Genomic DNA, 113,172 nt, shown 5'->3' with positions numbered 1-113,172 from the left:
GCTTCCTGTTCTCGATCAGCTCCATGTGGCGGGCCATCGATGACACTCTCGGCACGCGGAACCTCGCTGTGCCGCTGGCCCAGAGCTGCGTGGTGGCACTACTGGCCTGCCAGCAGGTCGTCCTCAGCCACTGGGGTTCGTCCGCCGACCGGGCACGTCGAATGTCGCGGTACTGGCTCGGCGCCGGCCTCGCCGTCATCAGCGGGTTGTTCGTCCTCTTCTTCCTGCTGACGCCCGCCGTTCAGCGGCCGACGGACTTCACCCTCTACTACGCGCACGACAACATCTACGCGACCTACTTGACCCTCTACATCAGCGCCTACACCTTCGCCGAGCTCTACCTCGCCGTGGCGTGCTGGCGCCTGGCTGGCCGCAGCCCCCGAACGGCCGTCTGTATCGGCCTGCGCATCGTCTCCATCGGCGCGGCTGTCACTCTCGGCTACAGCGCCGTCCGCATCGGGAACGTGATCGCCGCCGCCCTCGGAACCTCACTGGCCGGCTGGGAGGACTTCGCCTGGATCTGCGGCGACATCGGCACCATCCTCACCCTCGTCGGCTGGCTCGTCCCCACCATCACCGCCCAAGTGCAGCGCACTGCCTACGGGATCGGCCTGCGACGGGCACACCGCCAGTTGTATCCGCTGTGGGTCGCTTTCCACCGAGCCGTACCCGAAATCGCCCTCACCCCCAACGACAGGGCTGCTGGCGACCGTCTGCCCTCGCAGGGGATCTCCTTCCAGGTCTACCGCCGCGTGGTGGAGATCCGTGACGGGCAGACAGCCGTCCGTCCCTACCTTGACCACGACGTGCGCACAGCCAGCGAACGACGACACCGGGCTGCCGGGCTTACGGGTAACGAACTCCATGCGGCGACGAGCGCTGACCAGATCCGCGCCGCTCTGACCGCCCACACCCAAGGCACGCAACCGGCTCAATTGACCGACTTCGCTGACAAGAACATGAAGTCTTCCCACCCCATCGAGGACCTCACCGTCCTGACCGCCGTCGCCCGGCACTACGCCCGGCGCGAGCGGTCCGCCCCCGAGGACATCATCCGGTGACCACCGACTACACAGCCCTCCCGGCCCACGCCCAGCTCGCTGCTCTGAACCGGCGCCGCATCTCCAGCCGCGAACTGCTGGAGCTCCACCACCAGCGGATCCAGGCCAGCGCCATCAACGCCGTCGTCACCCTGGACATCGACGCGGCCCGCCAGGCAGCCGACGCCTCGGACGACCGCCGTGCACGGGGTCAGTCCACCGGCAACATCGACGGACTTCCGCTCACCATCAAGGACTCCTTCGAAACGGCCGGACTGCGCACCACGTGCGGGGCCGAAGAACTGCGCCACCACACCCCCACGCACGACGCCGACGCGGTCGCACGGCTCCGGCATGCCGGAGCCGTGATCATGGGCAAGACCAACGTCCCCGCCCACTGCCAGGACCTCCACACCGACAACACGCTCTTCGGAGCCACCCGCAACCCGCACGATCCCACCCGCACCCCCGGCGGCTCCTCCGGTGGAGCTGCGGCAGCCGTCGCGGCCGCACTGACCCCCCTCGAGCTGGGAAGCGACCTCGCCGGCTCGCTGCGCCTTCCCGCCCACTACTGCGGCACCTACGCCCTGCGCCCGACGCAGGGACTCGTCCCCGCCCGAGGGCACATTCCCCGCCCACCTGGCTGGCTGACCACGAGCGACATGCTCACCCCAGGCCCGCTGGCCCGCCACCCCCGCGACCTGGCCCTCATGCTCACCGCCCTCACCAGACCGGTCCCGGACGAGCGCACACCGTGGCGCCTGAACCTGCCTGCACCACCCCAAGACCTGGACGACTTCCGCATCGCCATCTGGCCGAACGACCCCGCCTGCCCCGTCGACGACGCCACTGCCGAAACCCTTGAACAACTCACCCGTCGACTGACCGCCACCGGGACACGCGTCACCCGCACTGCTGGCCCCGTCGATTTCACGGCGTCGTCGACGCTCTTCGAGCAACTTCTCTACGCCAACGCCTCGCTCGCTGGCACCGACGTCGATTTCACGGCGGACCAGACCAGCGCACATCACCTAGCCGACGATGACACCTCCCCCCGAGCCACCTTTCTGCGCCACCGCACCCAGGCCCACCGCTCCTGGCTGAATGCGAACGAAGAACGCGCCCGCCAACGCGCCGCGTGGACGGCGTTCTTCGAGCACCACGACGTGCTCCTCACCCCCGCCGCGCCTACCCCCGCGATCCCCAATGGCAGCCGCACCCTTTACGTCGACGGGAACGAGCGCAGTTTCTTCGACCAGACCGGCTGGACCAACCTCATCAGCCACGTCGGCCTGCCCGCCGCCATCGCTCCCGTCGGCACGGACGGCCACGGGAAGCCCATCGCCGTCCAGATCATCGGCGCACCGTACGCCGACCGCACGGTGCTCGCCATGGCGGAACACCTGGCAACCATCACCGTGTACACGGAATGAGGAGCGGGCGGCTGGGGCCAGGAGCGAGGGTGTCTGGATGGCTGACGCGAGGAGTCTCTTGATACCGCCGGTACAACGCCCCGGCCCTCGGGCAGGCGTTGCTCGATGAGGCAGCCCCGGTTGGCTCAGTTTCCGCCCGAAGAGGATGCATGGCCTTCTGCATCGAAGGAAAGCGAGCCGACTCAGCCCGACGCTGGAAGCGCCGACATGGCTACGGCCCGCCCCGGCAGGGGAGCGGGCCGCTGTGGTGCTCTGGGGTATCTCAGGCGGGGCGCAGTTCGCGGAGCATGACGGCGAAGTTCGGGGAGTCCGGGAAGGGCTGGCGGTTGCCGATCTTTCGATAGGCCCATGCCTCGTAGAGAGCTTGCACCTTGGGGTGGTCGGGGTCGACGAGGAGGACAGCCAGGGCTTCCGGTCGGCCCTCGAGCAGGGCCGCGTGGAGCTGCTCGGCCGTGCCGGTCTTCCGCCACTTGGGGCGCACCATCAGCTCGGACACGGAGAAGGTGGAGGCGTCTGCTGGCGGCGTGTCCAGGTGTTCGCGCCACCACTCGCGGTCGGGGGTGGCCGGGGCGCCGTAAGCGAAGCCGACGGGTTCGCCGGCGTCGTAGCCGATGACGCACGCGAAGCCGGGGTGCCCGCCCCAGTGGTCGACGAACCAGGGGAACCGCTGGTTGAACTCGTCTTCCATCTCGTCCGCGTACGCGTCCGCGTGCACATCGAGCAGGGTCTGCCTGATGTGCGGTAGGTCGTCGTGCCCGTAGCGGCGGAGTTCGACGGTGGACGTGGTCAAGGGGTGCTCCATTCGGTCCGGTAGCGGTCGATCCACTCGTGCGCGAGGTGCGCGGAGGGGGCGAGGGTGATCAGGTCGCGCTGGAAGTCCCCGAGGGCCTGACGCATCCGGCCAGGAATGGGGGCACCCGCCATGATGTCGAATACCTGGCCGCCGGTGGTGACGGCCTGCTCGACGTCGCCTTGACGGAGTTGGGCTACGGCGAGGTGGACGGTGGCGTTGGCGCGGTTGCGGCGGTAGGTCTTGGGCAGGGCGGACAGTGCCCGATGGGAGGCGGCCTCCGCTTCGGCGGGGCGGCCGACGACGTTGTGCACGATGGCAGTGATCGAGTGCAGCTCTGCGGGTCCGTAGAAGGACATCCAGGTCGGCAGCGGGGCCGACAGGTCTGCCTTGGCCATGGCGTCCTCGGCCCGGCCGAGGGAGCGCAGGGCCGCGCGGTGCTCCTTGGCGTGCGCGAGACCGATAGAGGCCCGGGCATGGGCGAGGGAGGCGTGCATGGGGCTGCGGCGGACGGCGGTCGTCGCCTGAGCGGCCTGCGCGGCACCGACCGCTTCGGCGTAGTCACCGCGCTGCCGGGCGAGCATGGCCCGAAGGTTCCACACCTGCATGGTCATGTCCGGGTCCTGGGCCATGCCGGCGAGGGTGAGCGCGCGGTCGAGGTGACGGCCGGCGTTGTCGAGCTGCCCAGCGTCGATCATGGACCATGCGGCGGTTGCGGTGAAGTCTGAGGCGAGGGCGAAGAGGCGTCGCTGCACGCGCTGCGTTGTGGACTGTTTCTGGAGCCCGAGGGCTTCGGAGGCTCCGGCCAGAGCGGCCCGTTCGAGGGCGGTGTGTCCGCCGCGTACCGCGTCCAGTTCGACGAGGTTCTCCACGTTGTCCCGGAGCCGGATCACGTCGGAGGTGCCGACGCGGGACGGGCGGGAGCCTGCACTGGCGAAGGGTATGGCGACGCCGGCGGCGGTGCCGGTGGCCGCCCCGACGAAACGGCGGCGGTGCACTGAAGGGTCCTCCGGGTGAGCTGCTGGGGGCGGTGAGACGGTCTTGTCTTTCCCCCGAGGCACGAACCCCAGGGCCGTGATGGTGACGCCGGTGACGATCTCCAGTGCGGTGCGCTGGAGCGTCTGCGGCCATCGGTTCTCGCCGGACAGCCACCGCCACACGGTGCGTTCCGACGTGGCCCCGGGCTTGCTGGTGAGCTTGAGAATGGCCTCATTGACGGCGTCTGCCAGCTCTGCGGCCGACATCTCGTGAGCCTTGAGCCAGGCGGCCAAGGGGTCGTTTCGGGTCTCCGCCATGCCTTCACGGTAGAAGGTCGGGACCAGCCCCCTGGGTAAAGGGCGAGTCAATTCGTCAGTCAGGGCAGGCGTAGCTCGGCCAACTTCGTCATACACGACGCATGGTGACGATGGGTTAGCTGTTGTGTACGGCCCCGCTCAACTTCCCATTCCCACAAGGGGAACGAGCGGGCACCGAGACGACGAAGAGGCCCACCATGATCCAAGCAGGCACCCCGAAAGAGAGAACCGCACCCGTCGGTCCGGACACGAAAGCGGCAGTTCTGTACGTGTGCGTTGAGCGGGGAACGTACGTCCCCGGCCTGGCCGCCAAGAGAGCGGAAGAGGAGGGCCGCGCCCTGGCGGAGGAGCGCGGCCTGCGGGTAGCGGAGGTCATCAGCGACCCGTTCGGGGAGCCCGACCCGCAGTGCCGCGAGGGCTGGATGCGCGTGCGGGAGCTGGCGGAGACCGCCGCGGTCGCAGTGGTGATCGTCCGGTGGCCCTCGGCCATCGCCCCCGACGCCGCACACGACCTGCGGCAGCGCGAGGTCCAGTGGCTCCAGGACCACGGCGTACAGGTGCGGTACTCCTGGGAGCCGTTGCGGACGAGCGGCGGTGAGGGCAGGTGAAGACCACCGACCTCCAGCATCGTGATCACCCCTGGCTCGGCCGGATGGTCGAGGACACCGCGACCGGCCGCCGGGGACGTCTGCGAGCCGTCGCCCCGGACGGCGAGGAGCCAACGCCCGTGGCCTGGCTGCTGCCGGAGGGCGGGGGCAGAGAGTGGACGACCCCCCTGAGCAGGCTCGCCAATCCGGAGCCGATCACGCCGGACAGCTCTCCGTGAGGGAGCGGTGAACGGCGTGCTCGCCGCCACCCCATAGACCGCGTCGGCCGCGTGTGGTCCTCCCCAGGGCGCGCGGCCGACGCCCCCTGCCAACTGCGAGAGACACATGCCCGAACTCCCCATCCCCCCAGAGGTTCCCGATGGTCGCAGCAACCGCCGACGCTGACATCGTCGCCTCGCTACCCAACCTTCGATGGCGCAATGATCACGAGACCCTCGCAGCAGCCCACGCCGCCCTCCTCCGCTCCCTGGCCGGTGAGTTCATCGATCAGCAGATGTTCGAGGACTTGGAGGCCGTGCTCGGCGAGCACGCCAACCCCACCCCGCGCCAAGCAGCCGCCATCGCACGGCGGTTCGAGGAAGCGACCGCGAAACTGGTCCAGTACGTGCCGCACCTCGTGACGCCGTACCCCGTCGATGAGGTCACCTGCCTGGTCATCCTGAGCGCCGAGCATCCCCGCCCGGAGTACGTCGACGGCCACCTCCGCCGCTTCGCCCTGGCCGTGCTCACGCTCATCGACCTGATGGGAGATGCCCTCTCGTGACACGCCCTCCCCCTCGGCTCACTCAGTCAGCCCTTCCACTCCCACTACCCGGTCACCGCGAGAGAGACATGCCCGAACAGCTTACGTACAAAGGCCTGCCCGTCCCTGAGATCGCCGCGTGGACCGGCGAGCGCCTGCCGCAGCCGCGCATCGTGCAGGCATCCGACGGCATCGCCTTCGAGGACGCGATCGGCGTCAACGGAAACGCCCAGGGCCGTGACAAGGCCGGAGCATTGTGGAAGCGGTGGGCGTTGCGGCGGGGCGTGGGGGAGGCCCTGTTCGATGTCGTGCACGCTCCCCGGCAGAAGCGCGCGATGCGGCTGTTCCTGTGCCAGGTGTGCAACCGTCCTTCGGACGTGAACGCGCAGGGCCGGCTCTGGTTGCTGGAGGACTACCGGGGCGTGGAGGGCTGGCCCGAGCGCGAGGTCACGACGCATCCGCCGCTGTGCCGCGCGCACGCCTCTGTAGCCGCGCGCCTGTGCCCGCACCTTCGCGACAACGTCGTGGCCGTCCGTGCCAGAACGGCCGTCGTAGATGGCGTGTACGGCAGTCTCTACAGGCGCGGGCCGGGGCCTCTGCCCGTCCTGGCCGCGAAGAAGACGGTGGTGTTCAAGGGCGACTGGCGTATGAGGTGGATGGTCGGCACTCAACTGGCGGCCACCCTCACGGACGTCACGGTCGTCGACCTGGACGAGCTGCAAGCGGGCTCGACCACGCGAGAGGCGGCGAGCGCGTGATGGCGCCGAACTATTTGCCCGTCGTGGTCCGGCGGTACGGGGGCGTAGCTCCCCTCATGATCGGACACCTGTCGTTCGACCTCACCGTTCTGGCCAACTGGATGGCCCCGGCCGCCCTGTCGCGCCTGTGGGCCGGGTCCCTCGCCGTCGCGGAGGTCGCCGGCACTGCTCAGCTGCGGACTCCACGAAGGAGAGGTGCAGCAGACCGGCCGTCGGCAGGAGGCTGACCCGGCCCGGCCGAAGACTCTGCCCGGTGCCCGGGTGCCGTCCGGCCCCGGCCATCGGGCAGGCAAGAACCCCGGGGCGAGGGGGAGACCCCCGCTGTGATCTCTCACGGCACATATCCCGCTCCTCGCACCGGGCCCACTGGAAGTCTCTACCTACGAAGGAGACGCACATGACGCTCGCACCCGAGGCTCCCGCACGAGCGACGGTTCCGGAATTCCTCGAGTTGGAGCTCACCCAGCGCTGCCAGCTCACCTGCCCCTCGCTGTGCTACGCCAAGGCCGGCCCCACCGAGGGGCACGGCGAGATGACCGGCGACGACTGGAAGCGGCTCATCAGCGATGCGGCAGCCATCGGCGTAAAGAAAGTACAGTTCATCGGCGGTGAGCCGACGATGCACCCCGACTTCGAGGCCCTCGTGCACCGCGCCCTGGCCGAAGGCCTCGGCGTCCAGGTCTACAGCAACCTGTACCGGGTGAAGCACGAGCACTGGGAGCTGTTCCAGCACCCGAAGGTGTCCCTGGCCACCTCGTACTACAGCGACGTGGCGGAGGAGCACGAGCGGGTGACCGCCCGGAGGGGCTCACACGCGGCGACCCGCGCGAACATCGTCCAGGCCGTGGAGCGCGGGATCCCCTTGCAGGTCGGCATCGTCGAGGTGTTCGAGGGGCAGCGCACCGCGGAGGCCCGCGAGGAGCTGCTTGGGCTCGGCGTGCGTAGGGTGAACACGGACCGCGTTCGCAGCGTCGGCCGGGGCGAGGTCCACATCCCGAGCGTCGACGACTTGTGCGGTGGCTGCGCGGATGGGCGGGCTGCGGTCATGACCGACGGCACAGTGACCCCCTGCGTGCTGGGCCGGTTCCTCCAGACGGGAAACGCGAAGACCGATGGACTCGCTGAGGTGTTCGGCGGGCAGCTATGGGCGGACACCGCGGCGAGCATCCCGCGACGGACCGCCTCGTCGGACTGTACGCCGGCCGACTCCAACGACTGCGACCCGGCGAACACCGAGGCCTGCGACCCGGCCTACGACTGAGGAAAGGAAGGCCGCAAGCCATGGAATGGCTACCGCATGCACAGCGCCTAGCCCGCGAGGTCGTACGGCCGGAATCGCGCTGGCACTCCGCCGTGGCCACAGTGCCGCGACACACATACGTCCCTCGGTGGTGGGAAGCGGACGGCGACGCCTGGATCCTGCGGGATGGCCAGAGCAACCCCGACGCCTGGCTGAAGAACGTCTACACGGACACGACACTGGTCACCCGCGTCGATACCTGTCACGCCGACGTCGCCGGCATCGAAGGCATCGGCATCATCAGCGACGGCACGCCCACGTCCTCCTCGACGCTGCCCAGCCTCGTCGTCCGGATGTACCGGCACGCGATGATCGCCGACGACAATCAGATCCTGGTCACCACGGGCACCGGCTACGGGACCGCTCTCGCCTGTGCTCGGCTCGGCAGCGACCACGTCACGAGCGTCGACGTCGATGAGTGGCTGGTGAACATCGCCCAGGACCGGCTGAGCCTGATGGGCGAGCGCCCGCGCGTCGAGGTCTGCGACATCACCGGCCCACTGCCCGGCGAGTACGACCGGATAGTGGCCACGGTGTCCGTACGGCGCGTGCCGGTGTCCTGGCTCCAGGCGCTCCGGCGAGGCGGACGGTTCGTGACGACGCTCGCCGGCACGGGCCTGATCCTCACCGCGGACAAGACCGAGGACGGCGGCGCCGTCGGGCGAATCGAGTGGGACCGGGCGGGATTCATGCCCACCCGGCACGGCGCCGACTACGAGCACCCAGCGGACGACGTCTGGAAGGGAGCGATGGAAGGGGAGGGCGAGGCGACCTCCACCAGCCGGTACCCACTGCTGTACCCCCCGGACGCCTGGGACGTCATGTCGATGCTCGCACTGAACCTCCCCGGCATCGACTACCGGCACACCCAGGACGGCGAAACCCGCACGGTGTGGCTGCTCCACCCCGACGGGTCATGGGCTCGCGCCACAGCATCCGGGTTCCTCGACTCGCCCACAGTCCATCAGAGCGGCCCGAGGCGCCTGTGGGACGAGCTGGAGCGGATCCGGCACCGGCTCAACCGCGAGGGCGCGTTGCCGGTCTACGGGGCGCAGGCCCGGGTCGACCCGGACGGCACCCTCACCCTCTCGCGCGGCGCGTGGTCGATGACCGTGAACTGACGGCCGCGTCCCGAAGGCGTCGCCCGGTCGTCCTGCCTGAGTTGTGACAGCCGACTGGGCCTTCAGCGTATGGCAGCGGCCCGGCCCCGGAGGGGAAGGAGGAGGCCGGGCCGCTGCTGGGGGATGGAAAGTGGTCTACGGGGGCGGGGCTATGCCGCCGGAGCCTACTCAGCGGTTTGCCGTACGCCGAGGATGCGCTGGAGGTCGGCGGTTACGACCCCATCCGACTCGACGTCAACCGTCCCACCGCTACCGCCGACAAGGCCAATGGCCCGGTGTCCTTACTTGAGATGGGCGTTTGAGAGAATCACCTCGGCTACCACGTAGCAGCCCATGCTGCTGGTGAGAACGGCTGCTTGCCGCAGCCTGGATCCCGACCGCGTCTCCGCGTTGGCCCGAACACGGTGCTCGCACGCCACCATGAGATCGCCACCGGATTTCGGCAGGATCCGACCGCCACAACGTTCTGAGAGCCGCAGCACCGGCGACGGCGCACGCTGGCCACAGCCGGTGCGGTCGACATCGGCGATTGCGCTGCCCCGGACGGTCCGGCGCGGTGACCGGGCGGAACCGAGGGGCGCTAGAAACCTCGGTGGTTTTGTGCTCGCCATTCGATGAGGCGGGTGTAAGCCGCCTTCGCCCGGTCAAGGTCGCCGCTGAACGCGCCTGCTTGCAGCAGGGGCCAGGCGGGGGTCAGCTCTTGCTCGATGGTCCTGGCTACGCCGCTGTCGTGACCCCAGTACTCACCTGTGAGGAATTCGCCGGGCCAGGGGTCGCGACGGTACTCATCGTCATCGTCCATGGCGATCATGGACGCGAGGAATTCAAAGCGGCTGCAGGCGGCCTTGTAGGCCGTGTCGTCCGGTTCGATGGGCCGGATTGGATCACGTACCTCCTGCCGCAGCAGGCGGCTCTGGGGGTACAGCCACTTCCTCCCGGGCTCGGGCGGGCACACTTCGCGCAGCTCGCCGGGCAGGACCCGCCAGGGGTGGAGATACACGGAGGGAGCCTGCGATTCCGTCTTGCCCGTGCGCGTGGTCCATTTCGGCCTGGCCATAAGGCCGGCCACGACCTCTTCCCGGCGGGCGACGACTGCGGCCACGCCCATGGTCCACGTCGCGAGGAGGGCCGGGTAGTGCCGTAGAGCCTCCAGGTTCGGGTTGAAGCCCCCGGAGAAGCTGCTGCGAATGCGGGTGAGGCGTTCAAGGGCGCGGAGCCACAAGGCGTCGTGAGTGCCGTCGTCGTGGTAGACCCCGTTGGCCAGGAGGTGGAGCAGGACGTCGCTGTCGGCGCGGTACATGCGGACGCTGTCGACATATGAGGTGTTGGCGAGCGGATAGTTGCTCGGGGTCGCTCGGTCGAGGATCTGCGTGGTGGTCTGGTCGATCATATCGGACAGCTCGATGCGACGGATGGGGTCGGGCAGGGCGCGCTTGAGGCGGGCCACGGCGATATCGCGAGTGACGGGTGCGGCAGCGAGGCGGTCGAGGGCTTCGAGACGCTGGAGGAGATCAGGGAAGAACTCGTCGGCGCTCATACGAGGGATGAGAGTGGCCTGGTGCTGGGCCGTGAGCTGGGCCGCAGTGTTGCCGAGGGCGCCGTAGTGGGACCAGAACAAGGGGTAGCGGCGGGAACGCGTGCCTTCGATCGCCTTGACCAGGGCGTGGTCCCAATCGGCGGACCAGCCGCACACGATCAGGCCGTAATCGTCCAGGACACGGTCGAGGAACTGCTGCTGCTCATCGGGGATATACGGACAGTTCGTCGACGGTGTTGCGTGAGTCCAGGTCCAGGTAGTCGCCGTGCAGTTTGATGACGGTGACGCGGCTGTGGACCAGCGGCGTGGCGGCCGTGAACTGGGCGGGCTGGTGGATGACCTGGGGAGAGATCCCGACGTCCTGCAGGGCGTGTTCTGTGAGCTTGTCGAAGTTTGTCGTAAGAATCACCCGAACGCTGCCGCGCAGCACCAGCTGCGCGATCGCCTTGTGTGCCGCGCCTGGCAGTCTGAGGCCTGCTTGCCGATCGTCGTCATCGGCTTCGAAGTACCGCGCAAGGAGATGGGAGCGGGAGCGAGCATACCCAGAAGGTCGGAGTAGCCCAGCTCACCGTCACAGTGCTCCCTCCACCATGCTTCGGGATCACGCGCAGCCCCATCGCTCGCAGACAGGTTGTCCGCGTCCTGCGCGGCGGCGGCGCGGCGGACGAGGTCTTGCACGATGCCCCAGCCGGTTTTGACGCCAGCGCCGGTCGAGACGCCGGAGCCGAGCAGTAGTGCGTAGACGCCAGGGCTGGCGTGCATGCTCGTGGCGAGCGCCACCTGCGGGGCAAGCGCGGTACCGGCCGGGGTGAGCAGGGGGCCTGCGTGAGAAACAGGGCTTGCAGTCGGTGAGGGGGCGGCAGCGGCCATGGCAGTTCTCCGTTCAGCACCATGAGACCCGACGAATGACCAACGCGGTGTCAGCAGTTGATCTCGTAGGACCACCTTAGCACGATTAATGTCATTGTGACGATAAAGGGTGAGGTGGGCGCCTGCCGCCCGAGAGAGGCCGTACCGCAGCGGCTGGCGATCAGGCGGGGAGGATTGCGAGAGGCCACGAACGCCACCTGCCGGAGATCACCCTCGCCGCCCTGCGCTGCCCCCGCTCCCACGACCCGAGTTCTCCCCACTTCGCGGCCAAGCGCGGCGCCGAACCTTCTATCACATCGGTGACCTCAAGCGCTGGGCACGCAACCCGCCCCACGCACCGAACTTGGCTGCCCCCGGCCCGCCCGGCGGCTGCCAACCGGTTCGCCAGGCGCGGCGCAGAAGTGGTAGCGAATGGTGCCGAAGTCAGTGACGATCCCATGAAGAATGCGTCGAGGCCGAGATTGCCCAGCTGGAAGCCAAGGCCCAGGCCCTGCTGGCCGACGCGGAGGCCACCGATGAAGCCGAGGACCACATCCTCGGCGTGGACGGCAAGGAGATGGACCTGCCCGCCGAGCTGGACCGGCGGGAGAAGCGCTTGGCGAAACTACAGGCCGCCCGCGCGCAGTTCGAGGCCGAGGCCGCCGACAGGGCTCGCAAGCATGCCGAGGACAAGGAACGTCGCCGTCAGCAGCGTACCGGCACCAGCGATGATCGCGGTGTCCGTCCTGGCCGTTGTCGAACTGCACGCCTCCACCTTCAACGTCGCGCTGATCGCCTTCGCTTCCAAACTCTCACCCTTGCTGCTGTCCCTCCACGCTGGCGTCTTGGCAGACCGCCGCCGCGAGCGTCCGGTGATCATCACCTGTGACCTGCCCTGCGCCCCCGTCTTCCTCACCCCCACCGCGCACCTCCTCGCCCGCATCCACGGGTTGCGCGAGTACGCCTGGGCCCAGGTCTCGCTGCCGGGCCGAGAGGCCGCCGACGGCTTCTCTACCACGCTGCACAGGCCGAGCAGGCTGCCCAGAGCGCCGGCGGCGAGCGCGGCTAACGGGCGCAGGCTGAAGGCGAGCCAGGCTCCGGTTGGGTACGCAGTGCTGCGCACGTGACGCTGGGGGCGGCAACATAGCCGACGATGCCCGGTTAGGGAAACCGGCACTTGTTCGGATGCTTTGTACATCTGGCGGGGCGCCTGCGGCCCTCAGATTCAGAGCACGCGTCGAACAGGAAGTACCAGAGATGGACGAAGAGCGCACCAGCTCCCGGGTCAGAGGAGACCAAACCTGGAGGGAACGTGCAGCATGCGCCGTGGCCGTCGAAGTAGCGAGGGACCCCGATCTCTTCTTCCCAGTCGGACTTGCTGATGAGCAACGCGTTGCCCTGGCGAAAGCGATCTGCTCGTCCTGCCAGGTCGTGACGACCTGCCTTGAAGCTGCGCTGGAGTGTGGCGATACGAACGGTATTCGAGGCGGTTTGACGGAGGACGAGCGTAGGGCCGCCAGGCACCGCTTTGAGCTCCGGTGCGAGCCAGCACGTGTCTCGGCGGCGCTCTCGGGAAGGGATGTGCATCTCAGCAGGGCAGAGCAGAAGGAGCTGATCCGGCGAGCTGCCAGCTCCGGAACGTCAGCTGCACGGGTGGCCAAAGTCCTCAAGGTGTCGGAGGCGCATGTGAAGAAGTTGCTCCGACTCGAGTTTCGAAGGGCCGCGCGCCTCCTCCCGGGCACGCTGAGCGCTGCAGAGGCCGCTGGTGAGAGGAACCCGGCGTGAGCGGACAGCCGGTCCGTGGTACGCGCGGCGGGGGTGCCGGCTGCCCATACCTGGGAGTCGATGAAGCCGCAACGTACCTCGGTATGAGTCGGCGTTGGATGTACCGGGAGTCCCGGCGCCATGGGTTGCCTCGGTACTACTTCGGCGGAAGCCTCAAGTTCAAGGTCACGGATCTGGACAACTGGGCACAGCAGCAGAAAGTCTCGTAAAGGGGGCCGGGAATTCTCCCGGCCCCCTTCGTTCTACAACCCCTCGTCCAGGAGCTTTGCAGCGCGTCCGATCGACGCTGGCATGAGGTGGCGATAGATCCGGAACGTCATGTTGATGCTCTTGTGACCCATCCATTCGGCGACGTCTGTGATGGGTATTCCTCTGGCCAAGCAGTTGGACGCGAAGAAGTGTCGCATGGAGTAAGGAGTGAGCTTCTTTGTGATGCCTGCCCGCTTCCTGGCAGCGCCCCACTGGTATTGGAGGGTCGTGTGCGCCCAGTGCGCTGATCGTTGGGTTCGGAGGAGGTATCCGTGCGGACTGACGCCGTGTTCTTCCTCGTAGCGGAGGAGGCAATCGCGGACAGTCGATGGCATAGGGGTCTCCCGGAACTCTCCGAGCTTGCGATGCTTGAGGCGTGCCCGCTGGCGTGTGTTTCCTTCGATCTGTTCTGTGATCCGGTAGACGTCGTCCGCGACCATCCGTTCCATATTGGCGGCGTAGGCTTCCCCGTTCCGGAGCCCACATCCGGACATGAGGTCGATGACGACGCGCAGCTCGTCAGTCGCGGCTGCCTTGAGAGCGTGGATCTCGTCCAGCGTCGGGATGGTGATTTTCCGAGGGATGTATTCGGGCGGAACGACCCCTTCGAATGGGTCCTCAGGCAGACCGCCACGGCGACGTGCGTCGAGGAGGACCTTCTTGAGGGTGTCGAATGCGTTCTGCTGTGCAGCCAGCCCGACGGAACGTTGCTCCATCGACATGATGAAGTCTTCGACCACCGTCGACGTGAACGTATTCATGCGTCGTGACTCCAGGACCGGCAGAATTTGGCTGTTGAGGACCTGGTTGACCGAGCGGACGCTGCCGGGTGCGTAATGGCGCTGCCTGGTAAGCCAGCTCAGGACGTACTGCCCGAAGCGCTGCTTCCCAATCTCCCGCTTGAGGTCGGCCTGGGCGCGTGGAGTACTTCGCTTCTCCCCGTACACCTCGGTCAGGCGGTCGAGTGCGGACTCTTGTGTCGCGTATCCTGTCTCCTCGCGCTGGCGGCCAGTGGCGTCGCGGTAGCGAATGGCGTAGGGGTGGGAGCAACGATTCTGCCGAACGCAGGCGCAGTTCTTGAAGCAACTGCCCATCCCGCGTATGAGCTGGGTCGCCAATGTGCACGTCTCCTGACTCATGCTGGGAGTTTGCTGACCAACGGCCCCACAGCATGGTCCTGACCTGCGGCCGCGCCAAACTACAAGACGTTGATCAGCATCTTCATGTGAGTCTCCCGGTGAGGTAGGCGGGCCTTCGACCCGCGTGCGGCCAGGTCGGAGCTTTCTCGATGATCCCTCAGATGTCCGCGGTCAGGGTGCGTGTCGTCGCCGGTGTGGTGGACCGAGCGTAGTGCTGGGCCAGTTGAGCGCGATACCTCGGGCACCGTCGGCCCGTCGGCCGGTCCCGCTGTCCGACGGGCCCGTACCCGCCGGGTGGCGGGGGTGGGCCGGACGCCCCGGTGGCGCCGTCTCCACCATTCGGCCAGGGCAGGGCGGTCCCGCCCCCCGGCTTCTGGCCGTTCGGCCGAGGCGGTGCTGTGCCCCGGGGCAGCAGATTGGACCGCCGGGCCCCGCGACGGCGCGCGGCCGACGAGGACGGCGAGGAGTCGGAGATGGCGAAGGCACCACGGCGCGAGGCGCGGACCAACCGGCACCTGGCGCGGGTCACGACGCTGGCCGTGGCCGCGCTGATCGGCACGCAGTGGCTCGCCTCGGCGGCGGGCCTCGGCGTCCACTGATCACCACGTACCGGCGCGTACCGGAGAAAGCGGGATGGCATGGCAGACAGCACGGTGACGCGGGTGGTCGTCGTCGACGACCAGGACATGGTGCGCTCGGGGTTCTCCGCGCTGCTGTCCGCGCAGAGCGACATAGACGTCGTGGGTGACGCGCCCGACGGCCGGACCGGCGTCGAGGTCTGCCGACGCACCCACCCCGACGTCGTGCTGATGGACATACGGATGCCCGAGATGGACGGGCTGGAGGCCACCCGGCAGCTGCTGAACCCGCCGCGCGGCGTGGTGCACCGGCCCAGGGTGCTCATGCTGACCACCTTCGACATCGACGACTACGTCTACGAGGCGCTGCACGCCGGCGCCAGCGGCTTCCTGCTCAAGGACGCGCCGGTGGCCGAACTCGTGCAGGCGGTACGGGTGATCGCCGCGGGTGACGCCCTCCTCGCGCCGTCCGTCACCCGTCGCCTCATCGAGGACGTGGCCCGCCGCCGCCCCGCCGAACCCCGGGCCGCCCGGCTCCGCCTGAACGGCCTCACGCCCCGCGAGACGGAGGTGCTGTCCCTGGTGGCGCAGGGTCTGTCGAACACCGAGATCGCGGCGCGGCTGGTGGTGGCCGAGCAGACCGTCAAGACGCACATGACCCGCCTGCTCGCCAAGCTCGGCGCCCGCGACCGGGCCCAACTCGTCGTCTTCGCCTACGAGTCGGGGCTCGTCGTACCCGGGGCCTCGCCCGCCTGACCGACCGCCCGACCGGCCGCGTGTCGTACCCGGGGGTGATCCGAGGATTGGCACCCGGGTGTGATGTGCGGCCCGCCGCCCACGCTCCAGCATCACCGCGTCCCGATCACGGAAACGGTTTCGCAGGAGCGTGAGGCATGCACCAGCCCGGCCACGACAGGAACGTCGGCCACCACCCGCACGAAGGCCGGCCCGTCGGCGGGCCCGCGCGAGGGCCCCTCGACGGTCGGCCCCTCGACCTCGACCACATCAGCCGCCTCTACCGCACCTTCGCCGAGGACCTCGACCGCGCCCGCGAACGCCAGCGCGCCCTGCTCGCGCCGCCCACCTCGATGAAGGCCCAACTCGACGACATCGAGGCGGAGATCACGTATCTCCTCCTGCGTGAGGCCCGGCCGGAGACGGTGGTGGAGATCGGCACCTTCCACGGCTGGTCCACCACCTGGATCCTGCGCGCGCTGCGCGACAACGGCACCGGCCACCTGTACTCGTACGACATCGTCGACCACGTCGTACGGGAGGTCCCCGACAGCCTCTCCACCGGCCGCTGGACGTTCACCCAGGGGGACGCCCGGGAGAACCTGGAGAAGATCCCCGCCTCCACCGCCGACTTCCTGTTCATCGACGCGGCGCACTCCGCGAGCTTCGCCCGCTGGTACCTCCGTGAGCTGTTCCCGCAGCTGCGACCGGGCATACCGGTGTGCGTCCACGACGTGTTCCACGGCCGCCGCGCGCTGCCGTTCACGGAGGGGGCGGTGGTGCTGCGCTGGCTCGCGGAACGAGAGAACGTCCCCTTCACCGCGTCCCGAGCGCACGCTCCCGAGATCCACGACCGGCTGAACGACATCAAGAGGTCCCTCGCGCTCGGTCACCCCGTCCGGGAGAGCGACGACAACCCGATGATCTTCTTCACGCTGCGCTGAGGAGGTCCGGCCGGCACCCCCCTACCGGGGTGCTACGCCGAGGTTGGCTCCCCGGTGTGACGCCCGCCGACCACCCCGCTTCCTACCTTCCGCCCACCACGCCAACGGAAGCACGACGGGGAATCGGGGAGACACACCATGAGGCGTTTCAAGCGCACGCTGACCGCCTGCGCGCTGGTGCTGGCGACGGTCGCGGGGACGGCGGGCTGGGCGGCGGGCGACGTACAGACCGCCGTCACGGGCCCGCCTCCCGGTACGGCGGCGTGGACGGCCGACCGGCTGCTCGGCAGGCCACTGCCGGACCCCGCGTCGGCCACGCCCGAACAGGTCGCCCGGTTCTTCGCCGGACTGACGGCGGCACAGCGGACCGCACTCGCCGAGCGTCACCCGCTCGTCGTGGGCGGCCTCGACGGAGCCCCGCCCGAGCTCCGCTACGCGGCCAACGCCCGCGCCTTCACCGCCGGACGCGACCGCGAACTGGCCCGCGCCGCGGACCCGGAGCAGCCCGAGGGCGCCCGCCGCGAGGCCCGGGCGCGGGCGGCGACGTACGACGGACTCCTCACCCCGGGGCGCCGCGTCCTCGCCTTCGACCCGCGCGGCCGGGGGCAGGTCGCCGAGGTGTACGGCGACCTGCGGACCGCCCGCCGCGTGGCGGTCGTCGTGCCGGGCTCCGACACGGACCTGGCCTCGTACGACGTCGCGGCCGGCATGGCCCGCGACCTGCGCGCCGAGATGACCCGGCGTTCCCCCGAGGACCGCCCCGCGGTGATCGTGTGGGTCGGCTACACGACCCCGGTCGGAGTCGGCTGGGACGCCGCCACCGGGCACCTCGCGGAAGAGGGCGCGCCCCGGCTCCTGCGCTTCCTCGACGGACTGGCCGCGACGACCCGTCCGGTGGCCCCGCCCTCGGTGTTCTGCCACAGCTACGGCTCGGTGCTGTGCGGCGCCGCCGCCCACCGGCTGACCGGACGGCAGGTCTCCGACCTCGTGGTGGTGGCGTCGCCCGGTATGCGCCTCGAACACGCCGGCCAGGTGCCGGTCGGGGCCCGGGCCCGGCTGTGGGCCACCGCCCGGAACGCGACCGACTGGATCAGCCGGATCCCGCCCGTCGAGCTGTTCGGACTCGGCCACGGCGCGGACCCGGCCGCCCCCGGCTTCGGGGCCCGGGTCGTCGCCTCCGACCGGGCCGAGGGCCACACCGGCTACTTCGCCCCCGGCACCGCGTCCCTGAGCAACTACGCCGACATCGCCGTCGGCGCCTACGGGGCCGTCACCTGCGCCCACCCGACCGGCGACACCGCCCCGAAGGACTGCCGCCATGGCCTTGCCTGACCTCTCCGTCGCCGTCGCCCGTATCGAGGCCCGCACACCCGTCCACCGCGACCGCGCCCTCGACGGCCTGCGCGCCCTCGCCCTCCTCGCCGTCCCCGTGGGCCACTGGATGCTCGGCGGACTCGCCCTCGGCCCCGACGGCGCGCTGCACAACACCAGCCCCCTCGCCACCTTCGGGTTCCTCGCCCCGGTCAGCTGGGTGCTGCAGATGCTCGGCATCTTCTTCCTCGTCGGCGGCTGCGCCGCCACCCTGTCCCTGCGCCGCTCCACCGAACGCGGGGTGTCGACGGGTGCGTGGCTGCGCGGGCGGCTGGCCCGTCTCGGCCGTCCGGTCCTCGGCGTCGCGGCGGTGTGGGCCGTGCTCCTGCCGATGCTGTACGCCGCCGGGGTGCCGGCCACGACGTTGCGCACCGGGGCGGTGCTGGTCGTGCAGCCGCTGTGGTTCGTCGGCATATACGTGCTGGTGACAGCGCTCACGCCGTGGTGCGTGCGGGCCGCGCGGGCCTGGGGAGGACGGACCGCCGTACCGCTGCTCGCCTCGGTCGCCGTCGTGGACCTGCTGCGGTACGGCCCCTGGGCGGACGCCATGCCGTCCTGGCTGGGCCTGCTCAACCTCGGGCCGGGCTGGCTGTTCGCGTACCAACTGGGCGTCTGCTGGGGCGAAGGGCGACTCGGGCGGCGCGGCGCCCGGCTGATGCTCCTCGGGGGCGGCGCGCTGTTCGCCGTGCTGCTCCTCGTCCTCCACTACCCGGCGAGCATGGTCGGCGTGCCGGGCACGGCCCGCACCAACTCCCACCCGCCGTCCCTGCTCGTGCTCGCGCTTGCCTGTGCGCAGTGCGGGGCGGCGATCCTCCTGCGGGACCGACTCGACGGGCTGCTGCGGCGCCGGCGCAACCTGTGGGCGGCGGTGGTGGCCGTCAACCTCTCCGCGATGACCATCTTCTGCTGGCACCAGACGGCCCTGCTCACGCTGGCGATACCCGGTTCGCTCCTCGGCGCCCCGGTGGCCGGGCTCACCACGTCCCCGGACACCACCGCCTGGATACTCGCCCGGCTCGCCTGGCTGCCCCTCATCGCGGTCGCTCTGCTCGTCCTGGGCCGCTTCACCCACCGCTTCGAGGCACCCTGGACCGGTGTCGGAGGGCCGCGTCGAGCGGCGGTCGCGCTCCTGGCGGGGGCCTTCGCCTGCTATGCCGTGGCGGTCGTCTGACCGCCCATGGGCGCCGTGCAAGCTCCACCACCCGCTCCAGGGATCGTGCTCCAGGGATCGTGGAGGTGGCCTCAAGGCCGGTGCAGCGCTGTTGCACCCGCGCTGAAGGGTGCTCGTCGAGGCTCATGTGCATGACCACAGCGCAGGGCTCGCAGCCCGCAACCGCATCCGGACCCGCGTCCGCCTCCGTGCTCACATCCGCGTCCGTATCCGCATCCGCGTCCGTGCCCGCATCGACAGCGGTGCCCGTCCCCGTGCCCCTGTTCGTCCGGACGGTACGCCTGCTGCTCAGTCTCGCCGTCGTGCTGGCGGTGGCCACCGGCACCCTGGTGGCCGGTGCCGGCCTCGGCCACGCCGCCACCCGCACCCAGATCGCCGCGATCGCCGAAGCGGAGGTCGGCGCCTCGGAGGCGAACGGGCAGTGCAAGAAGTACGGGCCCTGCACCAGCGTGGCCTGGTGCGCCTACTTCGCCTCCTGGGTGTGGCGCACCGCGGGCGTCGCCGACGTACCCGACACCGCCGTGGCCCGTGGGGTGGGGCTGTGGGGCAAGGAACGGGGACAGTTCAGCCCCCGGCCCGCGGGCGGCATCGGCAACCCGGAGCCCGGCGACATCGTGGTGTACGGCACCCCCGCCGCGGTCGCCGGCGGACATGTGTCGATCGTCAGCGCGGTCCACGACAACGGCACGATCACCACGGTCGACGGCAACTACGGCGACAAGGTCGCCCGCCGGACCGTCAACCCCCGTACCGCCGTCTCGGGCACGGACGACCTGCCCATCTCGGGCTATGTGAAGCCCGCCGGGCTGGAGTCCGGGGCCCCGGCCACGCCCACCACGGGCCGGGTGTTCCACAACCTCCGTTCCGACGACGGCAGTTGGAGCGGAGCGAGTGTCGCCGACCCCAACGGCGGCATCGGCGACACCGCGGAGGCCGGCGGCCCCAACGGTGACCTGCATGTCCTGACGCTGCTGAACGGTCGGGTGTACCACAACCTCCGTGCGGCGGACGGTTCGTGGAGTGGTGCGCGGCAGGCGGACGGGAACGGGAGCATCGCGAAGGTGGCTGCCGCGACGACGCCGAACGGTGATCTGCATGTGGCGACGCTGTTGAGTGGCCGGGTGTACCTCAACATCCGTCATGCGGACGGTTCGTGGACGGGTGCGGTGCAGGTGGACGGCAACGGTGCGATCGGTGATGTCGCCGTGGCCGGTGGCCCGCGTGGTGAGCTGCACCTGGTGACGCTGCTGAACGGGCGGGTGTACCACAACCTCCGCTCCGCCGACGCCTCCTGGAGCGGGGCCCGGATGTCCGACGGTCACGGCGGCATCATCGGCGTCGCCGCCTCCACCACGCCCGACGGCGGCCTGCACCAGGCCACCCTCACCCCCTGAACCCCGACCCGACACCGGCTACTCGGCCACCCCATGGCGGCGGACCCTCCCGGAGGGCCCGCCGCCCGGCGTGCGAGTCCTCCGCCCCCGCAGCCCGGCTCACCTGCTGCAGCGGAACTGAAGCGATCGTGAAGCGTCGCCCGCCACCGTGTACGGAGTACGTCAAGACGCGTGAGGAGAGGACGGCCGTGAGCACCCTGGTGCTGATCGACGACGAGCGGATCGCGACCATGCCGGTCAAGGACTGCGGTGAGCCCCTGGTGGACCTGCGCCCGGTGCCCTGGCTGGAGGTGGACGGCCGGCAGGCCGACGCCGGCGGTCACTACGCCCGCGTGCGCACCGGGGTGCGCGAGCGGCTGCGGACCGCGACCCGCGCACTGCCCGCCGGATACCGGCTGGTGGTCGTGGAGGGATACCGCTCGCCGGAGCTCCAGCGACGGTACTTCGACGAGCACACCGCCCTCCTCGGGGCCCGCAGGCCGACCTGGTCGGCACGGCAGGTCCACGACGCGGCCGTCCGCTACGTGTCCCCGCCCGAGGTCGCCCCCCACACCACCGGCGGCGCCGTCGACGTCACCCTGCGCGGCCCCGACGGCGACCTGTGCTGGATGGGCACCGAGGTGTACGCCTCCCCGGAGGAGAGCGACGGCGCCTGCTACACCGACGCGGGCAACGTGCACGACGAGGGACGCGCGCACCGGCGGGTCCTGGTGGACGCCCTGACCACCGCCGGGTTCGTCAACTACCCCACCGAGTGGTGGCACTGGTCGTACGGCGACCGGTACTGGGCGGTCGTCACGGGCGCCGCGTACGCCGTCAACGGGCCTCTGTCACAAGCGACTTGACGGACGCACCCGACGTACCGACCACGAACGTCCCCACTGACACCCCGACACTTCCCGAACGCCTTGCCAACCACCGGGCACTTCCGGAAACTGGTTTCCCACCTCTGCTCGGCATGGTGCGCTCACGGGGGACGCAGTGGAGTTCCGATTACTCGGCACGCCGGAAGTGTGGCTCGACGGCCGACAGCTCCGCCTCACGGCGGGCAAACCGATGTCCCTGCTCGTCGCCGGGCTGCTGCGGGCGGGCCGGGTCGTGTCGGCGGCGAACCTGGTGGACGCCGTCTGGGGCGAGGACCCGCCCACGACCGCCTCCGGACTTCTCCAGACGTACGTCTCCAACCTCCGCCGCGCCCTGCACGTGGACGGCCGGCAGCTCATCGTCACCCGGGCCCCCGGCTATCTCGTCGACGTCGCGCCCGAGGACATCGACCTCGGCCGGTTCGAGGCACTCGCCGCCGAGGGACGCGCGGCGGCGACGGCGGGTGAGCACGCCCGGGCGGCCGAGACCCTGGGGGCCGCGCTGGCCATCTGGCGAGGACCCGCGCTGGACGGCCTGGACACCCCCGTGCTCCGGCGGTCCGCCGACAGCCTCGAAGAACACCGGCTCACCGTTCTGGAGGAACGGATCAGCGCCGAGCTGCGGCTCAACCGGATCGGGCGGCTCGCCGCCGAACTGGCCGAGCTCGTCGCCGCCCACCCGCTGCGCGAGACACTGCGCGCCCACCAGATGCTCGTCCTGTACCGGCTGGGCCGCCAGGCGGACGCGCTGGAGGCGTTCCGCCAGGCCCGCCAGGTGCTCCGCTCCGACCTCGGCGTCGACCCCGGCCCGGAACTCCGCCGGATGCACCAGGCCATCCTGAACGCAGATCCGGCCCTCGACCCCCCACGCGGAACCGGCACCCCGGGCAGCCTCGACGGGGCGGACCGGGCGGACCGGGGTGCGCCCGATGGCTGGGACGAGGGACGGCCCGACGCCGGGCGGAACGGAACGGGTGCGGACGGAGGCGGTGGCGGACGGAGGCGGTGTCGGCACCGGCGTTCGTCCACGGCACGTGAGCGGTGATCGTGTCGGTGGTCGCCCGGAGGACGTGAGCGGTGTCGGAGGTCGTCCCCGGGACCTGAGCGGCGTCGACGTCGATGGCCGTTCCGGGCATGTCGGCGGTCTCGGCGCCGGTGATCGTGCCGAGGACGCGGGCGCGGCCGGTGGCCGGGCCGATGCCGGTTCGCGGTCCGTGCCGTCGGACGGCGCGCCCCGCCAGCTGCCCCCGAGGATCGGCGAGCTCGTCGGACGCGACGAGGAGACGGCGGAGCTCCGTCTCGCCCTGGAGACCGCCCGCGGGGCCGACCGCGCCGTGGCCTGCCTCGTCACCGGCAAGGCGGGCAGCGGCAAGACGGCCCTGGCCAACGTCGTCGCCCACGCCGCCCGCGACGACTTCCCCGACGGACAGCTCTACGCCGCCTTCCGCGGCAAGGGCGCCGGAGCCGACACGGCGGAGACCCACGACATCCTCGGCGCGTTCCTGCGGGCCCTCGGCGAGCCCGCCTCCCGGCTCCCCGACACCCTGGAGGAGCGCAGCAACCTGTTGCGCAGCCGGCTCACCGGCCGCCGCGTCCTGATGGTCCTGGACAACGCTGCCACGGAGGCCCAGGTACGGCCCCTGCTGCCGGCCCACGGCGGCGGCGCGGCTCTGGTGACCAGCCGTACCGCCCTGGTGGGCCTGGAGTCCCAGTGCAATCTGGGGCTCGACGTCCTGGAGCCCGACGACGCCACCCGGCTGCTGGCCCGGCTCGTCGGCGGCGATCGGGTGGCCGAAGAGCCCGCTGCCGCGGCCGAGATCGTCGACCTGTGCGGCGGACTGCCGCTGGCCCTGCGCACGGTGGGTGCCCGCCTCGCGGCCCGCCAGCGCTGGCCGCTCAGCGTGCTCGCCGTACGGCTGCGCGACGAGCACCGCCGCCTCGACGAACTCGTCGCCGGCGACCTGGAGGTCCGGGCGAGCCTCCAGCTGAGCTACTCCCGGCTGCCCGACCCCATCCGCCTCGTCTTCCGTCGCCTCGGTGTGGTCGGCCCCGCCCAGTTCTCGCCCTGGCTGCTCGCCTCGCTCCTCGACGTCACGGACGCGAAGGCCGACTACTACGCCGAGCAGCTCGCCGACGCCCAACTCGTGGACCCCGTCGGCATCAGCCCCGACGGCCAGGTCCGCTACGGCATGCACAACCTCATCCAGCTCTTCGCCCGGGAACGCGCCCGGGCGGAGGAACCCCCGGACGACCAGCGGCACACCGTGGAGCGGCTCGGCCGCCACCTGTTGACCGTCATCGCCGCCCTGCGCCCGGCCACCCGGGGTGCCACCGACTCGAACGGCGCCACGTCCGGCCGCGCCGCGACCGCTCCCGTCCTCCCGTCGCCCACCGACGACGCCCACGCCTGGCTGGACCAGGAGCAGTGGCTCCTCGTGCAGACCGTCGAACGCGCGGCCGACCTGGGCCTGCACACCCTCGCACGCGAGCTGACCACGGCCCTGTTCGACTGGTTCCGGCTCCGCAACACCTTCGACGCGTGGTGGCGCACCCATGACCACGCGCTCCGCGCCGCCCGGTCGGCCGGCGACCGCCCCGGTGAAGCGACCCTGCTGCGGGGTCTCGGCCAACTCCGTTATAACCAGGACCGGTTGGACGACGCGGCCGAGTTCTACCACGCCGCGCTGGAGGTCTTCCGTGACCTGGACGAGCCTCGCGGTCAGGCCGACTGTCTGATCGGCGAGGCATCCGCCCATCGCGAACAGGGCCGTTTTCCCGAGGCGTTGAAGCTCCTCGAAGAGGCCGACACGATCTGCACCCGCCTCGACGACGCCGCCGGGCTCGCCGAATGCGCGTACGGCATCGGCTACATCCACCGCGAGGTCGGCGCGCTCACCGAGGCCGAGGACGCCCTGCGAACCGCCCTGGCCGCCTACCGCGCGGCCGGTGACCGGCGCGGCGAGGGCAAGACGCTGCGCTCGCTCGCCATGGGGCACCGGGCCGGCGGCGCGCTCACCGAGGCGGAAGGGCTGGCCCACGAGTCGGTCGCCGTCTTCCGCGCCGACGACGACCGTCTGTTCCTCGCCTACGGCCTGCAGTGCCTGGGCAAGATCCGGATCCGCCAGCACCGGTACGACGAGGCCGCCGACCTCCTCCGGGAGGCCCTCGGTGTGTGCACCGCCTTCGGCGACCGCTTCGGCGCCGCCCTGGTGACCCGTACGATCGGCGAACTGCACCTGGCGGCCGGCCGGTTGGACGAGGCGCTGGCCCACCTCACCGCCGCCCGCGACCAGTGGTCCGCACTGCGGCTGGACCTGTTCCGCGCCCGCACCGACCGCGACCTCGCGGACCTGCACCGCCGTCGGGGCGACACCGAGGCCGCCGAGACCGCACGCACCGAGGCCCTGGAGACCTTCCTCCGCTTCGGCACCCGCGAGTACACGGAACTCACCGACCCCCGGGGGCAGGCGGGCCCGGCGCAAAGGTAGCCGCCGTGCGGGCCGAGTCAGCGAGCGGTGTTCGTCGTCGCTCAGGCAGGGCGGGGGCAGGTCGTCAGGAAGTCGATGAGCGCCGTGTTCACCTCGTCCGGGCGTTCCTGCTGTGTCCAGTGGCCGCAGCCGGGCAACCGCACGGGCGCGCCCCGCAGGTTGGGCATCAGGTCCGGCAGGGCCGCGATGAGTTCGGGTGTGCCGGGGAACGCGGGGACCAGATCGCGGTCGCCGTAGACGTACAGCGCGGGCGGGGTCACGACGGCGTGGTGCCAGGGCGCCGTCAGCTCCCAGTTGCGGTCGAGGTTGCGGTACCAGTTGAGGGCTCCGGTGAAGCCCGGGGAGAAACCCTCGGTGAGGACGTCGAGGTCGTCCTCGCCGAACCACTCCGGCAGCACCTCGGGGTCCGGCAGGGTCGTGAGCCAGCCCCGCTCGGGGTCGACCAGGGGCTGCCTGTCCTCGGCCGTGACGGGAGCCTCGCCGGAGGCCCAGTAGAAGATCTTCCGTAGGGTGGTGCGGGTGTCCGCGGCGAACTCGGCGTCGGCGACACCCGGGCGGTTGAAGTAGTTCCAGTAGAAGCGGCCGCCGAACCTCTCCTCGGCGGTCACCAGCGGCGGCTGCTTCCCCCGGAAGGGCGGCGGCACGCTCAGGCCGGCCACCCCGAGGACCATGTCGGGCCGCAGCAGGGCGGTGTGCCAGGCGACCGGCGCGCCCCAGTCGTGCCCCACGACGTACGCCCTCTCCTCGCCGAGGGCCCGGATCAGCGCGACGACGTCGCCGACCAGATGGAGGATGGTGTAGGCGTCGACGGCGTCGGGCCGGTCGCTGCGCCCGTACCCGCGCTGGTCGGGGGCGACGGCGCGGAAGCCCGCCGCGGCGAGCGGCTCGAACTGGTGGCGCCAGGAGTGCCAGGACTCGGGAAAGCCGTGCAGGAGCACCACGAGGGGACCGGTGCCGTGCTCGGCGATGTGCAGTCGTACTCCGTTCGCTTCGATCATCCGATGCGCAACCATGCGAACGAGCGTAGGCGCAGCGGGATTCGGGGCCGGACGGGGCCTGCCCGGGGAGCGCGCGGGTGGTCAGGTGGGGGACGGGACGGCGAAGAGCATGCAGCTGCTGGTGGCGTGGGCCAGCAGCCGGTCCTCGGAGTCACGGAGCTCCGCCTGGGCAAGGGCGGTACGGCGGCCGCTGTTGAGGACGGTGCCGATCGCGCGGACCTTGCCGGTGTCGATGGTGATCGGGCGCAGGAACTTCAGGTTCAGGTCGATCGAGGTGTATCCCATGCCCTGCGGCAGCGTGGACTGCACGGCGCAGCCGGCCGCCGAGTCCAGGAGCGTGGCGTACACGCCGCCGTGCACGCTGCCGATCGGGTTGTAGTGCTCCTCGCCCGGCACCAGGACGAAGACGGCCCGGCCGTGCTCGACCTCCTCCAGGGTGAATCCCAGGGCGGCGGCCACCGGCGGCCCGGGCAGCCGCCCGGCCTGCATCTCCCGGAAGAACCCCAGGCCGCTGTGCTCACCGACGGCTCGGGCGGAACGGGTGGGGTCCTCCCACTCGTACGTACGTGACCTGCGCATGCCCACTCCCGGAATAGCTGGCTTCTCTCGGTGAAGCTAGCCGCGCGCGCATCTGGCTGTCAATGACGAAGCCAGCCTAGGATGGGCCCATGAGGTGGCTGGAGACGAGCGCGGAGAACTGCACGGTCCACCGGACACTGGACCTGGTCGGCGAGAAATGGTCGTTGCTGCTGGTGCGGGACGCCATGAACGGCGTACGGCGTTTCGACGACTTCCGGCGGCACGTCGGGCTGTCCGAGGCCGTACTCGCGGACCGGCTGCGCAAGCTGGTCGCGGCCGGGATCCTGGAGACCGCCGCCTACCGTGAGCCCGGCAGCCGCACCCGGCGCGAGTACCGGCTCACCCGCAAGGGCTGGGACCTCTGGCCCGCGATGATCGCCCTCAAGCAGTGGGGCGACCGGTACACCGCCGACCCCGAGGGGCCGCCCCTGGAGGTGAGCCACGCCGACTGCGGCGACCCCGTGCGGGCGGTGGTCCTCTGCGAGGAGGGGCACGGACCGTTGACGCCTCGGGAGGCCCGCACCCGCCCGGGACCCTCGGCGCGGTCCCTCGCCCCACGGTCCGTACCGGAGTGACGAGGCCCGGCTCCGAGGAGGTCCCGGCCCGGAGTGACGGGCCCCGCCCCCCTACGGGCCGGGCTTGACGTAGGTGCAGATGGCCAGCGGCGAGTCCGGGCCGTACGGGGCCGCGTCGGCGGGCCAGTCGCCGAGGCGGTGCTCGGGTTCCAGGCCGGCGTCGCGGGCGTAGGCGTCGAACTCCTCCGGGGCGGTCAGCCGGGAGACCTCGGTGCCGACCCGGGTGGTGCCGTCGGACTCGTACCACACGTGGGAGAGGTGCCACAGGGATCCCTCCGGCAGGAGGACGGAGTGGCTCTGCAGACCGGTGCCCGGCTCCGGGTAGGGCGAGAAGTACGTGGCGCGGGCGCTGCCCTCGTGCAGGGCGATGATGGCCGCCTTGTTGTGCGTCTCCACCACCAGCCGGCCGCCGGGGGCGAGCAGGTCGGCCGCGCGCCGCACGGCCTGCCGCTGGTCCTCGGGGGTCAGCAGCATGGAGAGCGTGGCGCAGATCGCGTACACCAGCCCCACGGTGCCGTCGGCGGTGTAGGCGCGGATGTCGGCGTGCACGGGCTGCACGGGCGTGTCCTCGGCGAGGTCCCGGCGCAGCAGGTCGAGCATCTCCGGTGAGGAGTCGACGCCGGTGATCGGGCCGACCCGGCGGGAGAGCGGCAGGGCGACGCGCCCGTTGCCGACGCCGAACTCGACCGTCCCCGAGGCGGGGTCGGGGTGGAGCGAGGCGAGCAGGTCCACCTCGGCGACGACCGACGCGTCGTCGGGGAAGAGGCGGTGGTACCAGCCGTCGAACTGCCGGCCGTAGCCGATGTCGTCGACGATGCCGGACGTCGTGGATGTGCTCATGGGTGGTGCCTCCGCTTCTTGGGTGTCGTGGTCCTCGGATGGGCGTTCCGTCTGGCCTGGGAGCAGGCACCGAGCAGCACCACGAGGGCGACGCCGAGGACGGCGGGGGTGCTGACGGCCCGGGTGGCGATCAGGAAGCCGACGATGCCGAGGGCTACCACGGACGGGATGAGCAGAAAGTCGTTCATGAATGTCTCCTGTCGGGATGTCTGCTCCTGTCGGGGTGTCAGGACGCCACGTCACTGAGTTCCTGGAGCCGGGCGAGCCGGCGGTAGAGGTCGCTGTGGCGGTGGAGTTCGTCGTGGGTGCCGACGGCGTGCACCCGGCCACGGTCCAGCACGACGATCTGCTGGGCCTCGGTGACGGTGGACAGCCGGTGGGCGATGGCGATGACCGAGCAGAAACCGGAGATCATCGCGATGCTGTCGCGCAGCGCGTTCTCCGATTCGGTGTCGAGGTTGGCGGTGGCCTCGTCCAGCAGCAGGAACCGGGGCGCCTGCAGCAACGTACGGGCGATGGCCAGGCGTTGACGCTGGCCGCCCGACAACCCCGCCCCCCGGTCGCCGAGTACGGTGTCGAGGCCCTGGGGGAGCGCGGCGATCACCTCGGTCAGGTTGGCCATGCGCAGGGCCTCGGCGATGTCCTTGTCGTCCGCGTCCGGCGCGCTGTACGTGAGGTTCTCGCGGACGGTGCCGCGCAGCAGGGTGTGGTCCTGGTCGACGTAGCCGACGATGGACCGCAGCCGGTCGAGCGGCAGGTCGGCGATGTCCGTGCCGTCGATGCGGATCGCCCCGGACACCGGGTCGAAGAGCCGCTCGATCAGCTGGAAGACGGTGGACTTGCCGCCGCCCGAGGGCCCGACGATGGCGGTCAGCCCGCCGGCCGGGACGGTGAAGGAGACACCGTCGAGAACCACCTTGTCGCTGCCCGGATAGGAGAACCGGACACTGTCGAAGCGCAGTCCGGGCTCGTAGTCGCGCCTGCGGGGGCGGACAGCGCGCGGGCGTCCGGCCGGCTGTGCGCCGACTTCGTCCGTCTCGACCTCGATCTTGCCCAGCTCCGCGAGCCGGTCCACCGACGCCCTGCCGATCTGGAACTGGGCGATCGACTCGAACAGCGTCAGCAACGGCGCCACCAGGTAGAACAGATAGAGGATGAACGCCGTCAGATCGGCGGTGGGCATCGCCCCGGTCGCCGTGCGGGCCGCGCCCAGACCGATGACGACCGTCAGGGCGAGCTGGGTGCCGATGCTCATGGTCGGGTCGAGCAGCGACGACATGACCGTCACCTTGATCCCCGACTTGCGCGCGCGCCGGGCGATGGCCGCGATCCCCTCGGCCTCCCGGGCCTCCGCGCGGGAGGCCTTCACCGTCGGCATCGCCCCCAGCACCCGCAGCAGGGCGGAGCCGAAGGTGCCGAGGTCGGCCTGGTTGAGCACCGACACCCGGCGCACCCCGCGCGCCAGCCAGAGCGAGACGGCGCTCGTCACACCGAGGCAGGCCAGGGTCGCGGCGAGCAGCACGGTGTCGATCCAGGCCATCAGGGCGATCCCGCCGATGACCAGGAAGGTGTTGTTGAGGATGCTGTCGATCGCGTGGGTCATGGTGGAGCGGGCGAGCATGGTGTCGCTGACCATCCGGGAGAACACGTCGCCCTGCTGCAGTCCGCTGTACGCCTTGAACCGGGAGCGCAGCAGCCGCGAGGCCAGGGTCCGGCGGATGTCGTAGACGATGTTCTCCCCGGCCAGCCCGATGACGTACGAGTGCAGCGCGCCCAGGACGGCGTCGGCGATGAACAGGGCCGCGCCCACCAGGATCGGGCCGGTCACCGAGCGCCCCTCGCCGACGGCGCCGACCAGTTGGCCGATGACCGCGGGCTGGGCCAGGGAGGTCCCGGCTCCCACCAGGCCGAGGAAGATCCCGAGCAGGACCAGTCGGCGGTGCCGGCCCATGGCCCGCCAGGGTTTGGCGCCCTCGCCCCACAACAGGTGCAGATTCAGTTGGGGAACCGCCCGGTGCCCGGCCCGCCGCCTCCCACCGGGCTCGCCCTCCTTCTCCAGGTCCACCGGGGGATCCTGCGGGCGCGTGTGCCGTCCCCGGCCGGCCGGCAGGTCACTCATCCCGGGTCCTCGGCCGCGTGTCGGCCGTCCGCACCCGGCTCACTCGTGTTCCCTCCCTTCCTCTTTCGCCTGGGACCTGAGCCGCAGGCCCGCCTTGAGCAGGCCGATCGCGAAGATCAGGATCGCGAGCAGGATGAAGGGGAGAGCGAAGTCCATGGTCACGTCACACCTTTGCGGGAGTCTTGGCCGGGGCCGGCGTCAGCGGGGTGCCCGGGGCCTCGGGGTCGAGGGGAACGAACGGGGAGACGAACATCAGCTCGGGACGGTGGCGCGTGTCGAAGCCGGTGGCCCGCGCCAGGGCGAACTGGAAACCCCGTACCTCGTCGGTCGCGAGGCCCTCGGACCTGATGAGCAGCCGCAGGTGCTCGGTGACCATCCGGTAGCCCGGGACGCGGGCCGCGGCCTCGAAGCCACCGAACTCCAGGGTCGGGAGGATGTCGGCGCACGCGTCGGAGACCCCCTTGTCCGCGCGCCGGGTCGGGAACCAGACGATGTGCTGGGGCTTGCGCGTCTCGGTCGTGAACGCGTCGTGCCAGGGTGAGGCGTTGCCGGCCGCGTCCACCGTGCGGTACAGGAAGTGACTGTCGTGCATACAGGGGTTGGGGGCGAAGAACCGCCAGTTCGGCACCAGGGACAGCACGTCCTTCGCACGGAACCGGGCGAACTGTTCGAAGGGATGCTGGCCCGCGACGGTGACGACCAGCATGGCGGCGCCGGCGATCCGCCAGGCCGCACCCTCGCCGGTGAACGGGTTCTTCAGTGCGGGACGTCGTGGCAGGCTCACCGGGAGGCCTCCTTCTCGAGGGTGACGGAACGACCGGGCCGGGCCGCGCGGGGACGCTCGTCGAGGCTCCGGAAGAACGCGAGGACACGGTCCGTCACCTGGTGGGCGTAGCGGCTGTTGATCAGCAGGGTGTCGTGGCCCGCGCCCTCGACGACCACCGTCTCGGTGGGCGCCGATCGGTGGGCCTCGGCGAGTTCCCGGTGCATCAGCAGTTGTTCGGGGTCGCGGTCGACGGTCCGCTGGGCGGAGATCACCAAGGCGGGCACGCCCTCGATCGGGGCGAGCCGACCGGGGAAGGCCTCGAAGTCCTCCCGCAGCGCCGTCCATTCGCGGCGGGCCGCGTCCCACATCCGCGCGTCGGCGTACTGGGCGAAGACCTTCTCCTGGTAGGCGGCGGGGAGTTCCTTGATCCACCACGGGCGGGCGAGGAGGGCCCCGGTGCCGAGGCGCAGGGCCCGGCTCATGGAGGTGAAGTTGCCGGCCAGGCCGGCACCGGTCACCCGCTGCTGCGGGGAGCGGTGGAACTGGTCGGGGTGCGAGGAGTCGAGGTAGACGACACCGTGCACCCGGTCGCCGAGGTGCGCGACGGCACGGCGGGCCAGCTCCCCGCCGATCGAGTGGCCGACGAGGATCACCTTGCGGTGCGGTGCCACGGCACCGTTGACCAGGTCGACGAGGTCGTCGACGGACTCCGTCAGACGGTAGGCGGTGGTCACCCGGCGGTGGCTTCCGGCGTATCCGGCGCGGGCGTAGGTGATGACGCCGTACGAACTCTCGTAGCACAGGCGCTCGCTGATCCAGGCGTAGTGCTCGCTGGTGGACAGCAGACCGGAGGCGAGCACGAAGACCGGCCGGTCGGCGTCCCCCGCCGCCATCTCCTCGTACTGGAGCCGGTTGCCGTGGCGGGTCGTCAGCACGCGAGAGGTCCGCCAGCCCTCGGTGGCGCGCATGCGCCGGTGCACGGCGGTGACGCCCGCGGCCACCGTCGCGCCCGCGAGCAGGGTGAGCGCGGCGGGCAGAGCGCGGTCGTCGCGGCCCGCCACCGCGGGATGCGTGCGGGGAGCCGCGGTGTAGGCGATCAGCGGGTGCATCGCGGGGAAGGCGGTGGCGAACCTGCCGAGCCCCATGAAGTAGCCGTTGGCGAGATGGAACGCGGCGGCACTCGCGAGGACGGGACGGGTCAGCTTGCCACCCTTGAGATAGGCGAGCGGGAAGAGGCACTCCAGCGCCAGCACACCGTGGGCGAGCAGCTTGGCCGGCCGGGGGTTGTTCCGGATCCATGTGTGCATGCCCTCGTGGCCGTAGGTGTGCGTGCGCATCACCCCCGGCAGGGCGGATCCGTCGCGCCAGTCAGGGCCGAGCAGCTTGACCCAGCCGGAGACCAGGTAGGAGAGGTTGGACTGGAGGGCGACGTACCACAGCAGGGCGTCCTTGGCGGCCGGCGAGGGCACCAGACGGGCGCCGCCCGTGGCGATCTGCACGAGGGTGGCCACCTGGTCGGCGCCGTCGCTGCCGTAGTGCTGGCGGGGGCCGAGGAGGGCGGAGGACGCACCGAGGAAGAGGCTGCCCGCCCCGCGCCAGGCGGACCGGCCCGGCAGCAGCATGGCGGAGGCGACGGCGGCCCGTGCGACGTGCAGGGCTGTCGTGGTCCGGCGTCCGCTGGCGATGTCGATCACTCGGCGCAGCAGGGGGTTCGCGTGCGCGATGCTGTCCTTGGCGATGTCCCAGTCGTTCATGCCCCCCTTGCCCATCTCGTGGCGCTGGGTGAGGTATTCGAGGGACGAGGTGAGGCTCGTCGCGGCGGCCAGCCGCTCCGAGAGGCCCAGCGCACGGTCCCGGCCGACCGGTATCGGGCCGAGCACCGCTGAGGCGACCTTGTCCGGGACCGCGGAGGTGATCCTTCGGACGAGTTTCATGGAACCTCTTTTCCTGGTACTTTCGAATGCGTCTTTTTGAGTACGGCGGAACCCGCTGCCGGACCAGAACAGCCCTCTGGTCCGACAGCGGGTTCCTATGCGTTGACCGCTGGTCGTCAGGCCGCGGGCGGCGTACCGCCGACGGCGGCGAGGGCGGCCGCGTTCTGGGCGTTGGCCTCCGCCGCCAGGTTGTTGGCCTCCGCGGCCTGGGCGACGCCGACCGCCGCGGTGGCGGCCGCCGCGAGGGCGCCGACACCCTCGGCCGCCTGGGCGATGCGGCCGATGCGGGCGATCCGCGGGGTGCCCAGGGTCGGGCGAGCGGCGACGTAGACGACACCCTCGACGGGGATTTCCACGCTGTTCAGCGCATTCTCGATGCTGCTCATTTCTTTCATCCTCTCGCATTCGGGACTGCGGAAGTTCTTTTTCTTCCGTCGCCCTTCTGGAGAAAACATTAGGCTCTCGCCGACCGCCTTCGCATCGATAAAAATGCCTATTGTTGGGCGCTCTCTTCCGCAGGGGGCTTCAATGTCACGAGCACGGAAGCGGAAAAGGCCTGGACCGAGGTGGTCCAGGCCTTTCAGGGGATGGTGCGGTCATTTCTTTCCGCGTCGCCCGAGGTGGCGCAGGGCCGACGCGGCGGCGTTCGCGCCGCACATGCCGTGGGCGCCGGCGCCCGGTGGCGTGGCCGCCGAGCAGATGTACATGCCGGGCACGCCGGTGCTGTAGGGGTCGAACGCCGCGCGGGGGCGCATGACGAGCTGGAAGGCGGTGTTCGCCCCGGCGACGATGTCACCGCCGACGTAGTTCGGGTTGTACTCCTCGAAGCCGCCCGCCGGGCGGACGGCCATGTCCGTGACCCGCTCGCGGAATCCGGGGGCGAAGCGCTCGATCTGCGCGACGATCGCCTGCGTGGCGTCGCCGTCGTAGCCGTGCGGCACGTGCGCGTACGTCCACACCGGGTGGACGTCGCCGTTCGAGCGCCGGGGGTCGGCCAGGTACTGCTGCCCGACCAGGACGAACGGCCGGTCCGGCATCCGGCCGGCGTGAATGTCCCGCTCGGTGGCGGCGACCTCCGCGTAGGCCCCGCCGAGGTGGACGGTGCCGGCCCGGCGGGCCGCCGCGTTGGTCCAGGGCACACCGTCCTGGACGGCGAAGTCCACCTTGAAGGCGCCGGGGCCGTGGCGGTAGCGCCGATAGGCCCGAGCCACCCGGCCCGGCAGCAGATCGCCGAGGATGTCGGCCACCGCACCGGGGGTCAGGTCGAAGAGGACCAGGTCGGCCGGGGGGAGATCGGCCCGGGAGCGGACCCGTGTCCCGGTCTCGATCCGGCCGCCGCACTCCGTGAGCCGGGCCGCCAGCGCGTCGCCGATCGCCCGGGAGCCGCCCGCGGCCACCGGCCAGCCGTGCCGGTGGCCGGCCGCGATGATGGTCAGACCGATCGCGGCGCTCGCGGGCCGGTCGAACGGGCGGAAGGCGTGGGCGGCCACCCCGGCGAAGAGGGCGCGGGCGGTCTCGGACCGCCACCGCCGGGCCACCGCGGCGGTCGGCAGCAGGGCCCGCGGTCCGAAGGCCGCGAGCCGCAGGGGATGGCGCGGCACATGCGCGAGCGGCCGCATGAGGTCCTCGGCGAGCGCGTCGTAGCCGTCCGCGAGCGGCCCGAAGGTGCGCCGCCACCTGCGGCCGTCGCCCTCGGGGAGGCCGTCGGCCGTCTCCTCGACCGACCGGTGCAGGACCCCGGCCTCGCCGGAGTCCAGGGGGTGCACGCAGTCGATCTCCGGCAGGCACCAGGTGAGGCCGTGGCGCGCGAGGTCGAGGTCGCGCAGGAACGGGGAGCCGACGGCCATCGGGTGCGTTGCGGAGCAGTGGTCGTGCAGGAGACCCGGTGTCAGTTCACTGGTGCGGGTGCCGCCTCCGATGGTGTCGGCGGCTTCGAGGACGGTGACCTCGACGCCCTCCCGGGCGAGGTACACGGCCGCGGCGAGGCCGTTCGGACCGCTGCCCACCACGACGGCCGTAGTCATACGTCTCCTGCGTCTGCTCGACGATCGGCGCCGGTCCGCCCGGCTCGCTCCGCCCGGCTCGCGCGAGGGCGGACGGGAAGGTGGTGGAGCGGGCCCTCGGAAAGGGCCCGTCCGGCCGATTCACCACTCTGCGGGACGTCCGGAAGGCCGTCCCGGCGCCTTTTGGCTCTCCAACGATAGAGCGATCGGCGCCCCCGGCGCGATTCGCAGAATTGCCTAATTCACGGGCCCCGGAACGCCTAACTCGCGTCCCAACTCATGTCCGGTTCGGGCTCGGCGTGCGTGTGCGGCTTCGCGTGGCGTCCGGACGGCCGACGGGAGACCGGACCCGAGGCGGGGCCCTTTCCGGCGCCGTCCTCGGTCTCCTCGGGCGTGCTTTCCGGGAGCACCGGGAAGTGGGCGATGAGCCACCAGCCGCCGTCGTCGGCCGGGCCCGCCGTCAGGGAGCCGCCGACCGCCTCCGTCCGCTCGCGCAGCCCGATCAGGCCGTAGCCGCCGCGACCCCCCGTGGGACGGGAGACCCGCCCCCGGGGCCCCTCGTTGTACACGTCGACCCGCAGCAGGTCGTCGCGGGTGCGGTGGACGCGCACCAGGGCCTGGGTGCCCGGTGCGTGCCGCCGTACGTTGGTCAGCGCCTCCTGCACCACGCGATGGACGGCCGACCCCACCTCGGGCAGCAGACCGCTCCTGCGGGCGGCTCCGGTGATCTCCAGCTGCGCGGTCGAACCGTCGCCCTGGTCGCTGAACTCCGAGACCAGTTTGGTGAGTTCGGCGTAAGGCTCCTCGGGGCGCTCCAGGGAGACCTGCTCGCCGTCCTCGCGCAGCACCCGGATCAGGCGGCGCATGGAGTCCATGGTCCGCTGCCCGGCCTCGGCGATGTTGCTCAGGATCGGGCCGACCTGGTGCGGGGCGCTCTCGTGGATCACGCCGGCGGCGTGCGCCTGGGCGATGATGCCCGTCACATGGTGGGCGACGAAGTCGTGCAGTTCCCGGGCGAGTTGGATCCGCTCGGCGAGCCGTACGGAGGCGATGGCGCGACGACGCCGGGCGTCCAGGGTGCGCAGGTAGCACCCCGCGCCGACGGCGCCGCCGACCGCGAACGTCAGCAGGAACGGGTAGGTGAGGGTGATTCCCGTGCCCCCGGTGCGCAGGGGTTCGTCGATGACGCTGGCCCCCATCGCGGCGGCCAGCGCGAGGGCGACCCGGGGCCGGGCCACGTTGCGGCAGGTGCGGGCGAGCAGGACCAGCATGCACGCGGTCTCCAGCAGCCCCCACTCGGGCATGGCCCAGCCCATCAGGGAGGTGCCCAGGGTCACCGTCGTCGACAGGGCCGCGCAGATCCCCGTACGCCAGGTGATGCTCAGCCACGCCTCGGGCACGAGCACCAGGGCCAGGGCGACGGGGCCCGTCACCAGCGGCAACCAGTCGAGGGGGCCCCGTTGTTGCGACACGATGATGCCCACGTCGAGCAGCCACAGCACACCCAGCGCCGGGTACAGGGCGCGGTGGTCCAGCCGCCGTGCGGGTAACCGGGGACGGCCGTGGTGCGGCTGGGTCGCCCGTTCCGACAGTGCCGCGAGTGACGAAGTCATACAACCGGAGGCTAGGCATGCACATGCGTCCCCGGCAGGGGGTGGATCGATCTGTGGGCAGCGTCATAGATCGATTACAGGGTGTTCACGAAATCCCCGTCAGCGCCCGGTCCGTACCGTCCCGTTGGCCCACGCCCACGCGGCCACCTCGACGCGGTTGCGTACGCCGAGCTTGTGGTGGATGTGGCCCAGATGCGTCTTCACGGTGGACAGCGACAGACACAGCTCGTCGCTGATCTCCTGGTTGGTCCGGCCCACCGCGACCAGCCGGGCCACCTCCAACTCGCGTGCGCTGAGCGAGGATTCGGGTACCCCGGCGCCGTCGACGGCGCCCGCGGTCCGCTCCTCCAACTGCTTCAGCAGCCGGACCGTCACCGCGGGCGAGACCAGCGCGTCGCCGCGTGCCGCAGCCCGCACCGCCTCGATCAGCAGCGCGGGCGCCGCGTCCTTCAGGAGGAAGCCGCACGCTCCGTTGCGCAGCGCGATGTTGAGGTAGTCGTCCTGGTCGAAGCTGGTGACCACCACGACCTGGGTCGGGTGCGTGGCGCCCGGTCCGGCCAGCAGCCGGGTCACCTCCAGTCCGTCCAGCTTCGGCATCCGGACGTCCACCAGGCACACGTCCGGCCGCAACGCGCGCGCGGCCTCCACGCACGCGAGCCCGTCGGCGGCCTCGCCGATCACCTCGATGCCCTCCTGGGCGTCGAGGATGAGACGGAAACCGGCCCGGATCAGATCCTGATCGTCGGCGATCATCACACGTGTGGGGGTGTTGCTCACGCGGCCGAGCATGCCATGGATCTTCCGGCCGGACCGGCGGTCCGGGGAAGCCGGCCGGACGAACACCCCCGCCGAATCGGGCGGTTGGCCCTTACCCGGCGAAAGCGGCGCCCCCGAGCGGGGGTCCGGGCCGATCGGCCGATGACTACTGCCGGGTATCGGTCGAACGGTCGATGGCCGGTGCCCGGGTGTCACGGAAGAGTCACAGCGCAGCACACGGACGACACGCGGGTCCCCGACCCCCACTTTGAACAAGGCAGGCACCCATGACAGTGGACAGCTCCGGCCGGCTCAGCGCCCGGGAAATGGAGATCCTTCTTCTGGCGGCCCACGGCATGTCGGACGCGGACATGTCCCGTCAGCTCTCGATCTCGCCCCGCACGGTGGCTTCCCATATGCGCAGCATCCGGGAGAAGTTGTGCGCGAAGAACCGTACGCATCTGGTCGTGACCGCGTTGCGCGCGGGAATCCTGGCGCTGCGAACGGACCGGACGGAACGTGCGGATCGAACGGACCGGGCTGACCGGGCGGATCGAACGGACCGGGCGGACCGCATGGATGAAACGTTCCGCTTGACGGGTCGGAGCGGGGTCCGGGCGCAGCACCTCGGCGTCGCGTAGCGGACGACGGGGCGCCCCGGGCCGACCGCGGTTCCGGGGCGCCTTCGCGTCAGTCGCCGAGCCGCGGCAGCAGAGACGTGATCCTGCCGCCGTCCTGGACGATCAACACGTCCTGGTAGCTCAGGAGTTGGGGTGACGGCTGATAGGGCGGCCTCGGAGCCTCCTTGCCGTCGTCGACGTGGTCGCGCCAGACCTCGTGACCGGTGCGCAGGTCGAGGCCGGACAGATCCCCGTACGGACCGAGGAAGTACACGACGTGCTGCCGCTCCGACACCAGCGGGGGCGTGAAGGAGGGCATCGTGTTCCTGTCGGGCATCTCGACGCCGACCGGGGCCGTCCACAGGACGTCGCCCGTGGTCAGCGAGTAGGCGGACGCCTCCCCCTTCCAGGACACGGAGATCAGGCGGTCACCGGCGACATCCAGTGCGGCGAGCTCCCCCTCGATCGGGTACGACAGCGAGGTCCGCTCACCGGAACCGCTCAGCAGGGTCACCGGCATCTTCCCGCCGGCCCTGTCCTTCGGCGCGAACAGGACCATCCGGTCCCCGGAGATCCCGGCGGGCAGCTGCGCGCCGGGGACGGTCGCGACCTTCCGGGCCTGTCCGGTGGCGGGATCCAGGCGGAACACCTCGGTCTCGCCGGGCTCGTCGATGTCCTTCACGCACACGAGGTACGGCACACCGCCCAGTACCGTCCGCCCGCAGGCGATGCCCTTGTCCCAGGTGTGGCGCCACTTCTCCTCGCCGGTCAGCGGGTCCAGCGCCGACATCGTGCGCAGCGTCGGGGTGTTGGCGAGCACCGCGCCGTCGATGAGCATGGCGGCCTGGTCGGAGCGGTCGTCCTGCGGCATCTCCACCTTCCACAGCAGCTCACCGGTGTCGGCGCCCACGGCCATCAGATCGGTCCCGCCGACGTAGTCCCCGTTCGGCTGCTTCTGCGCGGTGTGGTTGCGGAAGGCGTAGACCACGCCGTCGCGCACGGCGAACGGGTGATCGGGCCCGTCGCCCTCACGGTTGACCTCGACGGTCCACAGCCGCTCACCGGTACGGGCGTCGAACTTCGCCACGTCGTACTCGGACCCGGCGCAGTACAACGCCGCCCCGTCCACCAGGCACCCCCGGTCGACCGCGTCCGGGTCGTCCCGCTGCCACGGTTTCCAGCCCTGCGGGGCCACCGCCGGGCGCACCGGCCGGTCCGGGTCGACCGGGGCGCCGCCCCCGAGCCCGAACACCGCGCCCACGGTGATCGCGGCGACGGCCACCGCCGCCCCCGTGGCCTGCGCGAGACGGCGCCGAGCGCGCCGCCGTACCACCTGCTCGGCCAGGTCACCCGGAGCCCGCACCCGGTCCAGAGCGACCGCGTGCAGTGTCTCCCGGACCTTCTCCTCCACCCGCTCCGGCGTCATCCCCGTACCCCCTTGGTCGTGTAAGTGAGCGGTCGCACCTGCCCGTCGGAACCCCCGGGGTCCTCTTGGCCCTCGTGGCCCCCGGGTGCGAGTTCCGGCACCAGCGCCCGGAGTTTGGCGAGCGAGCGGTACGCCGTACTGCGCACCGTGCCGACCGGGCACCCCAGCAACGCCGCGACCTCCGCCTCCGGCAGGTCCTCGAAGTAGCGCAGGACGACCACGGTCCGCTGCCGCTTGCTCAGCCGGCCGAGCGCCGCCCACAACGCGATCCGCAGCTCGGTGTCCGGCTCGGCGCCCGGCTCCCCGGCGGGCTCGGGCAGGACGGGCACCGTCGTCTCGGCGCGGTGCCGGCGCAGCCGCCAGCGGTTGACCTGCTGTCGGTACAGGACCTGACGCACATACGCCTCGGGCTGCTCGATCTGCGACCAGCGTCCGTAGGCTTTCATCAGGGCGATCTGCAGCAGATCCTCCGCGGCGTGCCGGTCCCCGCCGGTGAGCAGCACCGCGAGCCGCAGCAGCGCGGTGGAGCGCATCGCTACGAACTCCCGGAACTCGTCGTGACTCGACGCCTTCATCAACCCTCCCCTTCTTGGCAGTCATCACGACGCGGTGGCACGTGCGTGGCTATCCCTCGACGCCGGAATTCCGTGATCACCGATGCCCCCGGCAGCCGGGAGAGCGTACGTGGCGGTCGAAGGCGCGCGGGTGCGGGAGGGGGCGGAGCAGCCCGAGGGCTCAGGGCGTGCCGTCGGCCGGCAGCTCCAGACGCAGTTCGTAACCCCCGTCCCGCAGATGTCCGGACGTGACCGTCCCGCCGAGGAGTTCGGCCCGCTGGCGCAGACCGATCAGGCCGTGGTGGGCGCCCGGGAGGGACAGGGCCGGCCGGTCGGGCGCGGTGTTGGTGACGGTCGCGCGGAGGGTGCCGCCGCGCTGCTGGACCCGGATGCGGGCCGTGGCACCGGGAGCGTGCTTGCGGATGTTGGTGAGGGCTTCCTGGACGGTCCGGTAGACGGCGCGCTGGAGGGGCGGCGGCAGGTCGGCCGGCAGTTCCGTCCGCAGGTCGGTCTCGATGCCGCTGCCGGCCACCAGCCGGTCGAGGTCGGCGAGGGAGGGCTGCGGGGTCAGTTCGGTGGGGCGGCTGCCGGAGGCCCGCAGTACGCCGACCATGTGCCGCAGCTCGTCCAGGGTCTGCACGCTCAGGCGTCGTATCGTCGCCGCGGCCTCCTTCGCCTCCGGGTCCCGGCTGCCGACCTGGAGGGCACCGGCGCGCACGGCGATCAGACTGACCTGGTGGGAGACGGCGTCGTGCATCTCCCGGGCCAGCTGGGCGCGTTCCGTGGCCAGAACGCTCTGCGCGATCAGCAGCCGTTCGTGCTCGCGTGCCTCGGAGACCTCGACGAGACGCAGCGACAGCTCCCGACGGGCCTGGACGAGCTGCCCGAGGAACACGGGCGCGGCCGCCTGCGCCACGCTGTAGGAGAGCGGGATCAGGGCCTGACGGTCGTCGAGGTCGGTGAACTCCGGTGACGGCCACGACCACCAGGTCAGGTCGCAGACCGTGAACCCCAGCGCGCACACGGCCAGCGGCACCCGGTGGTGGGTCCGCGAGGCGAGGGTGTAGAGCGCCACCAGCGTGGCGAACACCGCGTCCGTGAACAGGGCGGTCGGCAGGGTGAGCAGAAAGGTCGGCAGCGGCAGCGCGCGGCGCATGAGGAGCGCGACCGACGCGAGGAGGGCGACGGCCAACTCGTGGGGGTGGTGGGGGCCCACGTCGTGGATCCACACGTCCACCAGGGAGGCGGCGACCAGCACGGCGTCCGTCAGCCACGCGTCAAGGGCGCGGGAGGGGGCGGCGGCCCTCACCGGGCCTCCCGTCCGCCGCCGACGGAGCGCGGCCGCCTGAGCAGACCCGCACGCTCGGCCAGCAGCGCCGCCTGCACCCGGCTGCCCACCTCCAACTTGGTGAGGAGCGCGCTCACATGGTCCTTGACCGTGCCCGTGCTCAGGTGCATCCGGTCACCGATGTCGGTGTTGGACAGCCCCTCCGTGATGAGGACCAGGACGTCGCGCTCCCGTTCGGTCAGCCGGTCCACGAGCCGGACGGCGGCCTCCCGGGGCCCGTTGTCCAGGTACCCGTCGACCACGGTCCGGGTCACCCGGGACGACAGGACGACCCCGCCGCCCGCCAACGTCCGTACGAGATACGGCAGTTGCTCCGGGTCGGTGTCCTTGAGCAGGAAGCCCGCGGCTCCCGAGCGGAGGGCGGCCGCCACGTACTCGTCCATGTCGAAGGTGGTGAGCATGGCCACCACGGGAGGGCGGGGGAGTCTCCTGAGTTCGGCGAGGACCGTCAGCCCGTCCACGTCCGGCATACGGATGTCCAGCAGGACGACCTCGGGGCGCAGCTCCCGTACGGCGTGGACGGCCCGGCCGCCGGGGACCGCCGCGACCACGTCGATGTCGTCCGCGGAGTTGAGGATGTGCTCGAAGCCCGTACGGATCAGGGCTTCGTCGTCGACCACCAGTACCCGGATCACCTGTGCCCCGCTCGTCGTCGGACCACCACTGGACTGCTGCTGGAACCGCTACGACGTCCGAAGTCGCCGCCGGGTTCCCATTCCTCCCCATTTCCGGTCACCTGGCGGGGGTGACCCCTGCTGGTCGGCGGGGAAGCTCCAGCCACCCGCCGGATGGGAACGCGCCCCTCGCGCCCCCGACGCTGAAGGCCATGACACCTGACACGTCATCGGACCTGTCGTCCAAGCCGGTCACCGCACGCCTCCCCGCCCCCACCCTCGGTGCCGCCTCCGCCCCCGGTGCCGTGCTCGCCTCCACCGGTGTCTCCGAGCGGTCGTCCACCGGGCGGCTGGTCGGTATCGATCTGGCCCGTGGGCTCGCGGTCTTCGGCATGTACGCCGCGCACGTGGGACCGGACCCGGCGGACGGCGGGCCGCTGGGCTTCATGATGGAACTGGCGCGAGGCCGCTCCTCCGCGCTGTTCGCGCTGCTCGCCGGATTCACCCTCGTCCTGATCACCGGCCGCCCGCACCCGCGCACCGGGCGCGCCGGACGGCAGGCGGTCGCCCGGATGGTCATCCGTTCCCTCGTCCTGATCGCCCTGGGGTTCGCCCTGACCGCGCTCGACACCGACATCGACGTGATCCTCGCCTTCTACGGGCTGATCTTCCTCGCCGTCCTCCCCTTCCACCGCCTGCGCGCCCGTACGCTCGCGCTCCTCGCGGCCGCCTGCGCGCTCGTCATGCCCCAACTCCTCCACGTCCTACGGCTGTCGATCGAGGAGGGAGACTGGGCGGACACGATCATCGCGGCGGATCCGCTGGCCCGGATCAGCGACACGGACGGCCTCATGGAGCTGCTGTTCACGGGCGAGTACCCGGTGCTCACCTGGATGTCGTTCATGCTGGCCGGCATGGCCGTCGCCAAACTCGACCTCACCCGGAGCGCCGTCCGCGTCCGACTGGCGTGCGCCGGCGGCGCGTCGGCCCTGCTCGGCTACGGCGGCTCCTGGCTGGCGCTGCGCCTCGTACCGCACGCGCGGGCGACCGTGGCCGCCGCGACGGACGGCGACGCCGCCGCGTCCGCCTGGTGGTCCGACACCGTCGGCTACCTCCACGACGACACCCCGGCGGCCTGGCTCCTGGTGGGCGCGCCGCACAGCCAGACGACCTTCTCCATCCTCGGCAACACCGGGGTCGCGCTGCTCGTGGTGGTGCTGTGTCTGACGGCCGTGGACCGGCTGCCGCGCTGCGCGCGCTTCGCGACGCCGGTGTGCGCCGTCGGCATGACGGCCCTGACGGCGTACGTCCTGCACATCCTCGCCGTCCGGGAGTTCGGCATGGAGGAGGAGGCCGGCCCGGCCCTCGTGGACCTCCTCGCCCACATCCTGGCCGCCCTGCTGCTCGCCACCGCCTGGACGCGCTGCTTCCGCCGTGGACCGCTGGAGCATCTCCTCCACGTCAGTACGCTCCCGGCGCGCCTCGTGAAGTGACAGGGATCGGGCGACGGCAGGGCGAACTTCGGCCGAACCGGGGGTGTTTCACCGCGATGGCATGGACAGCTCACGTCCGTCTGCGCGCAAGCTTCTCTCCGCACCATCGACACGGCCCGACCATCGACATGGCCGATCCACCGAGATGGCCCGACCCATCGAGATGGCGGGACCATCGACATGGCCTCCCACCCACGACGGCAGTCACGACGGTAAGGAAGCGAACGCCTGTGAGAACGCCCCGCACTGCTCGAAGAGTCGCCCTTCTCGCCTCGGGAACCGCCCTGACCACGTTCCTCGCGGCCTCGCCCGCCGGAGCGGGCACGGCCGCCCTCCCGACGGTGACCGCGACGAGCGAGTCGGCCGCGCTGTACGACGACGAGCCCGGCGGCAACGCCGACGCCGACGACCCGGCGATCTGGCGGAACCCCGCCGACCCGGACCGCAGCCTCGTCGTCGCCACCGCGAAGGAGGGCGGCCTGCGCGTCTACGACCTGGACGCCCGCCTCGTGCAGTCCCTGGCGGCGCCGAAGCCGCCGGCGCAGGACGACGCGCCGGGCCGCTACAACAACGTCGACCTCGTCACCGGGCTGCGCACCTCCGCGGGCCGGGCCGATGTGGTCGTGGTCAGCGACCGGGGCAACGACCGGCTGCGGATCTACCGGATCGACCCCGCCCGCCCGAACGGCCCGCTGACCGACATCACGGACCCGGCCGCCGCCCCCGTGTTCTCCGCCGACCAGACCGAGATCAACGACCAGCGCACCGCGTACGGCCTCGCCACCTGGACGGACCGGTCCACCGGCCGGTCCTACGCCCTGGTCAGCCGGCGCGAACGCACCCGGCTCGCCCTCCTCGAACTCCTCCCGGCGGCGGGCGGCACGGTCGGCTACCGCAAGATCCGCACCCTCGACCTGCCCGCCACCTTCCGGCTGCCCGACGGCACCCGCTGGAGCCCCTGCGGCGAACCCGGTGAACTGCCGCAGGTCGAGGGCATGGTCGTCGACCCCGCCACCGGCACCCTCTACGCCGGTCAGGAGGACATCGGCATCTGGCGCCTGCGCGCCGACCTCACCGGAAAGCCGGTCCTGATCGACAGGACGAGGGAGTACGGCGTCCCCGGCACCTACGACGAGGAGACCGAGGAGTGCGTGCCGGGCGCCGACCCCGGCTACGGCGGGAAGCGGCTCTCGGCCGACGTCGAGGGACTGACGATCTATCAGGAGCGGGACGGGGACGGCTACTTGCTCGCCTCCAGTCAGGGCGACGACACCTTCGCCCTGTACGACCGCGAGGTGAGCGAGGGCAACGAGTACGAGGGCGGCTTCCGTGTCGGGGCGGCGTCGGACACCCTCGACGGCGTCGAGGAGTGCGACGGCGCGGCCGTCCTCAACGCCCCGCTGGGGCGCCGCTATCCGCGCGGTCTGCTCGTCGTCCAGGACGGCCACGAGACGCCCGAGGTCCCGGACGGCGAGGGCGTCACGCGCACGGCGACCGGCTTCAAGTTCGTGGACCTCGGCGAACTGGCGGACGCCACCGACCTGTAGGGCGACGCTCAGTCCTCGGCCGTGCCGAGGGGATCCTCCTCGTCCAGCCCGTTCGCCATCCACTGCTCCACGGCGGCGACATGGACCGTCGCCGCCGACACCGCCAGGGCGGCGTCACGGGACCGCAGGGCGCGGAGGATCTCCTCGTGCTCGCGGTGGGCGTGCTCCACGGCCCGCTCGGTGCGGGAGCCCCGGACGATCCGGGCCCGCTGGGTGCGGGTGGAGAGCACCCGCAGCAGCATCGACAGCACCGGGTTGCCCACCGCCTCGACGATCCGCAGATGGAACGCGATGTCGTGGCCGACGAACTCCTCGACCGTGGCGGCCGACCGCGACCGCTGAAGGATCAGGCCCAGCTCGTCGAGGTCGTCGGCGGTGAGCAGGGCGGCGGCCGCCCCGGTCGCCTGGGGTTCGAGCAGCCGCCGTACCTGGAGCAGTTGCAGGGCCGTCTGCCCCTGGGAGACGTCCGAGGCGAAGGAGAGCGACTCCAGCAGCAGATGCGGCTCCAGACTCGACACGTACGTACCGTCGCCCTGCCGGGTGACCAGGATCCGCATCGCGGTCAGCGCCCGTACCGCCTCCCGCAGCGAACTGCGGGACAGGCCGAGCTGGGCGGCGAGGATCTCCTCCTTGGGGAGGCGGGAGCCGGGCGCCAGCTCCCCGGCCACGATCATCGCCTTGATCTTGTCCATCGCCTCGTCGGTGAGTGCCACGAGGTGCCTCCCTGTACCCGGACTACTCCTGCTTCTCGCCGGAGGCGAAGCGGGAGATGATCAGTGCGACGATGATGATCGCGCCGTTGAGGAACTGGTTCCACAGGGGCGGCACGCCCGCCAAGGTCATGACGTTGACGACGAGTTGCAGGGTCAGCACACCGGTGAGGGCGCCGAAGATGGAGCCCTTGCCGCCGTTGAGGCTGACCCCGCCGATGACGGTCGCGGCGAAGACCTGGAAGATCCAGCCGCTGCCCTGGGTGGCGGAGATCGAGCCGTAGTGGCCGCTGTAGAGGATGCCGGCGAACGCGGCGAGCACGCTGCCGAGGATGAGGACGATCCACACGATCCGGTCGACACGGATGCCGGCGGTGCGGGCCGCCTCGGCGTTGCCGCCGATCGCGTACAGCGCCCGGCCGTGCCGCAGCCAGGCCAGCGCGCTGCCGCCGATCGCGAAGAGCACCACGCAGACCCAGATGGCGGCGGGCACGCCCAGCCAGGACGCCTTGCCCAGGTAGGTGAAGGAGGACGGCAGCTCCACGATGGACTGCCCCTCGGAGAGGGCGACCTGGAGGCCGCGCAGCATGGTCAGCATGCCGAGGGTGACGATGAAGCCGTTGAGGCGCAGCTTGAGGATGAGGAAGCCGTTGACGGCGCCGATCACGACGCCGACCAGGAGGCAGAGCGGTACGGCCGTCCACTCGGGGAAGATGCCGAGGCCGGTGAAGCGGGCGCCGCTGGTGGGCAGCACCAGCCAGACGGCGATGACGGGCGCCACGCCGATCGTGGACTCCAGCGACAGGTCCATGCGACCGCAGATCAGGATCAGCGCGGTGGCGAGGACCAGCAGGCTCAGCTCGGTGGACTGCTGGGCCACGCCGATGAGGTTGTCGGCGGTCAGGAAGGCCGGCGAGACGATGAACCCGATCAGGCCCAGGACCAGGATGGCCGGGACCAGGGACAGTTCACGGAAGCGACCGAGGTCGAGCCCGCGGCGGGTGTCTCCGGAGGTCTCCCGCGCCACGCTCGTGGCGGGATCGGTGACATCAGTGGTGGCGGACATGACTACCTTCCGTGCTCTTCGTCGGTCTCGGAGGTGGGATCGGCGGGGGCAGGACCGCCGGAGGGTGGAGCAGCCGGGGACGGGGCGCGGTCGCCGGAGGCGGGGGCGGCAGGGACGTGGCCGGCGGCTTCGGAGCCCTCCGCCCGGTCGGCCACGCCCTCCATGGCGGCGACCACGTGCTCGTCCTGCCAGCCGCGGTCGAACTCGGCGACGGCCCGCCCGTGGAACATCACCACGAGCCGGTCGCACACCTTCAGGTCGTCCAGCTCGTCCGAGACGATCAGCGCGGCCTTCCCGCCGTCGGCGACCTGCCGGATGCGGCGCAGCAGGAACTCCTTGGACTTGACGTCCACCCCGTTGGTGGGACGGATGGCCACCAGCACCTGGGGGTCGGTGGCCAGGGCGCGGGCGACGACGACCTTCTGCTGGTTGCCGCCGGAGAGCGCCGACACGGGCGTGGCGGCGCCCGGGGTCTTGATGTCGAGGTCCCGGATCATGCGCTGGGCGAAGCTCCGGGTCCGGGCGGGCAGGACGGTGCCGTAGGGGCCGAGCTGGTCGGTGACGGTGAGCGTCGCGTTCTCCGCCACGCTGCGGTTGTTCACCAGGCCCTGGAGGTGCCGGTCCTCCGGGACCAGCCCGACGCCGACGGCCAGCGCGGACGGCACGCTGCCGCCGCGCACCCGCCGGCCGCCGACCGAGATCGTGCCCTGCTCGGGGCGGTGCAGCCCGGCGACGGTCTCACCCACCCGCACATTGCCGCTGGCGGCCGCGCCGGCCAGGCCGACGACCTCGCCCGCCCGCACCGTGAGCGACAGGTCCTCGCAGGCGCCGGGCAGGGTGAGACCCTCGACCGTGAGGAGTTCGGGGGCGTCGGCCCGCACCGGGGGGCGGTTCTCGACGGCGGCCGCCGCCGTGCGGGTGGTCTCGCCGGTCATGGCCTCCACCAGTGCCTGGTGGCCGAGCTCGGCGACCGGCGCGGTCAGGATGTGGGCGGCGTCGCGGTAGACCGTGACGGTCGTGCAGAGGTCGTACACCTCTTGCAGATGGTGGGAGATGAAGAGGAAGGCGACGCCCTGCCGCTGGAGGTCGCGGAGCTTGGCGAAGAGCCGGTCGATGCCACGGGCGTCGAGCTTGGCGGTCGGCTCGTCGAGGATGATGAACCGCGCGCCGAACGACAGCGCCCGGGCGATCTCGACGAACTGCCGCTGCTCGACGGTGAGGTCCCTCGCCCGTGCGTCGGCCTTGACGTCCACGCCGTAGCCGGCGAGCAGTTCCTCGGCGCGGGCGCGCAGTCGCTTCCAGCGGATGGGCCGCGTCGCGCCGTCGCTCTGCCGGTTCAGGAAGAGGTTCTCGGCGACGGTCAGATCCTGGATGATCGTGGACTTCTGGTAGACGCAGGCGACCCTGGAGCGCCAGGCGTCGATGTCCCCGACGGCGGGCGCGGGCCCGCCGGAGAAGCGCAGGGTGCCGGTGTCGGGCCGCTGGAGGCCGGTGAGGATGGACACCAGCGTGGACTTGCCGGCGCCGTTGCGTCCGACGAGCGCGTGCGACTCGCCCGGTGTGATGGTGATCCGGGCGTCGCGCAGCGCGACGGTGGCGCCGAACCTCTTGCTGATGCCGGTGGCCTCGGCCACCGGGGCGTCGCTCCCGGCGGCGGGGTGGCCGCCGCCGGTCGCCGCGGCGGTCGCGGTGTCCGCCATGGTGGATACCGTCCTTCGTGGGGTGGATACGAGGGGGTGGGGGCGGGGAACCGGCGGAGGGACGGGCCGCGCCCCTCCGCCGGTCGTCGGCCGAGCCGGTGCCGCCGGTCCCGGCCGAGCCGGTGCCGCCGGCCGTCGGCCGTGTCCGTGGCTAGCCGACGTTGTTGCCCCACAGGGTCTTGTCGTCCACGTTGTCCTTGGTCACCAGCGGGGCGGGCAGCTGGTCCTCCAGGCCGTTCGGGATCTCGATGATCGTGGAGTCGTGGTCGGTCTTGCCCGGCTTGAACGTCTTGCCCTCGGCCGCGGCCTTGGCGTAGTACAGCGCGTACTTGGCGTACAGGTCGGCGGGCTGGGAGACGGTGGCGTCGATCTGGCCCTTGCGGATGGCGTCGAACTCCTGCGGGATGCCGTCGTTGGAGATGATCGAGATGTGGCCCTTCTCGCCGGCCGGCTTCAGCAGACCCTTCTGCTCCAGCAGCGCCAGGGTGGGCTGGAGGAAGACACCGCCGGCCTGCATGTAGATGCCGTTGAGGTCGGGGTGCTGGGCGAGCAGGCTCTGCAGCTTGGCGGAGGCCACGTCGCCCTTCCAGTCCGTGGGCAGCTCGAAGACCTTGATCTTGGGGAACTTCGTCTTCATGCACTCGGCGAAGGCCTCGGAGCGGTCACGGCCGTTGATCGAGTCCAGCGCGCCCTGCAGCTCGGCGACCTTGCCCTTGCCGCCCAGCTGCTCACCCAGGAACTCGCACGCCTTGGTGCCGTAGGCCCGGTTGTCGGCGCGCACGACCATGTAGACGTCGCCCTTGTCGGGGCGGGTGTCGACGCTGACGACGGGGATCTTCTTCGACGCGAGGGTGTCGAGGGTGGAGGCGATGGCGCCGGTGTCCTGCGGGGCCATGACGACGGCCTTGGCGCCCGTGTTCTGGAACACCTGGACGTTGGCGACCAGCTTGGTGACGTCGTTCTGCGAGTTGCTCAGCGGCAGCGCGTTGACGTCCTCGGACTTGATGTCCTTCTTCAGGTACTCCGCGTAGGAGTTCCAGAAGTCCGAGTCGGAACGGGGCAGGTCGATCCCGATGGCGGGCTCGTCACCACCCGAGCCGGCGGACGCGGAGGAGCCGTCGCGGTTGCACGCGGTGGCGAGGGACAGGACCGCGAGGACAGCGGTGGCCGCCGCGGCGGTGGAGCGGATGCGAGCGAGCTTCATGGCCGGGTTCTCCTTAGCCAGGACAGGGAGGCCGCCCTCCGGGACACGCGGGCGCGGGCCGACGGAGGGGAGGCGTAGAGGGGGCAACCGGTGAACGAGCAGCGGAGTCTGAAGGGCCACTACCTCGCTGGGGGGCGGGTGGAGCGATTCCTCCGATGTATCTCGGACGTCGAGGACGTTACGACGGCATTGCCCGGGATGACAAGAGGTCGTTCGCGAGGAATTCGACAGTCCGCGCTTGGGGCGGCGCGGGGTACGGTCGGCGCTCCGTTCGAGACGAAATCGTACATGCCGGATCTGTGAGCTGCGGAGAGCCTGGGATCGAGTAAATACATCCGAGGAATACGTTGTCAGGGCGCCGAACTGCCCCTAAAGTCGCGGTGCGCCAGTCCTCCGATGAATGAATGAACCCATGGCAAGGGAGCTGCCCCAGTGAAACTGCTACGCGTCGGCGCCCGGGGAGAGGAGCGGCCCGCCGTCCGAACCGACGACGGCAAGCTGCTCGATCTGTCCTCCGTGGCCTCCGACATCGACGGCGCCTTCCTCGCCTCGGGGGGAGTCGACCGGGCCCGCGCGGCCGTCGAGTCCGGCGCCCTGCCCGAGCTCGAGACCGACGGTCTGCGCGTCGGCGCCCCCGTGGCCCGCCCCGGCAAAATCATCTGCGTCGGGCTCAACTACCGCGACCACGCCGCCGAGACCGGCGCCGCGATCCCGCCCCGCCCCGTGGTCTTCATGAAGGACCCGAGCACGGTCGTGGGCCCGTACGACGAGGTGCTGATTCCGCGCGGCTCGGTCAAGACCGACTGGGAGGTCGAGCTGGGCGTCGTCATCGGACGGCGGGCCCGCTACCTGGAAGGCCCCGAGGAGGCCGCCGAGGTGATCGCCGGGTACGTGGTCAGCCACGACGTCTCCGAGCGCGAGTTCCAGCTGGAGTACTCCTCGCAGTGGGACCTCGGCAAGTCCTGCGAGACCTTCAACCCGATGGGACCCTGGCTGGTCACCGCCGACGAGGTCGGCGACCCGCAGGACCTCGGGCTGCACCTGAGCGTCAACGGCGTGAAGCGGCAGGACGGCCGCACCAGCGACATGATCTTCCCGGTCGACCACATCGTGGCGTACCTCAGCCGGTACATGGTCCTGGAGCCCGGCGACGTGATCAACACCGGGACGCCCGCCGGCGTCGCCCTGGGCCTGCCCGGTACGCCCTACCTCCGCCCCGGTGACACCGTCGAGCTCTCGATCGACGGGCTCGGAGGCCAGCGCCAGACCTTCGGCCAAGCGTGAAAGGCACCCTCGTGACTGCAACCCCCGCCCGGATCACCGCGGTCGACACCTATGACGTCCGGTTCCCCACCTCGCGGGAGCTGGACGGGTCGGACGCCATGAACCCGGACCCCGACTACTCCGCCGCCTACGTCGTGCTGCGCACCGACGCCGGCGACGGGCTCGAAGGCCACGGCTTCACCTTCACCATCGGCCGCGGCAACGACGTCCAGGTCGCCGCCATCGGCGCCCTGCGGCCCCACCTCGTCGGCCGCTCGGCCGAGGAGCTGTGCGCGGACCCCGGCTCCGTCAACCGCGACCTGATCGGCGACAGTCAGCTGCGCTGGCTCGGCCCCGAGAAGGGCGTGATGCACATGGCCATCGGCGCCGTCGTCAACGCCGTCTGGGACCTGGCCGCCAAGCGCGCCGGGCAGCCCCTGTGGCGACTGCTCGCCCACGCCGACCCCGAGTGGCTGGTCTCCCAGGTCGACTTCCGCTACATCGCCGACGCCCTCACCCCCGAGGACGCCCTGCGGCTGCTGCGCGAGGGCCGCGCCGGACTCGCCGAGCGCGAGAACCGGCTGCTGGAGCGCGGCTACCCCGGCTACACGACCTCACCGGGCTGGCTCGGCTACTCCGACGAGAAGCTCACCCGGCTGGCCAAGCAGGCCGTCGCCGACGGCTTCACCCAGATCAAGCTGAAGGTCGGCGCCGACCTCGACGACGACGTCCGCCGGATGCGCACCGCCCGCGCCGCCGTCGGCGACGGCATCCGCATCGCCATCGACGCCAACCAGCGCTGGAACATCGACGAGGCCATCCAGTGGACCCGGGCCCTCGCCGAGTACGACCCGTACTGGATCGAGGAGCCCACCAGCCCCGACGACATCCTCGGCCACGCCGCCGTCCGCCGGGGCGTCGCCCCGGTCAAGGTCGCCACCGGCGAACACGTCCAGAACCGCATCGTCTTCAAACAGCTCCTCCAGGCCGAAGCCCTCGACGTCCTCCAGATCGACGCGGCCCGCGTCGGCGGCGTCAACGAGAACCTCGCGATCCTGCTGCTCGCCGCCAAGTTCGGCGTCCCGGTCTGCCCGCACGCCGGCGGCGTCGGTCTCTGCGAACTGGTCCAGCACCTGTCGATGTTCGACTACCTCGCCCTCTCCGGCACCACCGACGACCGCGTGATCGAGTACGTCGACCACCTCCACCAGCACTTCCTCGCACCCGTGGTGATGCGCGACGGCCACTACGTCGCCCCCCTGACCCCCGGTTTCTCCGCCACCATGCACCCGGAGTCGCTCGCCGAATACCGTTACCCGGACGGCGCGTTCTGGGTCGCCGACCTCGCTGGACGGGAGGATGTCGCATGACCGGGCAGACAGGTGAGCTGACGGGGCTCCGCGCGATCGTCACCGGGGGAGCGTCCGGGATCGGGCTGGCCACCGCCCGGCTGCTGGCCGCACGCGGCGCCTCCGTGGCCGCCCTCGACCTCGACCCGGCCGGGGCCTCGGCGCCCCTGCTCGGCCTCAAGGCCGATGTCACCGACGACGCCTCCGTACGGGAGGGCGTCGCGGAGGCCGCCCGACGGCTCGGCGGCATCGACATCCTCGTCAACAACGCCGGCATCGGCGCGCAGGGCACCGTCGAGGACAACCCCGACGAGCAGTGGCACCGCGTCCTGGACGTCAACGTCCTCGGCATGGTCCGCACCAGCCGCGCGGCCCTGCCCCACCTGCGCGCGTCCTCCCACGCGAGCATCGTCAACACCTGCTCCATCGCCGCCACCGCCGGCCTGCCGCAGCGCGCCCTGTACTCCGCCAGCAAGGGAGCCGTTCTCTCCCTGACCCTCGCCATGGCCGCCGACCACGTCCGCGAGGGCATCCGGGTCAACTGCGTCAACCCCGGGACCGCCGACACCCCGTGGGTCGCCCGGCTCCTCGACGCCGCCGACGACCCCGAGGCCGAACGCGCCGCCCTCAACGCCCGCCAGCCCATGGGCCGACTGGTCACCGCCGACGAGGTCGCCGCCGCCATCGCCTACCTCGCGAGCCCCGCCGCGGCCTCCGTCACCGGCACCGCCCTCGCCGTCGACGGCGGAATGCAGGGCCTGCGGCTCCGCCCGGCGGGCTCATGAGGACCAGCACCCTCGGCCGCACCGAGGTCCGCGTCACCGAACTCGCCTACGGCGCCGCCGGCATCGGCAACCTCTTCCGCCCGGTGACCGACGAGGAGGCCGCCGCCGCCATCGACGCCGCCTGGGACGCCGGGATCCGCACCTTCGACACCGCGCCCCACTACGGCCTCGGCCTCTCCGAACGCCGCCTCGGCGCCGCGCTCCGGGACCGCCCCCGGGAGTCGTACACGGTCTCCACCAAGGTCGGCCGGCTGCTGGTGGAGAACGGGACCACGGAGGGCGACGACCTCGCCGACGGCTTCGCCGTCCCCGCGACCCACCGCCGCGTCTGGGACTTCACCGCCGACGGGGTCCTGCGCTCGCTGGAAGCCAGCCTGGCACGGCTCGGCCTGGACCGGGTGGACGTGGTCCTCCTCCACGACCCCGACGACCACGTCGAGCAGGCCCTGCGCGAGGCCTACCCGGCACTGGAACGGCTGCGCGCCGAAGGGGTCGTGGGCGCCATCGGCGTCGGCATGAACCAGTGCGCCGCACCGACCCGCTTCCTGCGCGAGACCGACATCGACGTGGTGCTGCTCGCCGGCCGATACACCCTCCTCGAACAGGAGGGGCTGGAGGAACTGCTGCCCGAGGCCACCGCCCGGGGACGCAGCGTGCTGATCGGCGGCGTCTTCAACTCCGGTCTGCTGATCGACCCGAAGCCGGGCGCCACGTACGACTACGCCCCCGCGCCGGCGCCCGTGCTCGACCGCGCCCTGCGGCTGCGGACTGTCACCGAACGCCACGGTGTACCGCTGCGCGCGGCGGCCCTGGCGTTCCCCTCCGCCCACCCGGCGGTCGCGGCCGTGCTGACGGGCGCCCGCTCGGCGGCGGAGGTGCGCGACACGGTCGACCTGCTGAGCCGCCCGATCCCGGCCGCGCTCTGGGACGACCTGCGCGCCGAGGGGCTGCTGAGCCCGAACATCCCCGTCCCGCAGCCGAAGGAGCCGTCGTGAGGGTCGCCCTGCACACCAAGGTCCGCGCCGACCGCGTGGCGGAGTACGAGGCCGCCCACCGCGAGGTCCCCGGGGAACTGACCGCCGCCATCCGCGCCGCCGGGGTGAGCGAGTGGACGATCTGGCGCAGCGGCACCGACCTCTTCCACCTGCTGGAGGTCGAGGACTACCCGGCGATGATTGCCGAACTGGAGAAACTGCCGGTCAACATCGCCTGGCAGGCCCGGATGGCCGAACTCCTCGACGTCGTCCACGACTACTCGGCCGAGGGCTCCGACGCCGGCCTGCCCGTGGTGTGGCACCTGTGACCGGCACCGACGACGCCGATGCCTGGACCGTCGACGCCCACCACCACGTCTGGGACCTCTCCGTCCGCGACCAGGACTGGATCACCGGCCCCGAACTCGCCCCGCTGCGCCGTGACTTCACCCTCCGCGAGCTGGAGTCCGCCGCGAGCGCCGCCCGTGTCACCGCCTCGGTCCTGGTCCAGACGATCACCGTGCCCGAGGAGACCCCCGAGTTCCTGGCCCTCGCCGCCGGCAGTGACGTGGTCGCCGGTGTCGTCGGCTGGACCGACCTCACCTCTCCCGCCGTCGCCGACACCCTGGCCGCACTGCGCGAAGGCCCCGGCGGGGAGTACCTGGTGGGCATCCGCCACCAGGTGCAGGGTGAACCCGACCCCCGGTGGCTGACCCGCCCCGACGTGCTGCGGGGCCTCGCCGCGGTCGCCGACGCGGGGCTCGTCTACGACCTGCTGGTCAAGCCCCACCAGCTGCCGGCCGCCGTGGAGGCGGCGGCCCGCCTCCCCCAACTCACCTTCGTCCTCGACCACGTGGGAAAACCGCCCATCGCCTCCGGTGAACTGCAGCCGTGGGCGGGGGAGATCCGGCGGCTGGCGGCCCTGCCGAACACCGTGTGCAAGCTCTCCGGCCTGGTCACGGAGGCCGACTGGCGCTCCTGGCGGGTCGAGGACCTCGTCCCGTACGCCGACACCGTGCTCGACGCCTTCGGTCCCGAGCGGCTGATGTACGGCTCCGACTGGCCGGTCTGCCGACTCGCCTCCGACTACGCCGAAGTCCTGGACGTGGCACACGCGTTGACGTCCGGACTCGGCGAGGCCGAACACCGGGAGGTCTTCGCGGGCACCGCCGTCCGGGTCTACGGTCTGCGGATCTGAGGCTGCGGCAGGCACGGCGCCGGCCCGGCGTCGGACCCCGCCAGGGCCGCCAGCTCGTCCGGTGTGCGCGGCCCGGTCTCCTCCTCGGCCAACAGCCCCTGTCCGCGCAGGAGTCGAGCGACGGCGACCCCCCAGGGAAGCCGAAGCCCCGCCTGGGTGAGGAGATCCGTGCGGGCGAGCATCTCGGCCACCGGGCCGGTGCGCGCGCCGGACGGGGTGAGCAGCGCCGCGTCGTCGGCCCAGCGCAGCGCGAGGTCGACGTCGTGGGTGGCCATCACGACGGTGGTGCCGGACCGGCGCAGCTCGTCCAGGGTGGCGAGGAGGCGCTCCTGCCCGTCGGGGTCGAGCCCGGCGGTCGGCTCGTCGAGGATCAGGACCCGGGGACGCATCGCGACGGCCCCGGCGATGGCGGTCCGCTTGCGCTGGCCGTAGGAGAGCAGATGGGTGGGCCGGTCGGCGAGGGCGGTGATGCCGAGCGCGCCGAGCGCCTCGTCGACCCGGGCCCGCACCTGTGCGTCGGACAGCCCGAGGTTGAGCGGGCCGAACGACACGTCCTGCGCGACGGAGGCCGCGAAGAGCTGGTCGTCCGGGTCCTGCACGACCAGTTGGACCGTCGTCCGCAGCCGGGTGAGACCCTTGCGGTCGTACGTCACCGGGTGCCCCTCGACCGTCAACTCGCCCGTACGGGGCCGCAGTCCGCCGCTGAGCAGTCGCATCAGCGTGGTCTTTCCGCTGCCGTTGCGGCCGAGCAGGGCGAGGGCGCGCCCCTCGCGCACGTCGAAGTCGAGGTCGTTGAGCACGGTCGGTCCGTCCTCGTACGCGAACGAGGCGCCCCGCAGGGCGACGAGCACGGGCTCGCTCATGTCAGCGGCCTTTCCAGGACGAGGGTGAGGGCGGCCACGGCCGCGAGGAGCACGACACTGGCCGCGGTGAAGCGCACGGACACCCGGGCCTCGGGCACCAGGACCCGCAGGGTGCCGTCGTACCCGCGTCCGGCGAGCCCGGTCTGCAGCCGGGCCGCCCGGTCGAAGGCCCGGACGAACGCGGTGGCGCCGAGCCCGGCGAGGGAACGCCAGGTGGCGGCCCGGGTGGTGTGCCCCAGCCGGGCCGCCTGCGCCTCCCGGATCCGGCGCACGGAGTCCAGGAGCAGAAAGCTCATCCGGTACGTGACCAGGGCCACGTCCACGACCGGCGCGGGCACCCCGGCCCGCACCAGCCGGGGCAGCAGGTCCGACATGGGGGTGGTGAAGGCGAACAGGAGGACGCCGAGGGAGGCGGCCGAGGTGCGCAGCAGCAGCTCCGCCGCGCGGACCGGTCCGCCGTCGGCGGGGGTGAGGAACCCGTCCGGACCGCCCACCTGGACGAGCAGCGGCAGCGCGCCGGTCACACAGAAGCCCAACGGCACCCGGTAGGCCCGCCACAGCCGACGGCCGGGCACGCCCGCGGGGCCCAGCAGCACCACGAGCGCGGTCAGCAGGACCAGGGCCGCGCCGGGCCAGGGGGGCAGGGAGATCGCGAGCACGGTGAGGCCGAGCCCGAGCACGGCCTTGTCCACGGGATGGCGGCGGCGCCAGCGACTGCTGTGCGCCGCCACGTCGATCGGCAGCACCCGGGTCAGCCCCGCCCGGCGGGGGACTCCCCGGAGCCACCGGCCGAGCCGTCGTCGCCGGACGCCGTCGCCGTGGAGGCCGCGACCGCCGCGTTCGCGGGCGTCGTCGTGACCGCCGCGTCCAACGGCCGCGCCGGGGCCGTGTCGGCGGCCTCAGACGCGTCCAGCAGGGCCCGGGCCCGGGCCTCGCCCTGGCGCCGGCCCCGGTGGATGCCGAAGTAGTAGGCGAGGACGCCCGCGCCGAGGGCGGCCTGGAGGGCGAAGAGCGCCGACTCGATCTCACCGGACGGCGGTTCGTAGAGGGGGGAGAACCACGGCTCGTAGTCCGGCTCGATCTCCGTGATCGCCGTCTCCGCCTCGGCGTCGGCGCCCGTGAAGGGCTCCTCCTTGTGGTCGCCGAGACCGAGGGCCAGCGGCAGGACGGCGAGCGCGGCCACGGCGAGCAGCAGCAGCGCGTTGATCTTCGTGTTCCGCTTCATCGGGCCACCGCCTCGGTCTCGTTCTCCGTCCCGGTCCCTACGCGGTTCCGCCGGTCGGTCAGGAGCACGCCGAGCCGGGTGAGTTCGCCCTTGCTCGACTGCACCAGCAGACGCATCACCAGCACCGTGAGCAGCCCCTCGCTGACCGCGAGCGGGATCTGGGTGACGGCGAAGATGGAGCCGAACTTGCCGAGCGCGCCCAGGAAGCCGCTGCTCGGGTCGGGGAACGCGAGCGCCAACTGCACGCTGGTGACGCAGTAGGTGACCAGGTCGGCGAAGAACGCGCCGAAGAACACGGTCACCATCAGCGGCACGTCGAAGCGTCGCAGCAGCCGGTAGACGCCGTACCCTGCCCAGGGCCCGACGATCGCCATCGAGAAGACGTTGGCGCCGAGCGTGGTCAGACCGCCGTGTGCGAGCAGCAGGGCCTGGAAGAGCAGGGTGATGGTGCCGAGGACCGCCATGATCGGCGGCCGGAACAGGATGGCACCGAGTCCGGTGCCGGTGGGGTGGGAACAACTCCCGGTGACGGACGGGAGCTTCAGCGCGGACAGGACGAACGTGAAGGCCCCGGAGGCGCCGAGCAGCAGTGTGCTCTCGGGGTGTTCCCTGACTTCACGGGTGAGTGCCCTGACTCCGTGGACGACGAACGGCGCGGACGCGACGCCCCAGGCGATCGCGTGCGCCGGAGGAAGGAAACCCTCGGCTATGTGCATGGCTCAGCAGACCCTCTCCAGCACCTCGTGGATGGTTGACGCGCCTTGGCCGGTCTCCTGGCTTACGGGTGACACCGCCCGTGCTCCGCCTTCCCGGGTCCGAAGACCCAGTGGCTGTCCGTGAGGACCGGAGCCGGACTTCCCGATCACAGTGGCGAGGGCCGCACCGGCATCACACCGGATTTCCCGTTCACCAAGGCGTGGTGACAGTAATGCCCGCATAAGGACGCTGACAAGCGGAGGCGAGGGGCGCGCGGGCGCCGTGCGACAGCTCACACCCCGGCTCACACTCCGGCGTACGCCCCACGTCACGCCAAGAGCCCCCACCTGACCGAAAACAGACGGGAGCTTTACTGCGACAAAGTTGCAGCTGCCAAATGGGCGCACAAGGCTGAGGGGGCCCGACCGCCCGCACGAAGAGAAGGCCCACGCCCCATGGCTCCTGGTACCGACACCGCCCCCTCGGCCACCCCCGGGACGGGCGGGTTCTCATGGCGGCGGATCCGCGCCTCGATGTCGCGCAAGGAGTGGGCGAGCCTGGGCGGGATGGCCGGATTCATCCTGGCGCTGCACCTCGTCGGCTGGTTCACCCTGGTGGTGATCGTCGCCCCCGAGCACTACAGCGTCGGCAGCAAGACCTTCGGTATCGGTATGGGTGTCACCGCCTACACCCTGGGCATGCGGCACGCCTTCGACGCCGACCACATCGCCGCCATCGACAACACCACCCGCAAACTGAGGGGGGAGGGGCAACGCCCCCTGTCGGTCGGCTTCTGGTTCTCCCTCGGCCACTCGTCGATCGTGCTCGTCCTCACCTTCCTCCTCACCCTCGGCGTCAAGGCGCTCGCCGGACCGGTCCGCGACGACGGCTCCGCGCTGCACGACGTGTCCGGCTGGATCGGCACCACCGTCTCCGGGACGTTCCTGTACGTGATCGGCGTCGTCAACCTGGTGATCATGGTGGGGATCTGGAAGGTGTTCCGCGAGATGCGCTCGGGAACCTTCGACGAGGCCGCGCTGGAGGAACGGCTGAACAGCCGGGGCCTGATGAACCGGCTCCTCGGACGGTTGATGCGGTCCCTCACCAAGCCCTGGCAGATGTACCCCGTCGGCATGCTCTTCGGCCTCGGCTTCGACACGGCGACGGAGGTCGCGCTGCTGGTGCTCGCCGGCTCGGGCGCCGCCTCCGGACTGCCCTGGTACGCGATCCTGTGTCTGCCCGTCCTGTTCGCCGCCGGGATGTCCCTCCTCGACACCGTGGACGGCACGTTCATGAACTTCGCCTACGGCTGGGCGTTCTCCCGGCCGGTCCGCAAGGTCTACTACAACCTCGTGATCACGGGTCTGTCCGTGGCCGTCGCCCTCGTCATCGGCACGGTCGAACTCCTCGGCCTGGTCGCCGAGAAGGCCCGTCTGCACGGCGCCTTCTGGGACGACGTCTCCGGCCTCGACCTCAACACCGTCGGCTATGTCGTCGTCGGCCTCTTCTTCGCGACCTGGGCGGTCGCCCTGCTGGTCTGGCGGTTCGCGCGGATCGAGGAGAAATGGACCACGCCCTAGGCATGCAGCCCGTCCGCGAGGTGGCCGTGGCTGTGCCGCCAGCCGGTCGGGACGCGCCGGGCTCCCACCAGATGGGGGTGACCGAAGGGGAGGTCGGCGTGCACATGGGCCGCGGGCGCGTCGGCCGTCGACCCCGCCGGCCACAGCCGTACGGCCAGCAGCGCCGCGCCGAGGGCGAGCGAACCCAGGGCGAGCACCGCCCAGTTCAGCCCGGCCGCCGCCCCCAGCCACCCGGCCAGCGGATACGTCAGCAGCCAGCAGCCGTGCGAGAGGGAGAACTGCGCGGCGAACGCGGCCGTCCGCGCACCGGGCTCCACCGAGCGGCGGACGAGCCGCCCGGCCGGAGTGAGCACCGCCGAGCACGCGGCCCCGAACGCGGCCCAGAGCACCAGCAGCCCGAGCAGCCGCCAACTCCCGCCCTGCGCGCCCGTGACGGCCCCGAGCCCGGCGAAGACGACGGCCAGCGACAGCGCGCCCGGCAGCATCACGGCCCGGTCCGGCACCTTGTCCAGCACCCGGGGCAGCACCAGCGCCACGGTCATCGACCCCGCCCCGTAGGCCCCGAGCGCCAGCGCCACGGCGCCCGCCGACAGGCCCAGCACATCGCGGACGTAGACGACGGAGTTCACCGTCACCATCGCCCCGGCCGCCGCGACCGCGAGGTTCAGCGCGAGCAGGGCCCGCAGCTCGGGCACGCCCAGGAAGAGGCGCGTGCCGGCGGTGGCCCTGGCGTACGCGCCGCCCGTGCGCGGGGTGGTGACGGCGGCCCGCTCGGGCAGGGCGGTGGAGACGACCAGGGCGGCCGAGGCGAGGAAACCGAGGACCGTGCCGCCGAACAGGCCGTCGTAGGTCGTCACGGACAACAGCGCGGCCGCGAGGGCGGGGGAGAAGAGGCTCTCCAGGTCGTAGGCGAGCCGGGACATCGACAGGGCCCGCGTGTAGTCGCGTTCCTCGGGCAGCACGTCGGGGATCACGGCCTGGAACGTGGGCGTGAACACGGCCGACGCGGACTGCAACAGGAACACCAGGACGTAGACCTGCCACACCTCGCCGACGAACGGCAGTGACACGGCGATCCCCGCGCGCAGCAGGTCCGCCGTCACCATGAGCGCCCGGCGCGGCAGCCGGTCGGCGACCGCGCCGACGACCGGGGCGATCACCACGTACGCCACCATCTTGATCGCGAGGGCCATGCCGAGGACGGACCCGGCGTCGGCGCCCGCTAGGTCGTACGCCAGCAGCCCGAGCGCGACGGTCGCGAGCCCGGTGCCCACCAGGGCGACCACCTGAGAGGTGAAGAGCCGCCGGTAGGCGCGGTGACGCAGGACGTCGAGCATGTGCGGGGCTCCCCTCGGCGTGGCGCCACGGTCGGTCCGACCGAGTGTAGCCATCATGTGCGCACCTGCGCACATGATGGCCGGAAAGGCGTCCTCCCCGGCCGGAGCGCCTACCCTGGGCGCATGCCTGAACGCCATGCCGTGTCATCTGCGTCCGGTGCGCATCTGCGCGCCCCCGACAGCGCGCGGCTCACCGAGGCGACCGGAGTGTTCGCGATGCTCTCCGACGTGACGCGGCTGCATCTGCTGTGGCTGCTCGCGCAGGGCGAGTCGGACGTCGGCTCCCTGGCCGACCGCTGCGAGGCGTCCCGCACGGCCGTCAGCCAGCACCTGGCGAAGCTGCGGCTCGCCGGGCTCGTGGACACCCGCCGCGAAGGGCGTCACATCCACTACAGCCTCGCCGACGGGCATCTCAAGCGCCTGGTCGTGGAGGCGCTCAGCCACGCCGACCACCGGGTCAGCGGCCAGGCACCGCACGACTGAGGGACGCCCCATGACCGCCGAGGATCCGCCGTCCCGCCTCCGGCACCGGGGGCGGCCCGCCCGGAAGGTGAGCGCGTGAGGCCGGACCGCCCCGCTGTCGGCCGGCTGAGCGCCGTGGTGGCCGTGCCGACCGCCGGGCTCATGCTGTTCCCCCGCGCCATCCCCAACTCCGTGGGCCGGCTGGGCAGTCTGCTGGAGGCGTTCCTGCCCTGGCTCGGCCTGGTGGCCGTGGTCCTGCTCGCCGTGGGCCTGCTGCACCGCTCGGCCGTCGCGCTGCTGGCCCTCCTGCTGCCGGTGGCGGCCTGGACGTACACCTTCGGCGGGCTGCTGCTGCCCGGGGCACGGCCCGGCCCGAACGAGCTGGTCGTGGTGCAGCACAACGTCAGCGACGAGAACGCCGACCCGGCGGGCACCGCCCGCGCCCTCGCCGACGCCGGGCCCGACCTCATCGCGCTGGAGGAACTGGTGCCCACGGCACTGCCGGTCTACGAGCGGACCCTCGCCCCCGAGTACCCGCACCACGCGGTCCGGGGCACCGTCGGACTCTGGTCGCGGCACCCGCTCACCGGCGCCCGCGCGCTGGACATCAAGCCCGAGGGGATCGAGGAGGACTGGAGGCGGGGGCTCAGGACCTCGGTCCGCACCCCGCACGGCGACCTCGCGGTGTACGTCGCCCACCTGCCGTCCGTCCGCGTCGGGGCGGGCGGACTCGCGTCGCGGTGGCGTGACGAGAGCGCCGGCCTGCTGGGCCGGGCCGTCGCCGCCGAGCCGCGGAACCCGGTGATCCTGCTGGGCGACCTCAACGGCACGGTCGACGACCGGGGTCTCGCGCCGCTCACCACACGGATGAACGTGGCGGAGCGCGGGTTCGCCTTCAGCTACCCCGCCGCCTTCCCGCTCACCCGGATCGACCAGGTCATGGCCCGCTCGGCGACCGTCGCCGACATCCGCGCCCTGCCCGCCACCGGCAGCGACCACCTGCCGGTCGCCGCCCGGATCACCCTGGGCTGACCACCGGACCGATGGACTCCAGCGTCGGCACGACCTCCTCGATCGAGCCGTCCGCCGCGAACACCAGGCGGTCCAGGGTGGATTCACGGCGGACGCCGTCACCGCGCGGGGTGCCGGGGCCCGGTATCGCGAACCGGTGGTAGCAGATGAACCAGTCGTCGGTCCCGGGGACGTTCACCACCGTGTGGTGGCCGGTGGCGAGGATCCCGTACTCCGGGCGCTTGCGCAGGATCACCCCCTTCTCGGTCCACGGGCCGAGCGGGGTGGGACCGGTGGCGTAGGCGACGCGGTAGTCCTCGCTGCGAGTGTCGTCCTCCGACCACATGAAGTAGTAGACGCCCCGCCGCTTGACGACGAAGGCGCCCTCGCGGAAGTTCCCCGGGGTGAACCGCCGTACCCGCGCCGGGTCGAAGGACACCATGTCCGCGTCGAGCGGGACGCCGTACGCCTCGGTGTTGCCCCAGTAGAGATACGTGGTGCCGTCGTCGTCCCGGAAGACGGCCGGGTCGATCATCTGGCCCGCGTAGTCGTCGCGGGCGATGAGCGGTCGGCCCAGGGCGTCCCGGAAGGGGCCGGTCGGGCTGTCGGCGACGGCCACACCGATCTGCTGGTCGGCGCAGAAGTAGAAGTAGTATGACCCGTCGCGCTCCCCGGCGGCCGGCGCCCAGGCGTGGCGGTCCGCCCAGCTCACGTCCGACTCCAGGTCGAGGACGACGCCGTGGTTCTCCCAGGTGACCAGGTCGTCGGAGGAGAACACCTCGAACCGGGTGCCGCCCCAGCCCTCGAAGCCGTCCGTCGTCGGATAGACGTAGTAACGGCCGTGGAACTCCTGGATGTTGGGGTCGGCGTACAGGCCCGGCAGCAACGGGCTGCGCATCGCCACCGCCTCCACCGTCCAGGCGCGGGCGGTCCCGTCGGCCGCTGTGACGGTGTAGCTCCGCGGGGTGCGGAAATCGAGCGGGGTGCCCGACGCGGGCTCGATCCGGGAGCCCGCCGACAGGTCGAACTCCGGGGCGAGGGAGCCGAGTTCGGTGTCCGGGTGCACAGGCAGGACGACCCTCGACGCGGCGTCGTCGACGAGCGTGTACGCCTTCAGGCCCTCCGGTAGGCGTGCGTCGACGACGGACGCGGGTGGCGCGAACCCGGCGAGGAGATGCTCGTACTCGGCCCGCGTCACCGGCAGCACCGAGCCGTGCCGCGCGCCGGGCGGCAGCGCGAACTCCGCACACGGCGTCCACTCCCCGGAGTCCAGGTCGGTGGTCTCGAAGGGCACATAGCCGCGCCCGCTGAACTCGTCGACGAACAGATACCACCTGCGGTCGTCCGCGTTCGACCTGAAGACGATCGGCCCCTCGCCCTGCTCGACGGCCCCGAGACCGATCCGGTCGGCCACGAACTCGTACGCGGTGTCGCGCAGTTCCTTCGACTTCTCCACCGTGATGAACTTGCCGCCGGGTGCGGCGGGGGAGTTGCCGCGCTCGTCCTTGGTGAAGCGGTAGTAGGTGCCGTCGTGCCGGACGACGGTCGAGTCGATGACCGAGTGGCCGGGGTCGTTCCACACGCGGGGCTCGCTGAAGACGCGGAAGTCGCGGGTGGTCGCGTACAGCATCCTGTTGTGCGTGTCGGCGGTGTGCTCCGGGTCGTCCTCCGCGTACAGCTTCGACGCCCAGAAGACGACGAACGCGCCGAGCTCCGGGTCGTAACAGGCTTCGGGCGCCCAGACGTTGCCGGCCGTGACGGGGGCGACGCGCACCAGTCGGCGGTCGGTCCAGCGCACCAGATCGGTGCTCTCCCAGACCATGAGCGAGGTGGATCCGGTGCGCTGCACCCGGTCCCAGTCGCCGTCCGGCTCGCCGTGCATCCGGAGGTCGGTGGCGATCAGATAGAACCGGTCGCCCTCGGGCGCGCGCACAAGGAACGGATCGCGCAGTCCGCCCGTCCCGAGGTCCGAGGTGAGCACCGGCGCGCCGCCGTTCAGCTCACGCCAGCGCAACGGGTCGTCACCCCGGCTGAGCGCGAAACGGATCCGCTCACCGTCCGGGCTGCCCTCGCCGGTGAAGTAGACGAAGACGTATCCGGCGTATTCCTGCAAGCCGACCTCCAGCGCTGCGACCTTTTGGCACTTCCTGTGGAAAAGCCCGTCGAATAGTGTTGCTATCTGTGTCGAGCGGCGTCAATCGGCGCAGGGGCCCCGGGCGGCAGCGAAAGTTTCGGCGAGGCCGGCCTCGCGTGCGGTCAGCCCGCCTGGCGTGCGGTCAGCTCTCCAGCCGGCGCAGTCGTTCCGCGTCGCAGGTGCGCGGGCAGGTGGAGCAGGCCTCGTTCGGGCGGATCGTGTAGTAGAGGCAGCAGCCCAGACGGGTGCGGGTCGGGTGCTCGCGGCCGTCGCTCGTGCGCAGGGACCGGAAGTCGGCGCCGCCGGGGAAGGGCGCGTGGGCGGTGGGCAGGACCGCGGAAGCGGCCCGGACGCCGGCGGCCTCGTCGCCACGCATCCGTCCGAGGTACCAGAGACCGGAGACCAGGTCGTCCGAGACCAGTCCCCACAGCGCGCGCGAGCCCCGGCGGACGTACGGTCCGAGCGCGTCCAGGACCGGACCCATGTGGTCCGCCACGGCGGTCCTCAACTCGGCGCGCAGCGCCTCCTGGTGGGCGACGGTCCGGGCGCCGGGCAGGGGCGCGGCCGGGTCGCCCGGGAGGCAGACGAGCTCGGTGCCGGGGGTGACCTCGAACGCGCCCGACGTGAGGTCGACCCGTATGTCGCCGGGGGCGATCCGGGGCACGCGACTCTCCAGATGCCAGACGCCGCTCATCAGCAGCCCCACCGACCAGGCGTAGTCGTGCAGGGCGCGGGAGGCGGCGACGTGCCGGGGCGCGGTGTGGTCGTGACGTTCCCGGATACGGGCTGCCTCCGCCTCCACGAAGGCCTCGACGTCCTCCTGACCACCGGTCAGACCGACGGTACGGGCGGGCGATCCGCCGGGCCCGCCGATCCGTACGGACAGTGCCTCGCACATCGCGTCGAGACGGCGGTAGGCCGCGGAGAGGAGCACCGGGACGGTCGTGGCGGTGTCGGCCTGGGCGGTCTCCAGGTGGGCCACGGTCATCGGTAACTCCAGAGCGTGAAGAGGTTTGGCGAGAAGGGGAGGTAAGCCTTACCTTATCTGCAAGATCGCGTGTCGATGACCATGCAGGTGTGAAGTAGTCGTGCACCTCGTTGACCAGCGAAGTCACCTGCGAGTTGACCAAGGGCGTTGCGGATCACAGCGAGCCCACGGCTGTTGAAAGCTAAAAAGATGCCTAACCCGAGTTCACGTGTCGTGACTGCGGCCGAACGGGCCGCGCCGACCGGCCCGCCCCCGCGTGCCCTGGTGGTGACAGGACTTCGGTTGCCGTGCACGGTCGTCGGCCTCGCGGTCGGTGCCGCCCTCGGTTTCGTGGGCGCCGTGGCCCAGGGCGGCACCCGCGATCCGCTCGCCTCGCCGACCGCCCTGGGCATCGACCCACCCCCCACCCGCTAGCGGAAGCCGTGCACCACCCCATGCGCCTGTACCTGCTCGCCCTCAACCCCACCGACTCCGTCACCGAGGGCTTCCTGCCCGCCGCCGTCCGGCTGGGACTGGACGTCACCCTCCTCACCGACCAGCCCGACGCGCACCGCGCGGCCTACCCGGAGCACCCCGGGATCGAGGTCCTCACCTGCGACGTACGGGACCACCGCGCCGTCATCACCCGGATCTCCACCCACCACAGACCCGACGCGGTCTTCACCAACAGCGACCACCTCCAGACCCAGGCCGCCCTGGCCGCCCACTACTTCGACCTCCCCGGCAAGGACTGGCGGGCCGCCCTGCGCGCCAAGGACAAGGGCGAGATGCGCCGCCACCTCGCCGCGTCCGGCGTCGACACCGTCTGGTCCGCCGAGATCACCGCCCCCGCCGACCTCACCGGCCGCCTCCTCGCCGACGCCCCGTACCCCTGTGTCGTCAAGCCCCGCGAGGGCGTCGCCAGCGAGGACGTCGTGCTCGTCGACACCGCCGAGGACCTCGTGGCGCGCGCCGAGGAGATCCTGGCCCGCCGGCCGGGCGCCACCCTGGTCGTCGAGGAGTACCTGCCCGGGGAGCTCCACACCCTGGAGACCCTCGGCGACGGCCGGGTCCGGCACGTGCTCGGCGGCTTCCACACCGAACTGTCCCCGCCGCCGTACTTCATCGAGGAGCGGCTCACCTTCGTTCCGGCCTACCCCGAACCGGTCGTCGCGCAGGTGCTCGCCCAACTCGACGCGCTGGGCGTCGGTTTCGGCGCCTGCCACACCGAGTTCGTCGTCCACGCGGGCCGGGCCCGCGTCATCGAGGTCAACTACCGCGCCATCGGCGACCAGTGCGATCTGCTGCTCGCCCAGCTCCTCGACGTCCCGCTGTTCGAGCACATCCTCCGCACCCACCTCGGCGAGCCGCTCCCCGCCGACCTGGGCATCCGGCGCGACGGCGCGGCCCGCCTCGAGTACCCCTGCGCCGACCGGGCCGGCACCCTCGTCGCCGCTCCCGCCGCCACCGATGTCACCGTCGGCGGGGTGCGGCTGACGTACCGCCCGCTGCGCGCACCCGGTGAACGCCACGAGCTGTACCGGACCAACCGCGACTACCTCGGCGTCCTCCGCGCCACCGGCACTACTCAGCAGAGCGTGGACCGGGCCGTGGCGGACTTCCTCGCCGACCGGCGCTGGGAGATCCAGCCGTGAGCGCCGTGAGCGCCGTGGCCGCCCTGGCCCGGGAGGGCACCCCCGAGTCCCCAGCGGCCCCCGAGTCCCAGGTGGCCCCCGCAACCGCCGCAGGCCCCACGGCCACACCCACCGAGGCGGGCGACGCCACCGAAGCCGAGCTGCTCACCCGCGTGCTCGGCGCCCTCCTCCGTGAGGACGTCGTGGGCCTGCGCACCCGCAGCACGCCCGTCGAGCACCCGGACGGCCGCTGGCTGCGCCTGCCCACCCCGGACGGCGCCGACGCCCTCCTCCTCCCGGTCACCGAGGACGGCTTCCAGCACCCCTTCACCGCCCGCCTGCCCCTGATCGTCCGCGAGTCGGACGGCACCCGCCTCGCCACCTGCGACACCGTCCTCGCCGCCCTGCGCACCCTCGCCGACCCCGCCGACCACGACGGCTTCGCCGCGTTCGCCGAGGAGTGCCGCCAGACCCTCGCGACGATGCGGCTGCACGAGGCGACGGCGCAGGAGATCGCCGAGGGGCTCACCGACCTGTACGGCGCCGACCTCGCCGACTGGACGGGGCTGCGCGGCGGCCTGGCGTACGAGACGCTCGCGGCCCGCCTCGACCACCCGGTCTACCCGACCGCGCGCGGCCGCTCCGGCCTCGACGAGGCACAACTGCGGGACCACGCACCCGAGTTCCATCCGACGTTCGCACTCCAGTGGCTCGCCCTGCCCAGGGAGTCCGTCACCGTGGCCGGGGACCTCCCGGACGGCTGGCCCACCCCCTCGGGGCTAGGGCTCGCGGACCTCGACCGCACCCATGTCACCCTGCCCGTCCACCCGTTGACCGTCGGCCCGGCCCTGGACGCGGCCTTGCGCGAGGTGGGGCTCGCGGGCCGGGCCGTCCTCGCCGACCGGGCGTACCTCCCGGTCGTGCCCACCCTGTCGATGCGTACGGTCGCCCCCGCCGCCGCCCCCTCCCTGCACCTCAAACTGCCCCTGGCCACCGCCACCCTGGGCCTGCGCAACAAGCGGTCCATCAAGCCGGGGACGCTCGTCGACGGTGCCGCCGGACAGCGGCTGCTCGCGGAGGTGACCGACCGCGAGCCGCGCTTCCGGGGCCGGGTGCTGCACGCCGACGAGACGGTGTACGCGCACGCCGGACACGAACTCCTCGCCGTCCTGTGCCGCCGCTACCCGACGGACCTCGACGACTGCGTTGTCCTCCCCATGGCCGCCCTCCTCGCCGAGGCCCCCGGGGGACGTCTGGTCGTCGACCATCTCGCCGACCGCTTCCACGAAGGTGACCCGGTCGCCCTCCTCGACGCCGTGCTCACCCTGCTGTTCGACTGGCAGACCACGCTCTTCGGCTACGGCATCGCCCTGGAATCGCACCAACAGAACGTCTCCCTGGTGTTCGGCCCCGACCCCGGTGACCTGCGGCTGCTGCTGAAGGACAACGACGGGCCCCGCGTGAACCCCGTGCGCCTGGCCGCCAGGCTGGGTGAGGACGGGGGAAGCCGGGGCTTCGACGACGCCCGTACCTTCACCACCGGCGACCGGGCGGTCGCCGACCTCTTCACCACCATCACCGTCCATCTGTGCGCCGGCGCCTACGCGTTCGGCCTGGCCCGCCACGGCCGTGCCCCGCTGGACCGGCTGCTCCGTCTCGTCCGGGACCGCCTCACCGAGGCCGTCGACCGGCTCGGCGGGGACGCGGCGGACGTCCTGCGCGCGCGGGTGCTGAACGCGCCCGAGCTGCCCGTGAAGGCGATGGTGACCGCCGGAACCCTGCTCAGCAAGGCACGGTCGGGCGCCGCCGACATCAACAAGCACTACACCACCGGGCCCAACTACCTTCTGGGACAGGGTGGTTCGGCATGACCGCCACCGCCGAGGCGATCGCGGTGTCGCGCTCCGCGTCAGGCCCCCTGGTGTTCTTCTCCAGGGCAGGCGCCGTCACCGCCGGCGTGACCGCAGCCGTGGGCCGCGCCCGGTTCGGGCCCGCCGCCCCGGCGCTCATAGGCAGCGGCACAGCCGCCCTCGCCGTCTTCGCGACCCTCCTTCCCCCACATCCGCGTACCCGCTGGAGCCGCTGAATGCCCCCGCTCACCGACACGCTCGGTACCACCCACCTGCCCACCGCCGACGACGCGGTGGCCCACACCCTCCTCAACTGCCTGCTGCGCGAGGTGTCCGGCCCCGAACACCAGACCGCCGTCATCGACGGCCACCTCCTGCTGCGCCTGCCCCGCCGCGGGCTCCTCCTCCGCGTCGCCCTGCGCCGCCGATCCCTCCTGGGCGCACACCGCTTCACCGGCCCCGTCCAGGAGCCGTCCGACACCGGCTGGACCGCGCTCGACTGGCGCCGTCTCGCCGAGTACATCCACGACGAACTGTCCCTGCGCACCGGCGTCCGCAACGACGAGTTCCTGCACCAGATCGACTCCAGCCACCGCACCGTCGCCACCGCGCTCGCGGCCCGCGCGGCCGACGAGCCCACCGGCCGCGCGGCAGCCGCGCGGGACCCGCACCCCACCGCCCCCCACGGGCTGCCGGACTACCTCGCCTCCGAGCAGTCCCTGCTCTTCGGCCACCGCTTCCACCCCACCCCCAAGGCCCGCACGGGCGACGCGGAGGCCTGGCAGTCGTACGCCCCCGAGGCCGGCGCCACCTTCCCGCTGCGCAACCTCGCCGTACGCGAGCACCTGATCGCCGAGGAGACCGCCGAGGAGGGCGCCACGGCCGTGCTCGACCGGGAACGCGGTGACGTCCCCGAGGGCTACCGACTGCTGCCCGCCCACCCCTGGCAGTACGAGATGCTCCGCGAACACCGGCTGCTCCGGCAGGCGTTGGGCCGCGGCGACATCCTCGACCTGGGGCCCGGCGGCCGGGAGTACGCCGCCACCGCCTCGGTCCGCACCCTCTTCGACGGCGACGCCTTCCTGAAGTTCAGCCTCAACGTCCGCATCACCAACTGCCTCCGCAAGAACGCCAGTTACGAACTCTCCGGCGCCGTCGCCCTGACCCGTCTGCTCGCCCCCGCCCTCACCGACCTGCAGACCCGCTTCCCCGGCAGCGCGATGCTCCGCGAACCCGCCTACCGCAGCCTCGCCGTCCCCGGCCCCGACGGCACCCCCGACCGGGCCCTGCTCGAAGGCTTCGGTGTCATCGTCCGCGAGGGCCTGTCCCGGCGGCTGCTGCCGGGCACGACCCCGCTGCTCGCGGCCGCCGTCGCCGACGAGTACCCGACCAGCGGCGCCCACGTCTCCCGCCTGCTCGACGGGGCCGGCCCGCGGACCGCCCTGCACTGGTGGCGGGCCTATCTGCGCCTGCTCGTCCCGCCCGTGCTCGCCGCCTGCTTCGACCACGGCATCGTCCTGGAACCCCACCTCCAGAACGTCCTGATCTGCGTCGACGGCGACGGGATGCCCGCCCAGGTGCTCTTCCGCGACCTGGAGGGCACCAAGCTCGTCCCCGACCACCACGCCGACGCCCTCGCCGCGCTCCCGCCCGAGGTCGCGGGCCCCCTGTCGTACGACGCCCGGCGCGGCTGGGACCGGGTCGTGTACTGCCTGCTCGTCAACCACGTCGCCGAACTGCTCGCCGCGCTCGCCGACCTGCACCCGGAGACCGAGGCCGACCTGTGGGCGGCGGTCCGGGCGACCCTCCAGGACTACGCCGACGAGAATGTCTGCCCGCCCCGCCTCGCCGCCCTCCTGGCGGGCGTCCCGCTCCCCGCCAAGACCAACCTCCTCACCCGCTGGGAACGCAAGGCCGACCGCGAGGCCGGTTACGTCCGCCTCCCCTCACCCCTCGCCGAGGACGTCCTGCGGTGGAGCCCCCGATGAACCACGACCACGGGACGGGCCACGGGCACGTCATGAGCCAGGAGTCCACGATGACCCTCCCCACCGCCGCCGTACGCGACCGCGTCCTGGCCCTGCGGCCCACCGAACTCCCCGCCTACCTCTACGACTTGACGGCCCTGCGGGAGCACGCCGCGCACGTACGCGCCGCGCTCCCCGAGCGGGTCGAGCTGTACTACGCGGCCAAGGCCAACCCGGAACCGGCGATCCTGGCGGCGCTCGGCCCGTACGTCGACGGCTACGAGGTCTCCTCCGGCGGCGAACTCGCCCACGTCGCCGAGGCGGTCCCGGGCCGCCCGCTGGCCTTCGGCGGCCCCGGCAAGACCCCCGACGAGATCCGGGCCGCCCTGGAGCGGGGAGTCGAACGCTTCCACGTCGAGAGCGCGCACGACCTGCGTGTGCTCGCCGAACTGGCACGCCGGGCGGCGCCGGCCACCCGGGTCGGGGTGCTGCTCCGCTTCAACCTCGCGGTGGCGGACGGCTCGCTGGCGGGCAGCTCCCTCGCGATGGGCGGACGGCCCACCCCGTTCGGACTGGACCCCACTCAGGCGCCGGACGTGCTCCGCCCCCTCACGGACGGCACCCACCCGCACCTCGAACTGCGCGGCGTGCACGCCCACTTGGCCAGCGGACTCGACGCACCAGAACTACTCTCCGTGGCCCGCTCGATCGTGGAATGGGCCACGGACCTGGGCGTACCGATCTCCGAGGTGAACGTCGGCGGCGGCATGGCCGTCGACTACGCACGCCCCGAGAGCCGCTTCGACTGGAAGACGTACGGGGCGGGCCTGGCCCGACTCGCCGACGCCCACCCGGAACTGACGCTGCGTATCGAACCCGGCCGCGCGCTCACCGCGTACTGCGGCTGGTACGCCACCGAGGTGCTGGACGTGAAGCGCAGCCACGGCGAGGAGTTCGCCGTGGTCCGGGGCGGCACCCACCATCTGCGCACCCCGGCGACCAAGGGGCACGACCAGCCCTGCTCGGTGCTGCCGGTGGGGGAGTGGCCGTACTCCTGGCCGCGCCCGGCTGCCCAGGGGGTGTACGTCAGCCTCACCGGACAGCTGTGCACTCCGAAGGACCTGCTCGCCCGGGACGCCCACGCCCCCGGGCTGCGCGCGGGGGACCGGGTGGCCTTCGCCCTCGCGGGCGCGTACGCCTGGAACATCTCGCACCACGACTTCCTGATGCACCCGCGCCCCGGTTTCCACTTCCTGGACCCGTCGATGGGGGAGTGTGACCGTTGACAGGCGGACGGGTCGGGCGCAGACTCGACCCCAGAAAGTGAACTGAATTTCACTAGACGAACAAGGTCGGGGCCCGGGGGTCGGGACGCGGCTCGTCCTCACGACGAGGAGTACTCAATGCACACCACCGTCGGCATCATCGGCGGCGGCCCCGCGGGGCTGCTGCTGGCCCGCCTGCTGCACAACGCGGGAATCGACAGTGTGGTTCTGGAGCGCAAGGACCGCACGTACGTCGAGCAGCGCCAGCGCGCCGGGATCCTGGAGCAGGCCACCGTCGACGTCCTGCGGTCCGCGGGGGCGGGCGCACGGCTGGACGCCGAGGGTATCCCGCACGAGGGCATCGAGCTGCGCTTCGACGGCCGCGCCCACCGCGTCGACTTCCCCGACCTGACCGGCGGCCGCCGGGTCTGGGTCTACGCCCAGACCGAGGTCGTCAAGGACCTCATCGCCCTCCAGCTCACCGACGGCGGCCCCCTGCTGTTCGAGGCGGAGGTGCACGCGGTGGAGGGCGCCGACACCGACCGGCCCCTGATCCGGTACACCCATGAGGGGCGCGAACAGACGCTGACCTGCGACTACGTGGTCGGCTGCGACGGCTTCCACGGTGTGGCCAGGGACGCGGTCCCGGAGGGGGTGCGGACGACGTACGAGCGGACGTACCCCTACTCCTGGCTGGGCATCCTCGCCGACGCCCCGCCCGTCTACGAGGAGCTGATCTACGCCCACTCCGAGCGGGGCTTCGCGCTGGCGAGCATGCGGTCGCCGTCCGTGAGCCGGCTCTACCTCCAGGTCCCGAACGGCACCGACCCGGCCGACTGGTCCGACGAACGGATCTGGGACGAGCTGGACGCCCGCTTCGCGCTGACCGCCAACCCGGGCTGGCGGCTCAAGCGCGGGCCCGTCACCTCCAAGGCGGTCCTGCCGATGCGGAGCCATGTCACCGAGCCGATGCGACACGGCCGGCTCTTCCTGGCCGGGGACGCCGCCCACATCGTCCCGCCCACCGGAGCCAAGGGCCTGAACCTGGCCGCCACCGACGTCATCGTGCTGGCCCGCGCCTTCGCCCGCCTCAAGGAGACCGGCGCGACCGACCTGCTCGACGCCTACTCCGACACCTGTCTGCGCCGGGTCTGGCGGGCCGAGCACTTCTCGTACTTCATGACCACGACCCTCCACGCGGACCCGGGGCAGTCCCCGTTCGAGACCCGGCTCCAGCTCTCCCAGCTCGACCGCGTCGCCACCTCACGGCACGCGGCGGCCGAACTCGCCGAGAACTACACGGGCCTGCCGCTCGACGCCGGCCACTGACACGGCTGTGGGCGCCCTCCCCGCCGTTCGCGGGGAGGGCGCCCACAGGGCTGTCGGTGTCAGAGGCCTTTCGGGTCAGTGGGCGCCGAGGCCGCCGCTGCCGAAGCCGCCGCTGCTGTTGTTGCTCCAGCGTGGCCGCTTCTTCTCCGGGCTCGGCCGGGTCCCCTGGTTGCCGTGCACCTCGTACGGTGTCAGCCGGCGGTCGCTCTGGGGGATCTCGTCCGGTTCGCGGTTCAGCCGCTCCTCGTGGACGGGGCCCCCTTCGGGGATCCGGGGCTGCTCGTCGGGGCGCGGTCGGCGCGGTTCACGGGCGCGCACCCGGGCACCCAGCCAGAGCGCGCCGATCAGCATGGCCACCACCACGACGCCCGCCAGGAACGGTGCGATACCGCCCAGTACGCTGCGTTCTGCGGCTATATCAGTCCATTCCATGTTCATAAGGGATGAATACCCCCAATATGTCGAGTGAACCGAGCCCGTTTCGTACGAGTCGTACGAGCGGCCCGGGAGTGGACGGGTGCCCTGCCCCGCCCACCGGGAAACGGAATCCGGCGAAACGCGCGCGGGGCGGTCGTCGCACCCCGTGGTCGGCGGGTGCGCCGTCGTGTTTGGCGGGGGCGCCTCCGGCTACCCGCCCGGGGTGACCACGACGACGACATCCCACCAGGAACTCATCCGGTTCCTCGAGGACCGCTTCGCGTGTGCGCAGGCCTGCACCGAATGTGCGCGTGCGTGCGCGCTGAGGGCGAGCCTCGCCGATCCGGACGGCCCCGAAGGCCAGGAGAAGATGCGACGCAAGGGCATCATGTGCGCGGAGGTGTGCGACGCCACGTGCAGGATGCTCTCCGAGCAGACCAGCCTCGACGAGTCCGCCATCCGCCTCCAGGTGGAGTGGTGCCGCACCGTCGCCCTGGAGTGCGCCCGCGTCTTCGACGACACCCCCGGCGCCGAGGACGGCGCCGAGTCCTGCCGCGAGTGTGCCCAGGCCTGCATGGACTTCCTCGCCATCCTCCACTGAGCCGCACCGCTCCCCGTGCCGTGAAAAGGGGGTCGCCCCCGCCTGTTCCCAATTACTGGAACACGTTCTAGCGTGTGCGCCGTCAGGTCGGCCTTGGGGAGCCTGGAGGCGCCGTGCACCTCGAATACACGCCCGAGCAGCAGCGGCTGCGCACCGAACTGCGCGCCTACTTCGCCGAGTTGGTCCCGGACGGCGCGTACACCCGGCACACCGACCCGGCGGCCCAGAAACGGTTCTACCGCGAGACCATCCGCCGCCTCGGCGCCGACGGCTGGCTGGGCGTCGGCTGGCCCGAGGAGTACGGCGGACGCGGCCTGACCGCCATCGAACAGTTCATCTTCTTCGACGAGGCCGCCCAGGCCGGCGTCCCCCTGCCGCTGATGGCGCTCAACACCGTCGGACCGACGATCATGCAGTACGGCACGGACGAGCAGAAGTCCTACTTCCTGCCGCGCGTCCTCTCCGGCGAGATCGACTTCGCCATCGGCTACAGCGAGCCGGACGCCGGCACGGACCTGGCCTCCCTGAAGACCCGCGCGGTCCGGGACGGCGACGAGTACGTGGTCAACGGGCAGAAGATCTGGACCACCAACGGCGACACGGCCGACTGGGTCTGGCTGGCCACCCGTACCGACCCCGAGGCCCCGCCGCACAAGGGCATCACCATGCTCCTCGTCCCGACCACCGAACCCGGCTACTCCTGCACCCTCATCAACACCCTCGCCTCCCACGACACGACCGCCAGCTACTACGAGAACATCCGCGTCCCCGTCTCCCGCCGCGTCGGCGAGGAGAACAAGGGCTGGCGGCTGATCACCAACCAGCTCAACCACGAACGCGTCACCCTCGCCGCCCACGGCACCATGGCCATCCGCTCCCTGCACAACGTCCAGCGCTGGGCCATGGAGACCAAGCTCGCCGACGGCCGCCGCGTCATCGACGTGCCCTGGGTCCGCCGCCGCCTCGCCCAGACCCACACGAGGCTCGACGCCCTCAAGCTCCTCAACTGGCGCATGGTCAGCGCCCTCCAGGAGGGCACCCTCACCCCCCAGGACGCCTCCGCCGTCAAGGTCTACGGCTCCGAGGCCCGCCGCGACGCCTACGCCTGGCTCATGGAGATCGTCGCCGCCGCGGGCGCCCTCAAGGAGGGCTCCACCGGCGCGGTCCTCCACGGCGAACTCGAACGCGGCTACCGCTCGGCCGTCATCTTCACCTTCGGCGGCGGCAACAACGAGATCCAACGCGAGATCATCTCGTGGATCGGCCTGGGAATGCCCCGGGTACGGCGGTAGGCGGCCTGTGACAAGGGCTTTTGGTTGGCGCAAAGCGGGATTGTCGGCTCCCGATCACTGCTCGCCCAGGGTGCATGGCGGTGAGGGCGGCCGCGTGCACCGGCGCCGTGATCGCCGGTTCCGACCGTGTCGGCCTCCTGAGCGGCTGCCCGAAGCTGACCGGAACCATGCAGGCAGTGTATGAGTCTGCAAGCATCCATCTCCGGTGGCGATGGTCTTGCGGGCCCGAGGTGTATGCTGCCGCATATGTTTACGGGGAAGGGCAGCGCGGGACGCGATCTGGACAGTGCACGGCTGAGGGCGTGGGAGGTGGTCCGGGACGCCAGCGCCCAGGTCGTGCGTGGTCTGTCCCATGATCTCGAAGAGACCGCTGGGATCCCGCTGGAGTGGTACTCCGTGATCACCAGGCTGACAGAGGCCGGCGGCACCCTTCCCCAGAACGAACTGCTGCGACGCTCGCGGTTCAGTCAGAGCGGCGTCAGCCGGCTGGCCAAGAGGATGGAGGAGGAAGGGCTGGTCGAGCGCCGTCCCTCGGAGCGCGATCGACGGAACTTGGACGTCGTACTGACCGAGCACGGACAGGACGTCTACTTCAGGGTGCTGTCGGTACACCACTCCTCCGTCCAGAAGCACTTCGGTACACGCCTCACAGACGAGGAGGCTGCCGCGTTGACCACCCTGATGCGTAAGGTGCTCGACGAGCCGGGAGCCGAGGAAGCCGAGGAGACGGCCACCGAAAACCTCGAGCAGTTCCTGCCGTTCGGGGAAACCGTGCTCGCGGTGACGTCCGAATCGACGTCCCTGCGCGACATCGCGGCCACCCGGGAGGCCCTCGAACTTCCCCTGCTTCTCGACGCGGCCCGGCACGCGAGGCCGTCCGTCCTGAACGACCTCGGCGCACGCGTCCTGAGCATGTCGCGACTGACCGAAGAGCCGGAGGAGTTCTTCCGAGCCGGCTGGGAACTGCATCGACAGATCGCGTCCTGCTGCCAGAACGACGTCCTGCGGACGCTCTACCTCAACCTGCTCGACGCGATCGAATCGCACGTGGAACGCGTCGTGCCGACGCACAACCTCCGGCAGTACCTCTACGAGCGTCTCGCCGTCCACGCCCGCATCGTCGACGCGGTGGCGAGCGGAGAACCCGAACTGATCGAAGCGGCAGCGCGAGCCCATGACTACACCCCCTCTCGGCTGTACGAGGCGATGGCCTACGCCGACGACCGAGTCCCGCTCGACTCCTAGCGAGCGCGTCCGCCCCAAGGTCACTGGTGTCCGAAGAGTTCCTCGTCACCGAGCTCAAGCATCAGCGTGACGCGTGTCGAGTCATCGAGGGCACGCGTGACGTGCCCCTTCCCCGTGGTGTCCTCCACGAGAATGATCTGTCCGGGCAGTACGGTGCGCCGCTCTCCCGTGCTGACTTCCAACTCGACTCCGCCGGAGAGCGGCACGATCAGTTGGCGCCGCGGCGCGTTGTGCGGTGTCGTGGGCGGAGCCTCCTCCTCCACTCGCCGCCAGATCACATGGCGCACCGGCATCCTCTCCGACCACCAGGCGACAGACGTCGACACATCGGAACGCCGGTGACCCCCCGGCATCCGGATGTCCTCGAAATGGCTCTCACCTGCGGCGTCGCTGTACACGCGGAGAATCACCGGCTGGAGAGCCCCAGTGGTGATGCCCGGGTTTCCTTCTTCCATGTTTCGCTCTCCTCAATGAAGACGTTTCGCCGTTCGGCGTCCGTCCACCGTGTTGCCGACGGCCGTCTCAGATGCGTGCTGCCACCTGCTCCGCGCTCAGAACGTCGATGCGAGGGTGCTCGATGGCGTGCTCCAGTACGCGACGGAGCGCCGCCATGCGCTCTGCGTCGACCCCGGTCACGAACGGATGGACGATCAGCGTGACCAACCCGCCGCGTTCCGCGGCAGCCTCAAGCAGCCCCATCCAGTCTTCGGCCACTCGACCGGGCTGCTGGGCGCCGTCGGGCCGCATCTCGTACTGCCAGAAGTCGATCATGTCCCAGGTCCACGGGACGCCCACGAGTCCGCCCGGCAGCAGCATGATCTCCGGAGTGGTGCCCGGCGCGCCGGTGCCGGCGTCGATGCTGCTGTCGATCCGGTACCCGAGCTCGCTCAGCACTTCGAGCGTGCGGCCGCCGCGGTAACCGCCGGGTGCGCGGAACGCCACTGGAGTGAAACCCGCACGTCGCAGCGCTGCCGTGCCGTCCCACAGCAACTGTTCACGGGCTCGGTCGTCAAGGTCATCCGCCCAGCGTTCGTGCACCCAACCATGCAGTCCGATCTCATGTCCCGCCGAGGCGATCCGCTCGATCACATCGGGGTGATGCAACGCGTTCCACCCCTCGACGAAGAAGGTCGCCCGCAGACGTAGCTCCGCGAACAGCTCGAGGAAGGCCGGCACGCCGCGGCGGAGTCCGGGCTCGTCCGCGTCCGGGCGAGCCGCACGACGTCGGCCGACAGCGAGTGCCATGCCGAGATTGTCGACGGTCAGGCAGAGCGTGCCCCGTCGGTTGGAGACAGCTGACATGCAGGTCCTCCTTGCCCTCTTGCTGGCGATCGGGTGCCGGAAGCCCGTTTCAGGGAGATCGCTGCCGCACGTCCGGCAGGTGTCCGGTCAGTGACCGCGCATGACGCCTCGGTGGCGTGCGAACGATAGCACTAGTGCATGCAAGGTGGTAGCTATCGCGACTATTGTATGCGGCCGCATGCATTGGTAGCTTCCTCGCGTCGGCTCCCGGTGGGGCCTCCCCGGACGCCGTCTCGTGCGCGGCGCGGCCAGCCTCCCCCCAGGCACACCAGGCCACCCCTGAGTTGCCCGGGCGGGACCACTTCTGCTTACCGCGCAGTCCCAGTGCGGAAAAGCCACACGCCGACGAAACCGTAAAAAGCATTGCAAGGAGTCATCGATGACGGATGAAGGAACGCGTATCCCCGGATACATATCGCTCGACAAAGTCGGTAAGGGAGCTCCCTATGTGCTCAGGGCCGGGGAGGGTGAGCACATCGCTGTCCGCAGCAGCCTCCGCACTCTGCTCACCCGCCAGGAAGACACCGAAGGCCACATGGGTCTGACGTACTGCGAAGGCGACACGGCACCGCCCACGCCTCCCCATTACCACCACGACACGACCGAGGGTGTCTACGTCCTGAGTGGCGTTCTCCGCGTCTGGCAGGACGACAGGAAAGGCAACCGCATGGTCACCGATCTCCACCCAGGTGACTTCGGGTTGCTGCCGACAGGCTGGGCCCACTCGTGGGCGTTCGCCGCTCCCAAGACCCGCTTCATCGCGTTCTACGCACCTGGTGGCTTCGAGGGAACCCTCCACTATCTCGATCCTCATGGGGCCCCCACCGCTGAACAGTTGGGTGAAACAGAGAAGCGCTTCGACGTGGTCTGGATGCCCGACTACCCCCTCATCCAGGAATCCGAAAAGACCGGCTGACAACTGGAAAAGGCCGGGTATGGGCGCGAACTGCCCCATCTTCAGCCCCACGGAACAGCGAAATCTTCAGCAGGCCCATGGCTGCCCCGTCGGGGCAACCGTGCGGCACTACCCTCTTGACCCGGGCATCGGGTCGCCCTCTTCACGGAAGCGGAAAAGCCATGTCCCTGTCGCACGCCAATGACGACGCGCGCACACGAGCGCGGGATGCTCGTCGAGTTGTCCTGGCAACGTTCATCGGTACCACGCTCGAGTGGTACGACTTCTTCGTCTACGCGCTCTGCGCGGTCCTGGTGTTCGGTCCGCTGTACTTCCCCACCGGCGACCCGGTGGTGGGGCAGCTCGGGGCCATGGCGACGCTCACGGTGGGATTCGTGGCACGTCCGCTCGGAGGCGTCATCGCCGGTCACTTCGGTGACCGCATCGGCCGGAAGCGGATGCTCGTCGTGACGCTTCTGATCATGGGCATCTCGACCGTCTGCGTCGGGCTGGTGCCGACCTACGCCCAGATCGGGGTGTGGGCTCCTGCTCTGCTCGTGGTCCTGCGCATCGTCCAGGGCCTCGCCATGGGCGGTGAGTGGGGCGGTGCCGTCTCGATGGCCATCGAACACGCGCCGCCGAACCGGAGAGCTCTCTACGCCTCCGCGCCGGCCGTCGGACCCGCGTTCGCACTGGTGCTGTCCAACCTCGTCCTGATCGGACTGGAGGCTGCCACCGGGGACGCCTTCACCGTCTGGGGCTGGCGGATCGCCTTCGTCAGCAGTGTGGTCCTCATCGTGATCGGGATGCTGGCCCGCCGGAAGCTGAGCGAGAGCCCTCTGTTCGAGGCGTCGGTCGCCCGGGAACCGGAGGCGGTGCCCGTGCTGGAGGTGTTGCGCTCGCACGGCGGCACGCTGCTCAAGACCCTGATCGTCGCCGGTGTACCGGGGATCTCCACCTACATAGTGCAGACGTACTCGCTGACCTACGGGACGAGTGCCGTCGGCTACAGCCGTTCCTCGCTGCTGTGGATCGCCATGACGTGCGGGGTGGTCGCCATCCCGGCCGTGATCTATTTCGCCCGTCTCGCCGACCGCGTCGGTCTCCGTCCGGTGCTCGTGGCGGGGGCCGCCATGCAGGGGCTCACGGCACTGCTCCTGTTCCCGTTGTTCGACTCCGGCAACCTCATGCTCGCCATGCTCGGGGGCGTGCTGGTGGTCACCTCCAGCTGCCTCTCCTTCGCCTGCATACCAGCGCTGCTGACGGAGAACTTCCCGCCGAAGATCCGGTACACGGGCATCTCGCTCGCATACCAGCTCGGTTCCATCGTGGGCGGTGGGCTCGCACCGATCATCGCCACGGCCATCTTCACCGAGAGCGGGAAGTCGTGGCTCATCGGGGTGTACATGGCGTCGGCGAACGTCGTGGCTCTGGGCTGTCTGATGCTGCTGCGCAAGAAGCCGGCCTGGCAGGTGAAGGCGGAGGAGAAGACCGCGAGCGCGGCGCCCGCCCAGGCCGACGGCAGCGACCTCGTGGGTGAAGTGCCTGTCTCCGGTGCCTGACCCTGACCGGCGCCGACACTGACCGCGCACGGCGGCGGCTGACGGACGGACTGGCGCCCGTCAGCCGTAGCGGCACAGCGACAGCGGCAGCGCGGAAGGCCTGCCGGCGGCATGATCGACGGCGTGATCGGCGGCGTGATCGACGGCGAGGAGGTCACCGTCGTATGCGCTGCGTCGCCACCGAATTGCCCGGCCGTCATCGGCTCGGCATGGTTCCCCTCGGAGGAGGGGAAGGCGATGGCGGACCTGGCGGCGGTCGGACTGCTCGACCGGAGCCCGCCGGAACGGTCGTCCATCCCCTGGAACGCGTCAACGAGGCCATCAGCGGCACGGCGCGGCACGACGGCCGGTTCCCCAACCTCATCGTGAGTCCCCTCGTGACCGCATAGCGGCTCTGCCGAGTCCGGTCGCACAAGGAGCCTGCGGGCCACACGCGAACTACTGTGGGTCACATCGGGCTCGGGGCCGCGCTCCTGTGCGGTCGGGGCGCGAGCCAGCTGGAGGCGATGTGTCGGCTCAATCCGCGGAGCGTGCGGGCCATGCCGGGGCGGCGACGCCGACGCGGCTGTCGCTGCTGGCGTCGGCGGCCGCGGCACTCCCCGGCGATCAGGCCGTGCTGCTGGCCCTGCAGCAGGCGACCGCAGGTCTGGGAGGACTTGGCGGCGTGGTGCACCGGCGTGACCCCGGATCCGGAACGCTGAGGCTCATGGCGGTCAGCGGGCTCGCCCCCGCGGCCACCGCGGCCTGGGGCGACCTCCCGGAGGAGGGCGACAGCGCTCCTGCCCGCGCCGTCCGGGGTGTCGCCGAGGTCTGGCTGACTGGGCACGTCACCGGGATCGGGGCATCGGGTACGGCATCCGTGCCGCTGCCCGGCCCCGACGGGCCGGTGGGCGCGCTGTCGGTGTTCGCCGTGGCACCCGCGGCGCCGGACCCCGCCCAGTGGTCCCTGCTCCGGTCGGTGGCGGCATGGGTCGCCGAGCGCCTGGACGCACAGGCATCCGACGACACCTACGTGCCGCACGAGCCGTTCCTCCGTACGCTGCGCGGCCTGCGCGTCGGCTTTGTGACGGTCGACGACGACTGGCGGGTCACCTTTGCCAACGAGGAGGCCGAACGCCTGCTCGCCACCGGGCGGGTACGGCCCGGAACCGTGCTGTGGGACATTCCCGCTACCCGCGTCCACGGCCTGGAGGCCCAGTGCCGACGGGCAGCCGCTGAGGGCCGGCCGGTCGGCTTCGACGTGCGCTGGCCGCCCGACCAGCGGCTCTACCACGTCCGGCTCGACCCCGTGCCGGGCAGCGGGCTGGGGGTCTCGTTCCTCGACGTCACCGACCGTCGGCTGGGGCAGGGCGCGGGCTCGGCGGAGGAGAGGGCGATGGCCGCGCGCACCGCCCGGATGGGCGTGCTGACCGTGGCCCTCGCCGAGGCCGTGACGTCGCAGGACGTGGTCCGGACGGTCGCGCAGCATGTGCTGCCGGCGTTCGGCGCGGACGGACTGGTGGTGGAGGCGCTGGAGGCCGGACGGGTGAGGGTGGTCGACTCCGTGGGCTACCCGCATGAGTTCCTCAGCAGGATCGACGGCATTCCTCTGGCCGCCAACACCGCGGTCACCGAGGCGCTGCGCAGCCGAACCCCTGCGTTCGTCGAGTCCACGGCCGCCTTCATCGAGCTCTATCCGAAACTGAGGAGCCTGACCGCGACATCACCCATGCAGGCATGGGCCTTCCTCCCGCTCATCGCCTCGGGTCACGCCGTCGGCTGCTGCGTGGTCTCCTTCGCCCGGCCGCGCTCCTTCGACGAGGAGGAACGTACCCTGCTGACCGCCCTGAGCGGTCTGGTCGCCCAGGCTCTGGAACGGGCCCGTCTGTACGACGTCGAACACACCCGCGCCCAGGGACTCCAGCGCGACCTGCTGCCCAGAACGCTGCCCTCCCTGCCCGCCGCCTCCGCCGCGGCGCGCTACCTTCCCGCAGGGCGCGGCGGGGACGAGGTCGGGGGCGACTGGTACGACGTCATCCCGCTGTCCACCGACCGCGTGGCCATCGTGATCGGGGACGTCATGGGGCACGGCATCACCGAGGCCGCGACCATGGGTCGGCTCCGCACGGCCGTCCGTACGCTCGCCGACCTGGAGCTGGAGCCGGCCGAACTGCTCGGCCATCTCAACGAACTCGTCGGCGACCTGGGCTACGACCACTACGCCACCTGCGCGTACGCCGTCTACGACCCGGTCACCCGCACCTGCTCCTTCTGCCTGGCAGGTCATCCGCCGCCACTCGTGGTGCATCCCGACGGCACGGTGCACAGTCCGGAACTGACCGTCAACCCTCCCCTCGGCGCCGCCGAACCGCCCTTCGACGTCCACGAGGTGCACCTGCCCGACGAGAGTCTGCTGGTGTTCTGCACGGACGGTCTTGTCGAGTCCGCCACCCGGGACACGGAGGAAGGCCTCGTCCAGCTGCGCCGGACCCTGGCCGAAGAAGTGGGCCGCACCCCGTACTTCGACGTCGACCCGCCGGACGACGGAGGCGATCTCGACAGGCTGTGCGACCAGATCGTCTCGGCCCTGGTGCCCGATCGGGAGGGAACCACCGACGACGCCGCACTACTCATCACCCGCGTCCACGGCACCCCCGCCGCCGACGTCGTCTCCTACGACCTGCCTCATGACCCCAGGGCCGCCGGACAGGCCCGAGCCCACGTCCGAGACCGGCTCGCCGCCTGGGACCTGGACGAACTGGCCATGACCACCGAGCTGTTGGTGAGCGAGTTGGTGGGCAACGTGGTCCGGCACGCACAGGGACCCATCCGCCTGCGCCTCCTGCGCAGCCGGTCACTCATCTGCGAGGTGTACGACCACAGCCTCACCACTCCGCGCATCCGGCGCGCCGGGTACACGGACGAGGGAGGCCGAGGCCTCCACCTGGTTGCCGCCCTCTCCCGACGCTGGGGCACCCGCTTCTTCGGAGACGGCAAGTGCATCTGGACCGAGCAGGACCTGCCGCGGTGGGGGAGCGCGGCCCGGCGGGAACGCCGCGTAGCCCGTCCGGGGGCGTAGAGCTCGCCGTGGACGGGGGCGTGGCGGGCGGGTAACTCGTCGTACGCGGCGAGCAGTGCCTCGCTCAGTGCCTCGGCGTCCACAGAAGTCGACGCCCCGTCCATCCGGGTCAACAGCACCACGCACTGCGTTGCCTCGACGCGGGCCGCTTCTTCCCACACTGTGACCCCACGATCGTGGCCGCCGACATCCGCGACGCCGGTTCGGCTGTGCGTCAGGCTGCGGCCGGCCCGGCCGGTGGGGCGAGTTCCCTGCGGATGACGGGGGCGATCTCGGTGGCGAGAAGCTCGATCGAGTCGTGGACCATTCCGGCGGGCAGACCGCCGAAGTCGACCTGGCCCATGTAACGGTCGATGCCGAGCACTTCGCGTTCGGCGAGGATCTTGTCGATGATCTCCTGGGGACTGCCGACCATCAGCGCGCCGAACGGTACCGCCGCGGCGTCGAACTCGGCGCGTCCGATGTGGAAGCCGCGTCCGGTGGGCGGCTTGGGGCGGACGTATTCCTGGTAGAAGGGGAAGACGTCGTCGCGTGCGCCCTGGGAGGTGCGGCCGACGTAGAAGTGGCCGGATCTGCCGAGCCGCAGCCGGTGGGCGGGGTGGCCGGCTGCGGTGCCGACCGCGCGGTAGTGCTCGACGAGGGGGCGGGCACGTCGGATGTCCCCGCCGATGAGGCCGAGCGCCATGGGCAGGCCGAGGCGTCCGGCGCGTTCCACGCTGGAGGGGGTGCCGCCCACGCCGAGCCACAGCGGCAACTGCGGCTGCCGGGGCGGGGGCTGGACGGACAGGCCGTCCATGGCCGGGCGGAACCGTCCGTGCCAGGTGACGTGTTCGGGGTTCTCACGGATGGCGAGCAGCAGCCGCAGCTTCTCCGCGAACACGTCGTCGTAGTCCTTGAGGTCCACGCCGAACAGGCGGAACGCCTCGACGAACGCACTGCGCCCCGCGATGATCTCGGTGCGGCCGTCGCTGATCAGGTCGAGGGAGGCGAAGTCCTGGTGCAGCCGGACCGGATCGGCGGTGGACAGCACCGACACGGCACTGGCCAGCCGGATGCGGCTGGTGGCCTGGGCGATCGCGGCCAGCGGGACGGCGGGGTTGGCGACGGCGAAGTCCCAGCTGTGGTGCTCGCCGAGACCGAAGACGTCCAGCCCGGCCTGGTCGGCGGCGATGGCGTAGGAGACGATCTCGCGGGTGCGGCGCCCCGGGTCGTGCAGTTTTCCTGTGGCGGGGTCGGTCTGCAGGTCGGACAGGGAGATGATGCCCAGTTCCACGGTCGTCTCCGATAGGCGGACAGGGATGGGGAAACAGCGGCCCGACCGGGGTGGTCGGGCCGGGCCGCTGTGAAGGGGGCGGGTGGTCAGAAGGAGTGGGGCCCGAGCCGGCCCCACATGATGACCGCGGCCACGATGAGCAGGATCGCGTTGAACCCGATGGCCTGCGGTTCCTTGCGGCGGGCGTGGAGGCCCATGGCCAGAACCATGATCACAGCCAGGCCGGTGGCGGCCAGCGGGGTGAGCACGGTGGCGATGTCGAAGGCACCCGGCAGGATCAGCCCGAGGGCGCCGGCGAGTTCGGCGACGCCGATAAGACGTACCACGGGGGTCGAGACGTCACTGACCCACGGCAGCTGGGACATGAGCTTTTCGCGGGGCTGGGTGGCCTTGGTGACGCCGGCGGCCGCGAAGAGCGCGGCGAGGACGCCCTGCAGGATCCACAGGAACACGTTCATCGGAGCGGAGACCTTCGTCTTCGGTCCCGCCGCGGCGGGGATCGCCGCGGCGGGTGTGGATTGAGCGGATCAGGATTCAACGGGGGAGAGCTGGGAGGTGTCAGCCGGTGAAGACGCGCTCGGATTCGTCGCGTTGGGTGTGCAGGTCCCAGTAGAGAGGGGCGATGTCCTCGGCCTCGCCGGTCGGGATTTCGGGAGGGCCGCCCGCGCCGATCCACACGCCGATGGCGACGTGCGCGGCCTGGATGCCGGTGCCGGCCAGCTCCTTGTGCAGGTTGAGCACCCAGTTGCGCAGCGCCGCCTGGGCGGGGTTGACGTTGCCGAGCATGGGGTTCGGGTCGATCGAGCCGGCGCCGTTGGTGAAGAGCAGGGTGCCCGCGCCGGCCTCACGCATCGCGGGCAGGACGGCCTGGGTGGCCACGATGGCGCTGTGGAGCAGGAAGTCGATCCATCCCTGCACATCGGAGGGGCTGGTCTGGGACGGAGAGGTGAGGCCCATGGAGTCTATGGAGCCGTTGCCCGGAGAGGGGGAGTGCTCCAGGACGTCGATGCCGCCGAAGCGGGTGGCGGCGTCCTTGAGGGCCTGGGTCAGCGCATCGTGGTCGAGCACGTCCGCCGGGAACGCCGCGGCGGTGATGCCCTCGGCGGTGAGCAGGCCGACGAGGTCGTCGAGCTTGGCGCGGTTGCGGGCGATGAGAGCGACGTCGTAGCCGCGCGAGCCGAAGGTGCGGGCGATGGCGAGGCCCATTCCGGGGCCGGCTCCGACGATGGCGATGCTGGGCATGGTGAGTGTCCTTTCGTGGGGGAAGCGTCTGGGATACGGACTGGTCAGGCGACGGTGATCGCGATCTTGCCGAGGGCGCCGCGGCCGAAGGCGGCGAATGCCTCGGGGGCACGCTCCAGGTCGAATGCGGAGCTCACCGGCACCTTGAGGGCGCCGGAGGCGACCTGCCCGGCGAGGGTGGACAGGGTGTCGGCGGTCGGGTTGGACCGGAGCACGGCGGTCTGCAGCTTGCGGTCCTCCGAGGCCTCGGGGACCGGGGCGAGGCTGAGGGCGGAGGCGACGGCGCCGCCGTCGCGGGTGAGCGCGGTGAGCTCGGCCAGGTCGCCGGCGAGGTGCAGCACCGCGTCCACGCCGTCCGGGGCGATCGCCCGGACCTGCGCGGTCACGTCCTGGGTGTAGTCGATGACGGTCACCTCGGCGTCGGTCAGCGTCGAGACGAAGTCGCTCTCGGAACCCGGCTTGGCCGTGGCGATCACCCTCGCGCCCCGGGCCGCGGCCAGCTGCACGGCGATGGCACCCACGCCGCCGGTGGCACCGGAGATCAGCACCGTCCTGCCCTCCAGCGGGCCGAGCAGGGCGAGACCGTCGAAGGCGGCGGTGCCCGCCAGCCCGAGCGCGCCGGCGTCACGCACGGAGACCCCGTCGGGCCGGTGAGCGAGGCCGACAGCAGTCGAAACGGCGACGTACTGCGCCATCGAACCGGTACCCAGGTACGCCTTGGCGTCCACGCCGAACACGGCGTCGCCGACCGCGAAACCCTCGACACCCGCACCGACCGCCTCGACGGTGCCTGCGAAGTCCTTGCCGGGGATCAGCGGGAAGCGGTGCTCCATCATGCCCTGCAGGTATCCGGCCGCCGTGCCCAGGTCGAACCCGTTCACCGAGGAGGCGGCCACCTTGACCAGCACCTCACCGGCCTCCGGGCGGGGCAGCTCCACCTCGGTCACCTCGGGGCTGCCGGGTACCTGCGCCAATGTCACAGCGCGCACTGATCATCAACTCCTTGGCATGGGTTCGCTCGATTCGGAAAGGGGCATCCGATTCGTGATTCGGAAAGGCCTGTCCGGTTCCGCGATCCACGATAACACTGAAAACGGACTGGGTATTCCGATTCGGTAGACTGAGTGTCATGACCCTTGGCTCCCCATCCAGCGATGACCGTGCCGCGCAGCCTCTCCGCAGCGACGCCGAGCGCAACCGCGCGCGGATACTCGCCGCCGCGCGCACGGTGTTCAGGCGTGACGGCCTGCATGCCTCCATGGCCTCCGTGGCCCGCGAGGCGGGGGTGGGCATCGCCACTCTGTTCCGCCGGTTCGCGACCAAGGAGGACCTGGTGGCCGCGGTCTTCGCCGACCGTATGGACGCCTACGTCGACGCGGTCGGCGTCGCCCTCGACGACCCCGATCCCTGGCGCGGCCTCGCGGGGTTCATCGAAACCGGCTGCGCGATGCAGGCCGCCGATTACGGCTTCGCCGACGTGCTGACCATGACCTTCCCCACCGCCAAGGGTCTGGAGGAGCGCCGAGGTCAGGCGTACGAGGGCGTCGTCCAGCTCATCGACCGCGCCAAGGCCGCAGGACGTCTGCGTGAGGACTTCACCCCCGAGGACCTGGTGCTGGTGTACATGGCCAATGCCGGCGTCGTCAACGCCACCGGCGACACCGCTCCCGACGCCTGGAAACGCGTCGTCGCCCTGATGCTCCAGTCCTGCGAAGCCCCCGCCCGCGGCCCCCTGCCCGACTCGCCCGAGCCCCGCGCCCTCTACAGGGCCATGCTCCGGGCCAGTCAGGCGTGCTCTGCCTCGCCGGAACCCGGGAAAAAGGACTGACAGGTCACGCGCGGCCGGATGCGCATCAATGGCTCGGCCCGGTGGTCGGCACCGTCGGTCCCAGGCGCCAGACCGACATCTGAGGCATCAATGAAGCTCACGGGATGACTGGCAGCGCGGGTACGACCGTCTTCCGGGAAGATGATGACGCCGCCCGCCGGCCTCGCGCTGCTCGGTTACCGCTTGCACTGAGGCAGCAGCTGTCTTGCTGTGACGGGCCGTCGATACGACTGGATCGGCTGCGGGACGAGAACCGCCCGGATGCTCAGGGGTGAGAAGAAGTCATCACAGTGCGGGGCAGAGTCAGTACAGGTTGTTCCCGACGTGGAGGGTGTGCGCCACTACCTGTCCTCCCTTGAACGGTTGCTGCGCCGCGCCGTCGAAGCGGGAGTGGTGCGACCGGAACTGGAGGTTCGTGATCTGGCGGCGGTCATCGTCATGGTTTCTGGCCACGGTGCGTCCAAGCGATCCCGACGGCGCGGACCGCAGACGCAATCTCGCCCTGGTCGTCGAAGGGTTGCGCGTCTCGCCGACCACCCTGCCCCCATCATCTCGGCAGGCCCCTGGGGCTACTGTCTGCGAGCAGTGACAGGAAGCCGATTTCCGTGTGGGCACGGCAGGCGTTCGGCCTCCGCCGAGTGTCGCGGTGCTAGCAGGTCTTCGAGCGCTTGCAGGCGGTGTCGGCGAGCGTCATGGCACAGGGCAGTCACCGTGCGCGGCGTCACGCGATGTGCCGTCGCGGAGAACCGTCTTCAGCCAGTGCAGTCGCGATCACCGTCGAGTCGGAGCATGGCGCGGTACAACTCGTCCTTGCTCAACGGCGGTTGGGGAAGCGGATGCGCCCGCTCGGCGCGGAATCCGTCGAGCAGCAGGTGCAGGAAGCGGCGCCAAGTCCCCGGTGCGACGTCCTGAGTGGCTTCGGTGACTCTGCCGTTGGCCCAGATCACGAAGGTGAGATCTTCGGGCGTGATGTCGGAGCGGAGCGTTCCCTGCTCCTGTGCGCGCTCCACGATACGGACGGCGAGTTCATAGATGCGTGACTGCGCCCCCGCCAGACACGCCGTCTCCGGCAGACGAATGGCAGCCAGGTCCTGGAATCCCCTGTCACCGACCTGGAGTTCACACATCGTCTCGAGGAAGAGGCACAGCCCCTCCCAGGCGTCGTCCATGGCGACGGCCTTCTCTGCGGCTTCCCGCCAGGCCTCGATCTTGTCGGCGAACACCGCCTGCACGAGGTTGAGGCGAGTGGGGAAATGGCGGTACAGCGTGCCGATGGCCAGGCCCGCTCGCTTGGCCACCTGCTCCAGCGAGGCTTCCATGCCCTGCTCGGCCAGACATGCGCGAGCCGCCGCGAGCAGGGCGTCCCGGTTGCGCTGCGCGTCACGCCGCAGAGGACGGCCCGTCGCGGCTTCGCCGCGCGCTCGATGAGTGGACATACCTAAGAGGATATCCAACATGAGGCTGTCCTCATGTTTGCTGCTAGGGTGAGCAACATGAGGGGCCCCTCGACTTGTACGGTCGGGAGTGCATGTCGCCACTTGCATACGGAGTCCGGACCAGCGTCCACCAGGCCTCCCGCGCAGGTCATGCCGGCGACGACGTCTCGCGACCGGCCCAGCCGTGGCCGGGAAAAGCCGAAGCAACACCGGCGTTTCTGTGGGCCCAGCGGATGGCGGCCTCCTCGAATCTGCCCCTGCGTGATCCAGCCTGGCCCACTCCCACCTTTCGAACCTCTGCCCCGGCGACCTACTCACCAGCTCTGTTGACTTACCAGGAGACATGGCCCATGACGAAGACCCTCGGAATCATCGGCGCCGGCGCGATCGGCGGCATTCTGGCCCGCCACGCCGTCGACGCCGGCCTGAATGTGGTCCTGAGCAACTCCCGGGACCCGGAGACCCTCAGCGACGTCGTCAGCGAACTCGGTTCCCGTGCCCGCGCGGCCACCCCGGCCGAGGCCGCCCGGTCCGGCGACCTGGTCGTGGCCACCATTCCGCTGGTCGCCTACGACAAGCTGCCGGTCGCCGCACTGGCGGGCAAGACCGTGATCGACACGATGAACTACTACCCCGAGCGCGACGGCCAGATCAGCGAGCTGGACTCCGGCGAGTTGACCTCAAGCACCCTGGTGCAGCGCCACCTGGCCGACTCCCATGTGGTCAAGGCGTTCAACAACATTTCCTTCCGCTGCCTGCTCACCCTTGCCCGTCCCTCGGGGGCGCCCGATCGCAGTGCGCTGCCCATCGCCGGTGACGAGCCGAGCGCCAAGGCCGAGGTGACCGAACTGCTGGACACCCTCGGATTCGACACGGTGGACATCGGCACTCTGGACGAGAGCTGGCGCAGCGAACCCAACACCCCGGTCTACGTGTACCCGTACTTCCCGGGTCTGCCGCCGTTCGGAACGGGTCAGGAAGAGGTCATGCGCTGGGTCCGCGAGACGTCCGGAGCCCCGGTGCCCGCACACAAGGTGAAGGAACTGGCCGCCGGCGCAGTCCGGGGCCCGGTAGGCGGCCGCTTCTCCTACTAGAGGTGGTCTGCTCCGGCCGGACGCGAATTGGTCCGCTGACTGGGCCAGAAGCACCGGTCAGGAACGGGACAGCCGGCCGCCGTCCGTGGACCCGCGGGCGGCAGGTTCTCCTAGCGGCGGCCTGCACCGGCGGACGTGAATCGCTCATCGGCGTCCCTCACGTCCCGTCCACGGCCGCAGCCCTTGGCAGTCGTCGTGCTGCTCCACTCAACCACTTCCTCAACACTTCGAACAGGAGCTCCTCACATGCCTGTCATCGCCATCATCGGAGCAGGCCCCGGCATGGGGCTGTCCATCGCCCGCCGCTTCGGCGCCGAAGGCTTCCAGGTCGCCCTCATCTCCCGGACCAAGGAGAAGGTCGAAGCCCTTGCCGCGCAGCTCGTGGCGGACGGTGTCGAGGCCGCCGCCTTCGCCGCCGACGTGATGCGCCCGGACACCGTGCGCGCGGCACTGGCGGCCGCAGCCGACCGCTTCGGTCCGATCGACGTGCTGGAATACTCGCCCGCCGACCGCGGCCTCGCCGGTGTCTCTGCCGCCGAGGCGACTGCCGAGGACCTCCAGCCACAGATCGACCACTACCTCTATGGAGCCGTCGCCGCCGTGAGCCAGGTACTCCCAGGGATGCTGGAGCGCGGCAGCGGCACCCTTCTGTTCTCCACCGGTGGCTCCTCCGTGCAGCCCAGGGGAGGCAGCTTCGCCACCATCGGCATCGCCGCCGCCTCGCTGCGCAGCTACGCGATGACGCTGAACGTCGAGCTCGCCGAGCGCGGCATTCATGCCGCACACGTGGCCATCAGCGTCTTCATCGGCAGCGGCCCCGGCACCGAGGCCGACACCATCGCCGAGCACTACTGGACCGCTCACACCAAGCGTGACAAGCCCGAGATCGTCCACGCCCTTCCCGGAGACACGCGCTGAGCCCCTCTGACTGATGCGCGGCAGCGGCAGTTCGCGCGGCGGATGACCGCAGGCCCAGCGTCGGCTTCATTTTGGTGCCGCGTGAGTGGTGCCGGCCTTTCCTGGGAGAGCCGGCACCACTCAGGTCCACTACGCGGGGGCGGGCGGCCGGCATCACCTACGCCGCCGGTGCACCCGATCTCCCATCCCACCCACAGCCGCAGCGCTCTCCTGCCTGCGGCGGAAGAAGAGAGGCAGACGGACATGGCAAGAGGCATACAAGTGGGCGACAAAGCACCCGACTTCACCCTGCTGTCACAAGCCGGCGCTCCGGTCCGGCTGTACGACCGGCTCAGCGACGGGGTGGTCGTCCTGTACTTCTACCCCAAGGACGAAACCCGCGGCTGCACGGCCGAGGCGTGTGCTTTCCGGGACAGCCACGAGGTCTTCACCGACGCCGGAGCCGAGGTCATCGGCGTGAGTTCCGACTCGGTGCACAAGCACGCGGCCTTCGCCGCCCGGCACAACCTGCCCTTCACGCTGCTGAGCGACGAGGAGGGGCAGGTACGCAAAAACTACGGCGTGCCCAGCGTGTTGGGCATCATCCCGGGCCGGGTCACTTATGTCATCGACCGTCAGGGGACGGTCCGGCATGTCTTCAACTCGCTGACCAACATGGACAAGCACGTCGACGACGCGCTCGACGTGGTCCGCAACATCCAGACCGAGGACCCGGTCTGACGTCGCCGAAGTCGCGAAGCCCGGTTCGCCTCCCTGCTGACCGCAGGCACCCACCCCCTGGAAGGCCGCAGCCGCAGGAGGCGTCCGCGACGCGCTCCTGGCCAGTGGCCGCCCCAGCGTTCGACAATTCTGACAGGAGCATGATCATGCTGAACGGTACGATGAGAGCGGCTCAGATCGACCGCTCCGGTGGGCCGGAAGTGCTGCAGGTCCGCGATGTCCCCGTGCCGACTCCGGCGCGCGGCCAGGTACTCGTGAAGGTGCACGCGGCCGGGGTCAATCCCATCGACACCCAGCTGCGACGGCTCCGGCTGGGGTCCTTTCCTCGCGGGACCGGCGTGGACTACGCGGGAGAGGTGGCCGCGCTCGGCCCGGGCGTCGAAGGTCTGGAACTCGGGCAGCGGGTATGGGGCTTCCTGGGCATCCGCATGCGCAGGACCGGTGCCGTCGCCGAGTACCTCGTCGCGAGACCGGAGCAGATGGCGGCCGCGCCCACCACCATCGACCTCGTCTCGGCGGCAGCGCTGCCGGCCGTCGGCCTCACCGCTCTGCAGGTCCTGCGGGACGGGCTGCGGTTGCAGAGCGGCCGGCGACTGCTGGTGGTCGGCGCCAGCGGCGGAGTCGGCAGCGCCGCCGTCCAACTCGGCAAGGCCATGGGAGCGAGCGTCACAGCCGTCGCGAGTGCCCGCAATGCCGACTTCTGCCGTGAGCTCGGAGCCGACCAGGTCCTCGACTACGACTCGATCAAGCCCGGCGCCCTGACAGGGGAGTTCGACGCGCTCGTGGACTGCCACGGAGGCTCCGCGCGTCAGTACCACCGGATGGTGCGCAGGGGAGGCCGCGCCGTCACCATGACCATGAAGGGCCTGCCGTTCGCCCTGCTCTCCGTGCTGCTCCCCGGCCCTCGGATGCGTTTCATGTCGGAAAAGATGCGGCGCGACGACATGGAGGCCCTGGTCGGATATGTGGACCGCGGCGAACTGCGCCCGGTGGTCGAGCAGGTCTACCCGCTGAGCGCGGTCCAGGACGCCCACCGCGCGGTCGAGACCGGCCACGCCCAAGGCAAGCGCGTAGTCGACCCAACTCGGTAGGTCGGCCCTGCTCACCTCGACAAAGAGTCGCGGGTCAACGGCGCCGACACGAAGGTCAAGCCGATCAAGCCCTGACGGCCGCAAAGCGGAGACGGTCGCCGCGGGGCCATGACGCCGTTACTGATCTCGGCTCGTTAGGGTGATGTTTGCTGAACTTGCCGATGTGGGTGCGGTGTTGTCGGTAGTCCATGGCGTGTGAGATACGCGGATGGGGGCGGGCTGACGCCTGCAGCACGGGGGCGTCGGGAAGCGGTGCGGATACAGGCGGCAGAGCTGTTCGCGCAGCAGGTCAAACCGCCCGAGGTGGCCCGGCAGCTGCGTGTGAGTCTGAAGTCGGCTTACCAGTGGCAGCAGTTGTGGCGGCAAGGCGGTGCCGAGGAGCTGCTTTCGCGAGGGCCGAGCGGGGGCCGGTGTCGCCTGTCGCCACGCTGTCTGGAAAAGCTCGCCAGGTATCTCGAGCAGGGTCCGGCCGCGCACGGCTGGACGGAGGACCAGGTGTGGACCGCGGCGAGGGTGGCCACGCTGATCGGCAGGAAGTTTCACGTCTCCTACAGCGTCTCGGGCGCGACGAGGCTGATGCACCGGCTCGGCTTCAGCCCGCAGGTCCCTGCGCGGCGGGTCGCCGAGCGGGACGAGCAGGCCGTCACCGCGTGGAAGGAGGCGACCTGGGCGGAGGTAAAAGAGTCCGGGCGGCCTGTGGGGGCTACATCTGCTTCGAGGACGAGGCAGGCTTCACCCGCCGACCGCCCAGGGGGCGCACCTGGGGCCGGCGCGGCCACACCCCGCAGGTGACGGTGAGCGGACGACGCTCGGGCCGACTGTCCGTGGCCGGGATGATTGCCATGCGGCCCGGCTCCCGGACCCGGCTGTGCCACCGCCTGCGCACCCACCGAGCGGGCAAAGGCAAACGTCGCAGCATGGGCGAGCGGGACTTCATCGCGCTGATCGACGGCGTCCACCAGCTCGTCAAGGCGCCCCTCGTGCTGGTGTGGGACCGCCTGAACACCCACGTCTCCCGCGCCATGGGCGAGCTGATCGCCGAGCGTGAGTGGCTGACGGTATTCCTGCTGCCCGCTTACTCACCCGACCTCAACCCGGTCGAGTGGGTATGGGCGCACGTCAAGCACAGCCTGGCCAACCTCGCAGTCGTTGCCCTCGACCGGCTCGAAGCACTCGTACGCAACCGGCTCAAGCGCCTTCAGTACCGGTCCGGCATCCTCGACGGCTTCATAGCGGGCACCGGCCTGGCCCTCGACGAACCAGCGTCACCCTGACGAGCCGAAGTCAGTAGCCGAACGAGCCGCCGATCGGGTTCCCGCGCGGCGTCACGCGGTGTGCGGTTGCAGAACGCCGTCGTTGCCGACCTCGGCCACGACGAACCAGCCGTGATCCGCCACCGACTGATGGCCTCCGTGGAGGATCTCGCTGATGAACTGTGGGGCGTTGGGGCAACCTGAGGTGGGGTCAGGCCTTGGTCGTGTGCTTGAGGTGGGTGTCGAAGAAGGCCTCGATGCGTAGCCATGCGTCGCCAGAGGCTTCTGGGACAGGTCCGAACCCGGCGACGCGGTAGAGCGGGTGCAACAGGCGCGGGCCGAACTGTTCGTCGTTGAGGAAGGCGTGGCCTGCCTGTGGGTACTCCTTCACGTCGTGTACGACGCCGAGCCTGTCGAGGGCGGAGTCGAGCTTGGCCGCCGCTCCCTTGAGCGGTCGATCGCGGCCCCCGTAGCTGGCGACGATGGGGCAGGCGTCGGCCAGGGCCTGGTCCATGTCTTTGGGGAGCTGGCCGTAGTTGGCGGACGCGGCGTCGAAGATGCCGCTGCCTGCCGCCATGAGGGCGAAGGATCCGCCCAGGCAGAAACCGATGATCCCGACCGCGCCGGTGCAGTCGGGATCATCGACGAGGTAGTTTCTCGCGGCGGCGATGTCCTGGTGGGCGCGGCCGTGGCCGGACAGCGCGGCCCGCATGGTGGGTATCAGGCAGCGCCGTGCGCCTCCGTCCGTGTACAGGTCGGGCATCAGGGTCAGATATCCGGCGCTGGCGAGCCGCCGTGCCTGTCGGAGCATCTCGTCATTGGCACCCATCACCTCGTGCGCGACCACGACACCGGGCCATGGGCCAGGTCCGTCCGGCCGGACGAGATGCCCGGTCAGCCGCTTGGAACCGCCGACCGGGGCGCTGAGGTGGGTCAGGGTGACGGAAACGGGATCTGGCATGGCATCCTCCGGACGACGATATGGGGTGGTGGGGTGTGGTGTGGGTGAGGCCGATGGGTCACGTGGCAAGGGAAGGAGCTGTGCCGAGTCATGGTGGGTGGATCCAGTCCCGGACACCAGGCCTCACTCACGTGTGGTGCCTGGGGGCGGGTCCGGCCGGGCGGACGCCGTCCACGGTGATCCGCAGGGCCGACGGGCCACGCAGGTCGGCCATCGGGCGGTAGGGCGGCGGGTCCTGCGACAAGCGAGGGTTGACCAGGCGTCGGGTCAGCTCGCGGACCGCGATCTGGCCCTCCATGCGGCCGAGTCCGGCCCCGAAGCAGAAGTGGATGCCGGCGCCGAAGCTGAGGTGGCTGGTGTCGGGACGAGTGATGTCGAAGGTGTCCGGGTCGGGGAAGCGGCGCGGGTCCCGGTTGGCCGCGGCGAGGGCGAGGACGACTGAGGAGCCCTTGGGGATGGTGTGGTCGCCGAGGGTGATGTCGTCGACCGCGACACGCGGTCGCAGGTGCACGGAGGGCTCCAGGCGCAAGGTCTCCTCGATGGCGCCTTCGGCGAGGGCGGGGTCGGCCCGCAGCCGGGCCAGCTGCTCGGGGTGACGCAGCAGCAGGAGCATGCTGTTGCTGATGAGGTTGACGGTGGTCTCGTGGCCGCCGATGAAGAGCATGATGGCGGTGCTGAGCAGTTCCGGCAGGCTCATCGGGCTGCCCGGGCCGTCGTCGTGGATCATCCGCGACAGCATGTCCTGGCCCGGCTTCTCGCGAAGCCGCTCGATGTGGGCGACGAAATACTCGGCCAGTTCCTGCTGGGCACGCTTCCTGACCGCGGCGGCCTCCGGGTCATGCGGGTCGACGAGGAACTCCGGGCTGGAGACCGCCTCCTCGCCGATGGGGCCGAGCCTGTCGGCGTCCTCGGGTGGGACGCCCAGGAGGTGGCAGGCCACGCGGACGGGGATCGGGTACGAGAACTCCGAAACCAGGTCGAACTCGCTGCGCCCGGTCAGCTGGTCGATGTGGTCGCGGATCAGCTCTTCCACCATCGGCCGCAGGCTCTCGACGAAGCCCGGGCGTGCGGGCGGGCCGAAGTGGCGCTGGGCCAGGCCGCGTAGCTGGTCGTGCGTGGGGTTGTCCCGCACGAGGAACGTCGGAGCCGTCCCGGGAGCCGGGGCGCCGGTCCCCAGCCGGCTGTCCGGGGCGGCCTTGCCACGGTCGGAGGAGATGCGTGGGTCCCGCAGCAGCGCGCTGACCTCGTCGTATCCGCTGACGACGCAGGTTCCGTCGTCCTGGACGGAGACCGGCTCCTTGCGCAGCTCGGCGTAGAGAGGCCAGGGGTGAGGGCGGCTGTCGGTGTGCAGAACCTGCTGGTACAGGGTGGACGCCATGGGAGTGCCACTCGCTTTCGCGTGGGGGAGTGGGAGTGTGCTCAGCGGCCGATCGGCTGAAGGGTGCGGGACGTGTTCTCGTCGCAGGCGACGAACTGGGCCGGAAACGGCGCGCCTTGGCGGACGAGTGATTCGTAGTAGGGCAGGTAACGCCCGTTGTCGAAGGTGACGGCGGCGACGGTGCGGTCTTCGCGTCCGTACAGCACGCTGAAGGAGCCCTGGCCGAGGGTTCCCTGGACCACCGCGACGCGGTCGGCGGTGCCGGGGTGGCCGACGCCTTTGATGTTCACGCCGAACTGGCTGGACCAGAAGGCGGGCAGACCGGTGTGAGGGATCGGGGCTTGGCCGGGCGGGCGCGTGATGTTGTGGGCGACCGTGCGGGCCTGGGTCACCGCGTTGCCCCAGTGCTCCACCGACAGCCGCTGGTCCGGGAGGAGGGGGTGCGGTGCGGCCGCGACATCGCCGGCGACGTACACGTCGGGCAGGGGCTGCCCGTCGTGGCCGAGTGCGTGGCACTGGTCGTCGCAGTGCACCCCGCGGCTGTCCGCCCGTACGGCGGAGCCATTCAGCCATTCGACGTTGCGCTGGGCGCCGAGCGCGACGACGGCCAGGTCGGCGTCGACGGTGTCCCCGTCCGACAGCACGATCTGCCGCAGCGCTCCGGTCCCGTCCGTCACGAAGCGCTCGACGGTGGTCCACATCCGCAGGTCCACGCCCTTGTTCCGGGCCAGGTCCGCCACCACGCCACCGATCACGCTTCCCAGCGGTCCCTGCAACGGCGTGGCCTGTGCCTCGACGAGTGTGACGTCGAGGCCGAGTTCGCGGCAGCCGGAGGCCAGTTCGCCCCCGAGGAAGCCGGCGCCGATGACGGCGACGCGACGCGGTGGACGGGCCAGGCGCCGCTGGAGTTCTTCGGCGTCGTCGCGGGTGCGGACGGTGAGGACACCGTCGATGTCGTCGGCGGCGCCACCGGGGTACGGACGGGCCCGGGTGCCGGTGGCGATGACCAGGGTGTCGTAGCCGACCGTGCCGCCGTCCGCCAGCCGGACCAGGCGGTGGTCCGTGTCCAGCCCCGTCGCCGGGACACCCAACCGGAAGCTTACGTCCAGGGTTTGGGTGACCGGCAGTTCGAGGCGATCGGGCGGCAGCTTCTCGCTCACGCACGCCTTGGTCAGCGGAGGGCGGTCGTACGGACGATGGGGCTCGTCACCGATGACGGTCAGCCGTCCGGAGAAGCCGGACTCGCGCAGGGCCTCGGCAGTCCTCAGCCCGGCGAGCGAGGCGCCGACGATGACAACGTGACGGCCGTTATCCCTGCTGGCCGTGGCGGGTTCGTCCGCGTTGTCCGTGCCGACGGTGATGGCGCGCACGGGGCAGGCCAGTGCGGCCCGGCGTACCGCGTCCCGCATCTCGTCGGGCGGGTTCGGTACGTAGGTCAGAGCCTCCAGGCCATGCAAGGTGAAGGCGTCGGGGGCGGCGAACACGCACTGTCCGTAACCCTCGCAGCGGTTCAGGTCGACACTGATCTTCACTGGGCACCACCGCTCTGCCGGGACGTGAGCACCGGAAGTGGAACCCGGTCCACCAGGAACTCCACGAAGGCTGCGTCGGCCTGGCCGTCGGCGACCAGGACCCGGTGCCGGATCACGGCACACGTGAGGTCCGCCAGCAGGACGGGATCCGCGTCATGCCCGACCTCGCCACGTTTCCTGGCCCAGCCCAGGACGGTCTCCGCCGGACGGGCGTGATGCAGGCGGACCAGTTCCTTGGCCGGATGCTGCGCCTGCGCGCCGCCGTTCGACGCCAAGTCGTGCAGCAGATCGCCGCGCAACGATCCGGGGGTGGTTACGCCAACGGATTTTCCTAACCATTCGGAAGTAGGCGAATAAGGTTGATATCGCAACATAGGTTTCTCGCTGGAAGTGGTCGCCGTGACGACTGCCGGGTCGGATGCGTTCTGCCGCTCAGCGGACGCGTGATGTCGAGGCGGGGCAGGGGAGCCCCGCCTCGCGGTAATCGGAAGGGGCGTTCCATTTAACGATACGGGACGGGCGTTCCGGATGTCGAGCAGAGGTACCTAGATGCGTTCTGACGCTCAGCGCAATCGCCAGCGCGTCCTGGATGCGGCGATGGAGGCGTTGACTGGCGCCTGGTCACCGAACCGGGCTCAGTGGCATGACCCTGTAGTACGTCGGCACTGCGATCACCGCGACCGCTACGTGCATCAGGAGCAGCGCCACCACACCGGTCACCTCGCCCTCGCCGAACAGGAAGAAGTCCGGCACGAAGGACAAGACGACGACCGACGGGACGAGTCGACGGAGCAGCCGTTCGGGATCGGTGGAGAACCGGCGGACGAGGGTCCACCCGACGGAGCCTCCCAGCATTGCCAGCGCGGTCAGAGAGATGTATGACGAGGGCTTCAACGGGCCGAAGTCATCCGGTGCACCGAGCGCTAGCGCCACTACGGCGATCAACGCGTTCACCAGCGAGGACAGGAGGAAGGCGACGAACACACCTCCCGCCACCATGAGCGGACCACGACGGGAGGGGAGTGTCTCAGAGACTTGGGACATGGCAACTCCACACGGATGCGAGGGATATCGGTCAGTTCTTGGGGCTACTGGTGGTACTGGTGGCATTCACTTGTTGAAGGGGACGGCCCACGTCGACGCCGTCACGCCCGCCGGCTGCGCGCCGCGTCGTCACCACGAGGTAGTAAACGGCGACGGCGATGACCAGGAGCGCGGTCCAGCCGTTGAGGCGCAGGCCGAGGATGTGGTGGGCCTCGTCCACCCGCAGGTACTCGATCCAGAAGCGACCCGCGCTGTACGCGGCGGCGTACAGTGCGAACGCCCGCCCCCGGTCGAGACGGAAACGGCGATCCGCCCACAGGACCAGGGCGACCACGCCGAGACACCACAACGACTCGTACAGGAACGCCGGGTGATAAGTGGCCAGGTTCGGGGTGGCCTCAGGCCGGTGCGCGGGGTCGATCTCCAGGGCCCAGGGGAGAGCGGTGGCCCGCCCGTAGAGCTCCTGGTTGAACCAGTTGCCCCAGCGGCCGATGGCCTGCCCCAGTGCGATGCCGGGAGCGACGGCGTCGGCGTACGCGGACAGCGGAACGCCGCTACGGCGGCAGCCGATCCAGGCTCCGACGGCACCGCCGGCGATGGCGCCCCAGATGCCGATGCCGCCGTCCCAGATGAACAGGGCCTTGACCGGATCACCACCCTTGCCGAAGTACGCCTCGCTGGAGGTGATCACGTGGTAGAGGCGGGCGCCGACCACGCCGAAGGGGACCGCCCACAGAGCGACGTCCGCCACGACGGCCTTCTCTCCGCCGCGTGCGGCCCATCGACGGCCACCCAGCCACACGGCGGCCGCGATGCCGAGGATCACCATGAGTGAGTAACCGCGCAGCGGCAGCGGGCCCAGGTGGACCTCACCGACGGATGGGCTGGGAATGAAGGCCAGGGTCACGGGTAGTTCCTCACAAGGGGCGGTGGAAGAGCAGGCCGTCGGCTGCGGGGCTGATCGTCGCCGCCCGCGTCCCTCCCGCACATCGACCGATCGACGCGTCCTTCGTCCACCGATCGGTGAACCCGCCCCCGCCGGCCGGCTGATTCTGCCGCTACGCGGCTGCACCTACTCTGTGGGCCATGGCACTGCAACAGGCGTGGGACCGGCAGCGGTGGAAGACCATGGGGCAGCACGCCTTCTTCGTCACCGTGCTCGCCCTGTCCGTGCCGGGTGCGCTGGCCGGGGCGAACATGACGACCGGCGCCGCGCTGTCGCGGATCGCCCCGGCAGTGGGGCTCGCCCTTTGGTACGTGTACTGGATCGTGCTGCGCGGTGGCGCCGACCGCCCGCCGCGCCCCTACCTCGTCGGCGCCTTGTCCGGGTGGGCCGTCATGGCCGTGGTGGACCCCGCGTTCCTCCCGGTCGCCATGGCGGTGCTGAGCCCGTACCTGCTGCGGTGGGCCTGGTGGTCGGCCGGCGGGGTGCTGGTGCTGGGCGCCGCCTGGTCGTGGCAGAGCCTGACCACGGACGGCCCCGTCGACGTGCGGGCGCTCACGGGATGCGTACTCGGTACCGCCGTGGCGGTCACGATCACCTGCTACGTCGCGACCCTCGATCACGAGAGTCGCAAGCGGCAGCTACTCCTCGACGAGCTCACCGCCACCCAGGCCGAACGCGCGGCAGCGGAACGCCAGGCGGGCACGCTCGCCGAACGCCAGCGCCTGGCCCGCGAGGTCCACGACACGCTCACCCAGGGGTTCGCCTCCATCGCCATGCTGCTGGACGCCGCACGCGACGACCTGCCACCCGGCTCCCCCGCGGCCCGCCGCGTCGAGCAGGCCATGCGCACCGCCCGGGACAACCTCGCGGAGAGCCGCCGCCTCGTGCACGCCCTTCGCCCCGCGCCACTGGACCGCACGCACCTGGCAGAGGCGGTCCGTGAACTCACCGCCCGGCTCGCGGAGGAGACCGGCACCGAGGTCTACACGGTGGTGACCGGCCGCCCGGCCGCGCTGCCTCCCAGCACCGAGGGCGAGTTGCTGCGGGTCGTGCAGGAGGCACTGACCAACGCCCGGCGGCACGCCCGCGCGATGAGCGTCTCGGTCACGCTGTCGTACCTCGGCGACGTCCTGGCGATCGACATCCAGGACGACGGCACCGGGTTCTCACCCGTTGCCCGGCATACGGGCGTCGGCCTGATCACCATGCGGGAGCGGATTGCCGCTGTGCACGGTACGTTCGCGGTCGAAAGCTCCCCGGGCGAGGGTACGACCGTCGCCGTCACGGTGCCCCTCCCGGTCGAGCCTTCCGCCTCCGACCCCTCCGTCGTGTCGGGCACCGAGCGGATGGTCCCGGCGTCATGAGCACGTCGGCCGGTCCCACGATCCGAGTCCTCCTCGCCGACGACCACCCCGTGGTCCGTGACGGGCTTGCCGCCATGCTCTCCACCCAGCCCGATCTCACGGTCGTCGGCGAAGCCGCCAGCGGCGCCGAGGCACTGCGCCAGACCGCCTCACTCGCACCCGACGTCGTGCTGATGGACCTGCAGATGCCCGAAATGGACGGCACGACCGCGACCGCCGCCATCCGTGCCGCCCACCCCGAGGTGCGGGTACTCGTCCTGACCACCTACGATACGGACGCCGACATCACCGCCGCCGTCGACGCCGGCGCAGTCGGCTACCTGCTCAAGGACACCGGACGACACGAGCTGTGCGAGGCCGTTCGGACCGCGGCTCGGGGAGGCGCGCCACTGTCGCCCACCGTGGCCGCCAAGGTCCTCGCCCATATGCGCGGCGACCGGGGCGCCGGCTTGTCCGGCAGGGAACTCGAAGTCCTGTCCGCAGTGGCCAGGGGGCAGAGCAACAAACAGATCGCCCGCGCCCTGCGCCTGTCGGAGGCCACGGTCAAGACCCATCTGCTGCACATCTACGCCAAGCTCGACGTCCGCGACCGGACCGCCGCCGTCACCGCCGCACTGGGCAGGGGAATCATCCGCATGGACTGAACGTCTCGCGGTAGTTGAGTGTCCTCGGCTGGTGTGCCGGTTGCTGATGGCGTCCAGTGCACGGCGGGCACGAAGCACCGCAGTCGCCGAAGAACGCCTTCCCCTGCCGCTACCTCCCCGACGGCAGCATGGGTAGGGCTCAGCCGAGTGCGAAGGAGCGCTTGGCGAAGCCGATCATGAAGCCGTCGATGGTGGTACGGGCGGCCTGTTCAGGGGTGTCGGCGCTGCCCAGCGTGATGAAGATCGGCAGGAAGTGGTCGGGGGTGGGGTGGGCGTAGGGCATGCCGGGTGCGCGGGTGGCGTAGGCGGAGAGTTCACCGATGTCGCCGCGGGCGAGGGCGTCGGCGGCCCAGGCGTCGAATTCCGACGACCAGCCGGGGACGGCGCCTCGGTGGAGCATCTCCGGGGTGACGAACGGCAGGCCATGGGTCATGAAGCCGGAGCCGATGACGAGGACGCCCTCTTCCCGCAGGGGGGTGAGGCGGCGGCCGATGTCCATGAGACGGCCGGGATCGTGAGTGGGAATCGACATCTGCAGGATCGGGATGTCGCCGAGTGGATACATGGCCATCAACGGCACCCAGGCACCGTGGTCGAGGCCGCGCGTGGTGTGCTGGTGCACCGGTTCACTGTCGGGCATGGCCGCGGCGACTCGGTGGGCGAGGGCCGTCGCGTCGGGGGTGTCGTAGCGCATCTGGTAGTAGCGCGGGTGGAAGCCGCTGAAGTCGTACACCAGCGGGGTGTGTGCGGCGGAGGCGGAGAGCGCGAGCGGGGCGTCCTCCCAGTGCGCGGAGACGATCAGGATCGCCTTCGGCTTGGGCAGGGACTGCGCCCAGTGGAACAACTGCCGTATCCACAGGCCGTCGTCGAAGAGCGGCGGTGCGCCGTGGCTGAGGTAGATGGCGGGCAGCGGACCGTCTGCCGGAGTCCACGCGCGGTGGGTTCGGGCCTGCGGCAGCGCCTCGGGCAGGAACGCGTCGTAGGCGCCGCCCGGAATCTCGGGATCGAGGATGGAACGCATGGGAACCCTTTCGTGGTGCGGACCGGAGATCGGCGCGATCAGTCGCGGCCGGGGCCTGGGCAGGGGGCATCGGGGCGGATGGTGTTGGTGATACGGCGTGCCGCCTCACGCAGTTGCCTCTGCTGGGCCTTGGTGAGTGAGTCGAAGACCAGGCGGCGCACCTCGGCGACATGGCCGGGGAAGGTGGCGACGACCTTGTCCCAGCCGGCGTCGGTGAGGACGGCCAGGGTGCAACGGCCGTCCTCGGGGTCGGGGGTGCGCCGGACCCAGCCCTGCTTCTCCAGACGTTTGACCGTGTGGGACAGCCGTGAGAGCGAGGCGGTCGCGAACTCGGCCAGCACGCTCATCCGCAGCGTGCGCCCCGGGGTCATCGAGAGGCCCGCGAGGACCTGGTACTCGAAGTGACTGATCTCCGCGTCACGCTGGAGCTGGGCGTCGAGTGCGGCCGGAAGCTGGACTGTCAGCCCGGCCAGCACCCTCCAGGTCGCCTGCTCGTCGGCGTCCAGCCGCCGCGGCTCGTCTGTGCTCATATCCCGACCGTAACTTGAAGCGTCAAGTGATTCAACTTGACGCTTCAAGTCAGTGATGGTGTCCCCCGTCATGCGCCGACGGGCCCGCCCGTGCGTAGAGCGCGACTGTGCGCCTCCCGGATCGTCTCCGTCCGGGTGCCCGGTCTCATGCTGACGGCGTCGGCAGGATCACGCGGGAGACCGCTTCGCCGTCGTGGTGGACGGTGTGGGTGCAGGGCCGCAACTCGCTTCCGGTGCCGGGTAGTTCACCGGTGCCCTCGTTGCGTGCGTACCGGGGGTGGGAGCCGCCGGCTATCAGCAGGCGTATGCGGTGTCCGGCCTTGACCTGGTGGGCGCAGGCGTCGAGTCGCACGCGCACGGTCTGCACCCGCTCGAGGGGCGAGGTGGGGTCCAGGCGCAGGAGTCCTTCGGCGACGTTGCGGGACACGCCTTTGAGGTCGACGTCGCAGAGCCGTACGAAGACGTCGGCGTGCGGGTTGCTCCTGGTGTGCGCCAGCTCGACGACGGGTGTTCCCATGATCTCCAGCGGCGCGGTCAGCGGTTCGGTGGTGAAGGTGAGCACGTCGGGACGGCTCTCCAGTTCGGCGTTGTCCTTGCTTCCGGCGTCGAGAGTGAGCAGGGGGCCGCCGAGGGTGGGTGTGGGGTCGGCCGGGTCGTAGAGGTACGTGGAGGGCGCGCCGTCGCTCGGCTCGTCGGCCAGGAGCCCGCCGCCCGCGTGGAGGTGGCGCACGGTCTCGCCCGTCGCCGGCGGCCATGCGGCCAGGTCGCGCCAGGCGTCCTGTCCGGTGACGTACACCTCGACGGGGGACGCGGAGCGCGGCTGTGCCGGTCCTTCGCCCGCGAGGTGGGTCTCCAGCCACGCGAGGTTGCCGCGGAGCAGACGCCCCATGCCCTTCTGGCCCCCTTCGTTGTGGGTCCAGGGGCCGACGGTGAGCGAGACGTCGACGCCACGGGCACGCAGTGACTCGTACTGGTGCAGGGTCTGGTCGAGGAAGAGGTCCTGCCAGCCCGCGGTGAGCCGCACCGGGACGTCCGCCCGCCGAAGGGCGTCGTCGAGCCTGAGCCGCTCCCACACCGGATCGTCGTGCTCCGGAGTGGTCAGCCATTCCCGGAACCATGGCGCACGGTGCCCGGTCGCCGCGTCGGCCGCGTCGGCCAGCGGGAGGGCGCCGAAGACCGGGGCCAGCCGCCGGTTCAGCGCGAGCATCCGGGCCATGGCCCGCAGCCCGGTGAATCGCTCCTGGTCGACCACCATCTCCGCGAAGGACAGGAAGTCCCCGAGACGGAACGCCCCGCTGCCGTGGGCCGCGTCGTACATGTCGTGCGGGGCGACGGCGATCACGGAGGCGCGCAGCTCAGGGGGCGGATCCATCAGCAGCGCCCACTGGGTCCAGCCCACGTAGGACGACCCGGCGGTCGCGAGCCGCCCGTCGAACCACGGCCGGGTCCGCAGCCAGGCCACCGCGTCCTGGGCGTCGTCGGCCTCGTTCGCCATCGGGTAGAAGTCTCCCGTGGAGCCGAACGTGCCACGGCAACTCTGCAGCGCGACGTGATACCCGCGGTCCGCGTAGACCCTCGCCTCCAGGTCGTGCGGGAAGCCGCGTCCGTAGGGTGTGCGCACGAGGACGGTGCCCTTGGGCCGGTCGGTGACGGGGGCGTAGTGGTCCGTCATCAGGACGGCGCCGTCGCGTGCGGGGGTCGGAATGTTCCGCTCGACCCGGTAGCCGTGTCGGGTGCCCGGCAGGCGCATCAGGCGGTTCAGGAGCCGGTTCGCCGCGCGGGTGGCCGGGCTGGGGGGTGTCGGAGCGGTGGGACGTGGCAGTGTCGTGGTCATGGCCTGGTTTCCGGTTCTCCTGTGGACTGGTTCGGGCGTGCGGTGGCGGAGCCGGTCTTCACAGGCAAGCACGCAGCGCGTGGCTGAGCGCGTTGGCCCGGTCGTCGGGCTGGCCGCCGGGCTGTGCGGTCTGGTAGGCGAAGGCGATCTCGGATTCCAGGTGGGCGAAGCCGAGGCAGCCGCCGAGGCCGTCGTGGCCGAAGCTGCCGGGGCCGAGCATCGGCCGCAGGGCGGAGCTGGTCATGAAGCCGGTGCCCCAGCCGCTGTTCATGTCGGGGCCGACGAACGGGCGGCCCTCGGAGCGCACGACCCGGGCGTCGCGGACGATGTCCGGGCCCAGCAGCCTTACTCCGTCGACTTCGCCGACCGTGGCCGCGTAGAGCCGGGCCAGGTCGCGGGCGCCGGCCACGAGGTTGCCGGCCGGGATCTCCGCCGACAGCCATGGTTCCTCGTTGGCGGCCTGGATGATCCGGGCGATGTCGATGACACCGCCCAGGCTGATGGAGCGTTCGATCATCGGCTCGGCGAAAGCCGCGGCCATCATGGCGGCGGCCTCCGGGTCGGTGCCGGGGAGCGGGTCCGCCAGGGGGTGGACGTCGGCTGAGGTGGGGTCGGCACCGAACGTCATCGCCAGGTTCAGGGGATCGGCGATGTGCTCGCGCAACCACTGGCCGGGGCGCAGTCCCGTGGCCCGGCGCAGCACCTCGCCGGCCAGCCAGCCGAACGTGAGCGCGTGGTAGGCGTACGCCGTCCCGGGGGCCCAGGCCGGTGCCTGCCGGGCCAGGGTGTCGGCGACCGGTTGCCAGGTGCGCAGGTCCTCCCACGTCAGGTCCGCCTCGGGCGCCGCCAGGCCGGCCCGGTGGGCGAGGACGTGCCGTACCGTCGTCGTCTCCTTGCCGTTCTCGGCGAACTCCGGCCAGTACTTCGCGACCGGGGCGTCGAGGTCGATCAGGCCGCGTTCGGCGGCCATCAACAGACAGACGGTGGTGACGCCCTTGCTGACCGAGAACAGGACGGTGCGGGTGTCGGGGGTCCAGGCGCCCCTGGCTGTCCGACCGGCCCAGATGTCCACCACCGGCACGCCCCGGGCGTACACCACGCAGGAGGCCGCCGTGTCGCCGCGGTGGCGGAAGTTGTCGGTGAAGGCGTCCGCGACGGGCTCGAAGCCGTCGGCTACGTGGCCTTCCACGTGTACCGGTGTCATGTCACGCACTCCCTCGTGCCGCGTTGTCCTGGATCTGGGTGATGATCTGTGGCCAGAGCGGCTGGGGAAGCTCGTGGCCCATGCCGGGGTGGATGGTCAGCTTCGAGTCCGCGATCAGTTCGTGCATGACCTCGGACGCGTCGGGGCCGATCAGGCGGTCGCCGTCGCCGTGGAGGATGGTGGTGGGCACGGTGACGCGGTGCAGGTGCGGCGTGCGGTCGGGGGAGTTGTCGAGCGCCTGCAGCTGTCGCTCGATGCCGTCGGGGTCGTAGTCGCGGTCGTACATCTGACCGCCGAGCTCGCGCAGCCAGGTGATGTCCTGGGCGTATCCCGGTGAGGCGCACACCGCTTCGTTCTCCAGGTACAGCGCGATCGCCTCGTCGCGGTCACGGGCCCGGGGGCGCTGTGTCCGCTCGTCGACCAGGTCGCGTCCGGCGAGGAAGTCCGTGCTGGGCGCGGTGTAGATCAGGGCGAGGGTCAGCACGCGCGCGGGGTGGTCGAGGGCGAGTTGCTGGGCGACCATGCCGCCCATCGACTGTCCGACGACGTGTGCCGCGGGGATGTCGAGCGCGGTGAGCAGGCCCGCCGTGTCGTCCGCCATGTCGGCCAGGGTGTAGCCGCCCTGCGGGAACTTCTGCGACAGGCCGACGTCCCGGTTGTCGAAGCGGAGGACGTGGAAGCCCGCGTCGGCGAGTCGCCCGCAGAAGTCGGCGCGCCAGCCGAGCATGTGGGCTCCGAGGCCTTGGATGAGCAGCAGTGGAGGCTGGTCGGGGTCGCCGAAGGTGTCGTAGTGGAGCGACACGCCTTCGGGCGTGGTGACGACGGTCATGGAGTCTCGTTTCGGTTGTCGGATCGGGCGACTGCCCACGGTCGGCGCACCGGCGACGAAGGAACGTCGAGCCATGGCCGCCGGGCCCGACGCGTGGGCGGGCGATGACGGGTGCTGCGGGTTAGGCCCGGCCGGTGGCGACGTCGAGCCTGCGACCGGGTTCGGCCGTCGGCGTGAGGTCGAGGTCCCGCCACCGGTGACAGGCGACGGTCGTGCCCGCCGGGGTCTGTTCGAGCGGTGGCCGTTCGGCATGGCACAGCGGGGCGGCGTGTGGGCAGCGGCCGGCGAAGGGGCATCCCGCGGGGGAGACAGGGCCTCTGTTGTCACCCGTACGTACGCGTCGCAGACGGCGTTCCGCCTGCCGCACCGGGTCCGGGACGGGCGCCGCGTCGAGCAGGGTCCTGGTGTACGGGTGCGCCGGAGTCGCGTAGACCGCGTCGGCGGGGCCCTGCTCCATGATCTGTCCGCGGTACAGGACCATGATCCGGTGCGAGAGGTGCCGGACGACGTCCAGGTCATGGGCCACGAACAGGTAGCCGAGGGCGAACTCGTCCTGCAACTCCCGGAGCAGGTTGAGCACTTGGGCCTGGACCGAGAGGTCCAGCGCGCTGACCGGTTCGTCGCAGATCACCAGCCGTGGTCGTGCGACGAGGGCACGGGCGATGGCGATGCGCTGCCGCTGGCCGCCGGAGAAACTCGACGGGTGACGGTCCGCGGCGGTCGCGGGCAGTCCGACCCGCTCCAGCATGGCGACGACCCGGTCACGGACCTCGTCCGCGCCCAGCCTCTCCGCCCGCAGTGACTCGCCCAGCGTCTGAGCGACGGTCCGGGTCGGGTTCAGGGAGCTGTACGGATCCTGGAAGATCACCTGCAGGTCGCGGCTGAGCGCACGGCGCCGTCGGTGGTCGGCCCGGGTGATGTCCTCGCCGGCGAAATCGATCCGGCCGCCGGTCGGCGACACCAGGCCGAGCACGGCCCGGCCGATGGTGGTCTTGCCGGAGCCCGATTCGCCCACGACGCCCAGGGTCTCCCGCTCGGCCACGGAGAAGCTGACGCGGTCGACGGCTCGCAGGACGGGCGAGCCGTGTCCGCGGCGGAAGTGCACCGACAGATCGCGGACTTCGAGGAGGTTCGTCTCGTCGTTCACGACACACCTTCGATCTGGTGGGCGTAGAGGCAGCGGGCCTCGTGGGAGGCGCCGATCTCGAGGAGGGGGATCTCGCCGCCGCCGCACCGCTCGGTGGCGTGCGCGCACCTCGGCCGGAAGTGGCAGCCCCGCGGCCACGAGCCCGGCATCGGGACCGCGCCCGGAATGGTGGGCAGCACCGCCGAGCCGTGCCGGCTGTGCGGGTTCGAGGCGAGCAGTGCCCGGGTGTAGGGGTGGTGCGGGTCGCCGAACAGCTCCTGCACACCGGCGCGTTCGGCGACCTGGCCGGCGTACATCACCACGACCCGGTCGCACATGTCGGCGACCACACCCAGGTCATGGGTGACGAGCATGATCGCCATGCCCCGCTCACGCTGCAGCGTGCGCAGCAGATCGAGGATCTCCACCTGGATGGTGACGTCGAGGGCGGTGGTCGGCTCGTCGGCGATCAGGAGCTTCGGTTCGCCGGCGAGGGCACGCGCGACGACGACGCGCTGCGCCATGCCGCCCGACAGCTCGTGCGGGTAGCGGCGCGCCACGAGATGCGGCTCGGGGAGCTGCACCCGCTCCAACAGCTCGACGGCGCGCTTCTTGGCCTTCGCGCGGCTCATTCCGGTGTTGGTCCGGACGGCTTCGGCGAGTTGCCGGCCGATCCGGAAGGCGGGATCGAGCGCCACCATCGGTTCCTGGGAGACGTAACCGATCTCGGTACCGCGGACGGCCTGGAGTTCGGACTCCGGCAGGGCCGCGAGGTCCCTGCCGTCGAAGAGGACGTGTCCGGAGTCGATCCGGCCGCCGCCGCCGAGCAACGCGATGACGGCGAGGGCCGTCGTGGTCTTCCCGCAACCCGACTCTCCGACGACTCCGACCGTCTCCCCACGCGCGATGTCGAAGGACACACCCTCGACCGCGCGGACGGGTCCGGTGGGCGTCGCGTAGGACACCGTGAGATCGCGGACCGAGAGCAGGCTGTCGTTCGTGCCCGGCACGACAGTGGCTGCTGCGGCGGCTCGCGTGGGCGCACTTCGGTGCCTGTCGCCCAGCGGAAGAGCGGACTTGGGGGACCAGCCCTCGGTGCTCGCGTCCCTGACCGCGTCGCCGAGAAGTCCGAACGCCAGCACGGTCAGCGCGATCGCCAGGCCGGGTGGCCAGATCAGCCAGGGCTGCTGGAAGAGGGCGCCGACCCCGTCCGCGACCATGCCTCCCCAACTGGGCTGCGGAGGCGCGGCGATGAGGGAGAGGAAGGCCAGCCCGGTCTGCACCAGAAGGGCGGTGGCCGCCAGCAGAGAGGCCTGCACGATGATGGGACCCATGACCCGGGGGAACACGTGTCGGGTGATGATGTAGGTCCGCGACATGCCGGACACCCGGGCGGCGGCGACGTAGAGCTGTTCACGCACCGGCAGCGTCGCGGCGCGCACGACGCGCACCAGACCCGGCGCGGCCAGGACGCCGAGTGTCACCATCGCGGCTGCCACGCTCTGGGGGAAGACCGAGAGCACGACGATGACCAGGATGATCGCCGGCAGCGACAGCACGAGGTCCGCGACCCAGGTGATCGCCCGGTCGACCTTGCCGCCGACGTAGCCGGCCACCAGCCCGACGGGGATGCCCAGCGCCAGGACGACCACCATCGCCTCGACGACGCCGACCAACGTGACCCGGGTGCCCACCAGCAGTCGCTGGAGGACGTCACGGCCCAGGCTGTCGACGCCGAGGGGGTGTGCGCCGCTCGGGCCGCGCAGGGCGTTCCCGAGATCGCCGGCCCTTTCGGTCCCGACCTGCGGCAACAGCATCGGGGCGGCGACGGCGATGACGACGAGGATCGCCAGGTACACCAGGCACACGACGGCCAGCGGCCGTCGCAGCAGACGGCGCACGAAGCGAGAGTTCGCCGAGGGTGATGCCGTCGGTTCGGCATCGGCCACAGTCTCTGTCACGGTCACGGTCATGCTGCGCTCACTCTCGGATTGAGCAGGCCGTAGGCGAGATCGACCGACAGGTTGACGACGATGACCACCACGGTGAAGACCACCGCGACCGCCTGGACCGTCGGGATGTCGTGCGCCAGGGCCGAACCGACCACGAGCGAACCCAGGCCGGGCACGGAGAAGACGCTCTCGATGAGAACGGCGCCGCCCAGCAGGCCGACGGTCTGGACACCCAGGACGGTGACGACCGGGATGGCGGCGTTCTTGAGGGCATGCCGATAGATCAGCGACCTGCGGGAGACCCCGTTGGCGGCGGCCATCCTGATGTACTCGCTGCCGAGCACGTCGAGCATGGACTCCCGGGTCTGCTTCAGGACCGCGGCGACGGAGCCGAGGGACAGCGCGGTCACCGGCAGCACCAGCGACCGGGCCCAGTCCTCGGGCGATTCGGTGAACGGCACGTACCCGAGCGCGGGGAACCATGCGAGCTTGATGGCGAAGACGACGACCAGCACGGAGCCGACCCAGAAGATCGGCAGTGCCCAGCCGACGAGAGCGACCGCGTCGACCGCCCTGCCGATGACTCCACCACGGACGGCACTGAAGACGCCGAGGCCGACGCCGGCCACGACGCTCACGAGCAGCGAGCCGACGATGAGTGACATGGTGACCGGCACTCGACTCGTGATCGATTCCAGGACCGGGGAGCCGTTGGTGATCGAACTGCCGAAGTCACCCGAGAGCGCACGGGCCAGCCAGTGCCAGTACTGCTCGTACACCGGGAGGTCGAGCCCGAGTTGCCCGCGCAGCGCTTCGTACTGTTCCGGTGTGCCACTGGTGCCGAGGATCGCGCGGGCGGCGTCTCCCGGGGTGAGCGACAGCAGCAGGAAGTTGAAGCTCGACACGACCAGCAGCAGGGGGACCGCCGTGACCATGCGGCGGGCCAGCAGCGAGGTGATCCTGCGACCGCCGGTGCCGCGTCTGCGGAGGGTGCGCCCGCGAGGGGAGCGCGTGAGCGGCGCTCCCATCGCGTCGATCGAGGTGTCGGCCATCGTCAGCCCTTCCAGCCGAGGTCGGCACCGAAGACCACCCAGGAGCCCTTCTTGACCCCGGTGATGTGCTCGTTCATGCCCCAGGGGATGTGGTACTCGTAGATCGGCACGTTGAACGCCTGCTCGGTGACCGCGCTGTTGAGCTTTCTGAACGTCTCGGCCGCCTGGCCGCCCTGTTGTGACTGACCCTTGCGGTAGAGCGCGTCGATCTCGGCGTTCGACGCACCGAAGGGGTTGATCGAGGCTTTGGGGCCGTACAGGGTCGAGTACGCGAGGACCGTCGGGGAGGTGTCCGGTGTCCATTCGAAAGCGGCGAACTTCTTCGACAGGGCCTGTTGGACGAAGTCGGTGGTCGCCGGGGTGACCTTGACGCGCACGCCGATCTTCTCCCAGTCCTTCGCGACCGCCTGCATCGTCGGGTCGCCCCAGTTGCCGACCAAGCCCCCCGGGTCCACCACGTTCATGCTGAACCCCTTCGCGTAGCCGGCCTCGGCGAGCAGCGCCTTCGCCTTCTTCGGGTCGTAGGGGTAGCGGTTCTCCAGGGCCGGGTCGGTGTACTCGGTCTGGTACTGCGAGGTGGGCCGGCCGTACTCGCCGACCATCGCCTTGGTGATCGCCTCACGGTCGACGGCGTAGTTCAGCGCCTGCCGGACCCGGACGTCGCCGAGAGGCTTGGTGGCGGTGCCTTCGCGGTCGGCGAGCGTCACCGCCACGGTGCCGCTGCGCCAGTGCATCACCTTCACGCCCGCCTTCTCCGCCGCGGGCGCGGTGGAGGGGTCCAGGGTGCCGAAGTCGATCTGCTCGGCCTGGAACGCGCGCAGCATCGCGGACGGGTTGGGGATGATCCGGACGGTCACCTTCTTGAAGCGGACGGCCGACGGATCGTGGTAGTGCTTGCTGGGCACGAGGGTGTAGTGGTCGCCGGTCACGGACTGGGCCGGGTCCAGGACGTAGGGACCGACGCCGTACGTGCCCGTCGCCAGG

At 71.0% G+C, this 113,172-nt stretch carries 110 protein-coding genes, 2 pseudogenes and 1 riboswitch (2 of these 113 cut by a window edge); of the genes and pseudogenes, 56 read left to right on the top strand and 56 right to left on the bottom strand.

The window, feature by feature from the left end:
* Both L3078_RS03400 and L3078_RS03395 read left to right on the top strand, forming a co-directional pair.
* Positions 1-1,061: the 3' portion of an MAB_1171c family putative transporter gene (locus tag L3078_RS03400; protein WP_239750587.1), read on the top strand. It extends 136 nt beyond the left edge of the window; the window shows 1,061 of its 1,197 coding nt (coding positions 137-1,197); its start codon lies beyond the left edge, outside the window; it ends in the stop codon at positions 1,059-1,061.
* Entirely contained in the window at positions 1,058-2,473 is a 1,416-nt protein-coding gene (locus L3078_RS03395) for an amidase family protein (RefSeq protein ID WP_239750585.1), read from the top strand. The genes L3078_RS03400 and L3078_RS03395 overlap by 4 nt, the downstream gene beginning before the upstream one ends.
* A gap of 262 nt (positions 2,474-2,735) precedes the next feature.
* Here L3078_RS03395 and L3078_RS03390 read toward each other — a convergent pair whose 3' ends face one another.
* Positions 2,736-3,275: a GNAT family N-acetyltransferase gene (locus L3078_RS03390; protein WP_420864033.1), complete on the bottom strand. Its 540-nt coding sequence runs from the start codon at positions 3,273-3,275 to the stop codon at positions 2,736-2,738.
* Positions 3,260-4,558: an NsdA family TPR-like regulatory protein gene (locus L3078_RS03385; protein ID WP_239750583.1), complete on the bottom strand. Its 1,299-nt coding sequence runs from the start codon at positions 4,556-4,558 to the stop codon at positions 3,260-3,262. The genes L3078_RS03390 and L3078_RS03385 overlap by 16 nt, the downstream gene beginning before the upstream one ends.
* Positions 4,559-4,827: 269 nt before the next feature.
* Between L3078_RS03385 and L3078_RS03380 the strand changes: the two genes are divergently transcribed.
* The 6 genes from L3078_RS03380 to L3078_RS03355 all read left to right on the top strand — a co-directional run bounded on the left by L3078_RS03380 (position 4,828) and on the right by L3078_RS03355 (position 9,087).
* Positions 4,828-5,166, top strand: a complete 339-nt coding sequence (locus tag L3078_RS03380; protein WP_239750582.1) for a hypothetical protein — start codon at positions 4,828-4,830, stop codon at positions 5,164-5,166.
* Complete coding sequence (locus L3078_RS03375; protein ID WP_239750581.1) at positions 5,163-5,384, top strand: hypothetical protein; 222 nt, start codon at positions 5,163-5,165, stop codon at positions 5,382-5,384. The genes L3078_RS03380 and L3078_RS03375 overlap by 4 nt, the downstream gene beginning before the upstream one ends.
* Before the next feature lie 140 nt (positions 5,385-5,524).
* Positions 5,525-5,929 carry a DUF6415 family natural product biosynthesis protein gene (locus tag L3078_RS03370; RefSeq protein WP_239750580.1) on the top strand — a complete coding sequence of 135 codons (405 nt, stop codon included), beginning with the start codon at positions 5,525-5,527 and terminating at the stop codon, positions 5,927-5,929.
* 68 nt (positions 5,930-5,997) lie between these two features.
* Positions 5,998-6,666 carry a hypothetical protein gene (locus L3078_RS03365; protein ID WP_239750576.1) on the top strand — a complete coding sequence of 223 codons (669 nt, stop codon included), beginning with the start codon at positions 5,998-6,000 and terminating at the stop codon, positions 6,664-6,666.
* A gap of 397 nt (positions 6,667-7,063) precedes the next feature.
* On the top strand, positions 7,064-7,927 hold the full coding sequence (locus tag L3078_RS03360; protein WP_239750574.1) for a radical SAM protein: 864 nt from the start codon (positions 7,064-7,066) through the stop codon (positions 7,925-7,927).
* A 20-nt stretch (positions 7,928-7,947) separates the two neighbouring features.
* Positions 7,948-9,087, top strand: coding sequence for a protein-L-isoaspartate O-methyltransferase family protein (locus tag L3078_RS03355; RefSeq protein WP_239750573.1), 1,140 nt, complete (start codon positions 7,948-7,950; stop codon positions 9,085-9,087).
* Between the two features lie 580 nt (positions 9,088-9,667).
* Here the strand turns inward: L3078_RS03355 and L3078_RS03350 are convergent.
* From L3078_RS03350 to L3078_RS03340, 3 genes are all read right to left on the bottom strand, one after another.
* Complete coding sequence (locus tag L3078_RS03350; protein ID WP_239750572.1) at positions 9,668-10,624, bottom strand: hypothetical protein; 957 nt, start codon at positions 10,622-10,624, stop codon at positions 9,668-9,670.
* A 202-nt stretch (positions 10,625-10,826) separates the two neighbouring features.
* Positions 10,827-11,033, bottom strand: a complete 207-nt coding sequence (locus L3078_RS03345; RefSeq protein WP_239750571.1) for an SIR2 family protein — start codon at positions 11,031-11,033, stop codon at positions 10,827-10,829.
* On the bottom strand, positions 11,030-11,494 hold the full coding sequence (locus L3078_RS03340) for a hypothetical protein (protein ID WP_239750570.1): 465 nt from the start codon (positions 11,492-11,494) through the stop codon (positions 11,030-11,032). Before L3078_RS03340 ends, L3078_RS03345 begins: the two co-directional genes overlap by 4 nt.
* Positions 11,495-11,933: 439 nt before the next feature.
* On the opposite strand from L3078_RS03340, the pseudogene L3078_RS03335 reads away from it, so the two are divergent.
* The 4 genes and pseudogenes from L3078_RS03335 to L3078_RS44875 form a co-directional block, all read left to right on the top strand.
* Positions 11,934-12,215: pseudogene (locus tag L3078_RS03335) on the top strand (hypothetical protein); the annotation flags it as partial.
* Between the two features lie 103 nt (positions 12,216-12,318).
* Entirely contained in the window at positions 12,319-12,600 is a 282-nt protein-coding gene (locus L3078_RS03325) for a hypothetical protein (protein ID WP_239760745.1), read from the top strand.
* A gap of 130 nt (positions 12,601-12,730) precedes the next feature.
* Complete coding sequence (locus L3078_RS03320) at positions 12,731-13,258, top strand: WhiB family transcriptional regulator (RefSeq protein WP_239750569.1); 528 nt, start codon at positions 12,731-12,733, stop codon at positions 13,256-13,258.
* Entirely contained in the window at positions 13,255-13,467 is a 213-nt protein-coding gene (locus L3078_RS44875; protein WP_420864032.1) for a helix-turn-helix domain-containing protein, read from the top strand. Before L3078_RS03320 ends, L3078_RS44875 begins: the two co-directional genes overlap by 4 nt.
* A 33-nt stretch (positions 13,468-13,500) precedes the next feature.
* Here L3078_RS44875 and L3078_RS03315 read toward each other — a convergent pair whose 3' ends face one another.
* A complete protein-coding gene (locus tag L3078_RS03315) occupies positions 13,501-14,646 on the bottom strand; it encodes a tyrosine-type recombinase/integrase (protein WP_239750567.1) in 1,146 nt (381 codons plus the stop codon).
* 473 nt (positions 14,647-15,119) lie between these two features.
* Between L3078_RS03315 and L3078_RS44510 the strand changes: the two genes are divergently transcribed.
* The 9 genes from L3078_RS44510 to L3078_RS03275 all read left to right on the top strand — a co-directional run bounded on the left by L3078_RS44510 (position 15,120) and on the right by L3078_RS03275 (position 25,190).
* Positions 15,120-15,245, top strand: a complete 126-nt coding sequence (locus tag L3078_RS44510) for a hypothetical protein (RefSeq protein WP_275593118.1) — start codon at positions 15,120-15,122, stop codon at positions 15,243-15,245.
* Positions 15,246-15,284: 39 nt separating this feature from the next.
* The gene (locus L3078_RS03310) at positions 15,285-15,980 is read left to right on the top strand and encodes a response regulator (RefSeq protein ID WP_239750564.1); all 696 of its coding nucleotides are present in this window, start codon (positions 15,285-15,287) and stop codon (positions 15,978-15,980) included.
* A 137-nt stretch (positions 15,981-16,117) separates the two neighbouring features.
* Positions 16,118-16,903, top strand: a complete 786-nt coding sequence (locus L3078_RS03305) for a class I SAM-dependent methyltransferase (RefSeq protein ID WP_239750563.1) — start codon at positions 16,118-16,120, stop codon at positions 16,901-16,903.
* 138 nt (positions 16,904-17,041) lie between these two features.
* Entirely contained in the window at positions 17,042-18,235 is a 1,194-nt protein-coding gene (locus L3078_RS03300) for an alpha/beta hydrolase (RefSeq protein ID WP_239750562.1), read from the top strand.
* Positions 18,222-19,445, top strand: coding sequence for an acyltransferase family protein (locus L3078_RS03295; RefSeq protein ID WP_239750561.1), 1,224 nt, complete (start codon positions 18,222-18,224; stop codon positions 19,443-19,445). Before L3078_RS03300 ends, L3078_RS03295 begins: the two co-directional genes overlap by 14 nt.
* A 254-nt stretch (positions 19,446-19,699) precedes the next feature.
* Complete coding sequence (locus tag L3078_RS03290) at positions 19,700-20,839, top strand: CHAP domain-containing protein (RefSeq protein ID WP_239750560.1); 1,140 nt, start codon at positions 19,700-19,702, stop codon at positions 20,837-20,839.
* Positions 20,840-21,027: 188 nt separating this feature from the next.
* A complete protein-coding gene (locus L3078_RS03285; RefSeq protein ID WP_239750559.1) occupies positions 21,028-21,684 on the top strand; it encodes a M15 family metallopeptidase in 657 nt (218 codons plus the stop codon).
* 136 nt (positions 21,685-21,820) lie between these two features.
* Positions 21,821-22,747, top strand: a complete 927-nt coding sequence (locus tag L3078_RS03280; protein ID WP_239750558.1) for an AfsR/SARP family transcriptional regulator — start codon at positions 21,821-21,823, stop codon at positions 22,745-22,747.
* 25 nt (positions 22,748-22,772) lie between these two features.
* Positions 22,773-25,190, top strand: coding sequence for an ATP-binding protein (locus L3078_RS03275; RefSeq protein ID WP_239750557.1), 2,418 nt, complete (start codon positions 22,773-22,775; stop codon positions 25,188-25,190).
* A 41-nt stretch (positions 25,191-25,231) separates the two neighbouring features.
* Here the strand turns inward: L3078_RS03275 and L3078_RS03270 are convergent, their stop codons facing one another.
* A complete protein-coding gene (locus L3078_RS03270; protein WP_239750555.1) occupies positions 25,232-26,203 on the bottom strand; it encodes an alpha/beta fold hydrolase in 972 nt (323 codons plus the stop codon).
* 66 nt (positions 26,204-26,269) lie between these two features.
* On the bottom strand, positions 26,270-26,767 hold the full coding sequence (locus L3078_RS03265) for a PaaI family thioesterase (protein ID WP_239750554.1): 498 nt from the start codon (positions 26,765-26,767) through the stop codon (positions 26,270-26,272).
* 89 nt (positions 26,768-26,856) lie between these two features.
* Between L3078_RS03265 and L3078_RS03260 the strand changes: the two genes are divergently transcribed.
* Positions 26,857-27,342 (top strand): winged helix-turn-helix transcriptional regulator, encoded by a 486-nt coding sequence (locus L3078_RS03260; protein WP_239750553.1) that lies wholly within the window; start codon positions 26,857-26,859, stop codon positions 27,340-27,342.
* 51 nt (positions 27,343-27,393) lie between these two features.
* On the opposite strand, the gene L3078_RS03255 is transcribed toward L3078_RS03260, so the two are convergent.
* The 9 genes from L3078_RS03255 to L3078_RS03215 form a co-directional block, all read right to left on the bottom strand.
* Positions 27,394-28,182: a class I SAM-dependent methyltransferase gene (locus L3078_RS03255; RefSeq protein ID WP_239750552.1), complete on the bottom strand. Its 789-nt coding sequence runs from the start codon at positions 28,180-28,182 to the stop codon at positions 27,394-27,396.
* Positions 28,179-28,370: a hypothetical protein gene (locus tag L3078_RS03250; protein ID WP_215452168.1), complete on the bottom strand. Its 192-nt coding sequence runs from the start codon at positions 28,368-28,370 to the stop codon at positions 28,179-28,181. The genes L3078_RS03255 and L3078_RS03250 overlap by 4 nt, the downstream gene beginning before the upstream one ends.
* A 38-nt stretch (positions 28,371-28,408) precedes the next feature.
* Entirely contained in the window at positions 28,409-30,301 is a 1,893-nt protein-coding gene (locus L3078_RS03245; RefSeq protein ID WP_239750551.1) for an ABC transporter ATP-binding protein, read from the bottom strand.
* A 163-nt stretch (positions 30,302-30,464) separates the two neighbouring features.
* Positions 30,465-31,085: a hypothetical protein gene (locus tag L3078_RS03240; RefSeq protein WP_239750550.1), complete on the bottom strand. Its 621-nt coding sequence runs from the start codon at positions 31,083-31,085 to the stop codon at positions 30,465-30,467.
* Positions 31,082-33,001, bottom strand: coding sequence for an alpha/beta fold hydrolase (locus L3078_RS03235; RefSeq protein ID WP_239750549.1), 1,920 nt, complete (start codon positions 32,999-33,001; stop codon positions 31,082-31,084). Before L3078_RS03235 ends, L3078_RS03240 begins: the two co-directional genes overlap by 4 nt.
* A gap of 116 nt (positions 33,002-33,117) precedes the next feature.
* Positions 33,118-33,387, bottom strand: a complete 270-nt coding sequence (locus L3078_RS03230) for a hypothetical protein (protein WP_239750546.1) — start codon at positions 33,385-33,387, stop codon at positions 33,118-33,120.
* A gap of 210 nt (positions 33,388-33,597) precedes the next feature.
* Positions 33,598-35,025: a phytoene desaturase family protein gene (locus L3078_RS03225; protein ID WP_239750544.1), complete on the bottom strand. Its 1,428-nt coding sequence runs from the start codon at positions 35,023-35,025 to the stop codon at positions 33,598-33,600.
* Positions 35,026-35,264: 239 nt separating this feature from the next.
* Positions 35,265-36,617, bottom strand: a complete 1,353-nt coding sequence (locus L3078_RS03220; protein WP_239750542.1) for a sensor histidine kinase — start codon at positions 36,615-36,617, stop codon at positions 35,265-35,267.
* A gap of 99 nt (positions 36,618-36,716) precedes the next feature.
* Entirely contained in the window at positions 36,717-37,406 is a 690-nt protein-coding gene (locus L3078_RS03215) for a response regulator (protein ID WP_239750539.1), read from the bottom strand.
* Positions 37,407-37,660: 254 nt separating this feature from the next.
* Between L3078_RS03215 and L3078_RS03210 the strand changes: the two genes are divergently transcribed.
* Positions 37,661-38,014: a response regulator transcription factor gene (locus tag L3078_RS03210; protein ID WP_239750538.1), complete on the top strand. Its 354-nt coding sequence runs from the start codon at positions 37,661-37,663 to the stop codon at positions 38,012-38,014.
* A gap of 49 nt (positions 38,015-38,063) precedes the next feature.
* Here the strand turns inward: L3078_RS03210 and L3078_RS03205 are convergent, their stop codons facing one another.
* The 4 genes from L3078_RS03205 to L3078_RS03190 all read right to left on the bottom strand — a co-directional run bounded on the left by L3078_RS03205 (position 38,064) and on the right by L3078_RS03190 (position 41,956).
* Entirely contained in the window at positions 38,064-39,419 is a 1,356-nt protein-coding gene (locus tag L3078_RS03205) for an outer membrane protein assembly factor BamB family protein (RefSeq protein ID WP_239750537.1), read from the bottom strand.
* The gene (locus L3078_RS03200; RefSeq protein ID WP_239750536.1) at positions 39,416-39,994 is read right to left on the bottom strand and encodes a SigE family RNA polymerase sigma factor; all 579 of its coding nucleotides are present in this window, start codon (positions 39,992-39,994) and stop codon (positions 39,416-39,418) included. The genes L3078_RS03205 and L3078_RS03200 overlap by 4 nt, the downstream gene beginning before the upstream one ends.
* 160 nt (positions 39,995-40,154) lie before the next feature.
* Positions 40,155-41,282: a sensor histidine kinase gene (locus L3078_RS03195; RefSeq protein ID WP_239750535.1), complete on the bottom strand. Its 1,128-nt coding sequence runs from the start codon at positions 41,280-41,282 to the stop codon at positions 40,155-40,157.
* Positions 41,279-41,956 carry a response regulator gene (locus L3078_RS03190; protein WP_239750534.1) on the bottom strand — a complete coding sequence of 226 codons (678 nt, stop codon included), beginning with the start codon at positions 41,954-41,956 and terminating at the stop codon, positions 41,279-41,281. Before L3078_RS03190 ends, L3078_RS03195 begins: the two co-directional genes overlap by 4 nt.
* Positions 41,957-42,147: 191 nt before the next feature.
* Between L3078_RS03190 and L3078_RS03185 the strand changes: the two genes are divergently transcribed.
* Together L3078_RS03185 and L3078_RS03180 are read left to right on the top strand one after the other, a co-directional pair.
* Positions 42,148-43,428, top strand: a complete 1,281-nt coding sequence (locus L3078_RS03185; protein WP_239750533.1) for a DUF418 domain-containing protein — start codon at positions 42,148-42,150, stop codon at positions 43,426-43,428.
* A 230-nt stretch (positions 43,429-43,658) separates the two neighbouring features.
* The gene (locus L3078_RS03180) at positions 43,659-44,975 is read left to right on the top strand and encodes a phytase (RefSeq protein ID WP_420864031.1); all 1,317 of its coding nucleotides are present in this window, start codon (positions 43,659-43,661) and stop codon (positions 44,973-44,975) included.
* Between the two features lie 8 nt (positions 44,976-44,983).
* Here L3078_RS03180 and L3078_RS03175 read toward each other — a convergent pair whose 3' ends face one another.
* The 4 genes from L3078_RS03175 to L3078_RS03160 all read right to left on the bottom strand — a co-directional run bounded on the left by L3078_RS03175 (position 44,984) and on the right by L3078_RS03160 (position 49,655).
* On the bottom strand, positions 44,984-45,688 hold the full coding sequence (locus tag L3078_RS03175) for a FadR/GntR family transcriptional regulator (protein WP_239750531.1): 705 nt from the start codon (positions 45,686-45,688) through the stop codon (positions 44,984-44,986).
* 22 nt (positions 45,689-45,710) lie between these two features.
* Entirely contained in the window at positions 45,711-46,751 is a 1,041-nt protein-coding gene (locus L3078_RS03170) for an ABC transporter permease (protein WP_239750529.1), read from the bottom strand.
* 2 nt (positions 46,752-46,753) lie between these two features.
* On the bottom strand, positions 46,754-48,451 hold the full coding sequence (locus L3078_RS03165; RefSeq protein WP_239750527.1) for a sugar ABC transporter ATP-binding protein: 1,698 nt from the start codon (positions 48,449-48,451) through the stop codon (positions 46,754-46,756).
* Between the two features lie 151 nt (positions 48,452-48,602).
* Positions 48,603-49,655 carry a sugar ABC transporter substrate-binding protein gene (locus L3078_RS03160; RefSeq protein WP_239750525.1) on the bottom strand — a complete coding sequence of 351 codons (1,053 nt, stop codon included), beginning with the start codon at positions 49,653-49,655 and terminating at the stop codon, positions 48,603-48,605.
* 432 nt (positions 49,656-50,087) lie between these two features.
* Here L3078_RS03160 and L3078_RS03155 point away from each other — a divergent pair, with 432 nt between their 5' ends.
* From L3078_RS03155 to L3078_RS03130, 6 genes are read left to right on the top strand one after another with little or no spacing between them, the layout of a single operon-like run.
* On the top strand, positions 50,088-50,939 hold the full coding sequence (locus tag L3078_RS03155; protein WP_239750522.1) for a fumarylacetoacetate hydrolase family protein: 852 nt from the start codon (positions 50,088-50,090) through the stop codon (positions 50,937-50,939).
* 11 nt (positions 50,940-50,950) lie between these two features.
* Positions 50,951-52,288, top strand: coding sequence for an L-fuconate dehydratase (locus tag L3078_RS03150; protein WP_239750520.1), 1,338 nt, complete (start codon positions 50,951-50,953; stop codon positions 52,286-52,288).
* Positions 52,285-53,052: an SDR family NAD(P)-dependent oxidoreductase gene (locus L3078_RS03145; RefSeq protein WP_239750518.1), complete on the top strand. Its 768-nt coding sequence runs from the start codon at positions 52,285-52,287 to the stop codon at positions 53,050-53,052. Before L3078_RS03150 ends, L3078_RS03145 begins: the two co-directional genes overlap by 4 nt.
* Positions 53,049-54,047, top strand: a complete 999-nt coding sequence (locus L3078_RS03140; RefSeq protein ID WP_239750516.1) for an aldo/keto reductase — start codon at positions 53,049-53,051, stop codon at positions 54,045-54,047. Before L3078_RS03145 ends, L3078_RS03140 begins: the two co-directional genes overlap by 4 nt.
* Positions 54,044-54,355 carry an L-rhamnose mutarotase gene (locus tag L3078_RS03135; RefSeq protein ID WP_239750515.1) on the top strand — a complete coding sequence of 104 codons (312 nt, stop codon included), beginning with the start codon at positions 54,044-54,046 and terminating at the stop codon, positions 54,353-54,355. Before L3078_RS03140 ends, L3078_RS03135 begins: the two co-directional genes overlap by 4 nt.
* Entirely contained in the window at positions 54,352-55,224 is an 873-nt protein-coding gene (locus tag L3078_RS03130; RefSeq protein ID WP_239750514.1) for an amidohydrolase family protein, read from the top strand. The genes L3078_RS03135 and L3078_RS03130 overlap by 4 nt, the downstream gene beginning before the upstream one ends.
* On the opposite strand, the gene L3078_RS03125 is transcribed toward L3078_RS03130, so the two are convergent.
* Genes L3078_RS03125 through L3078_RS03110 form a run of 4 tightly spaced genes read right to left on the bottom strand, consistent with a single transcriptional unit; the run spans position 55,206 to position 58,028 of the window.
* Positions 55,206-56,087 carry an energy-coupling factor ABC transporter ATP-binding protein gene (locus L3078_RS03125; RefSeq protein ID WP_239750513.1) on the bottom strand — a complete coding sequence of 294 codons (882 nt, stop codon included), beginning with the start codon at positions 56,085-56,087 and terminating at the stop codon, positions 55,206-55,208. The two genes, L3078_RS03130 and L3078_RS03125, sit on opposite strands and share 19 nt — an antisense overlap.
* Complete coding sequence (gene cbiQ / locus L3078_RS03120) at positions 56,084-56,833, bottom strand: cobalt ECF transporter T component CbiQ (protein ID WP_239750512.1); 750 nt, start codon at positions 56,831-56,833, stop codon at positions 56,084-56,086. The genes L3078_RS03125 and cbiQ overlap by 4 nt, the downstream gene beginning before the upstream one ends.
* Before the next feature lie 5 nt (positions 56,834-56,838).
* A complete protein-coding gene (locus L3078_RS03115) occupies positions 56,839-57,312 on the bottom strand; it encodes an energy-coupling factor ABC transporter substrate-binding protein (protein ID WP_239750511.1) in 474 nt (157 codons plus the stop codon).
* On the bottom strand, positions 57,309-58,028 hold the full coding sequence (locus tag L3078_RS03110) for an energy-coupling factor ABC transporter permease (protein ID WP_239750509.1): 720 nt from the start codon (positions 58,026-58,028) through the stop codon (positions 57,309-57,311). Before L3078_RS03110 ends, L3078_RS03115 begins: the two co-directional genes overlap by 4 nt.
* Positions 58,029-58,058: 30 nt before the next feature.
* Positions 58,059-58,241: riboswitch (cobalamin riboswitch) on the bottom strand.
* Positions 58,242-58,463: 222 nt separating this feature from the next.
* On the opposite strand from L3078_RS03110, the gene nicT reads away from it, so the two are divergent.
* The gene (nicT, locus tag L3078_RS03105; protein ID WP_420864030.1) at positions 58,464-59,588 is read left to right on the top strand and encodes a Nickel transporter NicT; all 1,125 of its coding nucleotides are present in this window, start codon (positions 58,464-58,466) and stop codon (positions 59,586-59,588) included.
* Here nicT and L3078_RS03100 read toward each other — a convergent pair.
* Positions 59,585-60,925 carry an MFS transporter gene (locus tag L3078_RS03100; RefSeq protein ID WP_239750508.1) on the bottom strand — a complete coding sequence of 447 codons (1,341 nt, stop codon included), beginning with the start codon at positions 60,923-60,925 and terminating at the stop codon, positions 59,585-59,587. The two genes, nicT and L3078_RS03100, sit on opposite strands and share 4 nt — an antisense overlap.
* Positions 60,926-61,048: 123 nt before the next feature.
* On the opposite strand from L3078_RS03100, the gene L3078_RS03095 reads away from it, so the two are divergent.
* Both L3078_RS03095 and L3078_RS03090 read left to right on the top strand, forming a co-directional pair.
* Entirely contained in the window at positions 61,049-61,408 is a 360-nt protein-coding gene (locus tag L3078_RS03095; RefSeq protein WP_239750507.1) for an ArsR/SmtB family transcription factor, read from the top strand.
* A gap of 105 nt (positions 61,409-61,513) precedes the next feature.
* Positions 61,514-62,419 carry an endonuclease/exonuclease/phosphatase family protein gene (locus L3078_RS03090; RefSeq protein ID WP_420864158.1) on the top strand — a complete coding sequence of 302 codons (906 nt, stop codon included), beginning with the start codon at positions 61,514-61,516 and terminating at the stop codon, positions 62,417-62,419.
* Here L3078_RS03090 and L3078_RS03085 read toward each other — a convergent pair.
* Positions 62,406-64,511: a glycoside hydrolase family 43 protein gene (locus tag L3078_RS03085; RefSeq protein ID WP_239750505.1), complete on the bottom strand. Its 2,106-nt coding sequence runs from the start codon at positions 64,509-64,511 to the stop codon at positions 62,406-62,408. The genes L3078_RS03090 and L3078_RS03085 overlap by 14 nt on opposite strands.
* Before the next feature lie 163 nt (positions 64,512-64,674).
* The gene (locus tag L3078_RS03080; RefSeq protein ID WP_239750503.1) at positions 64,675-65,520 is read right to left on the bottom strand and encodes a (2Fe-2S)-binding protein; all 846 of its coding nucleotides are present in this window, start codon (positions 65,518-65,520) and stop codon (positions 64,675-64,677) included.
* A 258-nt stretch (positions 65,521-65,778) separates the two neighbouring features.
* Between L3078_RS03080 and L3078_RS44870 the strand changes: the two are divergent.
* The 7 genes and pseudogenes from L3078_RS44870 to L3078_RS03045 form a co-directional block, all read left to right on the top strand.
* Positions 65,779-65,916, top strand: a pseudogene (locus L3078_RS44870) (iron chelate uptake ABC transporter family permease subunit); the annotation flags it as partial.
* A gap of 38 nt (positions 65,917-65,954) precedes the next feature.
* Positions 65,955-67,154, top strand: coding sequence for an ATP-grasp domain-containing protein (locus tag L3078_RS03070; RefSeq protein WP_239760188.1), 1,200 nt, complete (start codon positions 65,955-65,957; stop codon positions 67,152-67,154).
* A gap of 71 nt (positions 67,155-67,225) precedes the next feature.
* Positions 67,226-69,004, top strand: a complete 1,779-nt coding sequence (locus tag L3078_RS03065; protein ID WP_239760187.1) for an IucA/IucC family protein — start codon at positions 67,226-67,228, stop codon at positions 69,002-69,004.
* A complete protein-coding gene (locus L3078_RS03060) occupies positions 69,001-69,219 on the top strand; it encodes a hypothetical protein (RefSeq protein ID WP_239750498.1) in 219 nt (72 codons plus the stop codon). The genes L3078_RS03065 and L3078_RS03060 overlap by 4 nt, the downstream gene beginning before the upstream one ends.
* Positions 69,220-70,971: an IucA/IucC family protein gene (locus L3078_RS03055; RefSeq protein ID WP_239750495.1), complete on the top strand. Its 1,752-nt coding sequence runs from the start codon at positions 69,220-69,222 to the stop codon at positions 70,969-70,971.
* A 32-nt stretch (positions 70,972-71,003) separates the two neighbouring features.
* Entirely contained in the window at positions 71,004-72,236 is a 1,233-nt protein-coding gene (locus tag L3078_RS03050; protein ID WP_420864157.1) for a type III PLP-dependent enzyme, read from the top strand.
* A gap of 117 nt (positions 72,237-72,353) precedes the next feature.
* On the top strand, positions 72,354-73,544 hold the full coding sequence (locus tag L3078_RS03045) for a 4-hydroxybenzoate 3-monooxygenase (protein ID WP_239750492.1): 1,191 nt from the start codon (positions 72,354-72,356) through the stop codon (positions 73,542-73,544).
* A gap of 75 nt (positions 73,545-73,619) precedes the next feature.
* Here L3078_RS03045 and L3078_RS03040 read toward each other — a convergent pair whose 3' ends face one another.
* Positions 73,620-73,982: a DUF6479 family protein gene (locus L3078_RS03040; RefSeq protein WP_239750490.1), complete on the bottom strand. Its 363-nt coding sequence runs from the start codon at positions 73,980-73,982 to the stop codon at positions 73,620-73,622.
* Positions 73,983-74,184: 202 nt separating this feature from the next.
* On the opposite strand from L3078_RS03040, the gene L3078_RS03035 reads away from it, so the two are divergent.
* The 3 genes from L3078_RS03035 (at position 74,185) to L3078_RS03025 (ending at position 77,099) form a co-directional block, all read left to right on the top strand.
* Positions 74,185-74,562, top strand: a complete 378-nt coding sequence (locus L3078_RS03035) for a four-helix bundle copper-binding protein (RefSeq protein ID WP_239750488.1) — start codon at positions 74,185-74,187, stop codon at positions 74,560-74,562.
* A 113-nt stretch (positions 74,563-74,675) separates the two neighbouring features.
* A complete protein-coding gene (locus tag L3078_RS03030; protein ID WP_239750486.1) occupies positions 74,676-75,854 on the top strand; it encodes an acyl-CoA dehydrogenase family protein in 1,179 nt (392 codons plus the stop codon).
* A gap of 246 nt (positions 75,855-76,100) precedes the next feature.
* Positions 76,101-77,099: an FCD domain-containing protein gene (locus tag L3078_RS03025; protein ID WP_239750479.1), complete on the top strand. Its 999-nt coding sequence runs from the start codon at positions 76,101-76,103 to the stop codon at positions 77,097-77,099.
* Between the two features lie 20 nt (positions 77,100-77,119).
* Here L3078_RS03025 and L3078_RS03020 read toward each other — a convergent pair whose 3' ends face one another.
* Both L3078_RS03020 and L3078_RS03015 read right to left on the bottom strand, forming a co-directional pair.
* Positions 77,120-77,554 (bottom strand): cupin domain-containing protein, encoded by a 435-nt coding sequence (locus L3078_RS03020; protein WP_239750477.1) that lies wholly within the window; start codon positions 77,552-77,554, stop codon positions 77,120-77,122.
* A 67-nt stretch (positions 77,555-77,621) separates the two neighbouring features.
* The gene (locus tag L3078_RS03015) at positions 77,622-78,401 is read right to left on the bottom strand and encodes a polysaccharide deacetylase family protein (protein ID WP_239750475.1); all 780 of its coding nucleotides are present in this window, start codon (positions 78,399-78,401) and stop codon (positions 77,622-77,624) included.
* A 379-nt stretch (positions 78,402-78,780) separates the two neighbouring features.
* On the opposite strand from L3078_RS03015, the gene L3078_RS03010 reads away from it, so the two are divergent.
* The 4 genes from L3078_RS03010 to L3078_RS02995 all read left to right on the top strand — a co-directional run bounded on the left by L3078_RS03010 (position 78,781) and on the right by L3078_RS02995 (position 83,916).
* Positions 78,781-79,317 (top strand): quercetin 2,3-dioxygenase, encoded by a 537-nt coding sequence (locus tag L3078_RS03010; RefSeq protein WP_239750474.1) that lies wholly within the window; start codon positions 78,781-78,783, stop codon positions 79,315-79,317.
* Between the two features lie 161 nt (positions 79,318-79,478).
* Positions 79,479-80,858, top strand: coding sequence for an MFS transporter (locus tag L3078_RS03005; protein WP_239750473.1), 1,380 nt, complete (start codon positions 79,479-79,481; stop codon positions 80,856-80,858).
* Positions 80,859-80,969: 111 nt separating this feature from the next.
* Positions 80,970-81,227, top strand: a complete 258-nt coding sequence (locus tag L3078_RS03000) for a hypothetical protein (protein ID WP_239750472.1) — start codon at positions 80,970-80,972, stop codon at positions 81,225-81,227.
* Between the two features lie 139 nt (positions 81,228-81,366).
* Positions 81,367-83,916, top strand: a complete 2,550-nt coding sequence (locus L3078_RS02995; protein ID WP_239750471.1) for a SpoIIE family protein phosphatase — start codon at positions 81,367-81,369, stop codon at positions 83,914-83,916.
* A gap of 214 nt (positions 83,917-84,130) precedes the next feature.
* Here the strand turns inward: L3078_RS02995 and L3078_RS02990 are convergent, their stop codons facing one another.
* From L3078_RS02990 to L3078_RS02975, 4 genes are all read right to left on the bottom strand, one after another.
* A complete protein-coding gene (locus tag L3078_RS02990) occupies positions 84,131-85,189 on the bottom strand; it encodes an LLM class flavin-dependent oxidoreductase (protein WP_239750469.1) in 1,059 nt (352 codons plus the stop codon).
* 86 nt (positions 85,190-85,275) lie between these two features.
* On the bottom strand, positions 85,276-85,647 hold the full coding sequence (locus tag L3078_RS02985) for a DoxX family protein (protein ID WP_239750467.1): 372 nt from the start codon (positions 85,645-85,647) through the stop codon (positions 85,276-85,278).
* A gap of 100 nt (positions 85,648-85,747) precedes the next feature.
* Positions 85,748-86,431, bottom strand: coding sequence for an SDR family NAD(P)-dependent oxidoreductase (locus tag L3078_RS02980; RefSeq protein WP_239750465.1), 684 nt, complete (start codon positions 86,429-86,431; stop codon positions 85,748-85,750).
* 44 nt (positions 86,432-86,475) lie between these two features.
* The gene (locus L3078_RS02975) at positions 86,476-87,420 is read right to left on the bottom strand and encodes an NADP-dependent oxidoreductase (RefSeq protein ID WP_239750463.1); all 945 of its coding nucleotides are present in this window, start codon (positions 87,418-87,420) and stop codon (positions 86,476-86,478) included.
* A gap of 140 nt (positions 87,421-87,560) precedes the next feature.
* Here L3078_RS02975 and L3078_RS02970 point away from each other — a divergent pair, with 140 nt between their 5' ends.
* The gene (locus L3078_RS02970) at positions 87,561-88,259 is read left to right on the top strand and encodes a TetR/AcrR family transcriptional regulator (protein ID WP_239750462.1); all 699 of its coding nucleotides are present in this window, start codon (positions 87,561-87,563) and stop codon (positions 88,257-88,259) included.
* 303 nt (positions 88,260-88,562) lie between these two features.
* Here L3078_RS02970 and L3078_RS02965 read toward each other — a convergent pair whose 3' ends face one another.
* Together L3078_RS02965 and L3078_RS02960 are read right to left on the bottom strand one after the other, a co-directional pair.
* A complete protein-coding gene (locus L3078_RS02965) occupies positions 88,563-88,712 on the bottom strand; it encodes a hypothetical protein (RefSeq protein WP_239750461.1) in 150 nt (49 codons plus the stop codon).
* A gap of 299 nt (positions 88,713-89,011) precedes the next feature.
* Positions 89,012-89,716: a TetR/AcrR family transcriptional regulator gene (locus tag L3078_RS02960; RefSeq protein ID WP_239750460.1), complete on the bottom strand. Its 705-nt coding sequence runs from the start codon at positions 89,714-89,716 to the stop codon at positions 89,012-89,014.
* 329 nt (positions 89,717-90,045) lie between these two features.
* Between L3078_RS02960 and L3078_RS02955 the strand changes: the two genes are divergently transcribed.
* The 5 genes from L3078_RS02955 (at position 90,046) to L3078_RS44865 (ending at position 94,792) form a co-directional block, all read left to right on the top strand.
* On the top strand, positions 90,046-90,789 hold the full coding sequence (locus L3078_RS02955; protein WP_239750459.1) for an NADPH-dependent F420 reductase: 744 nt from the start codon (positions 90,046-90,048) through the stop codon (positions 90,787-90,789).
* Between the two features lie 246 nt (positions 90,790-91,035).
* Entirely contained in the window at positions 91,036-91,707 is a 672-nt protein-coding gene (locus tag L3078_RS02950; RefSeq protein WP_239750458.1) for an SDR family NAD(P)-dependent oxidoreductase, read from the top strand.
* Between the two features lie 261 nt (positions 91,708-91,968).
* Positions 91,969-92,427, top strand: a complete 459-nt coding sequence (locus L3078_RS02945) for a peroxiredoxin (protein ID WP_239750457.1) — start codon at positions 91,969-91,971, stop codon at positions 92,425-92,427.
* 146 nt (positions 92,428-92,573) lie between these two features.
* On the top strand, positions 92,574-93,518 hold the full coding sequence (locus L3078_RS02940) for an NAD(P)-dependent alcohol dehydrogenase (RefSeq protein WP_239750455.1): 945 nt from the start codon (positions 92,574-92,576) through the stop codon (positions 93,516-93,518).
* Positions 93,519-93,713: 195 nt separating this feature from the next.
* Positions 93,714-94,792 (top strand): IS630 family transposase gene (locus L3078_RS44865; protein ID WP_420864023.1). Its coding sequence is split into 2 segments (ribosomal slippage): positions 93,714-94,215 and positions 94,215-94,792, totalling 1,080 coding nucleotides; the frame shifts between segments, so codons are not numbered across the junction.
* 190 nt (positions 94,793-94,982) lie between these two features.
* Here the strand turns inward: L3078_RS44865 and L3078_RS02925 are convergent.
* The 6 genes from L3078_RS02925 to lgt all read right to left on the bottom strand — a co-directional run bounded on the left by L3078_RS02925 (position 94,983) and on the right by lgt (position 100,593).
* Positions 94,983-95,732, bottom strand: a complete 750-nt coding sequence (locus L3078_RS02925) for a dienelactone hydrolase family protein (protein ID WP_239750453.1) — start codon at positions 95,730-95,732, stop codon at positions 94,983-94,985.
* A gap of 127 nt (positions 95,733-95,859) precedes the next feature.
* Positions 95,860-97,110: a cytochrome P450 gene (locus tag L3078_RS02920; protein WP_239750450.1), complete on the bottom strand. Its 1,251-nt coding sequence runs from the start codon at positions 97,108-97,110 to the stop codon at positions 95,860-95,862.
* A gap of 41 nt (positions 97,111-97,151) precedes the next feature.
* A complete protein-coding gene (locus L3078_RS02915; RefSeq protein ID WP_239750448.1) occupies positions 97,152-98,642 on the bottom strand; it encodes an FAD-dependent oxidoreductase in 1,491 nt (496 codons plus the stop codon).
* Positions 98,639-98,941 (bottom strand): TetR-like C-terminal domain-containing protein, encoded by a 303-nt coding sequence (locus L3078_RS02910; protein ID WP_239750447.1) that lies wholly within the window; start codon positions 98,939-98,941, stop codon positions 98,639-98,641. Before L3078_RS02910 ends, L3078_RS02915 begins: the two co-directional genes overlap by 4 nt.
* A 322-nt stretch (positions 98,942-99,263) precedes the next feature.
* Positions 99,264-99,686, bottom strand: coding sequence for a DUF6069 family protein (locus L3078_RS02905; protein ID WP_239750446.1), 423 nt, complete (start codon positions 99,684-99,686; stop codon positions 99,264-99,266).
* 31 nt (positions 99,687-99,717) lie between these two features.
* Positions 99,718-100,593 carry a prolipoprotein diacylglyceryl transferase gene (gene lgt, locus L3078_RS02900; protein WP_239750445.1) on the bottom strand — a complete coding sequence of 292 codons (876 nt, stop codon included), beginning with the start codon at positions 100,591-100,593 and terminating at the stop codon, positions 99,718-99,720.
* Positions 100,594-100,772: 179 nt separating this feature from the next.
* On the opposite strand from lgt, the gene L3078_RS02895 reads away from it, so the two are divergent.
* Together L3078_RS02895 and L3078_RS02890 are read left to right on the top strand one after the other, a co-directional pair.
* Complete coding sequence (locus L3078_RS02895) at positions 100,773-101,996, top strand: sensor histidine kinase (protein WP_239750443.1); 1,224 nt, start codon at positions 100,773-100,775, stop codon at positions 101,994-101,996.
* The gene (locus L3078_RS02890; RefSeq protein WP_239750441.1) at positions 101,993-102,640 is read left to right on the top strand and encodes a response regulator; all 648 of its coding nucleotides are present in this window, start codon (positions 101,993-101,995) and stop codon (positions 102,638-102,640) included. Before L3078_RS02895 ends, L3078_RS02890 begins: the two co-directional genes overlap by 4 nt.
* A 139-nt stretch (positions 102,641-102,779) precedes the next feature.
* On the opposite strand, the gene L3078_RS02885 is transcribed toward L3078_RS02890, so the two are convergent.
* The 9 genes from L3078_RS02885 to L3078_RS02845 all read right to left on the bottom strand — a co-directional run.
* Positions 102,780-103,661, bottom strand: coding sequence for a dioxygenase family protein (locus L3078_RS02885; RefSeq protein ID WP_239750439.1), 882 nt, complete (start codon positions 103,659-103,661; stop codon positions 102,780-102,782).
* Positions 103,662-103,699: 38 nt separating this feature from the next.
* Positions 103,700-104,191 carry a MarR family winged helix-turn-helix transcriptional regulator gene (locus L3078_RS02880; protein WP_239750437.1) on the bottom strand — a complete coding sequence of 164 codons (492 nt, stop codon included), beginning with the start codon at positions 104,189-104,191 and terminating at the stop codon, positions 103,700-103,702.
* Positions 104,192-104,336: 145 nt separating this feature from the next.
* On the bottom strand, positions 104,337-106,025 hold the full coding sequence (locus L3078_RS02875; protein WP_239750436.1) for a CocE/NonD family hydrolase: 1,689 nt from the start codon (positions 106,023-106,025) through the stop codon (positions 104,337-104,339).
* A 58-nt stretch (positions 106,026-106,083) separates the two neighbouring features.
* Positions 106,084-107,229 (bottom strand): serine hydrolase domain-containing protein, encoded by a 1,146-nt coding sequence (locus L3078_RS02870; protein WP_239750434.1) that lies wholly within the window; start codon positions 107,227-107,229, stop codon positions 106,084-106,086.
* A 1-nt stretch (position 107,230) separates the two neighbouring features.
* Positions 107,231-108,058 carry an alpha/beta fold hydrolase gene (locus L3078_RS02865; RefSeq protein ID WP_239750432.1) on the bottom strand — a complete coding sequence of 276 codons (828 nt, stop codon included), beginning with the start codon at positions 108,056-108,058 and terminating at the stop codon, positions 107,231-107,233.
* A 121-nt stretch (positions 108,059-108,179) separates the two neighbouring features.
* Positions 108,180-109,205 carry an ABC transporter ATP-binding protein gene (locus tag L3078_RS02860; protein ID WP_239750431.1) on the bottom strand — a complete coding sequence of 342 codons (1,026 nt, stop codon included), beginning with the start codon at positions 109,203-109,205 and terminating at the stop codon, positions 108,180-108,182.
* A complete protein-coding gene (locus L3078_RS02855) occupies positions 109,202-111,145 on the bottom strand; it encodes a dipeptide/oligopeptide/nickel ABC transporter permease/ATP-binding protein (protein WP_239750430.1) in 1,944 nt (647 codons plus the stop codon). The genes L3078_RS02860 and L3078_RS02855 overlap by 4 nt, the downstream gene beginning before the upstream one ends.
* 8 nt (positions 111,146-111,153) lie before the next feature.
* Positions 111,154-112,188, bottom strand: coding sequence for an ABC transporter permease (locus tag L3078_RS02850; protein WP_239750429.1), 1,035 nt, complete (start codon positions 112,186-112,188; stop codon positions 111,154-111,156).
* 2 nt (positions 112,189-112,190) lie between these two features.
* Positions 112,191-113,172, bottom strand: the 3' portion of a protein-coding gene (locus tag L3078_RS02845) for an ABC transporter substrate-binding protein (RefSeq protein WP_239750428.1). 554 nt of this gene lie beyond the right edge of the window; 982 of the gene's 1,536 nt are visible here — the last part of the coding sequence; its start codon lies beyond the right edge, outside the window; the stop codon is at positions 112,191-112,193.

This window comes from Streptomyces deccanensis, assembly GCF_022385335.1.
Taxonomy (GTDB): domain Bacteria; phylum Actinomycetota; class Actinomycetes; order Streptomycetales; family Streptomycetaceae; genus Streptomyces; species Streptomyces deccanensis.
The sequence above is the reverse complement of the archived record's forward strand: the minus strand, read 5'-3'. Positions and strand labels throughout refer to the sequence as shown.

Bases quoted from the DNA above. Each gene is read 5' to 3' on its own strand.
- L3078_RS02925 (WP_239750453.1), bottom strand. From the start codon at position 95,732: ATGCCAGATCCCGTTTCCGTCACCCTGACCCACCTCAGCGCCCCGGTC.
- L3078_RS03315 (WP_239750567.1), bottom strand. From the start codon at position 14,646: ATGAGTCAGGAGACGTGCACATTGGCGACCCAGCTCATACGCGGGATG.
- L3078_RS03005 (WP_239750473.1), top strand. From the start codon at position 79,479: ATGTCCCTGTCGCACGCCAATGACGACGCGCGCACACGAGCGCGGGAT.
- L3078_RS02885 (WP_239750439.1), bottom strand. From the start codon at position 103,661: ATGCGTTCCATCCTCGATCCCGAGATTCCGGGCGGCGCCTACGACGCG.
- L3078_RS02890 (WP_239750441.1), top strand. From the start codon at position 101,993: ATGAGCACGTCGGCCGGTCCCACGATCCGAGTCCTCCTCGCCGACGAC.
- L3078_RS03255 (WP_239750552.1), bottom strand. From the start codon at position 28,182: ATGAGCACATCCACGACGTCCGGCATCGTCGACGACATCGGCTACGGC.
- L3078_RS03230 (WP_239750546.1), bottom strand. From the start codon at position 33,387: ATGAGCAGCATCGAGAATGCGCTGAACAGCGTGGAAATCCCCGTCGAG.
- L3078_RS03210 (WP_239750538.1), top strand. From the start codon at position 37,661: ATGACAGTGGACAGCTCCGGCCGGCTCAGCGCCCGGGAAATGGAGATC.
- L3078_RS03125 (WP_239750513.1), bottom strand. From the start codon at position 56,087: ATGAGCGAGCCCGTGCTCGTCGCCCTGCGGGGCGCCTCGTTCGCGTAC.
- L3078_RS03015 (WP_239750475.1), bottom strand. From the start codon at position 78,401: ATGTCAGCTGTCTCCAACCGACGGGGCACGCTCTGCCTGACCGTCGAC.
- L3078_RS03170 (WP_239750529.1), bottom strand. From the start codon at position 46,751: ATGTCCGCCACCACTGATGTCACCGATCCCGCCACGAGCGTGGCGCGG.
- L3078_RS03000 (WP_239750472.1), top strand. From the start codon at position 80,970: ATGATCGACGGCGTGATCGGCGGCGTGATCGACGGCGAGGAGGTCACC.
- L3078_RS03260 (WP_239750553.1), top strand. From the start codon at position 26,857: ATGAGGTGGCTGGAGACGAGCGCGGAGAACTGCACGGTCCACCGGACA.
- L3078_RS44510 (WP_275593118.1), top strand. From the start codon at position 15,120: ATGGCGAAGGCACCACGGCGCGAGGCGCGGACCAACCGGCACCTGGCG.
- L3078_RS03045 (WP_239750492.1), top strand. From the start codon at position 72,354: ATGCACACCACCGTCGGCATCATCGGCGGCGGCCCCGCGGGGCTGCTG.
- L3078_RS03140 (WP_239750516.1), top strand. From the start codon at position 53,049: ATGAGGACCAGCACCCTCGGCCGCACCGAGGTCCGCGTCACCGAACTC.
- L3078_RS03300 (WP_239750562.1), top strand. From the start codon at position 17,042: ATGAGGCGTTTCAAGCGCACGCTGACCGCCTGCGCGCTGGTGCTGGCG.
- L3078_RS03070 (WP_239760188.1), top strand. From the start codon at position 65,955: ATGCGCCTGTACCTGCTCGCCCTCAACCCCACCGACTCCGTCACCGAG.
- L3078_RS03385 (WP_239750583.1), bottom strand. From the start codon at position 4,558: ATGGCGGAGACCCGAAACGACCCCTTGGCCGCCTGGCTCAAGGCTCAC.
- L3078_RS02880 (WP_239750437.1), bottom strand. From the start codon at position 104,191: ATGAGCACAGACGAGCCGCGGCGGCTGGACGCCGACGAGCAGGCGACC.
- L3078_RS02920 (WP_239750450.1), bottom strand. From the start codon at position 97,110: ATGGCGTCCACCCTGTACCAGCAGGTTCTGCACACCGACAGCCGCCCT.
- L3078_RS03060 (WP_239750498.1), top strand. From the start codon at position 69,001: ATGACCGCCACCGCCGAGGCGATCGCGGTGTCGCGCTCCGCGTCAGGC.
- L3078_RS03095 (WP_239750507.1), top strand. From the start codon at position 61,049: ATGCCTGAACGCCATGCCGTGTCATCTGCGTCCGGTGCGCATCTGCGC.
- L3078_RS02960 (WP_239750460.1), bottom strand. From the start codon at position 89,716: ATGTTGGATATCCTCTTAGGTATGTCCACTCATCGAGCGCGCGGCGAA.
- L3078_RS02980 (WP_239750465.1), bottom strand. From the start codon at position 86,431: ATGCCCAGCATCGCCATCGTCGGAGCCGGCCCCGGAATGGGCCTCGCC.
- L3078_RS03145 (WP_239750518.1), top strand. From the start codon at position 52,285: ATGACCGGGCAGACAGGTGAGCTGACGGGGCTCCGCGCGATCGTCACC.
- L3078_RS03215 (WP_239750539.1), bottom strand. From the start codon at position 37,406: ATGCTCGGCCGCGTGAGCAACACCCCCACACGTGTGATGATCGCCGAC.
- L3078_RS02895 (WP_239750443.1), top strand. From the start codon at position 100,773: ATGGCACTGCAACAGGCGTGGGACCGGCAGCGGTGGAAGACCATGGGG.
- L3078_RS03320 (WP_239750569.1), top strand. From the start codon at position 12,731: ATGGACGAAGAGCGCACCAGCTCCCGGGTCAGAGGAGACCAAACCTGG.
- L3078_RS03185 (WP_239750533.1), top strand. From the start codon at position 42,148: ATGACACCTGACACGTCATCGGACCTGTCGTCCAAGCCGGTCACCGCA.
- L3078_RS02870 (WP_239750434.1), bottom strand. From the start codon at position 107,229: ATGACACCGGTACACGTGGAAGGCCACGTAGCCGACGGCTTCGAGCCC.
- L3078_RS03025 (WP_239750479.1), top strand. From the start codon at position 76,101: ATGTTTACGGGGAAGGGCAGCGCGGGACGCGATCTGGACAGTGCACGG.
- L3078_RS03310 (WP_239750564.1), top strand. From the start codon at position 15,285: ATGGCAGACAGCACGGTGACGCGGGTGGTCGTCGTCGACGACCAGGAC.
- L3078_RS03010 (WP_239750474.1), top strand. From the start codon at position 78,781: ATGACGGATGAAGGAACGCGTATCCCCGGATACATATCGCTCGACAAA.
- L3078_RS03200 (WP_239750536.1), bottom strand. From the start codon at position 39,994: ATGAAGGCGTCGAGTCACGACGAGTTCCGGGAGTTCGTAGCGATGCGC.
- L3078_RS03295 (WP_239750561.1), top strand. From the start codon at position 18,222: ATGGCCTTGCCTGACCTCTCCGTCGCCGTCGCCCGTATCGAGGCCCGC.
- L3078_RS02970 (WP_239750462.1), top strand. From the start codon at position 87,561: ATGACCCTTGGCTCCCCATCCAGCGATGACCGTGCCGCGCAGCCTCTC.
- L3078_RS02950 (WP_239750458.1), top strand. From the start codon at position 91,036: ATGCCTGTCATCGCCATCATCGGAGCAGGCCCCGGCATGGGGCTGTCC.
- L3078_RS02940 (WP_239750455.1), top strand. From the start codon at position 92,574: ATGCTGAACGGTACGATGAGAGCGGCTCAGATCGACCGCTCCGGTGGG.
- L3078_RS03305 (WP_239750563.1), top strand. From the start codon at position 16,118: ATGCACCAGCCCGGCCACGACAGGAACGTCGGCCACCACCCGCACGAA.
- L3078_RS02985 (WP_239750467.1), bottom strand. From the start codon at position 85,647: ATGAACGTGTTCCTGTGGATCCTGCAGGGCGTCCTCGCCGCGCTCTTC.
- L3078_RS03360 (WP_239750574.1), top strand. From the start codon at position 7,064: ATGACGCTCGCACCCGAGGCTCCCGCACGAGCGACGGTTCCGGAATTC.
- L3078_RS03040 (WP_239750490.1), bottom strand. From the start codon at position 73,982: ATGAACATGGAATGGACTGATATAGCCGCAGAACGCAGCGTACTGGGC.
- L3078_RS02905 (WP_239750446.1), bottom strand. From the start codon at position 99,686: ATGTCCCAAGTCTCTGAGACACTCCCCTCCCGTCGTGGTCCGCTCATG.
- L3078_RS02850 (WP_239750429.1), bottom strand. From the start codon at position 112,188: ATGGCCGACACCTCGATCGACGCGATGGGAGCGCCGCTCACGCGCTCC.
- L3078_RS03235 (WP_239750549.1), bottom strand. From the start codon at position 33,001: ATGAAACTCGTCCGAAGGATCACCTCCGCGGTCCCGGACAAGGTCGCC.
- L3078_RS03365 (WP_239750576.1), top strand. From the start codon at position 5,998: ATGCCCGAACAGCTTACGTACAAAGGCCTGCCCGTCCCTGAGATCGCC.
- L3078_RS03340 (WP_239750570.1), bottom strand. From the start codon at position 11,494: ATGGCCGCTGCCGCCCCCTCACCGACTGCAAGCCCTGTTTCTCACGCA.
- nicT (WP_420864030.1), top strand. From the start codon at position 58,464: ATGGCTCCTGGTACCGACACCGCCCCCTCGGCCACCCCCGGGACGGGC.
- L3078_RS03050 (WP_420864157.1), top strand. From the start codon at position 71,004: ATGAGCCAGGAGTCCACGATGACCCTCCCCACCGCCGCCGTACGCGAC.
- L3078_RS03055 (WP_239750495.1), top strand. From the start codon at position 69,220: ATGCCCCCGCTCACCGACACGCTCGGTACCACCCACCTGCCCACCGCC.
- L3078_RS03100 (WP_239750508.1), bottom strand. From the start codon at position 60,925: ATGCTCGACGTCCTGCGTCACCGCGCCTACCGGCGGCTCTTCACCTCT.
- L3078_RS03110 (WP_239750509.1), bottom strand. From the start codon at position 58,028: ATGCACATAGCCGAGGGTTTCCTTCCTCCGGCGCACGCGATCGCCTGG.
- L3078_RS03370 (WP_239750580.1), top strand. From the start codon at position 5,525: ATGGTCGCAGCAACCGCCGACGCTGACATCGTCGCCTCGCTACCCAAC.
- L3078_RS03115 (WP_239750511.1), bottom strand. From the start codon at position 57,312: ATGAAGCGGAACACGAAGATCAACGCGCTGCTGCTGCTCGCCGTGGCC.
- L3078_RS03225 (WP_239750544.1), bottom strand. From the start codon at position 35,025: ATGACTACGGCCGTCGTGGTGGGCAGCGGTCCGAACGGCCTCGCCGCG.
- L3078_RS03020 (WP_239750477.1), bottom strand. From the start codon at position 77,554: ATGGAAGAAGGAAACCCGGGCATCACCACTGGGGCTCTCCAGCCGGTG.
- L3078_RS03350 (WP_239750572.1), bottom strand. From the start codon at position 10,624: ATGAGCGCCGACGAGTTCTTCCCTGATCTCCTCCAGCGTCTCGAAGCC.
- L3078_RS02875 (WP_239750436.1), bottom strand. From the start codon at position 106,025: ATGACCACGACACTGCCACGTCCCACCGCTCCGACACCCCCCAGCCCG.
- L3078_RS03390 (WP_420864033.1), bottom strand. From the start codon at position 3,275: ATGGAGCACCCCTTGACCACGTCCACCGTCGAACTCCGCCGCTACGGG.
- L3078_RS03080 (WP_239750503.1), bottom strand. From the start codon at position 65,520: ATGACCGTGGCCCACCTGGAGACCGCCCAGGCCGACACCGCCACGACC.
- L3078_RS03205 (WP_239750537.1), bottom strand. From the start codon at position 39,419: ATGACGCCGGAGCGGGTGGAGGAGAAGGTCCGGGAGACACTGCACGCG.
- L3078_RS03220 (WP_239750542.1), bottom strand. From the start codon at position 36,617: ATGACTTCGTCACTCGCGGCACTGTCGGAACGGGCGACCCAGCCGCAC.
- L3078_RS03265 (WP_239750554.1), bottom strand. From the start codon at position 26,767: ATGCGCAGGTCACGTACGTACGAGTGGGAGGACCCCACCCGTTCCGCC.
- L3078_RS03160 (WP_239750525.1), bottom strand. From the start codon at position 49,655: ATGAAGCTCGCTCGCATCCGCTCCACCGCCGCGGCGGCCACCGCTGTC.
- L3078_RS03250 (WP_215452168.1), bottom strand. From the start codon at position 28,370: ATGAACGACTTTCTGCTCATCCCGTCCGTGGTAGCCCTCGGCATCGTC.
- L3078_RS03270 (WP_239750555.1), bottom strand. From the start codon at position 26,203: ATGGTTGCGCATCGGATGATCGAAGCGAACGGAGTACGACTGCACATC.
- L3078_RS02955 (WP_239750459.1), top strand. From the start codon at position 90,046: ATGACGAAGACCCTCGGAATCATCGGCGCCGGCGCGATCGGCGGCATT.
- L3078_RS03355 (WP_239750573.1), top strand. From the start codon at position 7,948: ATGGAATGGCTACCGCATGCACAGCGCCTAGCCCGCGAGGTCGTACGG.
- L3078_RS03165 (WP_239750527.1), bottom strand. From the start codon at position 48,451: ATGGCGGACACCGCGACCGCCGCGGCGACCGGCGGCGGCCACCCCGCC.
- L3078_RS02865 (WP_239750432.1), bottom strand. From the start codon at position 108,058: ATGACCGTCGTCACCACGCCCGAAGGCGTGTCGCTCCACTACGACACC.
- L3078_RS03245 (WP_239750551.1), bottom strand. From the start codon at position 30,301: ATGAGTGACCTGCCGGCCGGCCGGGGACGGCACACGCGCCCGCAGGAT.